This window comes from Streptomyces malachitofuscus (assembly GCF_055571035.1).
In genome coordinates, this window is record NZ_JBVIGA010000003.1 from 347,761 (window position 1) to 437,035 (window position 89,275).

The following is an 89,275-nucleotide window of genomic DNA, read 5'->3' on the forward strand; positions in this document are numbered from 1 at the left end:
ACAAACGCTACACACGTGCCGAGGGCGTTTTTTTTCCCCCCCCCCCCCCCCCCCCCCCCCCCCCCCCCCCCCCCCCAGGCCCGCCGTCTGAAGGGACCGCGGGAGCTGGAGATCGTGGCGTTCGAACGCGGCCACTTCACCTCCTACTCGGCGTGCGGCATCCCCTATTGGGTGAGCGGTGACGTCACCGACCGGGACCGGCTCATCGCGCGCACCCCCGAGGAGCACCGCGCGCGGGACATCGACGTGCGGCTGCGCACCGAGGTCACGGAACTCGACCCCGGCCGGGGGCGGGTCCGCGCGCGGGACGTCGATACCGGCGCCGAGTCCTGGACGTCGTACGACAAGCTCGTGATCGCCACCGGCGCGCGGCCCGTCCGCCCGGAACTGCCCGGCATCGACGCCCCCGGTGTGCACGGCGTGCAGACCCTCGACGACGGCCAGGCGCTGCTGGACACGCTGGCCGCCACCCGCGGCCGCCGCGCGGTGGTCGTGGGCGCGGGATACATCGGCGTCGAGATGGCCGAGGCGATGATCAAGCGGGGCTACGAGGTGACGGTCGTCAACCGCGGCAAGGAGCCCATGGCGACCCTTGACCCCGACATGGGCCGCCTGGTGCACCGCGCCATGGAGGGCATGGGCATCACCATGGTGAACGACGCCGAGGTCACCGAGGTGCTGACGGGGGACGACGGCAGGGTGCGAGCGGTCGCCACGGAGCAGGCCGAGTACCCGGCCGACGTCGTCGTCCTCGGCATCGGGGTGCGGCCCGAGACGAGCCTCGCGCAGGCCGCCGGACTCCCTCTCGGCGAGCACGGCGGCCTGCTCACCGACCGGTCCATGCGGGTGCGCGGGTACGAGAACATCTGGGCCGGCGGGGACTGCGTGGAGGTCCTCGACCTGGTCTCCGGGCAGCAGCGGCACGTCCCGCTCGGCACACACGCCAACAAGCACGGCCAGATCATCGGCGCGGGCGCAGGCGGCGGCTACGCCACCTTCCCCGGCGTGGTCGGCACGGCGGTCAGCAAGGTGTGCGACCTGGAGATCGCCCGCACCGGGCTGCGGGAGAAGGACGCCCGCCGCGTGGGCCTGCGCTTCGAAACGGTCACCATCGAGTCGACCAGCCGCGCGGGCTATTACCCGAACGCCTCCCCCATGACGGTGAAGATGCTCGCGGAACTGCGCACGGGCCGTCTCCTCGGCGTCCAGATCGTCGGCCGCGAGGGTGCGGGCAAGCGCGTGGACATCGCGGCGGTCGCCCTCACGGCCGGCATGACGGTGGACCAGATGACCGCCCTCGACCTGGGCTACGCACCCCCGTTCTCCCCGGTGTGGGACCCGGTCCTGGTGGCGGCCCGCAAGGCGGCGGCACGCATCAGGGCGACCTCGTGAGGGGGCCGCGCCCCTTCACGCCGTCCCGTTGATCCTTTCGATCGCCTGCCGCGCCTGCTCCGCCGGCGGGCGTGACGGCAACGACGCCACCGATGCGGCAGCCGCCTGCGCAGGCGGCTGCTCCCCCGCCGGCCGCGCATGCGCGGCGGCCTTCGCGGAGCGCAGCCGGTGGCTCACCGCCTCGTCCAGCGTGACCGGCCGCTGCATCTGGGACGCGAGCCGCCCGGCCTCCTGGCCGAGCCGTGCGATGTCCTCCCAGGGGAGACGCACCACGAGCGTGAGCTCGGCCTCGCCGTCGGGCAGCGCGTGCATCGCGGGAGTCACTCGGTCGTTCATCGCCAGTTTCCTCACGTCGGCCCCGCGGACCCCTTCCCCGCGCCGCGGGCGGTTGACGAGTGATACGCACGGCCGGGCGGCGGTGTTCAGTGGCTCCGCGGATTCACCGGCCCCCGCCCGGGCACCTGTGGGACGTGGTCATCCCCGTCCATGACGTGAACCCGGCGCGGCGCACCCCCTGGGTGACGTACGCGCTCCTCGCCGCCAACGTCGTCGTGTTCGTGGTCTTCACCCCGGGTGTCGTCGGTTCGCTGACCGGCGTGAGCGGTCTCGCCGAACTCTGCCACCTCGAGGCGTTCCTGGACCGGTACGCGGTGGTGCCGCGGGAGCTGATCCACCACCGGATGCCGGACCTCGTGCCCACGGGCGACACCGGGGTGGGCCCACAGGGCCCGGGGTGCGTGGTGGACCGGCCGGGCTACGAGAAGTCGCCCGAGCTGAGCGTGCTGACGGCGATGTTCCTGCACGGCGGCTGGCTGCATCTGCTGGGCAACATGCTGTTCCTGTGGATCTTCGGCAACAACGTCGAGGACCGCATGGGGCACGTGCGGTACCTCCTGTTCTACCTGGTGTGCGGGTATGCCGCCGCGTACGTCTTCGCCCTTTTGGACTCCGGGTCGGGCGAGCCGCTGATCGGCGCGTCCGGGGCGATCGCCGGTGTCCTCGGCGCGTATCTGGTCCTGTATCCGAAGGTCAGGGTCTGGGTGCTGGTGCCCTTCCTGATCTTCCTGCCGCTGCGGCTGCCCGCCTGGCTGGTGCTGGGCTCCTGGTTCGTCCTGCAGGCGGTGTACTCGTCCGGTGCGGGCGTCTCGGGGGCCGGCACGGTGGCGTATCCGGCCCATGTCGCCGGCTTCGTCGCGGGCATGCTGGTCGCCTGGCCCCTCAGGCCGGGCACTCCCCCGCCGCAGGTGCCGGACGGGCCGCTGTACGGACGGCAGGCACGGCGCACCTGGCGGTGACCCGGGGGCGGTGCGGCGGTGACCCCGGGGGCGGTGTCAGCCGGAGCCGGGTACGCGCAGGGCGACCATGGCCACGTCGTCGTCGCTCTCGACGGTCAGCTGGTCGGCGAGGAGGGTGTCGCAGAAGGCTCCGGTGGGCGGCGGACGGCCGCCGAGGCGTGGTCGCGCAGGCGTTCCAGACTCCTGGGCGACAGGTGTCCTACCCCGCCTCCGGGGTAGGACGCGCGCGGCGCGTGCGCGGTGGGTCAGCGCGCGGTGCGCGTGTGGACGTACTCCACGAGACGGGTCAGGGCGTCCGGGTCGGTGGACGGCATCACGCCGTGGCCGAGGTTGAAGACGTGGCCCTCCAGACCGGCCGCGGAGTCCAGCACCTCCTGCGCCTTGGCCTCGACGGCGTCGGAGCCGGCGAACAGGACGGTCGGGTCGAGATTGCCCTGGAGCGCCTTGCCGGGACCGACGCGCCGCGCGGCCTCGTCCATGGGGACGCGCCAGTCGACGCCGACGACGTCCGCACCGGCCTCGCCCATGAGGCCCAGCAGCTCACCGGTGCCGACGCCGAAGTGGATGCGCGGGACGCCGTGGCCGGCGACCCGGCGGAACACCTTCGCCGAGGCGGGCAGCACCGAGCGCCGGTAGTCGGCGGGGGCGAGCGCGCCGGCCCAGGAGTCGAAGAGCTGGACGGCACAGGCGCCGGCCCGGATCTGGACCTCGAGGAACGCGGCCGTGATGTCGGCGAGGCGGTCGAGCAGGTCGGCCCAGAGTTCGGGGTCGCCGTACATCATCGCCTTGGCGTTCTCGTACGTGCGGGAGGGGCCGCCCTCGACGAGGTAGCTGGCGAGGGTGAAGGGGGCGCCCGCGAAGCCGATCAGCGGGGTGGACCCGAGTTCCCGGGTCAGCATGCCGATGGCCTCGGTGACGTAGGAGACGTCCTCCGGGGTGAGGTCGCGCAGCCGGGCGAGGTCGGCGCGGGTACGCACCGGCTGCTCGACGACCGGGCCGATGCCGGGCTTGATGTCGAGGTCGATGCCGATGGCCTTGAGCGGGACGACGATGTCGCTGAAGTAGATCGCCGCGTCGACGTGGTGGCGGCGCACCGGCTGGAGGGTGATCTCGGTGACCAGGTCGGGGCGCATGCAGGAGTCGAGCATCCCGATGCCCTCGCGCACCTTGCGGTACTCCGGCAGTGAGCGCCCGGCCTGCCGCATGAACCACACCGGCGTGTGCGGCACCGGCTCACGACGGCACGCCTTGAGGAAGGCCGAATCCTTGACTGCGTCGTTCTTGACGGGATCGGTGGTCGCTGTCGGCGTCTGGCCCGTCGGGCTTGCGTTGGCACTCACACCGGCCAGTCTCGCACGACCCGTCCGCCTCCCCGGACGCCAGGTCGCCCGGTGTGCGGTGCGCGCGGGGCACGATCCGGACAGCCCTCGCCGCCGCGGGTGTCCCTCCCTGCACGGGGGCGCCGTTCCGCTTAATCTTCCCCGCATGGCTGCGGCTCAGGGACGACTGTCGGACGGCGCTGGCGGAATGGACGAACCGAAGGGGACCGAGAAGGATCCCGGGCACGGGGGTGCGCCCCCGCCGCCCTTCCGGGCGGCGGTCGACGCGCTGCGCGGCGCTCGGCTGCGGCCGCAGGTCGAGGTGGATCCCGCGCCCGCGCCCAAACGTCTCGCCCCGTACGCGTACGCGCTGGAGGCGGCGGTCGTCGACGGCGAGGAGGACCTGGCCGACGGCCGGCTGGTGCTGCTGCACGACCCGGCCGGGCACGACGGCTGGCGGGGCACCTTCCGGCTGGTGACGCTGGTGCGCGCGGAGCTGGAGCCGGAGATGGCGGCGGACCCGCTGCTGCCGGAGGTGTGCTGGTCCTGGCTCACCGGTGCGCTCTCGGCGCGCGGTCTGACGTACGGCGAGCCGAGCGGCACGGTGACGCGGGCGAGTTCGCACTACTTCGGCGGGCTGTCGGAGCGGCCCGCCGCCTCGCAGATCGAGATCCGGGCCTCCTGGACGCCCCGGGAGGGTCTGGCCGGGGTACCGGACGCGGGGGCGCATCTGGTCGCGTGGTGCGATCTGCTGGCGCAGGTGGCGGGGCTGCCGCCGGCCGCTCCCGGGGACGCGTCGGTGGTGACGCTGCCGCAGCGGCGGGGACCGCAGTCGCGCTGAGCTTCCCGCTTCGGGCTCCGCGCAATCATCACTGACCGTCTCTTTGTCGATACGGCCACTTTCGGAAGCGATGCGACGCAGACCGAAACCGTTCGATCTTCGAATGATCGATCGCGCGTCCGAATTGCCCGGATTGTTACTCATCACTTCGTGATCATTCGTTAAAGGACAACAGGTTTGTTGCCGAAGACGACTGTGACCTTGAAAGCACGGTTCGTCCCGGCTTCACCCCCCACGAGCCGGCCCCGTCCCGCACCCAGGAGGCCTGGTGTCCGTTCTCCTCGAGCAGCCCGCAAGCCTGGTCGCCTACCGCCCGAACAAGCCGACCGCCATGGTGGTCGTGGCCGACCCGCGCGTCCGTTCCACCGTCACCCGCCATCTGTGGGCGCTCGGTGTGCGCGATGTCATCGAGGCCTCGTCCGTCGCGGAGGCTCGTCCCCGCATCGGCAACCCCCGCGACATCTGCGTCGCCGAAGTCCATCTGCCGGATGGTTCCGGCCTCACCCTCCTCTCCGAGACCCGCGCCGCCGGCTGGCCCAACGGCCTGGCCCTGTCCGCCGCCGACGACATCGGTGCCGTGCGCAACGCGCTGGCCGGCGGAGTGAAGGGATACGTCGTCACCGGCACGCGCACCAACCTCGGGCTCCCCACCCGACCCGGTGCCGCCCCCATCGGTGCCGCCGCCGCCCGTCTGCACCGCCGCCCCCCGGGTGCCCCGAGCCACCCGGGCGGCTACCGCGAACTGTCCGGCCGCGAGGTCGAGGTGCTGCGGCTGGTGGCGGAGGGCCAGTCGAACAAGGCGATCGGCGTCTCCATGGGCCTGTCCGCCCTGACCGTCAAGAGCCACCTCGCCCGCATCGCGCGCAAGCTCGGCACCGGCGACCGCGCCGGCATGGTGGCCGTGGCCCTGCGCACCGGCATCATCCACTGACCCCGACCCGGCCCCCTGCGACCCGCCCGCGCCCGTCGGCACCACTGTCGGCGGGCGCCCGCGCGGGCGCCGTCGTCCAGGGTTCCGCCAAGGCCTGTTTTCGCTGGTCGGCCCCGCCCACGCGCGTAGGGGCAGGTCAGGCCCCGGCCCGTGCGGATACTCTTGACAGGTGACCGACGCCCACGACACCGCAGCAGACAGTTCACTGCGCACCACCGGAGGCGCCCCTCCGGACGACGGCGGATCTTCTGCTACGGAGGCGCCGATCCCCTTGCTCGAACCGCGCGAGGGCATTCCGCCCGTCGTCGCGGACGAGGCCGCGCTCGCCGAGGTGATCGCCACCTTCGCCGCGGGGACCGGCCCCGTCGCCGTGGACGCCGAGCGCGCCTCCGGCTACCGCTACGGCCAGCGCGCCTATCTCGTCCAGCTGCGCCGCGAGGGCGCGGGGACCGCGCTGATCGATCCGGTCGCCTGCCCCGACCTGTCCGGTCTCGGCGAGGTGCTGTCCGGCACCGAGTGGGTGCTGCACGCAGCCACCCAGGACCTGCCGTGCCTGCGCGAGATAGGCATGGTGCCCACCCGCCTCTTCGACACCGAGCTGGCCGGACGCCTGGCCGGGTTCCCCCGGGTCGGCCTGGGCGCGATGGTCGAGAACGTGCTCGGCTTCGTCCTGGAGAAGGGACACTCCGCCGTCGACTGGTCCACCCGCCCGCTGCCCGAGCCCTGGCTGCGCTACGCCGCCCTCGACGTCGAACTGCTGGTCGACCTCCGCGACGCGCTGGAGAAGGAGCTGGAACGGCAGGGCAAGCTCGACTGGGCCCGGCAGGAGTTCGAGGCGATCGCCTCGGCGCCGCCGCCGGAGCCCCGCAAGGACCCCTGGCGGCGCACCTCCGGCATGCACAAGGTCCGCCGCCGCCGGCAGATGGCCGTCGTCCGCGAGCTGTGGCAGACCCGCGACCGGATCGCCCGCCGCCGGGACGTCTCCCCGGGCAAGGTGCTCTCGGACGCGGCCATCGTCGAGGCCGCGCTGGCCATGCCGGCCAACCCGCACGCACTGGCCGCGCTGAACGGGTTCGGCCAGCGGGTGGGACGGCGCCAGCTGGAGCAGTGGCAGGCGGCCGTCGACCGGGCGAAGGCGCTGAGCGAGGACCGGCTGCCCCAGCCCGGCCAGCCGGTCACCGGTCCCCCGCCGCCGCGCGCGTGGGCCGACAAGGACCCGGCGGCCGCGGCACGGCTGGCCGCCGCGCGGGCGGGCGTGAGCGAGCTGGCCGAGCGCCTCGGGATGCCGGCGGAGAACCTGATCACGCCGGACACGGTGCGGAGGGTGTGCTGGGAGCCGCCCGTGCCCGCCGACGGGCAGTCGGTCGCCGCGGCGCTGGCCGCTCACGGGGCCCGTGCGTGGCAGGTCGAGCAGGTCACGCCTGTGCTGGTTGCTGCGCTGGCTGCCTAGTCGCCGTACGGCGAGTGTCGTATGACGGGCGCGGCCGGCACGTGGCTGGTCGCGCAGTTCCCCACGGCCTTTCGAGGCGCCCATGTCGGCGCCTCCATCCAGGCCACCCACTTCGGCGGCCCCTCATTTCGTCGCCCCCCTCATGAAGCCGTTGTAGATGAAGCGCTGGAGGAAGAGGAAGACGATCAAGGTGGGCAGGATGACCAGGACGGCGCCCGCCGAGATCGTCTCCCAGTGCGCTCCGAAGGGGCCCTTGAAGCGGAACAGGGACGTCGAGATCACGCCAAGGTCCTCGGAGGGCATGTAGAGGAAGGGGATGTAGAAGTCGTTGTAGACGTTGATCCCCTTCACGATGACCACCGTGGCGATCGCCGGCTTGAGCAGCGGGAGGATCACCTTGCGGTAGACGGCGAAGGCGTTGGCGCCATCCAGGCGGGCCGCCTCGTCCAGGGAGACCGGGATCGAGCGGATGAACTGCAGGAAGATGTAGATCGACACGATGTCCGTGCCCATGTAGAGGGCGATCGGCGCCCACAGGCTGTCGAACATGCCGAAGCTGTTGACGATCTGGAAGGTCGCCACCTGGGTGGTCACCCCGGGGACCAGCGCGGCCAGCAGGAACAGCGCCACGACCAGCTTCCTGAAGCGGAAGTGGAAGCGGTCGATCGCGTACGCCGTCATCGAGCCGATGAGGATCGTGCCGCCGACGGCGACGACGAGGATGACCGCCGTGTTTCCGAAGGCGGACAGCATCTGGCCGTCCCGGAACGCGGTCACGTAGTTGTCCAGGTTCAGCGGGTCGTCGGGCAGGGCCAGCGCTCCGCTGCCGTTCGCCATCTCCTCGGACGACTTCAGCGAGGTCAGGAAAACCACGGTGAGCGGCAGCAGGACGACGAGCGTGGCGAGGACCAGGGACAGGTACACGAGGGCACGGGTCGCGGTGCGGCGGGTCATACCACATCCACCTTCTCGTCGGGGACGATGCGCCGCTGCACCCAGGTGACCGCCAGGACGATCAGCAACAGGACGACGGCGGCCGCCGAGGCGAGGCCCGTCTTGTTGAACTGGAACGCCAGCTTCACGGTCTGGATGACGAACGTTTCGGTGCCGGTGGCACCGCCCGTCATGATGTACGGGATCTCGAAGACCGACAGCGAGCCGGAGACGGAGAGGATCACGCTCAGGCTCAGGACGGGTCTGATGCCGGGCGCGATGATGTGCCGGAACTGCTGCCATCGGGTCGCGCCGTCGATCTCGGCCGCCTCGTACAACTCGCCCGGGATGGACTGGATGGCGCCGAGGAAGAGCACGAAGTTCAGGCCCATGTAGCGCCAGACGGAGACGCCCGCGAGCGAGGTGTTCGCGGAGAACGGCGTGCCCAGCCAGGCGTGGTCGGTGCCGGCGCCGAACAGGTTCAGCACGGAGTCGAGGGTGCCGCCGTCCTGGAAGAAGTAGAGGAAGACGAAGCCGATCGCCACGCCGTTGATCAGGTACGGAAAGAACAGCACGCCCTTGAAGAAGTTGCGGAAGCGGACGTGGAAGCTCAGGACCGTGGCGAAGTAGAGGGCGAGGACGATCTGCACCGCGGAGCCGGCGAGGTAGTAGCCGCTGACGAAGAACACCTCGAACAGCTCGGAGCGGGTGAGGAGTTCGGAGTAGTTCTCGGCGCCCGTCCAGTTCAGCTCCGGGCTCACACCGTCCCAGTCGGTGAAGCTGTACGCGATCATGTTGGCGATCGGCGCGTAGGTGAACGTCAGCAGCAGGGCCAGCGGGGCGGCCAGGAAGAGCCAGGGGGTGAGACGGCGGCCCGGCCGCGCCGCCTTGCGGGCGGTGTCCGCCATCAGGACCCCAGGGAGTTCCGCGCCTCGGACCAGCGCTCGCCGAGGTCGCCGAGGAAGTCGTCCAGGCTGCCCTCGCGCGCACCGCGGGCGAGGTCGACGAGGTCCTGGCGGTAGTCGGGCTTGTAGATGCCGACCTCGGACTGGTTGTCGATGGACTTCACCTCGGCGCCCTTGCCGTCGTCGAGGTCGATGAGCTTGACGCCTTTCTCCTCGTACGGCTGGAGGATGTCGGGCAGCGGGGCGTCCTTGAGCGGGGAGAGGGCGAGGTTGGCCTCGGCGTAGCCGGACTTGTCGGTGAACCAGTCGATCCAGGCGCGGGCGGCTTCCTTGTGGTCGGAGTGGACGTTGACGGCCTGCTGGTAGTCCGGGGAGGTCACCGCGCAGAAGGCGCCGTCCCGCTGCGCGGGGAAGGGCATGAAGCCGATGTCGGCGGGGTCGGCGCCGGCCTGCCGTGCGGCGTCCCGCATCTGGACGACGGCCCAGGAGCCCAGCCACATGGTGGCGATCTCCCCCTTGGCCAGCCTTGGCTTGGACGCCTCCCAGTTGGTGGTGGTCGGATCCTTCTCCGCCAGGCCGCCGCGCACGATGTCGTGGAGCAGGGTGTCGGCCACGCGCAGGTCGGCGCCCTCCGCCCAGGGGTCGCCCTCGGCGAGCTTCGTGGTGGCACCGGTGTCGCAGCCGACGGAGCCGTTGACGTTGGTCCACTGGGTCAGCGGCCACATGTCCTTGAAGTTGGTGTAGTACGGCACCGCGTCGGTCTTCGACCTGATGGCCCTCAGGTCGTCGAGGAACTCGTCGGGGGTGGTGGGCCAGTCGGTGACGCCGGCGTCGTTCCAGACCTTCTTGTTGTACACGAACCCCGGCACCACGCCGATGGGGCTCTGGCCGTAGACCTTGCCGTCGACGGTGGAGTAGTCGGTGAAGCGGTACCGGGCGCTGCGTTCCGCCCGGGTGCCCAGGGACGCGAAGAACTTGGGGTAGTCCTTCTTCTCGATGACGGCGGGGATCATCAGGACGTCGCCGTAGTTCTCCGTGTTCATCCGGATCTTGACCTCGCCCTCGTAGTCGGTGAGGGCGTCGAACTCGACCTTCACGCCGGGATGGGTCTCGTTGAACTCCGCGGCGTACTTCTTCATCGTCCCGTCCTGCACCAGGTCCGTCCGGTGGGTGAGGACCGTGATGGACCCCTTGACCTCCGACGGGTCGTCGGGGGCCTTGGCGTCCGCGCCCTCCGAGGAGCCTCCCGTGCCCGTGCAGGCGGCGGCCAGCAGGGCGAGGAGGGCGATCGATCCGGTGAGTGTCGTGCGGCGGTTCAGGTGCATCACGGCTCCGTTCACGGGGCGGTCGAGCACGAGTGGGTTGGCTGGATTCGGCACTCTGGCAGCACGTCACTGAACCGGTAAAGTCTCTATTGCGCCAACGATGCCAAACCGTTGCCCAGAGGCGAGTGAACCGGTTTAAGGAGAGTGTGCATGCGTCAGGTCACACCGCTCACCGACGGATGGATCCTGCGACACCCGGACGGCTCGGGGGAGGCGCTTGTCGCCTCGGTGCCGGGGTGTGTGCACACCGATCTGCTGACGGCCGGACTGATCCCCGATCCGTTCCTCGCGCGGAACGAGACCGAGGTGGCGTGGGTGGGCCGGCGGGACTGGACGTACGAGACGGAACTGCGCACCGTGGCGGGCACGCACGAGCAGACGGATCTGGTCTTCGACGGGCTCGACACGGTCGCCGAGATCCTGCTCGACGGCCGGCCGCTGGGCAGCGTACGCAACATGCACCGCTCGTACCGGTTCGACGTGACCGGGCTGAGCGGGCGGCTCACGGTGCGGTTCGCCTCCGCCTACGCGGAGGCCGAGGCGGTGCGCGGCGCGGTGGGCGAGCGGCCCGGCGCCTATGCCGAGCCCTACCAGTACGTCCGCAAGATGGCCTGCTCGTTCGGGTGGGACTGGGGGCCGACGCTGGTGACGGCGGGGATCTGGCGGCCGGTGCGACTGGAGCACTGGTCCACGGCGCGGATCTCCCGCGTGCGCCCGCTGGTCACCGTCGAGGACGGGGTGGGGCTGGTCGAGCTGGCCGTGGACGTGGAGCGCTGCCGGGTCGAGGCGCCGCTCACCGTCGAGGCGGCCGTCGGCGGCGTACGCGCCCGCGCGGAGATCGACGGCACGCGGGGGACCGTGCGCCTGCGGGTGCCCGACGCGCGGCTGTGGTGGCCTCGCGGGTATGGCGAACAGCCCTTGTACGACGTGGAGTTGACGCTACTGCACGACGGGGAGGAGCTGGACTCCTGGCGGCGCCGGATCGGCTTCCGAACGGTGGAGCTGGACACCCCGGCCGATCGGCACGGCACCGGGTTCACGCTGGTCGTCAACGGCGAGCGGCTGTTCGCCCGGGGCGTCAACTGGATCCCGGACGACGTCTTCCCGTCCCGGATCACCCGGGAGCGCTACCGGCGGCGGCTGGAGCAGGCCGCCGGCGCGGGCGTGGACCTCGTGCGCGTCTGGGGCGGCGGCATCTACGAGAGCGAGGACTTCTACGACGCCTGCGACGAACTGGGGCTGCTGGTCTGGCAGGACTTCCCCTTCGCGTGCGCCGCCTACCCCGAGGAGCAGCCGCTGCGCGGGGAGGTGGAGGCGGAGGCCCGGGAGAACGTCGTACGGCTGATGCCGCACCCCTCGCTGGTGCTGTGGAACGGCAACAACGAGAACCTGTGGGGTTTCCGGGACTGGGGCTGGGAGCCGTCCCTGGCCGGGGACTCCTGGGGCGAGGGCTACTACCTGGGCGTACTGCCGCGCATCGTCGCGGAGTCGGACCCGACGCGGCCGTACACGGCGGGCAGCCCCTGGTCCGGGTCCTGGCGGCACCACCCGAACGACCCGGCGCACGGCACGCACCACTCCTGGGAGGTGTGGAACCGCGCCGACTACGCCGACTACCGGCTCGACGTCCCTCGTTTCGTCGCCGAGTTCGGCTGGCAGGCGCCGCCCGCGTACGCCACCCTGCGCCGCGCGCTGCCCGGTGAGGAGCTCGCGGCCGACTCCCCCGGCGTGCTGCACCACCAGAAGGCGGAGGACGGCAACGGCAAACTGGAGCGCGGGCTGGCCCGGCACTTCGCCGTGCCGGAGGGCGACTTCGACCGCTGGCACTATCTGACGCAGGTCAACCAGGCGCGTGCGATCGCGGCCGGGATCGAGCACTGGCGGTCCCACTGGCCGGTGTGCGCGGGCACGGTGGTGTGGCAGCTCAACGACTGCTGGCCGGTGACCTCGTGGGCCGCGATCGACGGGGACGGGCGGGAGAAGCCGCTGTACCACGAGCTGCGGCGGCTGTACGCGGACCGGCTGCTGACGGTGCGGGCGGACGGTGCGGGCCCGGTGGTGGTGGCGGCGGTGAACCAGGCCGCCGAGGACTGGCACGGAACGCTGCGGCTGCGGCGGATGTCCGTCGACGGCACGGTGATCGCGGAGGCGGACCCGGTGCTGGCCGTCGGGGCGCGGACCGTGGGCCTTGTCGGGGTCCCGGCGGAGCTGGTCCCGGCCGGCCCGAAGGAGTTCCTGGTCGCCGACGCGGGAGAACTGCGGGCGCTGCACTTCCCGGTGCCGGACCGGGAGATCCCCTATCCGCGGCCCGAGTTCGAGGTGGCCGTCGCTCCGGAGGGGATCACGGTCAGGGCCCGGACGCTTGTACGGGATCTGCTGCTCCAGGCCGACCGGCTGGATCCGGACGCCCGGGCCGACCGGGGGCTGGTCACGCTGCTTCCCGGGGAAGAGGTGACCATCGGGGTGCGGGGCTGGAAGACTCCGGACCCGGAAACCGCCCGCTGCGCCCTGTACTGCGTGGAGCCCACTCGATGACGGCAACGCCGACCCCTCGCGTCACCATCAAGGACGTCGCCGCGCGCGCCGGTGTGTCCAAGGGTGCCGTGTCCCTCGCCTTCAACCGGAAACCCGGGCTGTCGGAGGCGACCCGGGACCGGATCTTCCGGGCGGCCCGGGAACTGGGCTGGGCACCGAGCTCGACCGCACGGACGCTGGCCGGTTCACGCGTGGACGTGGTGGGCCTCGCGGTGTGCCGGCCCGCCCGGCTGCTCGGCCTGGAACCGTTCTACATGGAGTTCATCTCGGGCGTGGAGAGCGTCCTGGTCGAGCGGTCCTGTGCGCTGCTGCTGCGGCTGGTGCGCAGCCCGGACGAGGAGGTCGGGCTGCTGGAGTCATGGTGGAGGGGACGGCAGATCGGCGGCTCGATCCTGGTGGACTTCCGGGCCGACGACCCCCGCCCGGCGGTGGCCGAGCGGCTCGGGCTGCCGGTGGTGGCGGTCGGGCATCCCTCGCTGACCGGCGGGCTGACCTCCGTGTGGACGGACGACGCCACGGCGGTGACGGAAGCGGTGCGGTACCTGGCGGCGCTCGGGCACCGGCGGATCGCCCGGGTGGGCGGCGCGGCGGAGCTCGGGCACACCTCGATCCGTACGACCGCGTTCGACGAGGCGGTGCGGGCGCTGCGGCCGGCGGCGCGGGCGTGGCAGGTGGCCACGGACTTCTCGGGGGACGCGGGGGCGCGGGCGACGCGTTCGCTGCTGGCCGCGGTGCCGGGTGAGCGGCCGACGGCGATCGTGTACGACAACGACATCATGGCGGTGGCGGGGTTGTCGGTGGCGGCGGAGATGGGGCTGCGGGTGCCGGAGGATGTGTCGCTGCTGGCGTGGGACGACTCGCAGTTGTGCCGGCTGACGCATCCGACGCTTTCCGCCATGAGTCATGACGTGCACGGCTTTGGAGCGGAGGTCGCGCGAACGCTGTTCGGCGTCATCACCGGCGAGGGGCCGGGGTCGCACCCCGTCGCCACCCCGGTCCTGACCCCGCGGGGGTCCACGGCCCCACCGTGAGCTGTTTTCTCGCCCCAGCCGCCCCTTCCCGTCCCGACCCTGGGGCTGCGCCCCAGACCCCCTTTCGGCCCTTCGGGCCTCGTCCTCGAACGCCGGACGGGCTGAGATATTTCAGCCCGTCCGGCACAATCCAGCCCCTCCGGCGTTTGAGGAGCGGGGTCTGGGGCGGAGCCCCAGGTTTGACCGCCGGACGTGTGATGTTCGCCGCTCCAGGCGGCGGGACTGGGCAGTCACGTTACTCATAAGTAGCATGGCCCGTAAGCAAGCGCTCAGCATCCCGTACCTGGAGGAGAGCCATCGTGCCTCGTACCGTCAGGGACGTCGTCTTCGTCGACGGCGTCCGCACCCCGTTCGGCAAGGCGGGCCCGAAGGGCATCTACCACGAGACCCGCGCCGACGACCTCGTCGTGAAGGCGATCCGGGAGCTGCTGCGCCGCAACCCCGGTCTCGACCCGAAGACGATCGACGAGGTCGCCGTCGCCGCGACCACGCAGATCGGCGACCAGGGCCTGACCATCGGCCGCACGGCCGGCATCCTCGCGGGCCTGCCCACCTCGGTCCCGGGCTACTCCATCGACCGCATGTGCGCCGGCGCCCTGACCGCCGTCACCACGGTCGCCGGCTCCGTCGCCTTCGGCGCGTACGACGTCGCCATCGCGGGCGGTGTCGAGCACATGGGCCGCCACCCGATGGGCGAGGGCGTCGACCCCAACCCGCGGTTCGTGTCCGAGAAGCTCGTCGACGAGTCCGCCCTGTTCATGGGCATGACCGCCGAGAACCTGCACGACCGCTACCCCTCGATCACCAAGCAGCGCGCCGACGAGTACGCCGTGCGCTCCCAGGAGAAGGCCGCCAAGGCGTACGCCAACGGCAAGATCCAGGCCGACCTGGTGCCGATCTCGGTGCGCCGCACCAACGAGGAAGCCGGTGAGACCGGCTGGGGCCTGGTCACCGCCGACGAGCCGATGCGTCCGGGCACCACCCTGGAGAACCTGGCGAACCTCAAGACGCCGTTCCGCGTCCACGGCCGGGTCACCGCGGGCAACGCGGCCGGTCTGAACGACGGCGCCACCGCCTCCCTCATCGCCTCCGAGGACTTCGCCCGTGAGAACGGCCTCCCGGTGAAGATGCGCCTGGTCTCCTACGCCTTCGCGGGTGTGGAGCCGGAGGTCATGGGCTACGGCCCGATCCCTGCCACGGAGAAGGCCCTCGCCCAGGCGGGGCTGTCCATCTCAGACATCGGCCTGTTCGAGATCAACGAGGCCTTCGCCGTCCAGGTCCTCGCGTTCCTGGAGCACTACGGCATCGCCGACGACGACGCGCGCGTCAACCAGTACGGCGGCGCCATCGCCTTCGGCCACCCGCTCGCCTCCTCCGGCGTCCGTCTGATGACGCAGCTGGCCCGCCAGTTCGAGGAGCAGCCCGAGGTCCGTTACGGCCTCACCACCATGTGCGTCGGCTTCGGCATGGGCGCCACGGTCATCTGGGAGAACCCGCACTTCGAGGGGGACAAGTGAGCACCACCGCAGAGCTTCTGAAGGGTGCGGCCGAGCTGTTCCCCGGCGAGGTCGTCACCAGCGCGCACGTACGCCACTTCGACCTGCCGCTCGGCGCGGGCCGGTTCGCGCTGATCACGCTGGACAACGGTCACGACCACACCAAGCCGACCACCCTCGGCCCGCAGTCGCTGGCCAACCTCGACGCCGCGATCGACCGGGTCGAGAAGGAGGCCGCGGACGGCGAGATCGTCGGCGTCGGTGTCACCGGCAAGCCGTTCATCTTCGCCGTCGGCGCCGACCTCAAGGGCGTCGAGCTGCTGAAGCGGCACGAGGACGCGCTCGCCATCGGCAAGGGCGGCCACGACGTCTTCAAGCGGCTGGCGAACCTGGCCGTGCCGACCTTCGCGTACTACAACGGCGCCGCCATGGGCGGTGGCGTCGAGGTCGGTCTGCACTGCACCTACCGCACGGTGTCCGCGGCCCTCCCGGCCTTCTCGCTGCCCGAGGTCTTCCTCGGTCTGGTCCCCGGCTGGGGCGGCTGCACGCTGCTGCCGAACCTGATCGGCGCCGACAAGGCCGTCTCGGTGATCATCGAGAACAGCCTCAACCAGAACAAGCAGCTCAAGGGCGCGCAGGTGCACGAGCTCGGGATCGCCGACGCGATCTTCGAGGGCGCGGACTTCCTGGAGCAGTCGCTGATCTGGACGGCGGCCGTCCTCAAGGGCGAGATCGTCGTCGAGCGTCCGGTGATCGACCGCGGTGAGGCCTGGGACCAGGCCGTCGCCAAGGGCCGCTTCATCGCCGACTCCAAGGTGCACGGCGCCGCCCCGGCCGCCTACCGCGCGCTGGACATCATCGCCGCCGCCAAGAACGGCGACCTGCAGCAGGGCTACGACGCCGAGGACAAGGCGCTCGCCGACCTGATCATGGGCGGCGAACTGCGCTCGGGCATCTACGCGTTCAACCTGGTGCAGAAGCGCGGCAAGCGCCCCGCGGGCGCCCCGGACAAGAACCTGGCCCGTCCGGTCACCAAGGTCGGTGTCGTGGGCGCCGGTCTGATGGCCTCCCAGCTCGCGCTGCTGTTCCTGCGCCGCCTGGAGGTGCCGGTCGTGCTGACCGACATCGACCAGGAGCGCGTCGACAAGGGTGTGGGCTACGTCCACGCCGAGATCGACAAGCTGCTCGGCAAGGGCCGCATCAACCAGGACAAGGCCAACCGTCTCAAGGCGCTGGTCTCGGGTGTGCTGGACAAGGCCGAGGGCTTCGCGGACGCCGACTTCGTCATCGAGGCCGTGTTCGAGGAGATGGGCGTCAAGCAGCAGGTGTTCGCCGAGGTCGAGGCGGTGGCCCCGGCGCACGCGATCCTCGCCACCAACACCTCCTCGCTCTCCGTCTCCGAGATGGCGTCGAAGCTGAAGCACCCCGAGCGGGTCGTCGGCTTCCACTTCTTCAACCCGGTCGCGGTCCTCCCGCTGCTGGAGATCGTGCGCGGCGAGCAGACCGACGACGCCTCGCTGGCCACGGCGTTCGGCGTCGCCAAGAAGCTGAAGAAGACCGCGGTCCTCACCAAGGACGCCCCGGCGTTCGTCGTGAACCGCATCCTCACCCGCTTCATGGGCGAGATCCAGAACGTCATCGACGAGGGCACCCCGGTCGAGGTGGCCGAGAAGGCCGTCGAGCCGCTCGGTCTGCCGATGTCGCCGCTGGTGCTGCTGGAGCTGGTCGGTCCCGCGATCGGTCTGCACGTGTCCGAGACCCTCAACCGCGCGTTCCCCGAGCGGTTCACGGTCTCCCCGAACCTCAGGCGGGTCGTGGAGGCGGGCAAGCGCGGGTTCTACGTCTACGACAGCGGCAAGCCCGAGCTGGACCCGGAGGTCGCCGCGCTGCTGCAGCAGGGCGACACCGTCCTCACCGAGGAGCAGGTGCGGGCGCGGGTGCTGGACGCGGTGGCGCAGGAGATCGGGCTCATGCTCGACGAGGGCGTCGTCGCCGAGGCCCAGGACATCGACCTGTGCCTGATCACCGGCGCCGGCTGGCCGTTCCACCTGGGCGGCATCACGCCGTACCTGGACCGTGAGGGCGTCTCCGAGCGCGTCAACGGCAAGAGGTTCCTGGAGCCGGGCGTGGCGAGCGTTCCGGCGTAGCGGACGGCGGTCCCCGTGAGGGGGTGGGTCGCACGGGTAACGATCCGTGCGACCCACCCCCTTTCGTCACAGGCGTACCGATAGGATCTCCACACCATCCGACCACTTGTTTACATGCACGTCGTTTTGTTCTGCTGAGGAGTCCCCGTGGCGACCACCCGCCGCCGTCCAGCCCGGAGCCGGGTGTGGCCCAAGATACGGCTGCTGCTGTTCGTGGTCGTGATCGCGGCCGGCGCCACGGCGCTCTATCCCCTGTGGAAGAAGGCCAACCCGGATCCGCCGGAGCTGCTCGTCCGCTACCGGACGGACACCCCGGCCACCTCGAAGGTGGCCAAGCCGTCGCTGGAGGTCTTCAACAAGACCGACAAGCCGCTGCCGTTGAGCGATGTCTCGCTCCGGTACTGGTTCACCGCGGACGAGGGGGCCTCGTACGCCTTCAACTGCGTCAACGTGGCCTTCGGCTGCTCCAACCTGGCCGGGCGCGTGGTCGAGGCGGACAAGCCCGGCGAGGGCGCCGACCACTACCTGGAGATCCGGTTCACGGACAAGGCCGGCACCCTGGCCCCGGGCGCCAACAGCAAGGGCATCGACGTCCAGCTGTTCCGCACGGACCACAAGGAGCTCAAGCAGTCCGACGACCGCTCCTTCGACGCGGAGATGACGACGTACAAGGAGGCGAAGCAGGTCACCGCGTACAGGCGGGGCGTGCTCGCCTGGGGCGAGGAGCCGGACGGCACCAAGCCCGAGCCCGGCGGGAAGCAGGCGAAGACGGCCGCCGCGCCCGATCCGCTGCCGGCCCCGCCGGAGGGCGTGCTGTTCGACACCTTCGACTACCTCGGCGCCAAGGACCCGGCCCTGTTCAAGCACGGCTGGCTGGTCCGCACCAGCAAGGGCGGCCCGGGGATCGAGGACACGTGGTCGGCGGACGGCGTCACCTTCCCCGGCGACGAGGAGGCCCTGGAGGGCGGGCAGGTGCTCCAGCTGCGCGCCAGCACCGACGGCACCGAGGCGGGCACCAAGCAGGCGAGCCTCGGCACCGCCGAGAGCAAGTTCCGCGAGGGCACCTACGCGGCGCGCATCCACTTCACCGACGGGCCGACCAGCGGCGACAAGGGCGACCACGTCAACCAGACCTTCTACACCATCGGCGGCAAGGGCGCGAAGTACAGCGAGCTCGACAACGAGTACATGCCCAACGGCGGCTGGGGGCGGCCCGGTCCCAAGCTGGACACCGTGACCTGGTACGACCACAAGACGAACGACCGTCTCTACACCACCACGAACAAGAGCCTCGACAACTGGCACACCATGATGATCAGGGTCAAGGACGGCGTGGTCGCCTACTGGCTCGACGGGAAGAAACTCTTCCTCACCAACGGGAAGTTCTACCCGCGCGCCGACATGTCGGTGAACTTCAACCACTGGTTCATCGACCTGCCGTTCAAGGGCGAGCGTGCCTGGGACATGAAGGTCGACTGGCTTTACTACAACGCGAACGAAACCTTGTCGGCGGACGAGGTCCAGGCCCAGGTCGAGGACTTCACCGGCAAGGGAATGAACTACTTCGACACGGTTCGGGGGTCCTAAGTGGGCAAGAGGCGGTCCAGCTCACACAGCCGCGCTGCGACGGGTGAGAAGCCGGTGGTGAGCCGGCGCTCGGCACTGTTCCTGGGGGGCGCCGGCGGCGTCGCCATGGCGGGCGGGGGTGCCTGGCTGGGCAATGTCGCCGCGCAGCCCGCGGCGGCCCCGGCGGCTGCCGAGGGTGCCATCGGCGGCCTCACCACTCCCCCGCCCTACGCCCCGTCGGGGCGCAGGCCCAAGAACCGCCGGGCCACCTGGTCCCAGCAGTTCCAGGCGTCGCACGGCTGGAGCGCGGGCGGTGCGGGCACCCAGTCCGCGGAGGCGAACGACAAGACGCAGTTCGTGCGCGGCACCCAGGCCGTGCGGGTCACCACCAACGGCAGCGGCAAGCAGTCCTACGTCCGCAAGTCCGGTATGGCCGCGATGGATCTGAGCGGCAAGATGATCCGGCTGGTCTTCCGCGTCGACGACGTGGCGAACCTGTCCAAGATGGTGTTCTACCTGGGCAGCGGCGGGCTGAAGAACTACTTCTCCTGGACGTTCCACTCCCACTCCAAGACCGCGGCGAACTACGTCCAGTCAGGGGAGTGGGTCACGGTCCACCTCCAGTGGGCCGACGTCAGGAGCGCGTCCGGCACGTACACCATCTCCGCCGACGGCAAGCCGTCCACCCGGACGGGCTTCACGGACATGTCGTTCGCCGTGTACGACAACGCCGCCGGTCCGGTGACATACCGGCTCCAGGCCGTGGAGCTGATACCGGACACCTCCGAGGCGTTCCCCAAGGGCGTCGTCTCCATCACCTTCGACGACTCCCACAAGTCGATCCACGACCTGGCCCGCCCGGTGATGGACTCCTTCGGCTTCCCCGGCACGTCGTACAACATCGCCGACGTCATCGGGACCGGGAGCTTCATGACGGTCGACCAGATGCGTTCGATGCAGAACTTCTCCGGCTGGGAGATGGGCGGTCACGCCTATGCCAACGCCACGCACAGCGCCAGCTACCCCAAGCTGACCGCGGAGCAGGCCGACGAGGACTTCCGCAAGCTGCGCGAGTGGCTGGTGTCCAACGGCTTCACCAGCGAGCACTTCGCCTATCCGCACGGAGCGTTCCAGAAGACCTCGGACGGCGTTCCCGTCGACCTGATCGCCAGCCGGCACTTCACCACGGCCCGGTCGATCATCTCCGAGACGATCGAGTCGTTCGCCCCGGCCAACCCCTACCGCCTGAAGTCGCTGACGGGCATCACCGACGCCACCGGCATCGGCGGTACTCCGCTGACGCGGCTGACGGCCGAGGGCGGCCACCTGGACCGGTGCCGGGAGAACGGCGACTGGCTCATCCTCTGTCTGCACAAGATCGTCGACGGCACCCCGAAAACCAGCACGGAGATCGGCACGGCCGGGCTCACCACGCTGATGCAGGAGCTCGAGGACCGGGACATCCCGGTGGTGACCGTCGAGGAGGCGATGGCCTACTACAAGTAGGCGCACGGACATGACGCGAAGGGGGGCGGCCGTGAGGCCGCCCCCCTTCGTCGTTCGTACGCGACCGGGCCTACCAGCCGCCGCCCTGGCCGTTCTGCGGCCAGTCGGGGTTCTGATAGCCGCCCTGGCGGCCGTCACGGCCGTACCCCTGCTGGGGGTGCTGCGGCTGCTGCGGGTAGGGCTGCTGCTGGTACGGGTCGCCGTGGCCGCCCTGCCACTGCTGCTGCCCACCGCCCTGCCACTGCTGTCCGCCGTGCTGGGCGGGCGCCGCCTGGGCCGGCGCCGGAGTGCCCCAGCTCACGGGCTGCTGCGGCACGTTCTGGTGGTGCTCCTCGTCGTAGCCGGGCAGCGGCTGCGGCTGGCTGGGGACGTAGGCGGCCCGGGGCCGGGTGCGCAGGGCCACGCCCTCCAGACGCATGAGCTGGAGCGTCTCGGTGACCTTCTTGTCGGAGTACGGGTCCTCTTCCTCCCAGATCTCCGTCATGTCGGCCTCGTGGTCGCCGCCCACGGTCACCTCGACACCGGCCTGGCGGGTGCCCCAGCTGCCCTTGTGCAGGGTGAGCAGGGCGTAGAACCGCAGCGGGGTCAGCAGGAAGAGCTGGATCAGACCGTAGAGCGGGGCCAGCAGGAACATCCCGAACCGCTTGATGAAGCCCATGCCACGGCGCGGGAAGTCGAGGTAGCGGACGTTGCGCAGGTAGCCCATGAGGACCATGAACAGCGCGTAGTCGCCGATGTGGTTGAGGAACCGGGTCGGCTCCATGATCGGCAGGATGACCATGGAGTAGAACATGGCCGTGCCGAAGACCAGCCACAGGCCGAGCTCCATGCAGGTCAGCCAGAAGGCCGGCCGGAACTTCTTCTGGTGCCGGAAGGCCCACAGGGACTCACGGAAGAAGGACTTGTTCCAGCGGACCTGCTGGCGCAGGAAGTGCGGCAGCTTCTCGGGGACGGCGGTGTAGCCGACGGCGGTCTCCTGGAAGACCACCTGGCCTTCCATCAGGCAGTAGTTGGTCATCCGGCGGTCGTCGCCGAAAACGGCCGGCTTGCCCAGGAACTGCTGGTTGAGGAAGTCCGGCAGGTACTTGCGCACCAGGGTGCCGCGGTACGCCGAGAGGGCGCCGCAGCAGCAGAGCACGGACTTCAGCCGCGAGTAGGCGGCCCGCTCGAACAGGAAGGAGTTGCCGTAGCGCAGGTCCTGCAGGCGCGTGAAGATGTTGCTGTCGTGGTTGAGCGCCAGCACCATGCCCGTGGAGGCCATGATCTTCTCGTCGGCCAGCGGCAGCAGCAGCTCGCGCACGGTGTCCCGGGAGAGCACGGTGTCGGAGTCGACGCAGAGGAAGATGTCGGAGTACGGCGCCGCCTCGAAGCCCAGCGCCAGGGCCTCGCGCTTGCCCTTGTTCTCGGGCTGGATGCTGACGGTGTACTTGACGCCCAGGGCTTCGAACTCGGGCCGCAGCTTCTTCGCCGCCCGGATGCCTCCGGGGTCGGCGCTGCAGTCGTCGATGATGTGGATCTCGTTGGGGAGCCGGCTCTGCGCGAGCAGGGAGCGCATGCCCTGCTCGAACATCACCGGGTCCTCGTTGTAGATGGGAATGACCGCGGTGACCCAGCAGTCCTCCAGGTACTCCAGTTCCTCGCGGCCCGCCTTGGCGGGCCGGTAGAACAGGGCGCCGAACATCTTGAGGGCCAGCAGGCCCATGGCGCCCATGGAGTACAGGTGCAGCGAGTCGGAGTCGAGCCGGGTGGCGATGACCGCGGCGATCGCGAGGAAGAAGAAGTACGAGACCTTCAGGTGCCGGCGTTTGCGGTGCCCACGGCCGTCGGAGTCGACGGCCCCCGGTATGTACGTGTCCTCGGTTGTCACAGCTTGACCACCCGGGGGTGATCGGCGGACTTGCCCCGGGTGTCGAACAGCTTGCGGGCGCGGTCGGCCAGCAGGTCCAGATCTATCTCCCGGTGCGGCTGGAGCAGGATGGTGAGGTCCGCGGTCTCGGCGCCGGCCAGGTAGTCGTCGACGCGCTCGACCGGGGTGCCCTCGACCGCCCAGTCGTCGACCCGGGGGTCGAAGTAGACGAGTTCGGCGCCGCGGGCGAGGAGGTTCTCGGCGACCGCCATGGCCGGGCTCTCCCGCTGGTCGGAGATGTCCGGCTTGTAGGTGACGCCGAGCAGCAGCACGCGGGAGCCGCGCACGGCCTTGCCCTCGTCGTTGAGCAGATCGGCGGCACGGTTGACCACGTGCACCGGCATGCGCTGGTTGATCTCCTGCGCCAGCTCCACGAACCGGAACGGGATGCCCAGCGAACGCACCTTGTAGGAGAGGTAGTTGGGGTCGATCGGAATGCAGTGCCCGCCGACGCCGGGGCCGGGGTAGAACGGCGCGAAGCCGAACGGCTTGGTGGAGGCGCAGCGGATCGCGTCCCACAGGTCGACGCCGATCTCACGGCAGAACATCGACATCTCGTTGACGAGGGCGATGTTGACGTGCCGGTAGGTGTTCTCCAGCAGCTTGGCCATCTCGGCCTCGCGGGTGCCCTTGGCCTCGACCACGCGGGCCACGAAGCGCTCGTAGAGGGCACGGGCGGCCTTGGTGCAGTCGGCCGTGACGCCGCCGACGACCTTGGGCGTGTTCTCCAGGCCGAAGGAGGCGTTGCCCGGGTCGATGCGCTCGGGCGAGAAGGCCAGGTGGAAGTCCTTGCCCACGGTCAGGCCGCCGGCCTCCAGGCGGGGCCGCACGACCTCGTCGGTGGTGCCGGGGTAGGTCGTGGACTCCAGCACCACGAGGGTGCCGGGCCGCAGGTGGGTGGCTATGTCCTCCACCGCGGCGTGCACGGCGCCCAGGTCCGGGGAGCCGTACTCGGTGAGCGGGGTGGGCACGCAGATGACGACGGCAGCCGCGTCGGCGATGACCTCGGGGCGGTCGGAGGCCGTGAAGCCCTGGCCGAGCATGGCGCCGACCTCGTCGTCCGAGATGTCGTCGACATGTGAACGGCCACTGTTCAGCCCCTGGACAACTGCGCTGCTGCGGTCGAGACCCACCACCTTCAATCCGGCGGCTGCGGCGGAACGAGCCAGCGGCAGCCCCACGTAACCGAGTCCGACAACGACAAGATCCGTCGTGGAGGATCTGCTCACGACACCATTCCCCAACCCCGTTGCACGGCCACGGGCCGGCCGGACGCGGGCAGCACAAGCCGCCCGAGAAAATCGAACAAGTCCGAGGAGGCTAACAGAACCTTCACCTTTTCACCCTGCTCACAACAAGTGCGGCTTGTCACGTACACACCTGTACAACCCTTGGCGCAGCTCGTGTGTCTCCTGTCACCACAGTGACGTCCGGCCGGGCAGAGGCCCCGGCCGGCCTGCCCAGTCAGCGTGAACCGGAGCGACATGACCCACACCAGCGCCCCCGCCGGCGGGCCCCGGCCCGGCAGCCGCAGGCGTGCCCGCACCCGTGGCCGCGGCAGCACGTTCCGCCGTGTCGTCCTGCCGGTGCTGCTCGTGGTGGTCCTCGCGGCGGGCGGTACCGCATGGTGGCTGTACCGAGGGCTGGACGGCAACCTCAAGGACAGCGCGGTCGACCTGGACAAGGCGCTCGGCGACGAGAAGAACCGCCCACGGCGCGCGGCCGAGGCCGGTGACGCGCTGAACCTGCTGCTGCTCGGCTCGGACTCCCGGGCGGGGGCGAACGCGGCGCCGGACGGGGGCTCGGCCGCCGGGGCGCGCTCCGACACCGCGCTGCTGGTGCACATAGCGCGGGGCCGGACCGAGGCGGTGGCGGTGAGCATTCCGCGCGACACGCTGGTGACCCGGCCCGAGTGCACGAAGTCCGACGGCACGGTGGTGCCCTCGGCCCGGCGGGTGATGTTCAACTCCGTCTACGCGCAGGTGGGATCGGCGTGCACCGTAAAGACGGTCGAACAGATGAGTGACGTGCGGGTGGACCATCTCGTGGAGGTGGACTTCGCCGGGTTCAAGGGGATCGTGGACGCGATCGGCGGAGTGACGGTACGGCTGGAGCGGCCGATCACCTCGGGGCTGCGGCTGGACGCCGGTGAGCACCGGCTGGACGGCGACGAGGCGCTGAAGTTCGTACGCACCCGGCACGGTTACGGCGACGGCAGCGACCTGGGGCGGATCGAACTGCAGCAGAAGTTCCTGGGCGCGCTGCTGGCCGAGATCAAGCGGCAGGATGTGCTGGGGAGTCCGGCGAAGCTGTACCGGATCGCCGACCGGCTCACCGAGTCGCTGACCACCGACTCCGAGCTGGCCTCGCTCACCGCGCTGGCCGAGTTCGGGCAGAGCCTGGAGGGGATCGACCCCACGGCGATGGACACGGTCATGCTGCCGGTGGAGTACGACCGGGCCGACCCCAACCGGGTGGTGGCGGTGGAGCCGTTGGCGTCCCGGCTGTGGGAGGCGATCCGTACGGACGCGGAGATACCGGAGTCGGTGCGGAAGTCCCCGGCGCGCGGCTGAGGGACCCCCGGCGGTCCGAACGTCGGGCCGTCGGCGTCCATCGAGCCGGCGCATGGCGCCTGCCCCCCACCACCGTCCGGGCTCAGGCTTCCCGCCACGCCCGAAGAGCCAGCCCCGGCTCGTCCTTGCGGCGGGTGAGCAGGAGGGTGCCGGTGGACGGGGCGAGGGAGGCCGCGACGATCTCGTCGTGCTCGTCGAGGGCGACGGACACCACTGCTTCGGCGGGCAGTTGGGGACCGGACTCGGTCCACCAGGCGCCGGCGGACTCCTGCTGTGTGGGGTACGCGGCGAACGCGACCCGGCCGCTCGCCGAACGCTGGGCCAGCACGGTGCAGTCGTGGCCGTCGATGTCACAGCGCACGGCGGAGACCGGGCCGGGACCGGCCGCGGCGATCAGGGGGACGGGCGCGTCGCCGGGGCGCCATGCGCACACCTCCCCGCGCTCGTCGGTGAAGAAGAGGGTGGTGTGCTCGGCCGACGTGGCCAGGGCGCGCAGGGTGCCCGGCCGTACGGGTACGTCGACGCCCTCCGCCCGCACCGGCCGCTCGCCCGACTTCTGCTGACGCCAGTGCAGGATCCCGCCCGGACCGGCCGCGTACAGCTCGACCCGGCCCGACTCCCCCGTGACGGCGGCGAGTTCCTCGTGCACGTCCTCTCCGCCGAGCCGGGCCCACGGCTCCCAGCCGCCCTTCTCCTTCTGCGCCAGCAAGCTCACGCCGCCGCCCTGGTCACGGACGAAGACATGGGCGCGGCCCCGGTCGTCGACGGCGACGGCGGGGGTGCCGGTGCGCTCACCCTTCTTGTCGGGGTGGCCGACGGGGATCCAGTCCAGCGGGGCGAGCCGGGGGCGGAAGTGGGTGGAGTGGACCAGGCCGGCCTCACCGTTCGCGGTGGGCCGCCAGGCGACCAGATGGGCGTAGCCGTCGGCGCCCTGGCCGACGGCCGGTCCCGGGCACAGCTGCTGGTCGCCGCCGATCCTGCGGGGTGGCTCCCAGGCGCCGCCGGGCGCGAGTTCCGCTCGGCACAGGACGGCGTCGTCCGACGGCAGGTAGACGGTGAGGCGGCCGTCGCGGCCGCGGAGGAGCCAGTCGCCGTTCACCACTTCACCTTATGCAAGGCGGTTCGCGGGGCGCGGGCGGGGCGGCCCCGCGTGGGACCCTGGCCGCATGAACGACACCGCCGCCCTGCTCGTGATCGTCGACGCCGCGAATGTCGTCGGGTCGGTGCCCGACGGATGGTGGCGGGACCGCCGGGGCGCCGCGGAGCGCCTGCGCGACCGGCTGGCCGCGGACGGCCTGCCCGGCCGTTCCGGGCCCGTGGAGATCGTCCTGGTGGTCGAGGGAGCGGCCCGGGGGGTGGAGTCGGTGCCGGGCGTCCGCGTGGAGTCCGCCCCGGGCAGCGGCGACGACCACATGGTCGCCCTGGTCGCCGAGGCGGGCGACCGCCCGGTCCTGGTCGTCACGGCCGACCGCGAACTGCGCCGCAGGGTCACCGCCCTCGGCGCCGAAACCACGGGCCCCCGCACGGCCCGCCCCTGACCCCGGCTCCCCCTGGCGAGCACCGCGTCCGCCCCCGAGGACCCGCCCGCCGTGCGACCCGACACCCCAAGCCCCGGCCGGCCCCGAACACCCCCGACCAGCCAGTCGCAACCGCACCCCCAACACACCCCGGACACCGGCCACCCACCCAGCACGGACGCGCCACAGGCCCGCTCCCCAGGGGCCCCGTTCATGTCCTCCGGGCCGTCCGGCGCGGGCGGCGAGTGGTGCGGGCCGGGCATGGGGTGGCCCCGTGGCCACTCGGGGCGCGGGGCACGGGGCCGGGGGCGGGTTGTCAGCGGGTGGGTGGGGTGCTGGTCTCCTCCGGGGCCCGGGCCATCCGGCTGTGGGTGCGGCTGTAGAGGAAGTACACGACGATGCCGACCGCCATCCAGATGCCGAAGCGGACCCACGTCTCGGCGGGCAGGTTCAGCATCAGCCACAGGGACGCGCAGACCGAGACGATCGGCAGCACGGGCACCCACGGGGTGCGGAAGGCGCGGTGCAGGTCGGGCCGGGTCCTGCGGAGGATGATCACGCTGATGGCGACGATCACGAAGGCGAACAGCGTGCCGATGTTCACCAGCGCGGCCAGCTCGTTCAGCGGGGTGAAGCCCGCGAGGATCGCGATGGCGACACCGAGCAGGATGGTGGGCCGGTGCGGCGTCCTGAACCGGGGGTGGACCCGGGAGAAGAACCGGGGCAGCAGCCCGTCGCGGCTCATCGCGAAGAAGACCCGGGTCTGCCCGAGCAACAGGATCATGCAGACGGTCGTCAGGCCGACGGCGGCCCCGAAGCTGATGAAGCCCGCGAACCAGGGATGCCCGGTGGCCTTGAAGGCGTCCGCGAGCGGGGCGTCCACGGACAGTTCGCTGTAATGCTGCATACCGGTGACGACGATCGACACCAGGACGTACAGCAGGGTGCAGATGAACAGGGAGCCGAGGATGCCGCGGGGCATGTCGCGCTGCGGGTTCTTGGTCTCCTCGGCGGCCGTGGCGACGATGTCGAAGCCGATGAAGGCGAAGAACACCACCGAGGCGGCGGTGAAGATGCCCATCACGCCGAAGTTGGCCGGGGCCCAGCCGAACATCAACTGGATGAGCGGCGAATCGAGGCTGTCCCCGGCGGGCACCGGCTTCGAGTCCGGGATGAACGGGTCGTAGTTGTCGGCGGTGATGAAGAAGGCCCCCGCGATGATCACCACGAGGACCACGGTCACCTTGATGGCGACGACGATCGAGGTGACCCGGGCGGACAGCTTCATGCCGAGCACGAGGATGCCGGTGAGCACCAGCACCAGGGCGGCGGCGAGGATGTCGAACCCGAAGACGTCGGAGCCCTCGCGGCTGCCGAGTGCCGCCGGCATCTCCCAGCCCGCGTTGTCCATGAGCGACTGGATGTAACCCGACCAGCCGACCGCCACCACCGCCGTGCCGAGTGCGAACTCCAGGACCAGGTCCCAGCCGATGATCCAGGCGGGCAGCTCACCCAGGGAGGCGTAGGAGAAGGTGTAGGCGGAGCCCGCCACCGGGACGGTGGAGGCGAACTCGGCGTAGCAGAGCGCGGCGAGCGCGCAGACGACACCGGCCACCACGAACGCCAGGGCCGTGGCCGGTCCGGCGTTGTCCTTGGCGACCGTACCGGTGAGGACGAAGATGCCGGTGCCGATGATGACACCGACGCCGAAGACGGTCAGGTCCAGCGCGGAGAGGGACTTCTTGAGCGCATGCTCCGGTTCCTCGGTGTCGCGGATGGACTGCTCCACCTTCTTCGTCCGGAAGAGGGGGCTTGTCACGGGTACCTCCCACGCTTGTCGTCCTCGACATGATCGAGAGGGGGCGTAGGGTCGTATGCCCCGGCGCGGCGGGCTTCACGCAGACGGGCCGCCCGCGCCACTCTTCACAGTGGCACGGGCGGCCCATCCGGGCGACGCGTGGTGCGGGTCAGTCGCGGGCCGGTTCCACCGCGTCGGCGGTGGAGGGCTCGTACCGGCCGTCCAGCTTCGCCACCAGGCCGGTGACCTGGCGGGCGATGTCGGGTGCGGTCAGCCCGATCTCGGCCATGACCTCGGCGCGGGAGGCGTGGTCGAGGAAGCGCGGCGGGATGCCGAAGTCGCGCAGCGGCACGTCCACGCCGGCGTCGCGCAGGGCCTGGGCGATCGTGGAGCCGACACCGCCGACCCGCGAGTTGTCCTCGACGGTGACGACGACGCGGTGCTTCTCGGCGAGCGGCGCCATCGCCTCGTCGACGGGCTTGACCCAGCGCGGGTCGACGACGGTGGTGGAGATGCCCTGACGGTCGAGGAGGGAGGCGATCTCCAGGCACATCGGGGCGAGCGCTCCCACGGACACCAGCAGCACGTCGGGGGTGTCGGTGCCGGGCTCGCGCAGGACGTCCATGCCGCCGACGCGGCCCACGGCGGGCACGGCGGGGCCGACGGCGCCCTTGGAGAAGCGCACCACGGTGGGGGCGTCGTCGACGGCGACGGCCTCGCGCAGCTGGGCGCGGACCTGGTCGGCGTCGCGCGGGGCGGCCAGCCGCAGCCCGGGGACGACCTGGAGGATCGACATGTCCCACATGCCGTTGTGGGAGGCGCCGTCGGTGCCGGTGACGCCGGCCCGGTCGAGCACGAACGTCACCCCGCACCTGTGCAGGGCCACGTCCATGAGCACCTGGTCGAAGGCGCGGTTGAGGAAGGTGGCGTAGACGGCGAAGACGGGGTGCACGCCGGCGTGGGCGAGGCCCGCCGCGGAGACGGCGCCGTGCTGCTCGGCGATGCCGACGTCGTAGACCCGGTCGGGGAAGCGTTTGGCGAACTTGTCCAGGCCGACCGGCTGGAGCATGGCGGCGGTGATGGCGACGACGTCCTCGCGCTCCTCGCCGAGCTTCACCATCTCCTCGCCGAAGACGGACGTCCAGTCGGCGCCCGAGGTGGCGATCGGCAGACCCGTGTCGGGGTGGATCTTGCCGACGGCGTGGAAGCGGTCCGCCTCGTCCTGGAGGGCGGGCTGGTAGCCGCGGCCCTTCTCGGTGAGGCAGTGCACGATCACCGGGCCGTTGAAGCGCTTGGCCCGGGCCAGCGCGGACTCCAGGGCCTCGATGTCGTGGCCGTCGATGGGGCCGACGTACTTCAGGCCGAGGTCCTCGAACATGCCCTGAGGGGCGATGAAGTCCTTCAGGCCCTTCTTGGCGCCGTGCAGGGTGTCGAAGAGGGGCTTGCCGACGACCGGGGTGCGCTCCAGGAGGTCCTTGGTGCGGGTCAGGAAGCGCTCGTAGCCGTCGGTGGTGCGCAGCGTCGCGAGGTGGTTGGCGAGGCCGCCGATGGTGGGCGAGTAGGAGCGCTCGTTGTCGTTGACGACGATGACGAGCGGGCGGTCCTTCGCGTCGGCGATGTTGTTCAGTGCCTCCCAGGCCATGCCGCCGGTGAGCGCGCCGTCGCCGATGACCGCGACGACGTGGCTGTCGTCCCGCTTCATGATCTGGTTGGCCTTGGCGATGCCGTCGGCCCAGCCGAGCACCGTGGAGGCGTGGCTGTTCTCGATGACGTCGTGCTCGGACTCGGCCTGCGAGGGGTAGCCGGACAGGCCGCCCTTCATCTTCAGCTTGGAGAAGTCCTGCCGGCCGGTCAGCAGCTTGTGCACGTAGGACTGGTGGCCGGTGTCCCAGAGCACCTTGTCCTTGGGTGACTCGAAGACCCGGTGCAGGGCGATGGTGAGCTCCACCACACCGAGGTTGGGGCCGAGGTGGCCGCCGGTCTTGGAGACCGCGTCGACGAGGAAGGTCCGGATCTCCCCGGCCAGCTGGACGAGCTCCTCCGGGCTGAGCCGGTCCAGATCGCGCGGTCCCCTGATGCGGGTCAGCAGCGGCACCCGTGCCTCCTTGCAGTAGAGCTGATCGAGCTGTTGCCGGGCGGGTCGAGTCTAATGTTCCGCTCCGCCGTGACGACTCCGGGCGGTGCGTCGTACATCACCCGATCAGCAGTACCCCGATTGCATCAACCCCACGACACGCGTGTTGCCCGGCGCCGTCAAGGCACCGGGCAACAGCAACGCCGTCAGGGGCGCGGGGCTCGATCGATGGGCGGCTCCGCCGCGTGGGCGCGGTCGACCACAGCGGACCGGCAGCCGCCCCGCTACGCGCGCCCTGCGGTCTTCTGCGTCTTACGGGTGACCGCGTCGATGACGACGGTCGCCAGAAGCACACCACCGGTGATCATGTACTGCACCGGCGAGGCGATGCCTTCCAGTGCCAGACCGTAGGTGATCGAGATGATGACCATCACACCGAGCAGCGCGTCCCACGTGCGGCCGCGACCGCCGAAGAGCGACGTACCACCGATGACGGCCGCGGCGATGACGTTCATCAGGAACTCACCGGTACCCGCGCCCTGGTTGGCGGAGGCGATCTTCGAGGCGACGAACAGACCGCCGATCGCGGCGAAGGTACCGGCGATCGCGAAGACCGAGATCCGGACCATCTCCACGTTGATACCGGCGCGGCGGGACGCCTCGACGCTGCCGCCGAGCGCGAAGACCTTGCGGCCGTAGGACGTGCGGCGCAGCACGAAGTCCGTGAGGAGCAGGAAGGCCAGGAAGATCACCACGGCCAGGGGCAGGCCCTTGTACTGGTTGAAGACGATCGCGACGACGAACGCCAGGACGGCGAGCAGCACGGTCCGCACGATGATCTCGTTCAGCGGGCGGGACGGCACACCGGCGGCCTCGCGGCGGCGGTTGTCGAAGAACGCCAGCAGGAAGTACCCCACGGTGGCGACGATCGCCAGGCCGTACGCGGCGGCCACATCGGTGAAGTAGTAGCTGGTCAGCTTGACGACGAGGCCCTCGGAGTCGAGGTTGATCGTGCCGTTGCTGCCCAGGATCTGCAGCATGAAGCCCTGCCAGAACAGCAGTCCGGCCAGGGTCACGGCGAACGCCGGGACGCCGATGCGGGCGAAGATGAAGCCGTGGATGGCGCCGGCCACCGTGCCGGTGAGGATCGCCAGCACCAGGGCCAGGATCTCGTTCATCCCGTGGGTGACGCTCATGACCGCGAAGGCCGCGCCCGCGACACCGCTGACCGAGCCGACCGACAGGTCGATCTCGCCGAGCAGCAGGACGAAGACGATACCGACGGCGATCATGCCCGTGCCGACCATGGCGACGGACATGTCCGAGAAGTTGCCGGCGGTGAGGAAGTTGGAGTTCAGGCTGGTGAAGATGGCCCAGATGATCACCAGGCCGACCACGACGGGGATGGAGCCGAGGTCACCGGCCTTCATCTTCCGCTTGAACTCGTTCCAGTAACCCAGGAAGCCCTGCTCACGGACCAGCAGCCGGGGGTCGACCACGGTGACCGCGGCGGCGGCCGCCTCGGGGTTCTCCACGGCGTGGTCCTCGGCGGGGGCGGAGGTCTTTTCGGTGCTCACTTCTTGATCTCCCCATTGGTGCGCGCCGCACGACGGGTCACGGCGTTGTCCGTGGCGCCCGTGATGGCGGAGATGATCTCTTCCTGCGAGGTCGACTTGACCTCGAAGACGCCGTTGTTGCGGCCGAGCCGCAGCACGGCGACCTTGTCCGCCACGGCCTTCACATCGGCCATGTTGTGGCTGATGAGGATGACCGCGTGACCGCGCTCGCGCAGCCGCTCGACCAGGTCGAGGACCTGGGCGGTCTGCTCGACGCCGAGGGCGGCGGTGGGCTCGTCGAGGATCACCAGCTTCGGCTCGCCGAGCATGGACCGGGCGATGGCCACGACCTGGCGCTGTCCTCCGGAGAGGGAGGCGATCGGGATCCGGACGCTGGGGATGCGGATCGAGAGGGTGTCGAGGAGCTCGCGGGAGCGGCGCTCCATCTCGACCTCGTCCAGGACACCGCGCCGGCGCAGTTCCCGTCCCAGGTAGAGGTTGCCGACGACATCGATGTTGTCGCACAGCGCGAGGTCCTGGTAGACCGTCGCGATGCCCAGGTTCTGGGCGTCGTGCGGCCTGTTGATCTGAACCTTCCGGCCGTCCCACTCGATGACGCCCTCATCGATGGGATGCACGCCGGCGATCGTCTTGACCAGGGTGGACTTTCCGGCTCCGTTGTCGCCCACCAGGGCGACCACCTCACCGGCGTGGACCTCAAGCTCTACGTCGGTGAGCGCCTGGACGGCACCGAACCGCTTGGAGACCCCGCGCAACGCCAGCACGGGCGTAGCGGACACGTGAACCATCTCCTTCGCCGCCTGACCCGGCGGGAGGTTGTGCAGAGAATTTGGGGGGTTGTTCCGTCCGGCGCCCCGCGTAGCTTGCGGGGCTGATGTGTGCGGGGCGCCGGCGGAAGCGCGTGGCAGTCGTCCCGTCGGGGAGTCCGGGTCACGGACTCCCTCGTCTGTCACGGGACTTGGGGACTGCTTACTTGAGGCCGATCTTGTCGCAGGCGGCCTTGTACTTGTCCGTGCAGATCTCCTGGACGGTGTAGATGCCGTCCTTGATCACGGTGTCGTTGATGTTCTCCTGGGTCAGCGACACGACCGGGACGAGGACCGACGGCACACCCTTGGTGGTGGGGCTGTCGACCTTGTCCTTGGCGAGGGAGTCCAGCGACTTGCCCTGGGCGAGCAGGACGGCCATCTCCGCGGCGACGTCCGCCTCCTGCGGGTAGGGCTTGTAGACGCTCATGTACTGCTCACCGGTGACGATGCGCTGCACACCCGCGAGTTCGGCGTCCTGGCCGGTGACCGGGATGTCGGCGATGCCGGCGGCCTTCAGGGCGGTGATGATGCCGCCCGCCATGCCGTCGTTGGCGGAGTAGACGCCGACGATCTTGTCCTTGCCGAGGGCGGAGATGGCGCCCTCCATGTTGGCGTTGGCGTTCTCCGGCTTCCACTCCTTGGTGTCGTACTCGCGGCCGACCTTCACCTTGCCGTCGAGGACGGAGTGGGCGCCCTCCTTGAACATGGCGGCGTTCGGGTCGGTGGAGGAGCCGTTCATCATGACGATCTGGCCGTCCTTGGCCTTGTCGCCCAGGGCCTTCAGCAGGGCCTCGCCCTGCGTCTTGCCGACCGTCACGTTGTCGAACGAGGTGTAGGCGTCGATCGGGCCCTCGGCGAGGCGGTCGTAGGCGACGACCGGGATGCCCTGGTCCTTGGCCTTCTTCACCGAGCCGGCGATGGCCTTGGAGTCCACCGCGTCCACGATGAGCACGTCCACCTTGTTGGTGATCATCGTGTCGACCTGCTGGTTCTGCAGGCTGGCGTCCTGCTTGGCGTTGGCGTAGACGACCTCGCCCTTGTTGTTCGTGAGCTCCTTGACCTTCTTCTCGATCAAGGGCTTGTCGAACTTCTCGTACCGCGCGGTCTGGTTCTCCGGCAGGAGCAGACCGACCTTGATGTCATCGCCCTTGGCGGCGGAACCGCCGTTGTCCTTCTTGTCGCCCGCCTCCTCGGCGCTGCCACAGGCAGCGAGCGAGACGGCCATGGCACCCGCGGCAATGGCGATAGCAGCACGACGCATACGCGTGTTCATTCAGAAACCTCCCTGACGAGGCCGCGTCGTTGCGGCCGAGGTGGCTGGAAGTCAACTCGGCCACACGTGCGACGTCAAGAAGTAAATCCTTAACGAGATGGCAACGGTGCCATCCGTTCTCTAAGTGAAGGCAGGGTCGACGGCGGCGAGTGACCCCGTCGCAGTACCGTCCAAAAGAGTCGAATCGCCCATCTCACTCAGTGCGAGAGCGAGCGCTCCGAGCACCTCCGCACGGCCCCCAAGTGCCCCGGGGAGAACGGACAGTTGACGTGCCGCACTGGGGATCGCATAGCGGCCGACGGACTCCCGGATCGGCCCGAGCACCAGCTCGCCGGCCTCGGCGAGATCACCGCCGAGCACCACCCGGCTCGGGTTCAGCAGGTTGCAGAGATTGGCGACTCCACTGCCGATGTGGCGGCCGACGTCGGCGATCACCCGACGGCAGCCCGGGTCTCCGTCCCGTGCCAGCCTGACGACGCCTTCCATCGTCAGGTCGGTGCCGTGACTGGGCTGGAGCAGCGGGAGCACATAGCGCGCCGCCGCGAACGTCTCCAGGCAGCCGCGATTGCCGCAGCGGCACACAGGGCCGGATTCGTCGAGTGTAATATGTCCGATTTCGCCCGCGGTGCCGCCCGGGCCGCGATAGATCTTCCCGCTGATCACCAGACCCGCGCCGACACCGCTGGCGACCTTGATGTACGCCAGGTCGCGCACGCCCCTGCCGCTGCCCCAGACCATCTCGCCGAGGGCGCCCAGGTTGGCGTCGTTGTCCACGTGCACCGGCACGCCGAGCCGCCCCCGCAGCTCCTCGGCGGGCTTGGTGCCGGTCCAGCCGGGCAGGATCGCGGTCGAGCCCAGCGTGCCCGACTCCACGTCGATCGGACCGGGTACGCCGAGGCCCACCCCGGCGACCTTGGAACGGTCCACCCCGGTCGCCTCGATCAGCCGGCTGACCAGCTGTTCCGCCCGGTCGAAGCCCTGCGTCGAGGAGGCGTCCACGTCCAGCGGCTCGGACTCCTCGGCCAGCACCTGATGGGCGAGGTTCCCGACCGCGACCCGCAGATGGGTGTGCCCGAAGTCGACGCCGATGACGATGCCGGCGTCCCCGCTCAGCGAGACGCTGCGGGCCCGGCGGCCGCCCGACGAGGTGGGCGTGACCTCGACCGTCCCGCCGTCCTTCAGTTCCCGGACGATATTGGAGACCGTGGCCGCGGACAGGCCCGTGGTCCTCGCGATCTCCGCCTGGGTGAGAGAACCCGCCAGACGTACTGCTCGGACGACCCGCTCCAGGTTGGCTCGGTGCAGCGACGACTGCGACCCCGGAGTCTCCATTGACTCTCACCCTCATCCCTGGGCCCGCGTCACCCTGGGGCGACGGGACCTTGTACAAGTTATGAACTCCAAGCTCCGATGAATCGCCCAGTGGCGTCAAGACCTTGACAGAAATCGGTTCCAGGCCGTGCCCACGGCCGACTACCGGCGGTACGCCACAGGGGTCCGGCCCCGGAGAGCTGTCTCTCCGGGGCCGGACCCCTGCGTACGACGGGTGGAGCGGCGGTGGGCGTCAGCGGAAGGTACCCTGTGACACCGAACCGGCGATCCGCCGCTGGAAGACGCAGTACACGATCAGTACGGGCACCACCGTGATCACGATCGCCGCGAACAGCGCGCCATAGTCGATGTCGTAGACCTGCGAGGACGCGTAGGCGGCCATGCCCTGGGTGAGGACCCACATGTCCTGGTCGGTGTTGAGCGCCACCGGCAGCAGGAACTGGTTCCACAGGCCCAGGAAGTTGAAGATCGCCACCGCCGCCATGCCCGGGCGGGCCATCGGCAGCATCACCTGGAAGAACGCCCGCCAGTCCCCGGCACCGTCGATCAGCGCGGCCTCGTACACGTCGTGCGGCAGCGACCGGAAGAACGAATAGAGGAAGAACATCGTGAACGGCAGCGCGAACGCGACATAGGTGAGAATCAGTCCGAACCGCGTGTTCAGCAGACCGAAGTTCTGCAACTGGAAGAAGAGCGGAACGATCGCCAGGAAGACCGGGAAAGTCAGGCCGGCGAGCATGACGTAGTAGATCAGCCGGCGGCCGGGGAACTCGAACCGGGCGAGAATGTAGGCGCACATCGCGCCGAGCAGCATCACCAGGATCAGTGCCGAGACCACGACGATCACGGAATTGAGGAAATACCTCCCGATATTCGCGTCGGTCCATGCGTTCGCGTAGTTCTCGATCCGCCAGTGATCCGGCAGCGAGAACGGCGACGAGAGGATCTCGCCGGTCGATTTGAACGACGACATCAGCACCCACAGCATGGGCACGATCACGATCACGGACCACAGGATCAGCAGGGCGTGCGAGATCGCCGCGAATCTGCGGTCGCTGCTCGCGGCGACGCGCGTCAGCTTCCGGTCTCTCGCCGGTTTACGGTCACTGGCCGGCTTCCGGTCGGCGGCGATGACGCTCACCCGGCACCTCCCTTGGCTGCGGCACGCCGAGCTCTGGACCCAGGTGCTTTCCTCCTGCTCTCGCCCTCGCCGCCGCCGGTGAGGCGGTTGACGAGGAACACCAGCGCCGCGAACACCAGGGTGACGACGGCGAGGACGACGCCCATCGCGGTGGCGTAGCCGAACTGCTGCTTGGCGAAAGCGACGTTGAACAGACGCTGGCTGATGGTCAGGGTCGAGTTGTCCGGGCCGCCGTTCGGCACCATCGCCTGGACGTACACGAACGCGTCGAGGGCGGCGATGCCCAGGTAGATGTACGCCGTCTGCACGCTGTCCCGGATCGCCGGCAGGGTGATCGAGATCGTGGTGCGCAGCCGGCCGGCCCCGTCGATCCTCGCCGCCTCGTACAGCTCGGCGGGAACGCCCTTGATCGCGGCGATGAAGAGCACCGCGTAGAACCCGACGAGCCCCCAGATGATGACGAACATCACGGACGGCATCGCCGTCGCCTTCTCGCCCAGCCACGCGAACGTGTCGAACTGGTCGAGGCCCAGGCCCGTGAGGACGCCGTTGAGCAGTCCGGCGTTCGGGTCGTACATCTGCGCCCAGATCAGACCGACGATGATCGCCGGCACGACGTAGGGGAAGAACGAGATGATCCGGTAGAAGGACGCTCCCCGGATCCCTCGGACGGGGCCCTTGCTCGGCCCGCCCAGGGTGATGGCCACGGCGACCCCGAGGGCGAGCGTCAGGGTCACCAGCGGCACGAAGACCGCGAGGAGTGCGACGTTGCGCAACGCCTTCAGGAAAATGTCGTCCTGGAACATCTTCGTGAAGTTGTCGAAGCCGACGAAGTTGTAGTCCGGGCTGAAGCCACGCCAGTCGGTCATGGCCCAGAAGATCGCCTGGCCGAACGGGATCAGGACGAAGATCACGAAGATGGCCAGCGGGACACCGAGGAACGCGAGGAAGAACGTCACCCGGTCGAACGTGAGCTTGCGGCGCCGTGGCCGCCCGCCGCGAGCGGCCGGCTCGGGCCGGCGGCTCGCGGTTTCGGCAGTGGGGATCGTGTCCTTCATCGCGGTGCTAGCTGACCTTGACCTTGTCGACGGAGTCGTCTTCCCGGACCTTGTCGGAGATCTTCTGCAGGGCCGAGGTCAGCCCCTTGCCGTCGAGGTCACCGGCGAGGAACGAGTTCCACGGCACCAGCTGGTCGGTGTTCATCCCGTAGGTCTCGACGAACATGTAGTTGAAGATGTTGGTGCCCGCGGCCTCCAGCATCGTCGTCTGCGAGACGAGCGCCGTCGATCCGTAGCCGTCGGCGGGCACGGTGCCCTTGACGATCGTCGGGGCCAGCTTCGACTTGGAGAAGTTGGCGGCCGCCTTCTCCGACAGCATCGCCCGCAGCACTTCCTTGCCGCCGGCCGGGTTCTTGCCCTGCTTGGGCACGATGAACGGCTCGCCGGCAGCCGCGCGGAGCGACTCGTAGGGCAGCGCCGGCTTGTCGGTGAGCGTCATCGACGGGAATCCGGTCATCTGGAAGTCCGCCTTCGTGGCCTTCTTCATCTCGTTCTCGATCCAGCCACCGGACGGGTAGAGCAGCGCCTTCTGGTCGTTGCTCCAGATCGCCTGCGCCTTCTGGAACTGGGTGCCGGAGCCACCGGGGACGAACATCTTCTGCTTGACCATGGTCTCCATGACCTTGATGACGCCCTGGATGGCCGGGTGCGACCAGCAGCCCTTCTCCAGGTTCTCCAGGCCGAGCCGGACCTCGTCGCCGCCCTCCTTGATCGCCGAGTCGATCAGGAGCGTGCGGTAGTAGGTCGCCGCCTCCTTGCCGTGGACGAAGAGGTACTTGCCCTTCTTCTTCGCCTTCTGGCCGAGGTCGAGCGCCTCGTCCCAGGTCTTCGGCGGGGTCCAGTCGTTCTCCTCGAAGAGCGTCTTCGAGTACCAGACGCCGTACACGGTCATCACGTAGTTGAGCGCGACGAACTTGTCCTTGAACGTGCCGGGGACCTTGACGCCGGGGTAGACGATGTCGGCGATCTTCTTGCCTTCGTAGGTGTTGGCCTCGAAGAGGTCGTCGAGCTCCTCCAGCTGGTCGAGGATGCCGAGGAAGCCGATCTGGTCCTCACCGGAGTTGTCGATGAGGTCCGGCGGGTTGCCGCCGACGAAGCGGGGCTGGAGCTGGGGGGCGATGTCGACGACCGGCTCGACCTGGACCTTGAGGCCCTTGACCTGGCTGCTGAGCACCTGGTTGGTGTAGTCGACGTAGTCGGTGCCGTAGCCGCCGTCGAAGATGGCCGCTTCGACCGTGGAGTTCGCGGCGACACCGAACGGGTTCTTGGCGCTCTTCTCGCCCTTCGGGCCGCCGTCGCCGTCGCTGTCCTTGCTGGAGGGAGAGCTGCACGCGACCGCGAACGAGCCCATCGCCGCGGTGGCGATGGCCCCGCGCAGGAGCGTCCGCCTGTCGAGAGATCCGGCACGAATGGTCATCTCTGCATCCTCACTGATCGATTGGATCTGTACGGGTGTGCTGCGTGTGCGCCCGCCGCGGCCGGACCGGTCCTGCGCCGGCCGCACGGGGGGCGTTGTCGCCGTCGTCTCGGAGCCGCGGCGCGGCCCCGATGATCAGCTGAGCGATGCCGGCACAACAGTCGCCGGGGCCGGAGCGGCGGTCGCGCTCCGCCTGATCGGATCGCGATGGCCTACGCCGGTGGTGGATCCCATGCTCAAGTCCTCGCCTTCTCCAGGACTCAGGCGGTGAACCGGATCCTCCCCGGCACCGCGTTCGGGTCAAGCTGGGTCGTGCAGGAAATGCGGCCGTACAAGGTCGGGTGCGGTGAAGATGCCCCGGAGTGCCGACAGGTATAGTCCACTTCACGCGGACGGAGCAAGATCAAATGCAAGGTTCCTCATACGTCTTTTCCGAGTTGAGACCTCGCGGAAATATGAGCGTCCGGCGTGTTCCGTTGTGGAAATGTCCTTACCACCGGGCCTGAATGCCACATTCAACCCCTTGACACCATGGGCCACTTGGCCCACTACTGGTCCTTGCGCACTTTGATTGACAACGTTGTCCAGCGCAGGGAGGGTGCTCGCGCATGGAACAGAGGGTTCGGCACAGATGGAGCACGGCGGTCGTCGCGACGACCGCCTTCGCTTTGGCCGCGGGCTCGCAGGGCGTCGCGGTGGCGCTGCCCCAGGCGCCGCCGAAGGCGGACCGTGAGTTCGCGTCGTCGTTCGAGTCCGGGGACCCCGCCCCGGACTGGCAGAACACCGTCGACACCGCACCGGACGGCGAGAAGCGTGCCTCGGGTGTGGACGGCGGGTTCACGTCCGGCATCCCGGGCAATGTCACCGAGCACGTCACGGGGGTGCGCGCCAGCGGGGAGAACACGGGCGGCAAGGAGGTGAAGGGCAACCTCTTCGACGGCGAGTCCGCCACCAAGTGGCTGACCTTCGCACCGACCGGCTGGATCGAGTTCGACCTGAACGAACCGAAGAAGATCGTCAAGTACGCCCTCACCTCGGCCAACGACCACGACGAACGCGACCCCGTGGACTGGACGCTGAAGGGCTCGGCGGACGGCGAGACCTGGCAGACCGTGGACACCCGCTCCGGGCAGGCCTTCGAGGAGCGCTTCCAGACCAGGACGTACGACCTCGCCGAGACGGCCGAGTTCGCGCACTGGCGGCTGGAGTTCACCAAGAACAACGGGGCGAACGACGCCCTCCAGCTCGCCGAGATCCAGCTGTCCACCGGCGTCGCCGACCCGATACCGAAGGACATGCTCTCCCTCGTCGACAGCGGCCCCGCCGGCTCACCGACGGCCAAGGCGGACGCCGGCTTCACCGGGAAGCGGGCCCTCAGATACGCCGGCCGGCACACCACGGAGGGCCGGGCGTACTCGTACAACAAGGTCTTCGACGTCGATGTGAAGGTCGACCGTCGCACGGAGCTGTCGTACAAGATCTTCCCGTGGATGTCGGACCGCGAGCTCGACTACGACGCCACGAACGTCTCCGTCGACCTGGCCTTCACCGACGGCACCTACTTGAGCGGCCTCAAGGCGACCGACCAGCACGGCTTCCCGCTGACGCCGCGCGGCCAGGGCGACTCCAAGGTGCTGTACGTCAACCAGTGGAACAGCGTGCGCTCGGCGATCGGTTCGGTCGCCGCCGGAAAGACCGTCGACCGGATCCTGGTGGCGTACGACTCCCCCAAGGGCCCGGCGAAGTTCCGCGGCTGGCTGGACGACGTGGAGCTGAAGCGGGTGCGCCCCGAGCGGCCCAAGCCCCATCTGTCCGACTACGCGCTGACCACCCGGGGCACCAACTCCAGCGGCAGCTTCTCGCGCGGCAACAACTTCCCCGCGACGGCCGTGCCGCACGGGTTCAACTTCTGGACCCCGGTCACCAACGCCAGGTCGACGAGCTGGCTGTACGACTACGCGAGCGGCAACAACGACGACAACCTCCCGACGATCCAGGCGTTCAGCGCGAGCCACGAGCCCAGCCCCTGGATGGGCGACCGGCAGACCTTCCAGGTGATGCCCTCGATCGCCTCCGGCACCCCGGACCTCGGACGTGAGGCGCGCGAGCTGGCCTTCCGCCACGAGAACGAGACCGCGCGGCCGTACTACTACGGAGTGCGGTTCGAGAACGGCCTGAAGGCCGAGATGACGCCGACGGACCACGCGGCGATGATGCGCTTCACCTTCCCGGGCGACGACGCGAGCGTGCTGTTCGACAACGCCGGCGACGAGAACGTCCCGGACCGGGGCGGTCTGACCCTCGACAAGGACAACGGCACCTTCACCGGCTACTCGGACGTCAAGTCCGGCCTCTCCACGGGCGCGACCCGGCTGTTCGTCCACGGCGAGTTCGACAGCGAGGTCACCGGCGGTGACTCCAGCGGCCTCAAGGGCCACCTGCGCTTCGACGCGGGCAAGGACCGCACGGTGACGCTGCGCCTGGCCACCTCGCTGATCAGCGTCGACCAGGCGAAGGACAACCTGCGCCAGGAGCTGCCGAAGCGCGCCTCCTTCGACAAGGTCAAGCGGGACGCCCAGCGCCGGTGGGACCGGATCCTCGGCAAGGTCGAGGTCGAGGGCGCCACCCCCGACCAGCTGACCACGCTGTACTCCAGCCTCTACCGGCTGTACCTGTACCCGAACTCGGGCCACGAGAAGGTGGACGGCACGTTCAAGTACGCCTCTCCCTTCTCCAAGGCGGAAGGGCCCGACACCCCGACGCACACCGGCGCCAAGATCGTCGACGGCAAGGTGTACGTCAACAACGGATTCTGGGACACCTACCGCACCACCTGGCCGGCGTACTCCTTCCTGACCCCGTCCAAGGCCGGTGAGCTGGTCGACGGGTTCGTGCAGCACTACAAGGACGGCGGCTGGACCTCCCGCTGGTCCTCCCCCGGCTACGCCGACCTGATGACCGGCACCTCCTCGGACGTCGCGTTCGCGGACGCGTACGTCAAGGGCGTCGACTTCGACGCGGAGGCGGCGTACGACGCGGCGGTGAAGAACGCCACCGTCGTGCCCCCGTCGTCCGGTGTGGGCCGCAAGGGCATGGCCACCTCGCCCTTCCTCGGCTACACGAGCACGGAGACGCACGAGGGCCTGTCGTGGGCGCTGGAGGGCTTCCTCAACGACTACGGCATCGCGAAGATGGGCCAGGCCCTCCACGAGAAGACCGGCGAGAAGCGCTACCAGGAGGAGTCCGCGTACTTCCTCGACCGCGCCCAGGACTACGTCAACCTCTTCGACTCCGAGGCCGGGTTCTTCCAGGGCAGGAACCTCAAGGGCGACTGGCGGGTGGAGTCCTCGAAGTACGACCCGCGCGTGTGGGGTCACGACTACACCGAGACCAACGGCTGGGGCTACGCCTTCACCGCCGCGCAGGACAGCCGCGGACTGGCCAACCTGTACGGCGGGCGCAAGGGACTCGGCGACAAGCTCGACGAGTACCTGTCCACACCCGAGACGGCCTCCCCGGAGCTCAAGGGCTCCTACGGCGGTGTCATCCACGAGATGATCGAGGCCCGGGACGTCCGGATGGGCATGTACGGCCACTCCAACCAGGTGGCCCACCACGCCCTGTACATGTACGACGCGGCCGGGCAGCCCTGGAAGACGCAGAAGAGCGTGCGCGAGGTGCTGTCCCGCCTGTACACCGGCAGTGAGATCGGCCAGGGCTACCACGGCGACGAGGACAACGGCGAGCAGTCGGCCTGGTACCTGTTCTCCTCGCTCGGCTTCTACCCGCTGGTCATGGGCAGTGGCGAGTACGCCATCGGCTCCCCGCTGTTCAAGAAGGTCACCGTGCACCTGGAGAACGGCCGCGAGCTGGTCGTCAAGGCGCCCAGGAACAGCGCGAAGAACGTCTACGTGCAGGGTCTGAAGGTCAACGGCAAGCGCTGGAACTCCACGTCGCTGCCGCACTCGGTGATCGCCAAGGGAGGGGTCCTCGAGTTCGACATGGGCTCGCGTCCCTCGTCGTGGGGCACCGGCAAGAACGCGGCTCCCGTGTCGATCGCCCAGGACGACGAGGTGCCCACGCCCCGTAAGGACGCCCTGAAGGGCGAGGGCGAGCTGTTCGACAACACGTCGGCGACCGGTGCCACGGTGTCCACCGTGGAGCTGCCCGTCACCGGGGACACCAAGGCGGTGCAGTACACGCTGACGTCCTCGGACCACACCAAGGCGCCCAAGGGCTGGGTGCTGCAGGGTTCGGCCGACGGGGAGAAGTGGACGGACCTGGACCGGCGGACGGACGAGTCCTTCCGCTGGGACCGGCAGCTGCGCGCCTTCTCCATCGACGCGCCGAAGGCCTACGGCCACTACCGGCTGGTGCTGACCGGTGAGGCGGCGCTGACGGAGGTGGAACTGCTGAGCTGACCACCGGCGCACAGGGGCGGGCCCGGGCATCGCCCGGACCCGCCCTTTTTCAGTGGATGGTCCGTCCCCGCTCGTCCGGCACCCCGGACTTGCGCAGGAAGTAGCTGTTGATCTGGTCGCGCCACTCACGGGCGCTGCGCAGCTGCTCCTCGAACCGCTCGGCCACGCGGGCGTGACGTGCCGGTTCCACCAGATCCGCGAGGCCCGCCCACATCCGGCGGGCCTCCTCGGCCTCCTCGACACCCTCGAAATGGGTGTCGTAGATGTGCTGGATCACCGTCTTCCCGCTGGGCAGCACATGGCCGTACGGCACATGGTGGAAGAACAGCAGCAGCTCCTCCGGGCAGGTGTCGGGGAACTCGTACACCTCGGCCCACGGCGCGGCGTACTGCCCGGCGTAACCGGTGCCGGTCGCCGTGCTGCGGTCGACGCCGACGCCGTCCCGGTCGGCGAAGTGGTAGGTGCCCCAGGGGCTGTACTCGTAGCCGTCGACGCTCGGCCCGTAGTGGTGGCCGGGCTGCACCATGAAGCCCACGCCGAGCGGCGCGGTGTACTTCTCGTACGTCGCCCAGGAGCCGTCCAGCACCGCGTGCAGCCCCTCGGCCAGCCGCTCCGGTGCCCCCGGGTGGGTCAGCGCGATCCACTCGTCGAGGACGGCCCGTGGATCCGCCGCCGGGTCCCAGGCCAGCCGCCCGAAGGTGTAGAGGTTGGCCTGGGCGAGCGGGTGGCCGGTCCAGAACGGGTCGTCGCCCGCGTTGGACACGGCCACCAGCCCGTCCGCCAGCCGCCCGGTGCTCACCTCGCCGTCCGGCCGGAACCGCAGCACCTCGCTCCACATCGGCCCCAGCCAGCACACATGCCGCTGCTGTCCGGTGTACTCCTGCGTGACCTGCAACTCCACCGCGAGCCGCGTGTCCGGCATGGCGCCGATCAGCGGGGAGACCGGCTCGCGCACCTGGAAGTCCATCGGCCCGTGCTTGACCTGGAGCACCGCGTTGGACGCGAACGCGCCGTCCAGCGGGGTGAAGTGGTCGTACGCGGCCCGTGCGCGGTCGGTCGTGCGGTCCCGCCAGTCCTGATGGTGGTCGTAGACGAAGGCCCGCCAGTGCACCGTGCCGCCGTACGGCTCCAGCGCGGCGGCCAGCATGTTGGCGCCGTCGGCGTGCGAGCGGCCGTAGGCGAAGGGGCCGGGCTGCCCCTCCGAGTCGGCCTTCACGACGTACCCGCCGAAGTCGCCGATCTCCTCGTACACCCGGCGGGTCGCCTCCGCCCACCAGCCGCGCACGGCCTCGTCCAGCGGGTCGGCGGTGGGCAGGCCGCCCAGCACCGTCGGAGCCGCGAAGGTGACCGACAGATGGGTGCGGATGCCGTACGGACGCAGCACGTCGGCGAGCGCGGCCACGTCAGTGATCCGGTCGGTGAGCAGACGCGCCTCGGTCGCGTGCACGTTCACGTTGTTGACGGCGACGGCGTTGATCCCGCACGCGGCGAGCAGCCTGCCGTACGCCCGCACCCGGTCCAGGTCGCCGCGCGCCCTGCCGTCCGCCCAGAACAGCGAACCGCCCGCGTAGCCGCGTTCGACCTGGCCCATGACGGGGTGCACGGCGACGTTGTCCCAGTGGTCGAGCATGCGCGTGGCGTACGCCGGCCGGTGCTCCTCGCGGGCCCGTTCACCGGCGAAGGCGTCCTCGCCCAGCCGTACGACGTGGAACAGGCCGTACAGCAGCCCGCGTCCGCCGGACGCGGTGACGGTGGTGACACCGTCCCGGCGTGCAAGCGTGAAGCTCTCGTCGTCCGGTGCGTCGGCCGCTTCGAGGACCAGCTCGGCGTCCTCGCCACCGTCCCGCACGATCCGGCCGCCGAACCACTTGCAGGCGTCGGCCAGTTCGCCGTGCACCGTGTCGGTCCACGGCCCGTCGCCGGCGCGTAGCAGCGTGCGCCGGCTGCCGACCGCCCGGAACGCGGCCGGCGGCAGCCAGGCCGCGTCGAAGTCCGCCGAGTACGTCGTCCCGGTCATGCGGTGAACTCCTCCCGGGTCTCGGTGATCACCGGGCGGCTGCTGCGCAGCAGGGAGAGCAGCAGCGGGGCGGCGAGGAGGGCGGGGAGTGCCTCGGTGAGCAGGGCGGTGCCGGCGGCCGTCAGGATCAGCAGCGAGAGGGCGCCGAGGGTGGCACGGGGGTGCCGGAACAGGAAGTACGCGGCGAGGCGGGCGGTGTCGCGGGCCCGGAAGGTGAACAGGGTGGTGAGCACCAGGGCGTGCGCGCCCCACAGGAGGGAGCCGGTGCCGATCAGCGCGAGCAGGGCCGCCCACCAGCCGGGCAGACCGGTGGCGGCGAAGTGGGTCAGGGTGAAGGCGATCACCGTGAGCCAGGCGAGCAGCGGCGTCCACAGTTTCAGCACGGGGAGGGCGCCGAGCCGCCAGCCGCGCAGGAAGGCGCGGGAGGGGTGGAGTGCGCTGAGGTCGGCACTGCGGTGGTGCAGGGCGTGAAGGGCCGCGGAGACGGCGGGGCCCAGGGGCAGCAGGCAGAGGGCGGCGAGGGGCAGGTTGGCGGGGTGGGGTGCGAGCAGGAACAGGCCGGCGAGGCCCGGCGCCGCGGTGAGCAGCAGCAGGGCCTCGACGACGACCAGGGTGTGGATCAGGGCGGCCGCGCGGGAGAGCGGGCCGGCGCCGAAGGTGTCGGCCGGTGCGGTGCTCATGGCGCCTCCCGGCCGAGCAGCCGCCGCTCGTCCCACCAGGGCGGGGTCTCGTCGTCGACCGGGGTCAGCTCGACGAGGGTGATCTCGTGGCGGGCCAGGGTGAGGGCGAGGTCGACGCGGCCGCCCTCGACGGGCAGCCGGTGGTGGGCGCGGGCCGGTTCGGAGGCCTCGTGCAGGACGTCGAACTGCCCGGGCCGCGGGGAGCGCGGGCTGCCCATGTGCCGCCAGACGCCGTAGGCGTTGCCGCGCTCCTCGTCGACGGAGGAGCGGCGGGCGAACGCCGTACCGCGCGGTGCCGTGCCGACCGGGAGGGACAGGCGCAGGGTGTGCCGGTCCGGGCCGGGGGTCTCCCCCGTGAGGTCGACGGGGGCCCAGGCGAGGACGGTGACCCGGCCGTCGGCGTGCCGGGTCACCAGGTGGTTCTCGCCCCGCGCGAGTCGCTGCTCGCCCATGCGGGCCATGAAGGCGTACAGGTGGTAGGTGGGTTTGCGCACCTGGCGGTGGGTGAGCAGGCCGAAGCCGCCGTGGAACAGCGCGGTCGGGATGCCGGTCTCCTCGAAGACGTCGCTGAACGTCCAGTAGGAGTAGGAGTCGGCGTGGTCGCCGCCGGCCGCCACGACCGGGGCCAGGTAGGCGGCGTGGAAGGCGGTGTCGTGGACGGGGTTGTCGGGGCGGTAGGAGGAGTTGAACTCGGTGATGTGGACGGGCAGGCCCTCCAGCCGGGTGCCCTTGAGGGTCCGGCGCGGTTCGGCGAACTGGTCGAGGAGGCCGCTCGCCGGGGTCAGGGTCTGGTGGACGCCGAAGGGGACCTGCTGGGCGGGTCCGGAGCTGTAGGCGTGCCGGGAGACGAAGTCGACGGGGACGTCCCGCCGTTCGGCGAACTCCGCGAACCGCTCCAGCCAGCCGTCGGCGCCGGGTGAGACGGCCGGGCCGCCCACCATCAGCTCGGCGTCCACGTCCTTGACGGCGTGCGCGGTCGCCTCGTACAGCCGGTGGTAGGCCTGTTCGTCGGCGTCCGGCCAGAAGGCGGGCAGGTTGGGTTCGTTCCACACCTCGACGGGCCAGGTGCGGACCTCGTCGGCGCCGTAGCGGTCGACGAGGTGGGCGAGGACGGCGCGGACCAGGTCCGTCCACTCCTTCTCGTCGGCGGGCGGGGTGACGTTGCCCTTCCACCAGAAGACCGTCTGCTGCCCGGAGGCCAGTGCGTCGGGCATGAAGCCGAGTTCGAGGAAGGGGCGGACACCGAGGCCGAGGAGGGTGTCGATCACCTGGTCGAGGTAGGTGAACGAGTGATGGGTGCGGCGGGCGCCCTGCCACTCGTAGGGGCGGTGGATGCCCATGCCGTCGCTGAGCAGGCCGTGGCCGCGCAGGTACCGGAAGCCGATGTCGCGCTGAAGGAGGGCGAGGGAGTCCTGGTAGTCGCGGCGCAGCGCGAGGTCGAGGCGGCCGGTGCCGACGCAGCTCCGCCAGGCGCCGGACAGCCGGCCGTCCGGCTGTGCGGGGACGTGGATCACGCGTTGTCCTTCTTGAACCGCTCGTAGGCCTGGTTGTGCAGGTCGATGAACCGGTTCATGTTCTTGGCCTTCAGCTCCTCGACGTAGTCGTCCCACTCGGACAGCGGACGCTTGCCGAGGACGAACTGCAGGGCGTTCTGGGTGACGTGGTCCTTCAGCGGGGTGTCCCAGAGGGTCGCCTGCTCCTGTTCCTCGGCGCGCAGGGGGTGCGGCGGGTCGGTGGGCAGCGCCTCGCGCCGGGCCATCGCGTCGGTGAACTTCTTCTCGTCGGGGCTGAACGAGGAGGAGACCAGGGCCCAGCTGCCGCCGTAGGTGAACACGCCGTTGTAGAAACCGAAGTCCTTCTGAAGGTCCTTGGGGGCGTCCGGGTCGGAGCCCATGAGGCTGATGCCGGGCTTGAGTTCGTACTCCCCGGGGCCGGAGCGGGTGAACGTGGTGTTCTCCACGCCCCACTTGCACAGCTCCTGGCCGGCGTCGGAGTACCAGAGCCAGTCCACGAACTGCATCAGGGCGACGAAGTCGTCGCTCTCCAGCGCCTTGCTGGAGATCATCATGCCGTTCTCCAGGCGGCCGCCGCCGAGGACGACCGGACCGGCGGGGCCGACCGGCACCGGGATCATCTCGATGGTGGCGCCCTTGACCTGCTTCTCGAGGTTGTAGCGGTAGTTCTGCACCAGTTCCTGCGGGTTGGCGCTGATCGCGAAGGACTTCTCCGCCAGCAGCTTCCTGACCGCCTCCTCGTCGGTCTGGGTGAAGCTCTCGGGGTCCATGAGCTTCTCGGCGACCAGCTTGTGCAGGTACTCGACGACCTGGCGGAAGGCGTCCCTGGCGCCGGTGAAGACGAACTTCTGCGCCTTGGCGTCCCAGCTGGTGTTCAGGTACGACCAGCCGGCCCGGACGCCGTGCGCCTGGCCGAGGTACTGGAACAGCGCTCCTGCGGGGAAGGGGGTGTTGTTGCTCCAGCGGTCGGTGAGCGGGTAGCGGTCGGGGTACTCCTCCTTGAGCGCCTTGAGGGTCGTGTACACCTCGTCCCAGGTCGTGGGCAGGCTCAGGCCGTGCTTGTCGAGGATGTCGGTGCGGAAGGACAGCGAGTACTGCTGCCTCACCTTCTCGTGCAGTCCGGGCAGCAGGTAGTAGTTGCCGTCGGACTGGCGGAGCGAGTCGACCTCCGGCTGGAGGTTCCATCTCTTCACCTTGTCCCGGAAGTTGGGCATCAGGTCGATGTACTCGCTGACCGGGAGGATCGCGCCCGAGGAGACGAACGCGGTCTCCGCGCCGGGATAGGTCTTGGGGATGAGGTACGGGGCGTCGCCCGCGCCGATGAGCAGGCTGCGCTTCTTCTCGTAGTCGCTCAGCGGGACCGGGGTGGCCTTGAAGGTGACACCGGTGCGCCGGGTGACCTCCTTCCAGAACAGCCAGTCGTCCTTCATCGGGTAGGTCGGGTTGTTGTTGTGCAGGATGGTGAAGGACAGCGGCTCGGTGGCCTTGAACTGCTGGCCGGCACGATAGTTCTTCATGGCGCCGTTGCGCTTCTTGGACAGGTCCTTGGCGCCGTCGCCGTCACCGCCGCTGCCGCAGCCGGTGAGTGCGGCGAGACCGATGAAGCCGGCGGCGCCGAGGATCTGGCGCCGTGAGAGCTGGCCGGTGTTCTGCACGGAGGACTCCCTTGTCACATGGACGGGTCGAGGAGGAGGAGCAGGAGGGGGTGGTACGGCGGTCAGCCCTTGACCGCGCCGAGCATCACGCCCGAGACGAAGTAGCGCTGCACGAACGGGTACAGGCAGAGGATCGGCAGCGAGGTGAGCACGATGGTGACGGCCTGGATGTTCGCGTTGACCTGGGTGAGGTTCTCGGTCGTGGCGCCGGCACCGGTGCCCGCGGTGGCGCCCGCGAGGAGGTTGCGCAGATAGACCGTGACGGGCATCAGTTCGGTGCGGTCCATGTAGAGGAACGCCGAGAACCAGGAGTTCCAGAAGGACACCGAGTAGAAGAGCACCATGGTCGCGACGACCGCCTTCGACAGCGGAAGCACGATCCGCAGCAGGATGCCGTAGGTGCTGAGGCCGTCGATCTGCGCGGCTTCCTCCAGCTCCGTCGGCAGGCTCTCGAAGAAGGCCTTCATCACCAGGAGGTTGAAGACGCTGATCGCGTTCGGCAGGGCGATCGCCCACACGCTGTTCTTCAGGCCGAGGCTGGTGATCAGCACGTAGTGGGGGATGAGGCCGCCGGTGAAGAACATCGTGAAGACGGCGATCCCCACGAGGACGCCCCGCCCCTTGAGGTTCCTCTTCGACAGGACGTAGGCGTAACAGGTGGTCAGCACCATGGCGACGGCGGTGGAGACCACCGTGTAGAAGACGGTGTTGCCGTAGTTGCGCCAGAACATCGAGTCGGAGAAGACGATCTCGTACGTGGTGAGGTTGAAGCCCTTGGGCCACAGCGTCACGCCACCGGAACGGATCTCCTGCTCCCCGCTGAACGAGCGGGCGATGATGTTGACGAAGGGGTACAGCGTGACCAGGACGACGAGGGTGAGGATCACGCCGTTGACGCCCTGGAAGACGCGGTAGCCGCGCGTCGGCCGGTTGACGCTCACCACAGGCTCGTCCCCACCGTGCGGCGCGAGAGCTGGTTGGCAGAGGTGATCAGGACCAGGCCGATGATCGCCTCGAACAGGCCGATCGCGGCGGCGTAGCTGAAGCTGTTGGACTCCACGCCGGTCCGGTAGAGGTAGGTGGAGATCACGTCGGCGGTCGGATATGTCAGCGGGTTGTAGAGCAACAGGACCTTCTCGAAACCGACGGCCATGAACGTGCCGATGTTGAGGATCAGCAGCGTGATCATGGTGGGGCGGATACCGGGCAGGGTGACGTGCCAGATCTGCTGCCAGCGGTTGGCGCCGTCGATGCGGGCGGCCTCGTAGAGGTCCTCGTCGATGGTGGTGAGCGCGGCGAGGTAGAGGATCGTGCCCCACCCGGCCGTCTGCCAGATCTCCGAGCCGACGTAGATGGTGCGGAACCAGTCGGGTTCCTGGATGAACCGGATCGGGTCGTGCCCGAACCAGCCCAGGACGTGGTTGACCGGGCCGTCCGTGGCGAGCATCTGCAGCGTGATGCCGGCGACGATCACGATGGACAGGAAGTGCGGAAGGTAGGACACCGACTGCACGAACCGCTTCAGCGACTTCCGGCGCACCTCGTTCAGCAGCAGGGCGAGCACGATCGGGATCGGGAAGCAGAAGAGAAGCGTGAGTCCGCCGATCCACAGGGTGTTCCGGAACACCTGCCAGAAGGTCGGGTCGGACAGGAACATCTCGACGTAGCGCAGTCCCACCCAGTATTCGCCGAGGATCGAACCGCCCGGCTCGAACCGGCGGAAAGCGATCACGTTGCCGATCATCGGCAGATAGCGGAACACCAGGAAGAACAGCAGCGGCAGCACAGCCAGCGAGTACAGCTGCCAGTCCCTGCGCAGCGCGCGCCGCCAGCCGGTGCGGGCGGGTGACCGTGTACGCCGGGGTGGTGTCTTCGTCGGCGGCGGGTCCTGCGTGCCCGGGGGTGGAGCCGACGTGGTGGAGGTGCTCATTGCTCGGGCCTCCCGTGCCTCTGCCGCAGAACCGAAACTTTCGAGCGCTTACCGGTAACTTCGCGGAAACCTATGAGCGGCGATGGGCCGTGTCAATGGGTGGTGCGCACGGGACTTTTGAGAGTTTCGAGGGGGCGCGGATCCGGTCCGTGAGGGTGGGGAAGTCGGCCAAGATCTGTTAACGTCCCCGGAACTTTCTGGTGTGCGCCCGCAACGATCGGGCGCGCTTTCCGTTCGACTCTGCGAGGTGCCCCGTGCCCGCGTTCGACCTGCCCCCGGCGGAACTGGCGCGCCACCGACCGGACATCGAGGAGCCCGCCGACTTCGACGCGTTCTGGGAGCGGACCCTGGAGGACGCCGCCGGGGAGGGCGATCCCCTGGTCTCCGTCCGTCCGGTGGAGAACGGACTACGGCTGACCGAGACGTGGGACGTGTCGTTCCGGGGCTTCGCGGGCGACCCGGTGCGCGCCTGGTTCAGCCTCCCCGCGGGGGTGGCCGAACCCCTGCCCGCGGTCGTCGAGTTCGCGGGCTACGGACGGGGCCGCGGGCTGCCGCACGAGCGGCTGACATGGGTGAACGCCGGATACGCCCATCTCCTGATGGACAACCGCGGACAGGGCGACCAGTACGGGTGCGGCGGCGACACCCCCGATCCGCACGCCACCGCGCCGGGCGGCCCCGGCCCGGCCGTCCGCGGTCTGCTCGACCCGCGGGACTACCACTACCGCCGGCTGATCACCGACGCGGTGCGCGCGGTGGCCGCCGTGCGTCTGCTGCCGGGCGTGGACCCCTCCCGGGTCGCGGCGGTGGGCAACAGCCAGGGCGGCGGACTCGCGCTGGCCGTGGCCGGCCTCGTGCCGGATCTGGCCGCGGTCCTGGTCACCGCCCCGCTGCTGTGCGGCATCCACCGCGCGCTGGACCTCACCGACGTGCCCCCGTACGGCGAGATCACCGCGTACCTCTCGGTCCACCGGGGAGCCGAGCAGGCCGCCTACCGCACGCTGTCCTATGTCGAGGGGATCTCCTTCGCGCGCCGCGCGCACGCCCCGGCCCACTTCGGGGTCGGCCTGCGCGACACGGTCTGCCCGCCGAGCGGGGCGTACGCGGCGTTCAACCGGTACGCGGAACGGACGGCGGCGGACCCGGAGAAGGTGCTCCACGCCTACCCGTTCAACGGCCACGAGGGCGGGGACGCGGTGCATGTGCGGCGCCAACTGGACTGGCTGGGCGGCGTACTGGGCGGGTGACGGGCGACTGGGCCACGGATCGGGCGGGATGCCTGACCGCGATGGATACGTGGACGCGGACGGCCATGGGTCACGCGGGCGCGGAGGCCAGTGGATCACGTGGACGCGGACGGCCATGGATCACGCAGACGCGGACGGCCACGCATCACGCGGGCGCGGAGGACCATGGATCACGCAGACGCTGACCGCCACGGACGGCGCGGGCGCGCACGTCCGCGGTGCCTCGGCCCCGGGTCGGCCGGGCGAGGCGACAGCGCCGCCGACGGCGGGTTCCGGTCCGCCGGTGGATGGGAGCGCTCCCACCTCGCCCGTCAGGGGACGGTAGCGCCGTGCGCCGCCGTTGTAAACGGTTCCCACGAGGGCGAGTTGTGCCACCGGTCACCCGTGGGCGTTGATGAGCACCGCGAGGTCGTCCGCCGCCTGCGCGCCGCCCAGGACCCTGAGCGACGTCACGAGTGCCTGCCGTCCCCCGGGAGCGCCGAGCGCGGCGCGCGCCATCACCACCGCGTCCTCGCGGACCTCGCTTCCGCGGATCCTGACCGGCCGGCCCAGCAGAACCCCCAGCGCCGCCGCGAACCCCGTCCTGGCCCGCGGGGTCGCCAGGTACGGCAGCTCGCAGAGGGCGTTGGTGAGCAGCAGGAGCGACAGTGCGCCGTGCAGACAACCGAGGGCGTGCCGGAATCCCTGGGCCGCCGCGAGTGGCGCGCCCGACCGGGCCACCGGGCCGGGAACGGACCCCGTCGCACGACGGCGCACGGCAGGCGCCTCGTGCTCACGCGCTCCGGGACCGGGAGCCGCCCCGCGGTCGCGCGCTTCCACCCGTTCACCCGTCGGCGGCGACGTCGCGCCGGGCGTCCGCATCGTCCCACGGTCGCGCACCCCGGCGGCCCCGCCCGCCCGGTCCCTGCTACCGGGCGCCGACGCCACGGCCCGGCCACGCGCCGTGGTCCCCTCACCCGCCCGGCGTTCCGGAACCGGCTCGCGACGGGGTGGCACCGGGGAACTGCCTTCCGGCGGAAGCCGGTGCCTCATGTCGGCGGCGGCCGACGGTCCTTCGAAGAGCTCGACCGCCGACAGCAGCGCGCTCCGGCCACCCTCCCGGGCCAGGGCCGCCCGGACGATCGCCACCACGTCCTCCCGCTGCCGGACGCCGCGGAGGTCGATCCGGCGGGCGAGCAACTCCCCCAGCACGGTGGCGAACTGCTGTCGGCTCGGCGCGTCCGCCATGCACGGCAGCCCGGTCAGCGCCTCGGTGAACAGCAGCAGCGCGACCGGCGCGTTGCGCAACGGCTCGGGCGCCGGGGCGGCCGTCGGCTCCGGGACGGGGACGGATGCCGGCCGGGCGGCGGGCGACGCCTCCCCGTGGAAGGGCTCCCCCGCCGCAGGGTCGCGCGGCCCGGTCGACAGGACGGAGCGCGCCACCACGACCCGGCGCTCCAGTTCGGCCCACATCTGCGGCCGCTGGGTGACGCGGGCCGCCAGCAGTTCGTCGTACACGAAATCGTAGAGCTCGTGCACGCCGATGAGTCCGTCGCGGTTGCGGTCCGCCTCGCCGGTGCGCAGTCCCTTGACGACGGCTCCGGTGAACAGGGACGGCTCCGGGTCGAGTGCGGTGACCCTCTCCCCTTCCCAGGCGTACTCGGTACGGTTGGTCGCCGTGAGCACGGCACGGCCGTGACCGGCCAGTTCGTCCTTGACGTGGACCGTGGTGTCGCCCTTGGCGCCGGACAGGAAGGCTCCGCTGTAGCAGCAGTCCAGGAGCAGGACGATCGACCGTGCCCGGCAGGCGCGCATCTGCTGGTGGACGAAGAGGGCGGGGACGGAGGTGGAGGCGAGCAGCCGCCGGTCGGTGTCCGCGGCGGCGAAGTGGAGTTCGCCGTTGTGGTTCTTGAGACCGTGACACGAGATGTGCAGCAGAAGCAGATCGTCCCTGCGGCGGTCCAGGAAGAAGTGCTCGATGGCCCTGGTCACCTCTTGGTGGCGGCCGTCCAGGACCGTGGTCACCTCGAAATCACCGATCCGCGGATGCTTCAGCACCTCCGCCAGCTCCTGGGCATCCCTGGCGGGCGAACGCAGGTGATTCAGGGCCTCGTTCTCGTACCGGCCCGTCGCGACGAGCAGCGCGTAGCGGCCTGCGGACACGTCGTACGCCCCTCAGTCCCCCTGCCCGGTGCCGCCGCCGTCCGGATCCGCGGCGCGTGCCGCCAGGAACGCCTCGATGAGCCGCTGCTGGTCGGCGGAGGAGACGGCCTCCAGGTCCAGGCTGTCCTCGCCCAGGGTGATGCTGACTGTGCGCACCGGGCGGTTCTCGATCCAGGTCCGCACCAGGTCGAGCACCGAGCGCAGGGCGATGGGAGCGGCCATGCTCACGGCGAGCGCTCCGACGGCGATCGTGTCGACCGGTTTGGCCCCGGCGGGGACGGCCCCCGAGCGGACCGTTTCGACGTCGTCGACGTCCAGTTCCAGGAGCCGCTCGCGCAACTGGAGGGTCAGCTCGTCGAGTTCTTCCTGGTCGCTGTCGCGACTGCCGGTCAGGACAAGATGCAAGCGTTCCGTGCGGCCCACCGCCACCCCCGTCATCCGGTGAGATGTCAGCGTACAACGGGGGCGACGACGAGGGCCGCATCCCCGTGCCGGGGATGCGACCCTCAACCGGCTTGCGCCGACCCTTACTTGCGGATCAGGCTGCGCAGCACGTACTGCAGGATGCCGCCGTTGCGGTAGTAGTCGGCCTCACCGGGGGTGTCGATGCGGACGACCGCGTCGAACTCGACGCCCGTGTCGGTGGTGACCTTCACCGTGCGGGGGGTGGTGCCCTCGTTGAGCTCGGTGACGCCGGAGACGGAGAAGCTCTCCTCGCCGGTCAGGCCGAGGGACTCGGCGGTGTGGCCCTCCGGGAACTGCAGCGGCAGGACGCCCATGCCGATGAGGTTCGAGCGGTGGATGCGCTCGTAGGACTCGGCGATGACGGCCTTGACGCCGAGGAGCGCGGTGCCCTTGGCGGCCCAGTCGCGGGACGAGCCGGAGCCGTACTCCTTGCCGGCCAGGACGACGAGCGGGATGCCCTGCTCGATGTAGTTGCGGGAGGCGTCGTAGATGAACGACACCGGACCGCCGTCCTGGGTGAAGTCGCGGGTGTAGCCGCCCTCGGTGCCCGGCGCGATCTGGTTGCGCAGGCGGATGTTGGCGAACGTGCCGCGGATCATGACCTCGTGGTTGCCGCGGCGCGAGCCGTAGCTGTTGAAGTCGCGGCGCTCGATGCCGTGCTCCGTGAGGTACTGGCCGGCCGGGGTGTCGGCCTTGATGGCACCGGCCGGGGAGATGTGGTCGGTGGTGACCGAGTCGCCCAGCTTGGCCAGCACACGGGCGCCGGTGATGTCCTCGACCGGGGCCGGCTCCATCTGCATGCCCTCGAAGTAGGGGGGCTTGCGGACGTAGGTGGACTCGGCGTCCCACTCGAAGGTGTCGCCGGTCGGGATGGGCAGCGCCTGCCACTGGGCGTCGCCGGCGAAGACGTCGGAGTAGGACTTGGAGAACATGTCCTCGCCGATGGCGTTGGCCACGACGTCGTTGACCTCGGCCTCGGAGGGCCAGATGTCCTTCAGGAAGACCGGGTTGTTGTCCTGGTCGTACCCGAGGGCCTCGCGGGTGATGTCCACCGTCATGGAACCGGCGATCGCGTAGGCGACGACCAGCGGCGGGGACGCCAGGTAGTTCATCTTGACGTCGGGGTTGATCCGGCCCTCGAAGTTGCGGTTGCCGGACAGCACCGAGGTGACGGCCAGGTCGTGCTCGTTGACGGCCTTGGAGACCTCTTCCGGCAGCGGGCCGGAGTTGCCGATGCACGTGGTGCAGCCGTAACCGACGAGGTTGAAGCCGACCTTGTCGAGGTACGGGGTCAGGCCCGCCTTCTCGAAGTAGTCGGTGACGACCTTGGAGCCCGGGGCGAGGGTGGTCTTGACCCACGGCTTGCGGGTCAGGCCCTTCTCCACCGCCTTCTTGGCCACCAGCGCGGCGGCGACCATGACGTAGGGGTTGGAGGTGTTGGTGCAGGAGGTGATGGCGGCGACCGTCACCGCACCGTGGTCGAGCGTGTAGGTGGTGCCGTCGGGGGCGGTCACCTCGACCGGGTGGGAGGGGGCGCCGTTGGAGATGGCCGGGGCGTCGGAGGCCGGGAAGGACTCCTTGCTCGCCTCGTCGACGTCGCCGCCGTCCTTGACGTAGTTGCGCACGTCCTGGGCGAACTGGGCCTTGGCGTCGGCGAGGACGATGCGGTCCTGCGGGCGCTTCGGGCCGGCGATCGAGGGGACGACCGTGGACAGGTCCAGCTCGAGCTTCTCGGAGAAGTCCGGCTCGGCCTTCGGGTCCAGCCAGAGGCCCTGCTCCTTGGCGTACGCCTCGACCAGGGCGACCTGCTGGTCGCTGCGGCCGGTCAGACGCAGGTAGTTCAGGGTCTCGTCGTCGATCGGGAAGATCGCGGCGGTGGAGCCGAACTCCGGCGACATGTTGCCGATGGTGGCGCGGTTGGCCAGGGAGGTGGCGGCGACGCCCTCGCCGTAGAACTCGACGAACTTGCCGACGACGCCGTGCTTGCGCAGCATCTCGGTGATGGTGAGCACCAGGTCGGTGGCGGTGGTGCCGGGCTTGAGCTCGCCGGTGAGCTTGAAGCCGACGACGCGCGGGATCAGCATGGAGACCGGCTGGCCGAGCATGGCGGCCTCGGCCTCGATGCCGCCGACGCCCCAGCCGAGGACGCCGAGGCCGTTGACCATCGTGGTGTGCGAGTCGGTGCCGACCAGGGTGTCGGGGTAGGCCTTGCCGTCACGGGTCATGACGACGCGGGCCAGGTGCTCGATGTTCACCTGGTGGACGATGCCGGTGCCGGGCGGGACGACCTTGAACTCGTCGAACGCGGTCTGGCCCCAGCGCAGGAACTGGTAGCGCTCCTTGTTGCGGCCGTACTCCAGGTCGACGTTCTGCTTGAAGGCGTCGTTGGTGCCGAACTTGTCGGCGATGACGGAGTGGTCGATGACCAGCTCGGCCGGCGCCAGCGGGTTGATCTTCGCCGCGTCGCCGCCGAGCTCCTTCACGGCCTCACGCATGGTGGCGAGGTCGACGACACAGGGCACGCCGGTGAAGTCCTGCATGATCACGCGGGCCGGCGTGAACTGGATCTCCTGCGACGGCTGCGCCTGGGAGTCCCAGCCGCCCAGGGCGCGGATGTGGTCGGCGGTGATGTTGGCGCCGTCCTCGGTGCGGAGCAGGTTCTCCAGCAGCACCTTCAGGCTGTAGGGAAGGCGCGCGGAGCCCTCGACCTTGTCCAGCCGGAAGATCTCGTACGACTCGTCGCCCACCTGCAGCGTGCTGCGGGCGTCGAAGCTGTTCGCCGACACGACAGTCTCCTTCATTGATGTGCGCGTTACCACCGCATCCTGCCGCCACGCCGCCCTGGCCGATCCGCTAAGGTAAGGCTAAGTTAGGTAACCCTCACCAGGGTGGCGGCTGCGGTGCGCCTCGGCAGATATCTCGATGTCGAGATAACTCTAGTACACCGGGCCCGAATGGTCATGCCCGGGTTCCGGCGCGCCCTCCTCTCCCTCCCCACCCTCCCGCCATACCGCCGCGGATGCCATCAGAGCGCAGAAGCGGGGTAACCGACTGAGGCGAAGTCAGATTCAGGTACGGCCGACAGGGAGGCGTAAGGATGCCGCTCACGTTTCGCAAGAGCTTTCGGATCCTTCCGGGGGTGCGACTGAACATCAACAAGCGGTCGTGGTCCACCACCACCGGAGGCAGGAACGGCCCTCGTCACACTCGGAGCAGCACGGGTCGTCGTACGACATCGATGGATTTGCCCGGACCTTTCGGATGGCGGCGGACCACTCGGACCCGTCGGGCCAGGGGACACTGACGTCGCATCACCCGAATGGACCCCCCGAGAGGTGCCATCTCATATCTGAGATAGCCTCAACCTCATGGCAGACGACTACCTCGTACGCATCGGCAAGCTCATCCGCGACGCCCGGCAACACCGCGGCTGGACGCAGACGCAGCTCGCCGAGGCGCTCGGTACCAGCCAGAGCGCCGTCAACCGCATCGAGCGCGGCAACCAGAACATCAGCCTTGAGATGATCGCCCGCATCGGCGAGGCGCTGGACAGCGAGATCGTCTCTCTCGGCTACGCGGGCCCGATGCATCTGCGTGTGGTGGGCGGCCGCAGGCTCTCCGGCTCCATCGACGTGAAGACGAGCAAGAACGCGTGCGTGGCACTGCTGTGCGCCTCGCTGCTCAACAGCGGGCGCACGGTGCTGCGCCGCGTCGCTCGCATCGAGGAGGTGTACCGCCTCCTGGAGGTGCTCAACTCCATCGGTGTGCGCACCCGCTGGATCAACGACGGCGTCGACCTGGAGATCGTGCCCCCGGCCGAGCTCAACCTCGCGGCCATCGACGCGGACGCGGCCCGCCGCACCCGCTCCATCATCATGTTCCTGGGCCCGCTGCTGCACCGCATGGACCGCTTCATGCTGCCGTACGCCGGCGGCTGCGACCTCGGGACGCGCACCGTCGAGCCGCACATGATCGCGCTGCGCCGCTTCGGTCTGGACATCGCCGCGACCGAGGGCCAGTACCACGCCGTGGTCGACCGCGCCGTCGCCCCCGACCGCCCGATCGTGCTGACCGAGCGCGGGGACACCGTCACCGAGAACGCGCTGCTCGCCGCCGCGCGCCACGACGGCATCACCGTCATCCGCAACGCCTCGTCGAACTACATGGTCCAGGACCTGTGCTTCTTCCTGGAGGCGCTCGGCGTCAAGGTCGACGGCATCGGCACCACGACGCTGACCGTGCACGGCGTGCCCGCCATCGACGTCGACGTCGACTACTCCCCCTCCGAGGACCCGGTCGAGGCGATGAGCCTGGTGGCCGCGGCCGTGGTGACGGAGTCGGAGCTGACGGTCCGCCGGGTCCCCATCGAGTTCCTGGAGATCGAGCTGGCGGTCCTCGAGGAGATGGGCCTCGACCACGACCGCACCCCGGAGTACTTCGCCGACAACGGCCGCACGCGCCTGGTGGACCTCACCGTCCGCCCCTCCAAACTGGAGGCGCCGATCGACAAGATCCACCCCATGCCGTTCCCCGGCCTGAACATCGACAACGTCCCGTTCTTCGCGGCGATCGCGGCGGTGGCGCAGGGCAAGACCCTGATCCACGACTGGGTCTACGACAACCGCGCCATCTACCTGACCGACCTCAACCGCCTCGGCGGCCGCCTCCAGCTCCTCGACCCCCACCGCGTCCTGGTCGAGGGCCCGACCCGCTGGCGCGCCGCGGAGATGATGTGCCCGCCGGCCCTGCGCCCGGCGGTGGTCGTCCTGCTGGCGATGATGGCGGCGGAGGGCACGTCGGTGCTCCGCAACGTGTACGTCATCAACCGCGGCTACGAGGACCTGGCGGAGCGGCTGAACTCGATCGGGGCGCAGATCGAGATCTTCCGGGACATTTGATATGCGAGTGCCGCCGCACCCCGTCTGACCTGCTACTTAGCGGGACAGGGAGGAGTGCGGCGGCATCTCTGGGACTTCTCTGGGACTTTGCGCCTGCGGCGGGCTACGAGCCACGCTCCACAGGCTCTGACGACCGGCCTCGGTTACGCGAAGATCGCGTCGATGGCGGCGCTGCCTCGTGCACCAGCGCGGGGCAGGAAGTGGGAGTACTTCCGCAGCGTGAACCCGGGGTCAGAGTGCCCCAGCCAGCGTGCCAGGGAGACGACCGATTCGCCAGCCTCCAGTTCCTCGGAGGCGTAGAAGTGGCGCAGGGCGTGGAAGCCGTGCTCCCGGGACGGCTCCCACACGCGAGCGCCGTCCCTGCTGCCCTCGTCCAGCGAAGCGATCACTCCTGCCTCGGCCAGAGCGGGCTTCCACACGTAGGAGTTGAAGTAGTTCCGGTTGATGGCCTTCCGCTCACGTCCCGTCGCCAGGAGGCTGTAGGTCCTCGGCCGCCGGTGCTTGGCCTCCACCGGCGTCTCGGCCGGAGTCGGGTCGTCCCAGGGCAGCGTGACCGGCACCGGCGCGAACTGCTCCATGTGCTGCCGGATGGCCCGGGCGACGCTGGACGGCAGCGGCACGTCCCGGACCTTGCGACCCTTGGGGAGCGCGAAGCACAGCTTCGCCCGCACCATTTTGACCTGCCGCCGGACGTGCACCACTTCCTTCTCGAAGTCGATGTCGTCCGCTGAGAGCCCGAGCGCCTCCCCTTGCCGGAGCCCGAGACCTGCTCCGATCACGAGGAGGAGCCGGTAGCGATCCGGCAGGGCCTCCCGTACCGCCAGGACCTGTTCGGGCGACCACGCTTCAACCCTGCCGGGTGCCGCGGCCGGAGGGCGGACCGTGCTGGACCGGCATGGGTTGCGTCCGAGGCGACGGTCCTCGACCGCGGCCTGGAGGACGCTGGAAAGCGTCGCCCAGACCATACGGATGGAGGTCGGACCGAGGTCCTTCTCCAGCCGCTTCTTCCAGTGACGCAGGACTTCCGAACCGATGGCATTGAGCGGCAGAGCACCCAGATGGGGAACGATGTGCCGCCGCACCCTCTGCTCGATCCGCTCGATCGTGGACGGGTCACCGCTCTGGGTAGGCCACCAGTGCGTTGAGATGTAGTCCTTGAGGGAGATGGCCCCATCGCGGGGATCGACGAACTCCCCTCGGCGTGCGTCCGTCTGGGCCTGGGCGAGCCAGGTTTTGGCGTCATGGAGAACGTCGAAGGAACGGTCTTTGATGCCCGGGATGCCCTTGACGCGGTATCGGGTGCACTTGCCGTACATGGTGGTGCGATCGCGTTTGCCGGTTTTCGGGTTGGGACGCTTCTTCAACCACCGATCTTCTATGTAGCCGGCCAGGGCGAACTCCTTTGCTAGGGGGGCGACAGCGCGTTCTACGACGCTTGGGAGGCGTCAGGCACTGGTGAAGCTGGCGAAACGTTCCTGAGGTCGGGTACTGAGCGGGTTGAGGGCCGGGTTAGAGCGGGAGTCGGCTTGCTCCTGTTCGAGGACCCAAGTGTCGAGGGCTTCCACCCGGTACATGACGCGACCACGAGGGCCCATGCGGAAGCTCGGCGGTCCCTGCCGACGATGGCGCCAGACGTAGAGGGTGTGAGGTGAGAGGCCGAGGTATTCAGCGGCGTCTTTCACGGTCAGGAAGGCCGTACGTACGGCTACGGAGGAAGTCGTGGGGGCAGGCGGTATCGCCGATCGGTGCATGGCAGGGTTTCCTTGCTGGGAGAGCGAGGAGCGACAGGGGCATGGCAGCATCACCTCGCGCGGAGTGCGCCAGGACGGCCACCTGTCGGCGGCGCACGCTGCCTACGGCAAGACGCCGCAGCAGAGCTGCCCCGCGCCTCCTCTTGCCAACGCGAAGCTGCCCGCGTCCGCCACGACTCCACCGCCAAGCGCAGCCGAAAGGCGAACGTCTCAATGGTCGCGGCGATCACCGGTTTGGCTAACCGGCGATCGTCGGCTATGTTGCCCGACCGTCACGCGCCCGATGTCTGCTTGACCTTCCCGCCGGCAGGGGAAGTACGTACGAGCGAAGGGCTGCGGGCGCGCTGTCCGAGGCGACCGTTAGCCGGTCCAGATTCACCGTGACGCGGCGCTCAGGGATCCCGAGGGCCTGGGCCACCGGGTTGTTGCACCCGGATGGCGTGCCACGTGCGCATTGACGACACGATCGTCGCGGTAGCCTCGCTACAAGAGATCCTCACCGAAAAGTCCGGCCGCGCAGACGGAAACACAGAGCCCAGTAGAGACCGCAGGGTAGTCACCGGCCGTTTGGCCGTGCCCAGTCGTTCAGCCACCGAGGGCGAAGTGAAGCGAGTAGATGAGATTAACAGAATCAGACAGACGAGCCTCCCAAGGTGAAGTTACGCCAGCGGGCCAACCCTCGCGACGCCCACCCCAACCGGTTACGGGGAAGTGAGCGCAGAGGAGCGGTGACACCATCTGGCCTGGATTTTTGCGGGACGTTGTACGTTGACATGCCCTCGCGCAGCTATCCAGTCTTTCTGCGGTATTTCTTGTCTGCCGTAGGCGAATACGTCGCTTTGGAAATTCGGGAGCATCGCGGCACCGAGTCAGATTAACGAATCAAGCAGTGCATCTAAAACTGGGTAAGGCCGCCTATAAGACGAGTTGCACTCGTGAGCCACTGGTAGTGGGCTACATGATCCCCTTCCATCGCCACGGCGGCGCCCCAGCCCGGCCGCGCAAGCAGTCAATGCGGTATTGCGCCTCGCGTCGCCACTCAGGGCGGCTGGCTGCGTGCTGCGCGGCGTACGTCACCATACGCAACTCGCGTGCGCCAGCCAGGATTTCATACCCTTCCCACTTCGTAACATCAACGCCGTAGGTCTCGCAGAACGCTGCGTATTCCTCGGCAGATACCGCGCCGGTCGTGGTGAGCTTCACTGCGGTCGACACGAGATCCCACTCCGGGGGGCCGAACGAAGCGCGCTCGAAGTCGAGCAACATCGGGCCGGCCTCCGTGCGCGCCACGTTGCCGACCCATGCATCCCCGTGGACTACACACTCCGGCCGGCCCTTGGGCCTCGAAGCCCATTGCTGCTTGAGATCTTTAAGCCGGCCCTTCAGCCACAACCGGTCATCGTCAGAAGTCGTGCTCGCTGCGTCGATGCGCTCAACCAGCCGGACGAACGGGTCCAGCTCACCCAGTGGCAGGTCTGGTTTCGGCAGGGCGTGCAGTTGCTTGAGGAGCACGACGACGTCGGTGACGGTCCCGATTGCGTGTGGCGGCAGCTCTTGCCAGAACGTCACCGGGTGCCCGCTGGCTATTACCGGCTGCCGCAGGTCAAGGGCGCGTACGGCGGGCACGCCCTGGGTGGCCAGCCAGCGGGCGACCTGAACCTCGCGCGTTGCGGCGGCGGACTGGCCAGGCCGGGCGATACGCACCACCATTCCCCCGGGCAGACGCCAAATGGCGTTCTCGGCGATCCGTATCGGTTGGGCGTTGGTCGCGTCGAGGCCGGCGGCGAGGCACGCCTCCTCAAGTACGGCTTGGGTGGGCGTGGGCGAAGTAGTCACGCCTGCACCGTAGCCGCGATGCGCTCGCGCAGGTCGCTGGCCTCGGGCAGGTTCCGGTGTCGGCCTGCGAACCGGGCGAGTTCCCGCAGGTCCTCGGCGGCCCGGCAGGAAGTCAGCTTGCCGACGTCATCCAGCGCTCGGTGGCCGAGTACGACCGCGTGCCGCGGATCATCGCCTTTGGCCATGACCAGGGAAGCGAGTTTTGTCTCGGAGATGGCCCGCGAGCGGGCGAAGGCGTTGCCGTGTCCTTTGACCGCGATCTCGAAGCGGCGGGCCGCCTGCCCGGGGTCCTGGTCCGCGTGGACCGCGAGGTCGAACAGCGCGTGGGCGGTGTCGCCGTGGTGCTGGGCGTAGTCGTAGTAGGCCATCCACGGCGGATCCTGTGCCGGGTCGGACTGTTCGAACGCGGCGTCGGCTTCTCCGACCGCGCGCAGGGTGTTGGCTACGTCGCGCATCTTGCCGAAGGCGCGGGCGCGTGCCGTGTGCAGCATGGCACGCTCGGTCGCGGTGAGTCGGTCGGAGCGCACCAACCCCTTCTCTGCGTGGGTTAGGCCAGTATCCGGATCTCCGATCCAGATTTCCTGTCGGGCCATGAACGAGTACGTCTTGGCGCGCAGATGCCACTCCCCGGCTTCTTCCGCGCACTCAGCGGCCAGCCGGAAGCTGACTCGGGCATCGTCGTGGGCGTACGCGTCGAACTGCGAGGCGCCGACGACAATCCCTAACCGAGCCACCGAGGCCAGGAGTTCAGGCCGCAGGGGCTCGGGGCAGGGCACTGGCAGCAGGGAGGCTCCCCACATGATGGCGCCGCGGGCGAGTTCACGCACCGCGCCGCCGCCTCCGTACTCGTTGTCCTGGCGATGGATGACATCGGCCAGCGACTTCAGCTGCCTGATCTCGCGCGGGCGGATCTGAGTCGGGATCTCCCGGGGGGCTGCTGGGGTCACGAGGTGGACGAGGTCTATGGGGGCGATGGCGGCAAGGCCGCTCGTGGCGAGGAAGGCGCGACGGTCCACAGAGGCAGGGCTCCCGCTTGGAGGTGTTGTACTACCTCTGCCCAGGATGCGGCCTTCATGGACCTGAACCGGCACCTCCGCCCTGCCAGGGGGTGCACTTTCCGTTTCAGGACGGGCTTTTTCCGTTTGCCCGAACACCATCCCCCACGCCCGGGTGAGGACTCCGCCCGTCTGCAGGACCTCGTCCAAGCGCTCAGCCAAGTCCTTCGAACAGGTAGCAGTCCGCTTCTCGATCTTCTCAATGAGTGAACCGCTGACCTGCACTTTCGTGCCCAACTCGGCGTGCGTGAGAGGGCCGCGCTTCTTACGCCAGGTCCGCAGTTCATGGCCGAACCAGTCACGCGGGGATGCGTCCGGAGTCAATTGCTTCTCGGGTCTTGGCATGGGCTGTTCCTCGCTCGCGAAACGGAAGATCGAGGTTTCCGTATCAAGATCTGCACGCGGTCCTGTCGGCCTGGCTCAATGGTTGCTCACGGCCGCCGCCCCAGTACACACCGCATCCGGCGCCGGTTGGAGAGATTTCGTCGAACGAGGGACTCCCGTGAAGGCAGACCTGATCGAGGCTCAACAGCCCCTTACGGACAGCACAAGCGCTGCGGTCCGGACGCGTTCCGGAGCATGCGAAATCGACGTCGCTCTGACTGCCGCTGCCGTCTCGGGCGTGCGTGACCTCGTCAGTGCGTGCCTCCGTTTGTGGGGCCTGACCGAACTCGACTGGAGGGTCACTCTCACTGCGTCCGAGCTACTGACGAACGCCTTCCAGCACGCCCGCAAGGAGGATGAGTCCTCGGTTCCAGTGAAGGTCGTCCTCACCCGGACCCCCGACGGGGTCTTCCTGTGCGTCAGTGACCCGCATCCCTGGCTCCCAGCCCCCGTCTCGGCAGGCGACAACGACGAGGGCGGGCGCGGCCTGATGCTGATCAAGACGCTCAGCGACAGATACGGCTGCTCGCCCACCGCCCACGGCAAAGACGTTTGGGTCACGATCCTGCACTCCGCGTAGTCGCAATCTCCTTGCCTCTGACGAGACCCGAAAGGACCACCATCATGTGCCGGCACTCGCCGCCGTTCCCCGGCGCCGACGCGAAGGCCGACGGCGGTTCAACGTCAGCGACGCTGCGCTCGGAAGAATCGAATGACAGCTTCAGGTTGGGGCACGACCCTCGCACGAGACCCCTTCTGGGAGGGCGACGTCAGCGAGGTCGCTCGTACTTCCTGATCTACCTTCCGCACCCCCGCGGGCAGGGCGCGATGTACGCCCGCACGGGCTGCAGCTTCGTGGAGTTACGGCAAGCCTGCCTCCGGGCGCTCCGCCGGGTCGCGCCAGTAGTCGGCGAGCATCTCGCCCGGCCAGGCGGGCTGACGGACGGAACCTCGGGGCCCCATTTCCTGGAAGTAGGGGGCCAGGTCAATCACCGGCGTCCCGTCGACTGCGTCGAGGTCGGTCACCAGAAGGTCGCGGCCGTCCACGCTCAGCAGCCTCGGGTAGCTGACGGCCAACTGGTTGGGGCGCCGATGGTTTCGGTGGACGAAGGTTCCGGTCGCTGGCCACTGCACGTTACCCCTGGGGCTGCGGGCGTGGAGCTGCACGTCCTCGGGCTGTGCCAGGTGGAAGCGCCACGTCACAGTCAGGTGGGAGAACTCGTCGATTCCCAGCAGTGTTTCGAGGGGGTACGCATCGTTGAGTCGAATCACCGACTCAACCCCGCCCTGGTAGTCGTCCTGAACGCGGGTGTGTCCCCCGACGACCGTTGCGATCGACTCGACCTCGTACGACGTCACCGGTACTGGTTCCTCTCCTCGGGCAATGCTGATCCGCGGGCTGCCATGGGGCATCGAACGTCCGTGTCGCGATCAGCCTATGGCCCGAAGCATGCCGCGTGCCCGGCGGTCCAGCTCGGTGACGTGGCGGCCTCCGCGTTGCCGGACGGGCGAGAGGTCGCTCTGGATTCGGACGATGACGTCACGTGCCCGGCCGGACTGGACGCCCGTCATGGCGTCGAGTGCTTCGTTCCAGGTTGCGCATGCCTCGTCGAGGTTTCCCCGCTGCACCTGGACGGCGCCGAGGTAGCCGAGCGTCACGCTGTGGGTGCGGGCGAATTGCTGGCGCCGGCGCGTGGCCACACTCCGCTTGAAGTGGATCTCCGCGTCGCGGGGCTGACCTATGTCGCGCAGAGCGCAGGCCGTCTCGTGGGCGAGGGAGGCTTCCTGGAAGAAGCCGACGCGGTCCGGCGCCTCGGTGGTGTCGGCGCGGGCGAGGTCCCGCTCCGCGCGGCTGATAGCCGCGAGGGTTCCGGAGCGGTCGCCGTCAGCCGCGAGCGCGCGGGCGTACACGATCGCCAGCAGCGCCTTCTCGCGGTGGCTGGCCTGGCCGTAGCGGTCGCGAGACATCGAGGCGTCGGCCAGGGCCAGCGCCCTGCGTGGGTGCCCGAGGTCGACGGCCTGGTGAGCGAGGGCGCGCAGGACGTGGCCACCGAGCGGTCCGTCACCGGCCTCCGCCGCGATCCGGGCGGCGATGGTGAGGTAGCGCTGGGCGGTGCGGTGTTCGCCGGCGTCGAAGGCCATCCAGCCAGCGAGGTACGTCATCTCTGCGACGGCGGAGTGCGTGTCGCGGCGGAGCTGATCTGTACGAAATCGGCCGCCGAGCAGCGGCACCGCCTCGTCGAGCAGGTGGCTGGCGAGGGCTTTGCGGCCGGTTGCGCCGCCTCGCTGCTGGTCGCGCGCGGAGTAGTAGACCGTGAGGTCGCGGACGTCGTCGATGTCGGCTTGGGTCACCGAGCGCGAGGAGGACGGTCGGCGGTTCGCCGCTGCGGCGGGGGCAGCTGCCCACCACGAAGTGGTGGGCAGGGCGAAGCCGGCTGCGGAGTAGGCGGCGGTGGCCAGCAGCTTGCGTCGGTGCATGTCGAGATCGTCGCTTCCCAGCTCGGCCAGTGCGGTCAGAGGGTCGACGCTCCAGTCGGATCCGGTGTCGGTCGTGCCTGTCGGCTCTTCTTCCAGCCCGAGGTCGGCCAGGGAGAGCCGGCGGCCAAGCCTGCGGGACAGCGTCTCACGCAGGATATGCGGCGCTCTGCCACTCGGCTTCGTGCCGAGCACCCACATGGAGATGTGCGAGCGGGAGATCGCCTCCAGCTCACGCACTCCGCACTCCGCCGCCACGCGGGCAACGGCGGCGGCTGCTTGCGGCTGGGACCAGCCTGCTTCGCGCAGGAGTGCGGCAAGGGCGACGTTGCGGTCACGGGCCATGGACTGCCCCTCGGTTCCGTAATGATCTTTGGCGCCTTTGGCGGCCTTCCCGTCCACCAAGGCATACCCCTCGAACGGGATTCGCGGTTCGCTCAACGTAGCGGCCAGATCACTCACATCGCACGCCGACCGACGCCTCCGACGGGCGCTCTCGGCTCACTTTGGCTTGATCCGAACAGGAGTTGTGGCATGCGCCTTTCGCTGGACCCTCGCCGAGACGGCAGCCAGCTCGTGGGCGAGCGCGGGCGGCAAGCGCCCGTCACCGCGGCACCGGCGCCGGAGCGCGATCACGTGGTGGCCGCGTCGGAGACGGTGACGCTGGTACTGGGCGAAGATTCGCCACTACCCGAGAGCGCTGCCGACGTGGAGGACCTCGTTCGCCTTCTGCGCGGACACATTGCCCAGTTGGGCGCACGGACCGCTCCGCATGTTCCCGCCCTGCTGCGTGCGCAGCGGCTCTGCTCCGACAGCATCCCCGAGGGCTATGTGTCGAGCCGGGTGCACCTGGTCAGGCTCGCCAAGGCCACCCAGGAACTGACGGCTTACGTGGAACGCGGCGGCCCCGGGCCGAACGGCGGGGAGGCCGGGCGGCGTTGGCCGACGCCAACGCTCAACGTGCTGCGCGGCACCGTCTTCGCCCTCGCCCTGGCCTGCCTGATCTTCGCCGCTTCGGTGCCGCGGACATGACGGTGACCGGTGCCGTCGTCATCGCTCTGGTCCTCGGGCCGACGGCCTGGCTAATGCTTCGCGGCGAGCGGGCGGCCGACCCTGCACGAGCCGCCGAGCACCTGCCACCGCCCGGCAACGCTCCCTCTCTACCTGGCGAACACGGACCTACCTACCGCCCACCGTTCCCGGCCGCTGCGACGGCCCCGATACGGCCCCGAACTTGCGGGGCTAACGGAGATCCACACGATGAATCGGCTTCCGCGCATCGAGCAGTACGGCCTGATCGGCGACACGCAGACCAGCGCCCACGTCTGCGATGACGGTTCGATCGACTGGCTGTGCCTGCCCCGCTTCGACTCGCCGGCCGTCTTCGCCGGTCTGCTCGGCACGCAGAAGCACGGCTCCTGGCAGATCTCACCGGCCTCGTCCGCAGGCCGGTGGGGCTCAGAGAAGGTCGCTGAGCGCCAGTACCGCGGTGACTCGCTCGTCCTCGAATCGGTGTGGCGCACCCCAACGGGTTCGGTCCGCGTCCTGGACTTCATGCCGCCGCGCGACGGCACCCCACAGGTGATCCGGATCGCCGAGGGCCTGACCGGCGAAGTGGAGATGGTCTCGGCCATGCGCCCTCGGCCGGGATACGGCAGCGTCAGCCCGTGGATCCACGAGGTCGGTGGACGCATGGTCGCGGAGGCCGGCGCGGACGCTCTGTGGCTCGACACCTGCGTCCCGCAAATGGAGAAGGACGGCGTGGTCGTCAGCGCCTTCGTCATCGGCGCCGGGCAGAGCGTGGCGTTCGTGCTCAGCTGGTGCCCGTCCCACGCCGCCACGCCCGACATTCCCGACCCGGATGCCGCGCTCGCCGAGACGCTCGCCTTCTGGCAGGACTGGACACAGGAGTGCACCTACAACGGGCCCTACCGCAAGGCCGTGGTCCGGTCCTCGATCGCGCTGAAAGCCATGACCTACGGACCGAGCGGCGGGATCGTCGCGGCGCCGACCACGTCGCTGCCCGAGGAAATCGGCGGCCAGCGGAACTGGGACTACCGCTACACCTGGCTGCGCGACGCCTCCACCACCTTGGCCGCACTGCTGGGGACCGGCTACCGGCAAGAGGCTCAGGCATGGCGACGCTGGCTGCTGCGTGCCGTGGCCGGGGACCCGGAAAACCTGCAGATCATGTACGGGATCACCGGGGAGCGTGACCTGCGGGAGCGGGAGCTGCCCTGGCTTCCCGGGTACGAGGGCTCGGCCCCAGTACGCGTCGGAAACGGCGCGGCGGACCAGCTCCAGCTGGACGTGTACGGCGAGGTGATCGAGACCTTGTACGTCGCGCACCAGAGCGGTGTCGCCCACTGCGCCGACACCGCAGTCCTGCACCAGCGGCTCATCGAGCACCTGGCAGAGCGCTGGCAGGAGCCCGACGAGGGAATCTGGGAGATCCGCGGGGCCCGCCGGCACTTCGTCCACTCCAAGGTGATGGCCTGGGTGGCGGTCGACCGCACCATCCGCCTGGCCGAAGCCGGCGCGCTCGACATGGACCTGGCCCCCCTGGTCGAGCTGTGGGCGGCGATCCACCGCGAGGTCTGTGACAAGGGCTTCGACCCGGTGCGCAACACCTTCACCCAGTCCTACGGCTCCCGGGAGCTGGACGCCGCCACGCTACTTATCCCCCGCACCGGCTTCCTGCCACCCGACGACCCGCGCGTCATCGGCACCGTGGACGCGGTACGTCGTGAACTCTCCACGGCCGACGGACTCGTGTACCGGTACCCGACCCGCGGCAAACGCGCCGGGGTGGACGGCTTGACCGGCGACGAGGGCACCTTCTTCCTGTGCGACTTCTGGCTCGTCGATGGCCTCGCCCTGACCGGCCGCGTCGACGAAGCCCGCGCCTTGTTCGAACGCCTCCTCGCTCTGCGCAACGACCTTGGGCTCCTGGCGGAGGAGTACGACCCCGTCCAGCAGCGCCAGCTCGGCAACTTCCCGCAAGCATTCAGCCACATGGGTCTGATCCAGAGCGCCCGGCTCCTTCAGCACCTGACGACGGGGCCCTCCCGCCACCGCGGCGCGGTTGCAGTTCCGGCTCCCCGATCGACCTCCCGCAGCACGCGCCAGAGCGCCGTAGCCCTGACGCCGCAGCACGCATAGCCACCCACCCTGACGAGGATTCCCATGTCTGACAGCGCCTTCCCGGCACGGCCGGCCACTACCGGCCACCGCAGACGGCGGCCCCCGGTCGACGCGATCACGCTGCACCGCGCCCGCCGCGCCGTGGCACTGCCCCTGGTGCTCCTGGCCGCGGTGCTGGTCGCCGCCTACGCCCTCTGCACAGTGTCCGTGGTGGGTAGCGGCTGGATCCTGGCCGGTCTGGTGTGCGGGTTGGCTGGGGTCGGCCTGGTGACGGCTCGTGGAGCGCGCACCGTCGCCGGCGCCGTGCAGTCGACCGTGGAGAAGTCCCAGGCAGCGGCACTGGAAGCGGTCGCAGGGGCAGCGGCAGCCGTCGAGAAGTCGGTGCACTGGTCGGCGGATGAGCTGTGCCGCGGAAAACGCCCACCGTTGCCGGACCCGCAGACGCCACAGTCGCCCAATCCGAACGCCGAGATCGACAAGGCGCTGAGTGCCCTCCAAACGCAGGCGATCGCGTCGCTGATCCGCGTGCACGACGAGTCCCAGTCCGTCGTCCTCCTGGAGGTGCTGCGCCGCCTGGCCATGCGCGAGCACGCCCTGGTCGGCAAGGCGCTCCAGGCCCTGAGCCAGCTGGAGATGCTGACCGACGACCCGGAGCTGCTGGCCAAGATCTTCGAGATCGACCACCTCGTGACTCGCATGCGCCGCCAGGTGGAGAGCACGGCGGTGCTGGGCGGGCAGTCCCTGCGCAGCGTGCGCCGGCCCGTTGCCGTCACGACGGCGCTGCGCGGCGCCGTCTCCGAGGTCGTGCAGTATCCACGGGTGGCCGTCGCGGCCGGATCCGTCGGCGCCGAGCTGGGTCTTCCTGGCCATGTAGGTCCGGACCTGACGCACCTGCTGGCCGAGCTGATCGAGAACGCCTGTGAGTGCTCCGATCCGGCGACGAAGGTGACGGTGCGCGCGCAGCGGGTGGCCAACGGGCTGGCCATCGAGGTCGAGGACCGGGCCATTCCCATGCATCCTCAGACTCGGGCGCAGATGAACCACCTGCTCAAGGCCCCGGACGAGGTCGACGTCAGCGGCCAAGTTCGGGCCGGACAGCTCGGCTTGCTGGTCGCCGCGAAGATCGCCCAGTCACACGGGCTGTCCGTCCTCCTGCAGGAGAACGTGACGGGGGGCACGACCGCCCTGGTCGTCATACCGGCACGGCTCCTGGTAGCGATTGCCCCGGTCGATGACACGGGCCCGTTGCCGCCCGAGGAAGCCCGAACGTCCGGGCGTCAGCCGCAGGTTGCTGCGTCCCCTGTCGTCGCGAGAGCGGGTCAGGCCGCACGCCCCGGTGCTGCTGGGGTGCCGACCGCAGAGGCAGGTCAGTCGGCCGACGCGCCCGCCCTTCCCACGCGCACACGCCGGACGGGATCCTTCCGTGCACCACACGAGCGGGAGCAAGCCCCCGTGGCCGCACCCACGCCAGGGCTCGCAGCCGCCTTCCGCAACGGCCTCCAGGCCGGCGGGACCGCCGACGCCCCTACTGCCTCGACAGACCACCCCCGGCCCTAACCCTCCCCTTCCGCGTTCCCGGTGGCCCTGTACTTCCGCTGGCCCTTCCCCCTTCTGGAGCGATCCCTATGAGCACCCACCCCGCGATGAGCAACGTGACCGGCGACACGCCCGCATCCGCGACGACAAGCGGACAGCGGGAGAGCATGGTCTGGCTGCTGCGTCAGTTCGCCTCCGAGACGCTGGGCGTCACGCACGCCGTCCTGATCTCGCGCGACGGACTGCGGCTGCTGGACAGCGACGTCGACAAGGACTGGGCGGACGAACTGTCGGCCGCCTTCAGCGGGGTTGCCTCCCTCGCGGCGAACATCACCGGCCCCACCCACAAGAAGAGGCCGGCCCGGCAGGTGATCATCGAGCGAGACGACTGCCTGTTCTTCGTCCAGAGCGCCGGGCGCAGCGCGGCCTTCGACAACCACCCCGGCAACGAACGCGGTGAGGTGGACACGATCCTCGCCGTCATCGCCACCAGGGACGCCGACGCGGGCACCGTCGGCTTCGAGATGGGCCGCCTCGTCCACAAGTTTGCCCCGTACATGCTGATCCCCGTCCGTGTCGGCACGGGCGGAGAGGTCCGGTGACCCTGCGTGGCCGCGTGGCCGAGGAGTCGGCGTTCGTGCGGACCTACACGCTGACGCGCGGGCGTACCAAGCCGCGGCACCTGCTCGGTCTGGAAACCGTGCTGGAGGCTGGACCGGGAAGGCCCGGCCCGGCGCAGGCCGAGGAGTGCGAGGAGATTCTCGCCCTGTGCCGGGAGCGCCGACGGTCGGTGGTCGAGCTGGCGGGCCGCCTTGGCCGGCCCGTCACCGCCGTCAAGATTCTTGTCTCCGACCTCCTGGACGCCGACGTCCTGGTCGTCCCTCTGACTCACCCCTATGCCGGTACGGGCGAGGGTTCCGGTCCGTCTACCCAACTGCTGGCAGCCCTTTCAGCGGGCTTGAAGAGGAAGTGGCCTGATGCCGTCGCCTATCCCCAGGCCGGATGACCCGGCCGCGGTGCTGCGGAGTTCGCCGCACCCGCGGGCCAGTGCTCCGACTGTGCTGAAGATCGTGATCGCCGGGGGCTTCGGCGCGGGCAAGACCACCGCCGTGGGCGCCGTCAGCGAGATCACGCCGCTGAGCACGGAGGAGTACCTGACCCAGGCGAGCGCGGACGTGGACAGCTTGGCGGGCATCGAGGCGAAGCAGACCACCACGGTCGCCTTCGACTTCGGCCGCCTCAGTCTCACCGACGGGCCGACGCCTCTGGAGCTGTTCCTGTTCGGTACGCCGGGCCAGGACCGGTTCGTCGACCTCTGGTACGACCTCTCCCGCGGCGCCGTCGGCGCGGTGGTCCTGGTCGACACTCGTCGGCTGGAGAGCAGCTTCACCCCGGTCAGCTTCTTCGAAGACATCGGCCTGCCCTTCGTCGTCGCCGTCAACCAGTTCGACGGCGCGCACCGCTACCACCCCGAGCAGGTCCGCACCGCGCTCGAACTCCCGGCCGCCGTGCCGGTGGTCACCTGCGACGCCCGCGACTCGAACCACATCGCCGGCGTCCTGCTGACCCTCGTCGACCACGCCGTGAACAACGCCGCCACGGGCCGCGCTGGTCACGCCCCTTCTACCTCCCTCCAGGACGCCTGATGTCACAGCACCCCAGCGGCCCCTACGGCACGCCGCAGGCCGCACCGCCCGCACGGTCCTTGCCGCGACGCGATATCCGGGACACCACCCGAGGCCCGTTCACTCCGCCCGCCACCGCCCTCACCAGCCAGCCAGCCCATCAGGCGTCGGAGCTGGCACAGCGCTATGAACTGCTGCACCGTCTGGGCGTGCCCACCGTGGCCAACGAGGACTTCGACGACTTGGCCCGCAGCATGGCTGAGCAGGCCGGGTTCCTGTACGGGTTCGTCAACCTGTTCCTGGAAAAGCAGACCTTCGTCGGGCTGCACCAGCCGCCTGCGGACAGCGGGTACGTCGTCGTCGGCCGCACAATGAGCCGCGACCACGGCTGGTGCCCGGAGGTCATGGCTCGCAGGAAGGCCCTTCCGCTGCACGACGTGCACGCGTCCCCGCGCTTCAGCGGCAACGCGGTGGTCGACGCGGTCGGGATCCGCTCCTACTTCGGCGCCCCGCTCATCCACGACAGCGGCACCGTGCTGGGCACGGTGTGCGTCATCGACCCCGAGAAGCGGCCCCTGGCCGAAGCCCGCCGTCTGCGGGACATCGTCATCAACGCCAGTGCGCAGGTGATGGACCACATCATCCGAACCCCCGTCCGCTAGGCCGTTCCACACCCCCACCCGGGTGCCGTAGGCGATCCCCGGCCGCTCCGCGTTGCGACCTTCATCCAGGGAGAGGGAGACCATGTCCGCCACACTCACCGCATCACCACCGGCGCTGCGTCCCTACCTCACCGCCCGCCACGACCTGCTGTGGCACGAGGCGGACGCCTTCGCAGCCGAGCACGTCGTGCCGCGCGCCGCGCGGATGGAGGCCGCTCCCGGCAGGGTGGAGCGCAAGGTCGCCGACCTGATGGCCTCACGGGGATGGTTCGCCGTCACCGTCCCGGCCGCCTTCGGCGGGCTGGGCGCCGGGCACGTGGCCAAGACGATCCTGGTCCACCGCATCGCGCGGGTCTCGGCGGCTGCTGCGGCCATCCTGCAAGCCACCCTCATTCCCGTTGGTGCCCTGTTGCACTTCGCCACCTACGAGCAGAAGGGACGCTGGCTGCCCCGTGTCGCGGACGGGTCCCTGCTGCTGTCGATCGCCGTGACCGAACCACTCGCCGGCGGCCACATCGGCGGCATCGAAACCACCGCCGAACGCGCCGGCAACCAGTGGGTGATCACAGGCAGCAAGGTTCATATCGGCAATAGCCACCTCGCCGGGGCCCACCTCGTCGTCGCCCGCACCGCCGGGACGGGTGTGAGCACGTCCCAGGCGCTAACCGCGTTCATGGTCGAAGCCGACCGCCCAGGGCTCTCCGTCTCCGACCACTGTGCCGGCCTCGGCTTGCACGGCTTCTCCGCCGGCCACCTCGGCCTCGATCACGTCCGCGTCCCCGACGACAACGTGGTTGGCGAGATCGGCCAGGGACTGGCCGTGGCCCAGAGCAGCAGCATTCTGTACGGCCGCCCCAATCTGGCCGCCGTCAGCCTCGGTATCCACGAAGCAGTCGTAGACACCACCACTGCTCGTCTCAAGGCCCGTCCCCGCTACCGGGGCGCCTTGTCCGACCTGCCCGTCCTGCGGGATCGCGTCGGCGGCATGGAGGCCCGCCTGCGCGCCGCCCGGATACTCGCCTACCAGGCAGTGCACCTCCTCGACCAGGGCCTGTCCTGCGACGCCGACCTGATCAACTCGAAATACCTCGGCCACCAGTGGGCCATGCAGTCCACTCAGGACGCCATGGAACTGCACGGCGCCCAGGCCCTCGATGGCGACTACGTCCTCCAGCGCCTGTGGCGCGACATCCAGCACACCTACCCGCCCGCCGGAACCGGTGAAGTCCAGCGCATACGCCTGGCCGACGCCGCCTTCGACGAGGACCACATCCAGTGGTCCGAACGCCTCGCCGCCGAAGCCGCCTGGGCACGCCCCGACCCGACGGCCGCATGAGCCCCCGTGCGCGGCACCCCGTGAATCCAAACCGCCGCGCACGGGCCCGTGCCGCCGGCCCCCGTCCCCCGCGGGGACCGGCGACACCCCTTCCAGTGACCATCCACCCAGCCGAGGAAGAGACACCGTGACCCCGCCCGTGACGACGGCCCACGCACCGATCACGCCCTTGACGCCGACCCTGCAGCGCGTCGCCCAGCACCTCGCGAACGGCCTCACGGCCCAAGAGATCGCCACGCAGACCGGACTGGCGGCCGTGACTGTCCGCCAGTACCTCCGCGACATCCGCGAGAGCCTCCACTGCCCGCCCCGCTGCAAGCCCCCGGTGATCGTGCACCGCCTGTTCGCCGTCCAGCAGGTGGCCTCGCCCACGGCGGACAGGCCGACGCCACGGCTCAGCCCGGAGCAACTGCAGCTGCTCCGAGCCGTCGCCGAGCACAGCGATGCCCGCGACATCGCCGTCGCCGCCAAGCTCGCCCCGGCCGACCAGCGCGCCGCACTCGACCAGCTCCTCATCGACACGGGCGCACGGGACACCACCCACCTGGTGATTCTGGCCCACGGCTGGAAGCTGCTGGGAACCGATCCGGCAGCGCGGAGCGGAGCGAGCCAATGAGCAGGCCCCTCACTCCCGTGGCCCGCGAAGAGCGTCCAGCTCCGGCATCGGACGCATCGGAGCCCCTGGGCGCCGTATACGCGGTGCGCACATTACGTACGGACGCCGAGCGCGAGGAAGCCGCTGCTCTCATTCAGGACCGACAGCGCTGGCTCACCGTGCGCGGTCTCCCCGTGCCCGCTCAAGCCGACGTGCCAGCCCTGTTCCGCGACCCGCAGACGAAGTCGGCAGGTCTGGTCGAGGACGGAAGGCTGCTGGCCTGCATGGTCCCCGAGCGCGACCCCGGCCTCAGCTGGGGCGAGGGCCCCTGCCTCTTCCTGGGACGCGTCCACACCCTGCCCGACCAGTCCGACGACATCACCCGGCTGATCACCCTGTGGGCCTCCGACTTCGCCGCCCGGCAGGGCCTCCCGCTCGTACGGGCCGAAGTCCTGGCCCGGCACGCCCTGCAAGCCGAGCCCGTTGCCGCCCTGCTGCGTCGGCTCACCGACATGGGCTGGGATGTACGCGGTTCCGGCCCAGGACGAGAGGGTGACCGAGTCGCCCGCCTCGAACTGACCGCCGAGCACCGCCCCGGACTCAGCGCTCTGATCAGCTGCCAGGCCCACGCTCCTCATCTGGCCGCGGACGATCGGAGCAGCGCGTGACAACCGACGAGCCGCAGCGGCCCGACCTCGCCCGCGAGCTGATCGCCCGCGCCACGAAATCGGCCGCGCACCGGGCCAAGCGCGTGCGCGACCAGCTCGACGCCGTCCAACTCGGGCAGGGCCGGCACACCGACCATGCCAACACCAACGTGTTGCGCCGCATCCTGGCCGAGCACGACTGGCCCGGCCATCGCCTCGTCGGCCCCAAAGCGGCCCGCGCCGCCTGGAGCATCGCTCTGCACAGCGACGACGACCCCGCCTTCCAGCGCGCCGCCGCCACCCTGCTGGGACGTGCAGTCTGGGCCGGCGACGCCCCGGTCCAGCACTGGGCGCACCTGCACGACCGTGCCCTCATCACCAGCAGGCGCACTCAGGAGTACGGCACCCAGCTCCTGCTGTTCGCTGACGGCATCGAGCTGTGCCCACTGCGCGCGCCGGAGTCCGTCGACAAACGGAGGGCCACGGTCGGTCTGCCGCCGATCGCTGTCGCGCTGGAGACGGTGCGCCGCCGGTACATGCCTGACGGCTCTGCCGATGAAGTCCCAAGCGTCGTCCTCGCGGAGGCCGCGTGAACAAGCGGAACACCGTGGTCTCCACCAGTCGACCCTCCGGCCACAACTCCGCTCTGCGAAAGGATCGTTGACAGATGAAGCTCACCATCGCCGTCCTCACTGCCGGTGCTGCCCTCTCCCTCAGCTTCGCTGTGGTCGGAGCCGCCCGGCTCAGGCAGGACGCGCGGCACCAAGCCGAGCGCAACGAGGCGCTCCTCGCGGGCAACCAGCTCGACTGGCTGAACCGGGTGTCCACCAACGCCGACCTCGCCGAGCTGTGGAAGCCCGAGGACATGAAGGCCGGGGAGTACATGCAGCTCATGTCGGCCAACCGACTCATCTGCGCCCTCAGCCTCCGACACTGCCTCGGCCGTATCCGCGACGGACAGCTGCCGTTCTACGCCGCGATGGTCATGAGTAGCGACGTCTGCCGGCGCTACTGGCAGCGCTTCGGCGACCTCCGCGCTCAGGAGGCCGAGGGCGACGAGCGGGCCGAGTACTTCACCCGGGTGCTGGAGCAGGCCGCGAAAAACCACCCGCAGGCGCAGCCCGCAGCAGCTTGAACGCACCCCACCGGCCCCGGACGCGCGACGGCTCAGACGATTTCGCCACCGTCGCCGTCCGGCAGCAGACCCCGGGGCCCGACCGGGCCTCGGCATCCCGCACCATCCATCACTCCTAGGAGGCATGCATGACCGCCATCCAGGCCGAGAGGCCGACCGCTCCCGCGCAGGCGAACCTCGTGAAGGCCGACGACGACCCGTTCGGGCTCGACATCACCTTCATCGAGGGAACGCCGGCGACCGAGACGGTCCTGATGTGCAGCACGGGCGACAACTGCGGCAGCTCCTGCCCCAGCGCCTGCACCACCTCGTAAGCCGGATCACCCCGGCAACGCGGGCCGGACGGGGGCTTCCCCCGTCCGGTCTGCCCCGCCCGTCACGCAGAAGATGAGGAGAGCCCTGATGACACGGCACCGGCCCAGACTGTACGAGGCTGCGGGGCAGGCCATGCTGCGCGCTGCGGTACACACGGCCGAGCCCGCCATGCCGCCCTGGCCGACGCACACGGCACCTGTGGAGGAGTGGCGCGCGTGGTTGAGCACGGTGTGGTCCGACACCGATTTCCGCCGGACCGTGTCGCAGGCGAGCCCTCACCTGGCGGACCAGGTGCAGGCCATCATCGACGGCCGTACACCGAAGGTGCGCCGGATGCGGCGGGCGGCGCTGGCCACCGCCCGCTACGCGATTCGTTACGTACGCCGCTCCACCCCTTACGGCCTGTTCGCTGGCGTCGCCCCGCTCGGCTTCGATCAGACCACGTCCGTCCGCATCGGCGACGAGCACCAGGCCGTGGCCCGCCCCGAGCCGATCGGGCTCGAGGAAGTTCTCAGTACCTGGGAGAGCGACGCTGCGCGTATGGCCGACGCCGAGGTCTGCGTCAATACCCTGATCCGACAGCGCGACCAGCACATCCACGTACCGTCCGAGGGCGACGCCGAATTCCGCCTCGCCCTGAGCCCCGCACTGCGTCTCGTCCTCGACCTGTCCCGATCGCCCATCAGGTACCGCCAGTTGTCCGACAAGCTGGCCGCGGAGTTCCCCTCCGTGAGCGGCACCGCGCGCGACCGGCTGCTCGGTGAACTGCTGCGGGTGCGGCTGTTGCGCTCCTCGCTGCGCGCGCCCGCCACCGTCGCCGACCCCACCGAAGTCTTATCGCCCGCGGCGCGCGCTCAGGCAGCCGGCCTGCGGACCGCATGCGACCTGCGGTTGGACGCCGAAGTGCGACTGCCCGAGCAGGTGCTGACCGAAGTGGAGACCGCGGCGACCGTACTGGCCCGCCTCGTCACCCATCCGACCGGGACACCGACCTGGCGGCGGTGGATCGAGCAGTTCACCGAGCGCTACGGCGAGACCACGAGTGTTCCGGTGGAGGTGGCCACGGATCCTGACCGGGGCGTGGGGTTCCCGGCAGGGTTCGTCACGGCGAGCGAACCGCCCCGGCCGATGTCCCGGCGTGACCGTCTGCTGCTGGAGCTGGCCGGCACCGCCGCCGCCGAAGGCAGCAGCGCCGTCGCGCTGACCGGGGCGATGATCGAGGAACTGGAGGCAGCGGCTGGCGACAGACCCCAGGACCTGGCGCCTCACCTCGAACTGGCCGGACAGGTCCACGCTCCCTCTATTCCGGCACTGGACCGGGGTGACTTCCGGCTGCGCGTTCTGACCGTCTCCCGCTCGGCCGGGTCTATGACCGGCCGGTTCTGGCACCTGTTCCCCGGAACCCAGGAGGCGTACGCGAACCTGCCCACCGTCGATCCGGCGGCGGAGCTCGCGCAGCTCTCCTTCCACGCCGGCCGGGTGCCTGCTGACCTGCTCACCCGCGCGCCCCAGGCCCTGCCCCGGATCGTGAGCGTTGGCGAATTCCGCCGCCCCGGCCCGAACGTCCTCTTCCCCCGTGACCTGTCGGTCACCGTCGCCGACGGCCGCCCCCAGCTGGTGGAGTCCGCAACGGGCAAGCCGCTGGAGCTGCTGGCCCCCACGGCTATCAACTTCCTGTGGAACAACTACACCCCGCCGATGGCCCGCTTCCTCGGCGAGATCAGCCGGGCCGCGTCCGCGCAGGTGACCTGGTTCGACTGGGGCGCCGCCTGGACCCTGCCCTTCACCCCGGCCCTCACCTACCGGCGCACCACCCTCACCGCCGCCCGGTGGAAGATCCGCAGCCGCACGCTGCCCGCCCGCACCGCCCCACTCCAACAGTGGGCGGACCAACTCCACGCCTGGCGTGCCCGGTTCCGGGTGCCGGAGCGGGTCCTGCTCGCCGAGGACGACCAGCAGCTGCCCCTCGATCTGACCCGCGACGTCGACCTGGACCTCCTGCGCGCGCACCTGGACGCCAGCCCCTTCGGCATCGCCACCCTGCACGACGCGCCCCCGCCGGACGCCGACGGGTGGATCGGCGGCCGGGCCCACAGCATCGTCGTCCCCCTGGCCAGGCGCTCATGACCACGACGACCGTGCCCCGCACGCAGGACCTGTCCGAGGGCGCCCTGGGGATGGCCCTGCTCGACATCGAGCGCCGCGACCTGTCCACCGCACGCCGCCACCTCGCCCAGGCGACTGCCCGCGGGGTGAGCACCGGCAGCAACGCATCTCTCTTCCACGGTGCTCCCGCTCTGGAGTTCGTCCTGGCCCGCGCCCGCGGGGCCGACGACGACGTCCGCGCGGCCGTCGACCACGTCGTGGACGCCCGGCTCGCCGCCGCCCACCGCCGCCAGGCGGCCAGCGCGCTGCCCCACCTCGCCGAATGGGACCTCATCCGCGGCATGACCGGACTCGCCGCCCTCCTGCTCTCCCGCCAACCGCCCGCGCCACAGCTGCCCGACGTGCTCACCTGCCTCGTCGCACTCGCCCACCCCCTCCGCGGTGACGGTCGGATGCTGCCCGGGTGGTGGTCGCCGGTCGGCCCCGACGGGAAGACGATGGCCGGCGGGCACGGCAACAACGGCATGGCTCACGGCATCGCGGGGCCCCTGGCCGTGCTCTCCCTCGCCCTGCATGAAGGCGTCAGCGTCCCCGGCCAGGAGGAAGCCGTCGGCACCTTCGCGACCTGGCTCGACCGGCACGGCAGCCATTACTGGTCCACCGCAGCCCACCTGGACACCGACCAGCCGCCAGAGGCGGAACCGGCCCGCCAGTCCTGGTGCTACGGCCAGCCCGGCATGGCCCGCGCCCAGCAGCTCGCCGCGCTCGCCCTCGATGACCCCGCCCGGCGCCGAGCGGCAGAGGACACCGTCGCGACCATCCTGACCGACCCGCTGCACCTCGCCCGCATCACCGACTCGACCCTCTGCCACGGCTGGGCCGGCCTGCTGATGCTCACCCGCGCGGTCGCCGCCGACAGCCCCTCACCCGCACGCTTCACCCCGATCATCCAGGACCTGCACCGACGGCTGGCCGCCGACTGGAAGCGCCTGCCCAAACCAGGATTCATGGAAGGCCGTGCCGGAGCCCAACTCGCCCTGAACGCTACCGACAACACCGGCTGGACCCGCGCCCTCCTGCTCACCTGACCCTGCCGCCTCGCAAGGAGATGACTCCTCATGGCCTTCGACGACGAGAACCTGCCGATCCCTCCGGCCACGTCCTGGTGGCACGCCTCCGTGGCCTTCCCCGACCAGCACGCGGGCGCCGCCCAAGCCCTGGCGACCGCACTGTCCGGGCACCGCTTCCACTTCCTACGCAAGGACGCCGGCGTGCGCCTGCGCACCGAACAGCCTGCCACCAGCCTGCTGGACCAGCTCGTCGCCGACCGCGTGATCACCGGCTGGACGGGCGGAATCTACGAGCCGGAGACCCATGCCTTCGGCGGTCCCGAAGCCATGGCCGTCGCGCACGACGTGTTCTGCGCCGACAGCCCGGCCGCGCTCGCCGAGACCGGCGTCCCCGGCGCCCGCGAGCGCAGCGTGATGCTGCTGTCCGCCATGATCCGCGCGGCCGGGCTGGACCCGTTCGAAGCCGGAGACGTCTACGCCCGGTGGGCCGCCCTGCGGCCCGCCGCCACTCCGCCCCAGGGGCCCGCCCTGGAGAAGGCCGTCTCCGCGATGCGGCGGCTGATGAACGCTGACGCCGCCCTACGCCCCGACGCGGAGGCGGGCTGGGTCGAACGCGTCGCCGCGTTCGAGGACGCCGGCCGCCGCCTGCGCCGGCTCGCCGCCGACGGCCGGCTGATACGCGGGATCCGGGGCGTCATCGCCCATCACGCGATCTTCGCGTTCAACCGCGCAGGCGTGCCTGCCGAAGTGCAGGCCGCCACCGCGTGGCTCGGCCGTCACGTCGCCTTCTCCACCGGAGAAGGCGACGTGTCTACCCGCAAGTCCGCCTCCGCGGACCCTAGCCTCCCCCGAATGGAGACCACCGTGACACCCGTAACCGACCCCAACCAGCTGCGCGAAGCCCTCGCCCAGCGGCTCGTCGACAGCGGCCACCTGCGCAGCCAGGCGGCCATCGACGCCTTCCGCACCACCGACCGGCACGCCTTCCTGCCCGGCGTCGACCTGGAGAGCGCGTACAAGGAGGACGCGGTCCCGATCAAGCACGACGAGCACGGGGAGATGATCTCCTGCATCTCCGCGCCGTCCATCGTCGCCACCCAGCTCGAACAGCTCGGCGCCCAGCCCGGCCACAAGGTCCTGGAAGCCGGAGCGGCCACCGGCTACAACGCCGCCCTCCTCGGCAAGATCGTCTCCCCCGGCGGGCAGGTGTGGACCCTCGACGTCGACCAGGACCTCGTCGCCGGCGCGAACAAGAACCTCTCCGAGGCCGGCGTCGACAACGCCACCGCGGTGATGGCCGACGGCGCGGCCGGATTGCCTGAGCACGCCCCCTACGACCGGATCATCTTCACTGTCGGCGCCGGCGACGTCCCCGTGAAGATCCTCGACCAGCTCGCGCCCGACGGGCGCCTGGTCCTGCCGATGCGCATCCGCGGCAGCATCTCCCGCTCCTTCGCCTTCGAACGCGACGGGGACACGTGGAAGACCGTCTCCTGCGAGATGGCCACCTTCGTCCCGCTCCGCAAGGGCGTATGCGACGACGTGTACACACTCGTCCCCATGGCCGGCGAGGGCAGCGTCCGCCTGGAGACGTTCAGCGAGCAGGACGTCGACCGCGAGGCGCTGCGCACGGTTCTCGACGAACAGCAGACCAAGCTCTACACCGGGGTGAAGTTCCGCCAGGGCTCCGCCTGGGAGTGGCTGTACCTGTACCTGGCCTGCGCACTGCCCAACGGCCTCTCCCGCCTGCCGGGCCAGCGCCCCGGATTCACCCCACACTTCGGGTGGGGCTCCATGGCAGCCCTCGACGGCGGGTCGCTGGCCTACCTGACCATCCGCGAGGGCGAGGATGAGAAGGGCCGGTACTGGGAGGTCGGCGTGATCGGCCACGGCGAGGGCGGTGCCGACATCGCCGAGCGTGTGGTGAGCGAGATCCGCGCCTGGGACGCCAGCGGCGGCAACGACGCCCCCGAGCCGGGCTTCCGGATGGCCGTCGCGGACTCGCGTGACCGGCTGACTGCGGACGACGCCCGCTTCGTCGTCGACAAGCCTTACAGCCGACTGGTTGTCGACTGGGCGCGCAAGGGCTGAGCCGATGATCCCCGCGATAGCCAGCCGCATCCCCCTGGTCCGCCGCACCAAGGCGCCCGCGCTCCCCTTGGAGGAGCGCATCAACCACCTCACCGGGCTGACCGTCGCGCCCGCAGGTGCGAGCCACCACGACCTGGTGGCCCGCGCCTGCGGGGTCCTCAACTACGCGGCTCTCATCGCCTCCGACGTCGGCCTGCCCGACCTGGCCGAGGATCTGTGCTGGCGCCAGCACCAGGTCTTCGCCAACGCCGGGCGCCTCAGCGGACGGGTCGCCGTCATGTCGCTGATGCCGCTCGTCAACCTCGCCCGCTTGCAGACTCGCGCCGGCCACGGCGAACTCGCCTACAGCTTGTTGCACTGCCTCAACGACGCTGCCCGGCACCGCAACAAGACCGACCTCGACGGCCGCACCGTCGACCTCTCGACCCTGACCGGCACGGACGAGGGCCACCGCTCGGTGTGCCAGGAGCTGTACGTCACCCTGCTCGTGGACGGCGCCCGCGCCCTCGCCCAGATCGGGCGGTGGACCGAGGCCGCCGACGCCATGGCCCAGCACCGCGGCATCGGCAACCGCCTCCTCGACGGCCGTCAGATCAAGATCATGGCCCTGATGGAGCAGGGCCTGGACCAGCAGGCCCGCGACCTGATCGACACCACCCAGCCCACGGAACCCTGGGAGATGGCCGTGGCCACCCTCCTGCGCGCCCACTGCCGCCCGGTCGCGGCACCACTTGCGCGAGCCGACGTCGACCAGGCCCAGCACGCAGCCGTCTCGCTCCTGGCCGATCCCGAACCCTCGATCGCCGTGTTCCAGACCCGGACGGGCCTGGCTGCCTTGGAACTCGACGTCAACGGGCCGCAAACGAACTCGCTCCTCTCAGCTCTCACCGACGTGGCCCGCCTCGACGCCTATGCCGCGCGTGAAGTGCTGAACCACCCGACTATCCGGGCACTGCTCAGCACCGAGCGGACATCTGCGCTCGGCTCAGTGGTCTCTGACGCAGGTCTCGGTGCCGGAACCCTGCCCGCAGATCACCAGCGGTCGCTGACCGAAGCCGTCACGCTCGGCGAAGCCGATCTGAGGCGACTTCTCCGAGACGACCAGGCGGCACCAGGCAATCCCCCGATGGAGGTACCGCAACCCACATGAGTGATCGAACGCAGCATCACAGCCCGCCTCGCCCGACCACAGAAGGAGAGGGCCCGGTATTCGAATTCGGGTTCTAGATTTCGCCCGCGTCCACCCGTTACGGCGACGGCCGACCCGCCGTTATCCGATCACCTGTCCGCATTTCAGTCCGAGGAGCCCCCGTGAATCCCGTACGCCGCCCTGCGCTTGTTCATCCCGCGTTCGAAAACACCACCGCTTCCTCGGGTACCCCCCGGCACTCCGCAGCCGGCCGCAACGCTTCGTCCGCCCGTGGGTCACGACCGGATACGAGGTGCCTGGCATGACCCACGCCGCCACCCACGGTCGGGACCGGCACACCGTCGGGCGCCTGCAGCAGGAGGGTCGTCTGTGAGCGGGGAGCCTCACCTGCTGATCGCCGACGTCGCCCAGGTCCTACTCCGGTCCAACGGTGCCGCCCTGTGCGTACGCCGTAAGGCGGACGCTGCCCTCGCACCGGGACAGCTCACTGTCGTGGGCGGCCACCTGCAGGCCGGTGAACCACTCGACCACGCCGCACGGCGCGAAGCGCAGGAGGAGGCGGGCGTTTTCATCAGCGCGGAGCAGCAGGAGTTCTGCGGCCTCATACACCATCACAACGCCCATGGCGGGCTGGATCGGATCACCGCCGTGTTCGTGTCCCAGTCGTGGACGGGTGAGCCGTACAACGCCGAGCCGGACAAGCACGAAGGGCTCTTCTGGGTGCCGATGGAAAGACCCTCCCCGAACTGCCACCCCTACACCGCCGCGATCTTCCACGTGCTCATCCACGGCCCGTCCTACCGGGCCATCAACTGGTCCGCAGGAGGCGCGGCGTGAAGAGGTTCTTCGGCCCGGTCACGATGGCCGATCCGCAGGTCTCCGACGCCGAGCACGAGCTGTTCGGCGGTCCCCTGCGCTACGACATGGGCTGGTCCCAGCACGAGCACGCGACGTTGGACCTGACCATGATGTCGGCGCTGCGCTCCATGCCCGGTCTCGTCGGTGCGACGCTGCGCATGGCGTGGCAGGCCGACCGGCGTGCCCTGCTGTCGGTCGGGGTGAGCGAGATCGGCCAGGGCATTGCCGCAGCCGCCGGACTGCTGGCGGTCAACGCGGTCATGCACGCCCTGCTCGCCGGCAGCGGCAGCGCCGCCGAGCGGCTGCACGCCCTGTTACCCGGCCTGCTGGCCGCAGCGATCATCGGCGTCGTCAACTCCGCCCTGTCGGCCTGGTCCACCTCCCGCGCCGGACGGCTCGAGCCCAAGGTAGAGCGGATCGCCACCACCCAGTACCTGGCCGCCGCAGCCCGCGTCGAGCTGGAGGCCATCGACGACCCCGACTTCCGGCGGCTCGTGGACATCGCCCAGCACGGCCCCAGCTCCGCCCGCCGCATGATCAGCTCCTGCGTCGCCGCGCTGAACGGCCTCATCTCCCTGACCACCACCGCTGGCGTCCTCGCCGTACTCCACCCCGCGCTGCTGCCCATGCTGATCCTCATCGCCGCGCCGCGCGGCTGGGGCGCCATGCGGGTCGCCCAGGAACGCTACGTGTCGGTGATGAGCTGGATCGAACACGTGCGGGCCAGCCGCCTGATCGGCAACCTGCTCACCGAACGCACCGCCGCGCAAGAAGTCCGTCTTCACGCGGTCGGCCCCTTCCTCCTCAGCCGCTATGAGCGCATGGCCGAGAGCGCCGAAGCCGAGCAAGAACGCCTCGCCTCCAGCAAGGCCCTCACTGAGTGGGTCGCCTCCGCACTGTCCGGCCTGGCCATGGCCGCGACCTACGGGACCATGTTCTGGCTGATCATGGCCGGGCACATGAGCCTCGCCGTCGCCGGTACCGCCGTCATCGCGGTACGTGCCGGCTCGGCGAGCCTGGGCGCGCTGGTCATGAACATCAACCAGCTGCACGAGGAGAGCCTCTACGTCCGCGACCATGGCCGTTTCCTCACCGAGGCCGGCCAGCGGACGCTGCCTGCCGGCGGGGCTCCCGTACCGGAACGCATCAAGGAGATCGTTCTCGACCAGGTCACCTACCGCTACCCCGACCGGGACACCGCGGCGCTGGACGGGGTATCCCTGACCCTGCCGATGGGGTCGGTGACCGCGGTGGTGGGCGAGAACGGCTCCGGCAAGAGCACCCTGATGAAGATCCTCTCCGGCATGCTGCTGCCTGAGAGCGGCACGCTGCGCTGGGGCGAGGCGGACCTCACCGACCTCGACCGGGCCCAGGTCTTCGAGCGCGTCTCCCTGCTCACCCAGGACTTCCAGCGCTGGCCGGTGACCGCCGCGATGAACATCCGCCTCGGCCGCCCCGACCACCCGGCAACCGACGATGACCTGAAGCCCTCGGTCGACTACGCCGTCGCCGGCCCCGTCATCGCCAAACTCCCCGACGGCCTGCGCAGTCTGCTGGCCCGCATGTTCCGCGGTGCCATCGAGCTGTCCGGCGGTGAATGGCAGAAAGTCGGCCTGGCCCGCACGCACTGGCGTAGCTCAACATCGCAGGCAGACGGCGTCCTCATCGTGGACGAGCCCACCTCCGCCCTCGACCCTGAAGCCGAGATCGAAGCCTTCAACCGCATCCGCCGCCTCGCCGCACCGAACCGGGCCGTCGTCCTGGTCACCCACCGCATGTCCGGCGTCCGCCACGCCGACCACATCTACGTCCTCAACAACGGGCACCTCGCCGAGCACGGCACCCACGACGAACTCATGGCCGCCCGCGGCCGATACGCCGCCATGTTCGACGCCCAAGCCGCCCAGTACGCCCCGACCACGGCCATTCCCCACCCCGCAGCGCCCACCGTCCCGGACCAGGTATGAGCCGCTCGCCCGAAAGGCCCACCGTGACCACACCCCCCATCACCACGGACCTCGACGAAGCCGCCCCCCTGCGCCACCAGCTGGCCGACCACCTGGCAGCCGCCGGAGACATCCGCACACCCGCGGTCGACCACGCCCTGCGCACCGTACCCCGCCACGCCTTCGCCCCCGAGGTGTCCCTCGAAGCCGCGTACGCCAACGACATCGTCGCCACCCGCCATGCGCCCGACGGCCAGGTGATTAGCTCCATCTCCGCACCCTGGCTGCAGGCCGACATGCTCGAAGCCGCCCGCGTCCAGCCCGGCCACCACGTGCTGGAGATCGGCTCCGGCGGCTACAACGCCGCCCTGATCGCCGAACTCGTCGGCCCGGCCGGTCACGTCACCACCCTCGACATCGATCCTGCCGTCACCGAGCGGGCCACCCGCTTCCTCGCCGAGACCGGGTACGACGGCGTCCGCGTCGTCACCGCAGACCCCGAGCACCTGCCCAAACGGCTGATTCCGGACGGCGGATTCGACGCCATCGTGGTCACCGTCGACACCTGGGACCTGCCCTGGATCGGTGCCCTGGCCGAAGGCGGCCGTCTCATCGCGCCGCTGCGGCTGCACGGCTACCACTGGGCCATCGGCTTCACCAAGGTCAAGGGGGCACTGCTCAGCGACGAGCCGCTCATCGTCTGCGGCTTCGTCGCCATGCAGGGCGACGGCGCCTGGAACACGAACCGCCGCACCGTCCCCGGCACAGGCGTCCACCTTTCCTGGGAAGACGGCACCCCGCTGCCCGTCGACCAACTCCCTCCCGCCCTCAACCGCGAGCCGAGCGTCACCCGCACCAACATCACCGTCGGCGGCCAGGAACCGTTCGACGCCCTCATGCTCTACCTCGCCGGCGCCCTGCCCGGCTTCTGCCGCCTGGAGGTCGACCCGGACGTCAACAGCGGAGTCCTGAACCCACCGCCCCGCCATTGGCCCGGCGCCGCCATCGTCCGCGGTGCCTCCCTCGCCCGGCTGACCCATGAGCGCATCGGCGACGGAGACGACGGCAAGGGCCGGTACGAGTTCGTTATTCACGGCTACGGCGACCAAGGACACCTCGCCGCACAGGAGATGGCCGATCAGGTCGAGCACTGGCAGCACAACCACCGCGGCGCACGCTACCCCCGTATCACCGCCCACCCGGCAGCCGGCCGTGCCCCGGCGGACACGGACCACCAGCCGCACGTGTTCGCCAAGAAGCACACCCTCATCACCCTGGACTGGCCGATCGTCTCCGGCAGCGCCGGGAGCCGCAGCCCCGGATGAGCAGCGGTACCTCCCGCTCTCCCTAGTGTCCTGAGTCGGGAATTCGCTTCGTAAGTCAGTGCTGGTTCGGCATGATGGCCGGGTGGCGAGGACGGGACGGCCGAAGGCCGAGCTGGT

The 89,275-nt window shown here is 69.9% G+C and carries 69 protein-coding genes and 1 pseudogene; 38 read left to right on the top strand and 32 right to left on the bottom strand.

Annotated elements, in window-relative coordinates:
* Window positions 1-75: 75 nt before the first annotated feature.
* Window positions 76-1,392: pseudogene (locus ACZ44S_RS06325) on the top strand (FAD-dependent oxidoreductase); the annotation flags it as partial.
* A 15-nt stretch (window positions 1,393-1,407) separates the two neighbouring features.
* On the opposite strand, the gene ACZ44S_RS06330 reads toward ACZ44S_RS06325, so the two are convergent.
* Window positions 1,408-1,728, bottom strand: coding sequence for a hypothetical protein (locus ACZ44S_RS06330; protein WP_466925082.1), 321 nt, complete (start codon window positions 1,726-1,728; stop codon window positions 1,408-1,410).
* 134 nt (window positions 1,729-1,862) lie between these two features.
* On the opposite strand from ACZ44S_RS06330, the gene ACZ44S_RS06335 reads away from it, so the two are divergent.
* Window positions 1,863-2,687, top strand: a complete 825-nt coding sequence (locus ACZ44S_RS06335; RefSeq protein WP_466925201.1) for a rhomboid family intramembrane serine protease — start codon at window positions 1,863-1,865, stop codon at window positions 2,685-2,687.
* 245 nt (window positions 2,688-2,932) lie between these two features.
* Here ACZ44S_RS06335 and hemE read toward each other — a convergent pair whose 3' ends face one another.
* Window positions 2,933-4,027, bottom strand: coding sequence for a uroporphyrinogen decarboxylase (gene hemE / locus ACZ44S_RS06340; protein ID WP_466925083.1), 1,095 nt, complete (start codon window positions 4,025-4,027; stop codon window positions 2,933-2,935).
* 145 nt (window positions 4,028-4,172) lie between these two features.
* Here hemE and ACZ44S_RS06345 point away from each other — a divergent pair, with 145 nt between their 5' ends.
* The 3 genes from ACZ44S_RS06345 to ACZ44S_RS06355 all read left to right on the top strand — a co-directional run bounded on the left by ACZ44S_RS06345 (window position 4,173) and on the right by ACZ44S_RS06355 (window position 7,228).
* Window positions 4,173-4,847: a DUF3000 domain-containing protein gene (locus ACZ44S_RS06345; RefSeq protein WP_466925085.1), complete on the top strand. Its 675-nt coding sequence runs from the start codon at window positions 4,173-4,175 to the stop codon at window positions 4,845-4,847.
* Between the two features lie 268 nt (window positions 4,848-5,115).
* Window positions 5,116-5,778: a helix-turn-helix transcriptional regulator gene (locus ACZ44S_RS06350; RefSeq protein ID WP_004923664.1), complete on the top strand. Its 663-nt coding sequence runs from the start codon at window positions 5,116-5,118 to the stop codon at window positions 5,776-5,778.
* Window positions 5,779-5,947: 169 nt separating this feature from the next.
* Window positions 5,948-7,228, top strand: a complete 1,281-nt coding sequence (locus ACZ44S_RS06355; protein WP_466925087.1) for a ribonuclease D — start codon at window positions 5,948-5,950, stop codon at window positions 7,226-7,228.
* 123 nt (window positions 7,229-7,351) lie between these two features.
* Here ACZ44S_RS06355 and ACZ44S_RS06360 read toward each other — a convergent pair whose 3' ends face one another.
* The 3 genes from ACZ44S_RS06360 to ACZ44S_RS06370 are packed head-to-tail and all read right to left on the bottom strand — an operon-like array spanning window position 7,352 to window position 10,391.
* Window positions 7,352-8,182, bottom strand: coding sequence for a carbohydrate ABC transporter permease (locus tag ACZ44S_RS06360; protein WP_466925089.1), 831 nt, complete (start codon window positions 8,180-8,182; stop codon window positions 7,352-7,354).
* A complete protein-coding gene (locus ACZ44S_RS06365; protein ID WP_466925091.1) occupies window positions 8,179-9,069 on the bottom strand; it encodes a carbohydrate ABC transporter permease in 891 nt (296 codons plus the stop codon). The genes ACZ44S_RS06360 and ACZ44S_RS06365 overlap by 4 nt, the downstream gene beginning before the upstream one ends.
* The gene (locus ACZ44S_RS06370; RefSeq protein WP_466925092.1) at window positions 9,069-10,391 is read right to left on the bottom strand and encodes an ABC transporter substrate-binding protein; all 1,323 of its coding nucleotides are present in this window, start codon (window positions 10,389-10,391) and stop codon (window positions 9,069-9,071) included. The genes ACZ44S_RS06365 and ACZ44S_RS06370 overlap by 1 nt, the downstream gene beginning before the upstream one ends.
* Window positions 10,392-10,541: 150 nt before the next feature.
* Here ACZ44S_RS06370 and ACZ44S_RS06375 point away from each other — a divergent pair, with 150 nt between their 5' ends.
* The 6 genes from ACZ44S_RS06375 (at window position 10,542) to ACZ44S_RS06400 (ending at window position 20,672) form a co-directional block, all read left to right on the top strand.
* On the top strand, window positions 10,542-12,926 hold the full coding sequence (locus tag ACZ44S_RS06375; RefSeq protein WP_466925094.1) for a glycoside hydrolase family 2 protein: 2,385 nt from the start codon (window positions 10,542-10,544) through the stop codon (window positions 12,924-12,926).
* Window positions 12,923-13,957 (top strand): LacI family DNA-binding transcriptional regulator, encoded by a 1,035-nt coding sequence (locus tag ACZ44S_RS06380; RefSeq protein WP_466925096.1) that lies wholly within the window; start codon window positions 12,923-12,925, stop codon window positions 13,955-13,957. The genes ACZ44S_RS06375 and ACZ44S_RS06380 overlap by 4 nt, the downstream gene beginning before the upstream one ends.
* Window positions 13,958-14,256: 299 nt before the next feature.
* Window positions 14,257-15,474, top strand: a complete 1,218-nt coding sequence (locus ACZ44S_RS06385; protein ID WP_466925097.1) for a thiolase family protein — start codon at window positions 14,257-14,259, stop codon at window positions 15,472-15,474.
* Window positions 15,471-17,600: a 3-hydroxyacyl-CoA dehydrogenase NAD-binding domain-containing protein gene (locus ACZ44S_RS06390; protein WP_466925099.1), complete on the top strand. Its 2,130-nt coding sequence runs from the start codon at window positions 15,471-15,473 to the stop codon at window positions 17,598-17,600. The genes ACZ44S_RS06385 and ACZ44S_RS06390 overlap by 4 nt, the downstream gene beginning before the upstream one ends.
* A 147-nt stretch (window positions 17,601-17,747) precedes the next feature.
* Window positions 17,748-19,187, top strand: a complete 1,440-nt coding sequence (locus tag ACZ44S_RS06395; protein WP_466925100.1) for a cellulose binding domain-containing protein — start codon at window positions 17,748-17,750, stop codon at window positions 19,185-19,187.
* 57 nt (window positions 19,188-19,244) lie between these two features.
* A complete protein-coding gene (locus ACZ44S_RS06400; protein WP_466925102.1) occupies window positions 19,245-20,672 on the top strand; it encodes a polysaccharide deacetylase family protein in 1,428 nt (475 codons plus the stop codon).
* A gap of 70 nt (window positions 20,673-20,742) precedes the next feature.
* On the opposite strand, the gene ACZ44S_RS06405 is transcribed toward ACZ44S_RS06400, so the two are convergent.
* Together ACZ44S_RS06405 and ACZ44S_RS06410 are read right to left on the bottom strand one after the other, a co-directional pair.
* On the bottom strand, window positions 20,743-22,539 hold the full coding sequence (locus tag ACZ44S_RS06405; RefSeq protein WP_466925103.1) for a glycosyltransferase: 1,797 nt from the start codon (window positions 22,537-22,539) through the stop codon (window positions 20,743-20,745).
* A complete protein-coding gene (locus ACZ44S_RS06410; protein WP_466925104.1) occupies window positions 22,536-23,807 on the bottom strand; it encodes a nucleotide sugar dehydrogenase in 1,272 nt (423 codons plus the stop codon). Before ACZ44S_RS06410 ends, ACZ44S_RS06405 begins: the two co-directional genes overlap by 4 nt.
* Before the next feature lie 255 nt (window positions 23,808-24,062).
* Between ACZ44S_RS06410 and ACZ44S_RS06415 the strand changes: the two genes are divergently transcribed.
* Window positions 24,063-25,151 carry an LCP family protein gene (locus ACZ44S_RS06415; protein ID WP_466925106.1) on the top strand — a complete coding sequence of 363 codons (1,089 nt, stop codon included), beginning with the start codon at window positions 24,063-24,065 and terminating at the stop codon, window positions 25,149-25,151.
* Between the two features lie 82 nt (window positions 25,152-25,233).
* Here the strand turns inward: ACZ44S_RS06415 and ACZ44S_RS06420 are convergent, their stop codons facing one another.
* A complete protein-coding gene (locus ACZ44S_RS06420; RefSeq protein WP_466925108.1) occupies window positions 25,234-26,250 on the bottom strand; it encodes a PLL family lectin in 1,017 nt (338 codons plus the stop codon).
* 67 nt (window positions 26,251-26,317) lie between these two features.
* On the opposite strand from ACZ44S_RS06420, the gene ACZ44S_RS06425 reads away from it, so the two are divergent.
* Complete coding sequence (locus ACZ44S_RS06425; protein ID WP_466925110.1) at window positions 26,318-26,689, top strand: PIN domain-containing protein; 372 nt, start codon at window positions 26,318-26,320, stop codon at window positions 26,687-26,689.
* A 295-nt stretch (window positions 26,690-26,984) separates the two neighbouring features.
* Here the strand turns inward: ACZ44S_RS06425 and ACZ44S_RS06430 are convergent, their stop codons facing one another.
* The 9 genes from ACZ44S_RS06430 to ngcE form a co-directional block, all read right to left on the bottom strand.
* A complete protein-coding gene (locus tag ACZ44S_RS06430) occupies window positions 26,985-28,487 on the bottom strand; it encodes an amino acid permease (RefSeq protein ID WP_466925112.1) in 1,503 nt (500 codons plus the stop codon).
* A gap of 148 nt (window positions 28,488-28,635) precedes the next feature.
* On the bottom strand, window positions 28,636-30,561 hold the full coding sequence (gene dxs, locus ACZ44S_RS06435) for a 1-deoxy-D-xylulose-5-phosphate synthase (protein ID WP_466925113.1): 1,926 nt from the start codon (window positions 30,559-30,561) through the stop codon (window positions 28,636-28,638).
* Between the two features lie 263 nt (window positions 30,562-30,824).
* Window positions 30,825-32,117 carry a sugar ABC transporter permease gene (locus tag ACZ44S_RS06440; protein WP_466925115.1) on the bottom strand — a complete coding sequence of 431 codons (1,293 nt, stop codon included), beginning with the start codon at window positions 32,115-32,117 and terminating at the stop codon, window positions 30,825-30,827.
* Window positions 32,114-32,905 (bottom strand): ATP-binding cassette domain-containing protein, encoded by a 792-nt coding sequence (locus ACZ44S_RS06445; protein WP_190164873.1) that lies wholly within the window; start codon window positions 32,903-32,905, stop codon window positions 32,114-32,116. The genes ACZ44S_RS06440 and ACZ44S_RS06445 overlap by 4 nt, the downstream gene beginning before the upstream one ends.
* A gap of 181 nt (window positions 32,906-33,086) precedes the next feature.
* Window positions 33,087-34,199, bottom strand: a complete 1,113-nt coding sequence (locus ACZ44S_RS06450; RefSeq protein WP_229853653.1) for an ABC transporter substrate-binding protein — start codon at window positions 34,197-34,199, stop codon at window positions 33,087-33,089.
* Window positions 34,200-34,319: 120 nt separating this feature from the next.
* Window positions 34,320-35,531: an ROK family transcriptional regulator gene (locus ACZ44S_RS06455; RefSeq protein WP_466925116.1), complete on the bottom strand. Its 1,212-nt coding sequence runs from the start codon at window positions 35,529-35,531 to the stop codon at window positions 34,320-34,322.
* A gap of 232 nt (window positions 35,532-35,763) precedes the next feature.
* A complete protein-coding gene (locus tag ACZ44S_RS06460; protein WP_466925117.1) occupies window positions 35,764-36,672 on the bottom strand; it encodes a carbohydrate ABC transporter permease in 909 nt (302 codons plus the stop codon).
* The gene (locus tag ACZ44S_RS06465) at window positions 36,669-37,730 is read right to left on the bottom strand and encodes a carbohydrate ABC transporter permease (protein WP_466925119.1); all 1,062 of its coding nucleotides are present in this window, start codon (window positions 37,728-37,730) and stop codon (window positions 36,669-36,671) included. Before ACZ44S_RS06465 ends, ACZ44S_RS06460 begins: the two co-directional genes overlap by 4 nt.
* A gap of 7 nt (window positions 37,731-37,737) precedes the next feature.
* Window positions 37,738-39,081, bottom strand: a complete 1,344-nt coding sequence (gene ngcE / locus ACZ44S_RS06470) for an N-acetylglucosamine/diacetylchitobiose ABC transporter substrate-binding protein (RefSeq protein ID WP_466925204.1) — start codon at window positions 39,079-39,081, stop codon at window positions 37,738-37,740.
* Between the two features lie 674 nt (window positions 39,082-39,755).
* Here ngcE and ACZ44S_RS06475 point away from each other — a divergent pair.
* On the top strand, window positions 39,756-43,568 hold the full coding sequence (locus ACZ44S_RS06475; protein ID WP_466925120.1) for a GH92 family glycosyl hydrolase: 3,813 nt from the start codon (window positions 39,756-39,758) through the stop codon (window positions 43,566-43,568).
* Window positions 43,569-43,617: 49 nt separating this feature from the next.
* Here the strand turns inward: ACZ44S_RS06475 and ACZ44S_RS06480 are convergent, their stop codons facing one another.
* From ACZ44S_RS06480 to ACZ44S_RS06505, 6 genes are all read right to left on the bottom strand, one after another.
* A complete protein-coding gene (locus tag ACZ44S_RS06480; protein ID WP_466925121.1) occupies window positions 43,618-45,585 on the bottom strand; it encodes an alpha-glucuronidase in 1,968 nt (655 codons plus the stop codon).
* Window positions 45,582-46,265, bottom strand: a complete 684-nt coding sequence (locus ACZ44S_RS06485) for a hypothetical protein (RefSeq protein WP_466925122.1) — start codon at window positions 46,263-46,265, stop codon at window positions 45,582-45,584. Before ACZ44S_RS06485 ends, ACZ44S_RS06480 begins: the two co-directional genes overlap by 4 nt.
* Window positions 46,262-47,779 carry a GH39 family glycosyl hydrolase gene (locus ACZ44S_RS06490; RefSeq protein ID WP_466925124.1) on the bottom strand — a complete coding sequence of 506 codons (1,518 nt, stop codon included), beginning with the start codon at window positions 47,777-47,779 and terminating at the stop codon, window positions 46,262-46,264. The genes ACZ44S_RS06485 and ACZ44S_RS06490 overlap by 4 nt, the downstream gene beginning before the upstream one ends.
* Entirely contained in the window at window positions 47,776-49,434 is a 1,659-nt protein-coding gene (locus tag ACZ44S_RS06495) for an ABC transporter substrate-binding protein (RefSeq protein ID WP_466925126.1), read from the bottom strand. The genes ACZ44S_RS06490 and ACZ44S_RS06495 overlap by 4 nt, the downstream gene beginning before the upstream one ends.
* 62 nt (window positions 49,435-49,496) lie before the next feature.
* Window positions 49,497-50,378, bottom strand: coding sequence for a carbohydrate ABC transporter permease (locus ACZ44S_RS06500; RefSeq protein WP_466925128.1), 882 nt, complete (start codon window positions 50,376-50,378; stop codon window positions 49,497-49,499).
* Window positions 50,372-51,364 (bottom strand): ABC transporter permease, encoded by a 993-nt coding sequence (locus tag ACZ44S_RS06505; RefSeq protein ID WP_190164884.1) that lies wholly within the window; start codon window positions 51,362-51,364, stop codon window positions 50,372-50,374. Before ACZ44S_RS06505 ends, ACZ44S_RS06500 begins: the two co-directional genes overlap by 7 nt.
* Before the next feature lie 254 nt (window positions 51,365-51,618).
* Here ACZ44S_RS06505 and ACZ44S_RS06510 point away from each other — a divergent pair, with 254 nt between their 5' ends.
* Entirely contained in the window at window positions 51,619-52,611 is a 993-nt protein-coding gene (locus ACZ44S_RS06510) for an acetylxylan esterase (protein WP_466925130.1), read from the top strand.
* A 378-nt stretch (window positions 52,612-52,989) separates the two neighbouring features.
* Here ACZ44S_RS06510 and ACZ44S_RS06515 read toward each other — a convergent pair whose 3' ends face one another.
* The 3 genes from ACZ44S_RS06515 to acnA all read right to left on the bottom strand — a co-directional run bounded on the left by ACZ44S_RS06515 (window position 52,990) and on the right by acnA (window position 58,004).
* A complete protein-coding gene (locus ACZ44S_RS06515) occupies window positions 52,990-54,753 on the bottom strand; it encodes a caspase, EACC1-associated type (protein WP_466925132.1) in 1,764 nt (587 codons plus the stop codon).
* 12 nt (window positions 54,754-54,765) lie between these two features.
* Window positions 54,766-55,158 (bottom strand): hypothetical protein, encoded by a 393-nt coding sequence (locus ACZ44S_RS06520; RefSeq protein WP_466925133.1) that lies wholly within the window; start codon window positions 55,156-55,158, stop codon window positions 54,766-54,768.
* A gap of 122 nt (window positions 55,159-55,280) precedes the next feature.
* The gene (acnA, locus tag ACZ44S_RS06525) at window positions 55,281-58,004 is read right to left on the bottom strand and encodes an aconitate hydratase AcnA (RefSeq protein ID WP_466925136.1); all 2,724 of its coding nucleotides are present in this window, start codon (window positions 58,002-58,004) and stop codon (window positions 55,281-55,283) included.
* Window positions 58,005-58,315: 311 nt separating this feature from the next.
* On the opposite strand from acnA, the gene ACZ44S_RS06530 reads away from it, so the two are divergent.
* Both ACZ44S_RS06530 and ACZ44S_RS06535 read left to right on the top strand, forming a co-directional pair.
* Window positions 58,316-58,522, top strand: coding sequence for a DUF4236 domain-containing protein (locus ACZ44S_RS06530; RefSeq protein WP_466925139.1), 207 nt, complete (start codon window positions 58,316-58,318; stop codon window positions 58,520-58,522).
* Window positions 58,523-58,586: 64 nt separating this feature from the next.
* Window positions 58,587-60,116 carry a helix-turn-helix domain-containing protein gene (locus tag ACZ44S_RS06535; protein WP_466925142.1) on the top strand — a complete coding sequence of 510 codons (1,530 nt, stop codon included), beginning with the start codon at window positions 58,587-58,589 and terminating at the stop codon, window positions 60,114-60,116.
* 143 nt (window positions 60,117-60,259) lie between these two features.
* Here the strand turns inward: ACZ44S_RS06535 and ACZ44S_RS06540 are convergent, their stop codons facing one another.
* From ACZ44S_RS06540 to ACZ44S_RS06555, 4 genes are all read right to left on the bottom strand, one after another.
* A complete protein-coding gene (locus ACZ44S_RS06540) occupies window positions 60,260-61,480 on the bottom strand; it encodes a tyrosine-type recombinase/integrase (RefSeq protein WP_390994202.1) in 1,221 nt (406 codons plus the stop codon).
* Window positions 61,481-61,561: 81 nt separating this feature from the next.
* The gene (locus tag ACZ44S_RS06545) at window positions 61,562-61,918 is read right to left on the bottom strand and encodes a helix-turn-helix transcriptional regulator (RefSeq protein ID WP_390994203.1); all 357 of its coding nucleotides are present in this window, start codon (window positions 61,916-61,918) and stop codon (window positions 61,562-61,564) included.
* 903 nt (window positions 61,919-62,821) lie between these two features.
* Entirely contained in the window at window positions 62,822-63,703 is an 882-nt protein-coding gene (locus tag ACZ44S_RS06550; protein ID WP_216717405.1) for an aminoglycoside phosphotransferase family protein, read from the bottom strand.
* Entirely contained in the window at window positions 63,700-65,103 is a 1,404-nt protein-coding gene (locus ACZ44S_RS06555; RefSeq protein ID WP_390994204.1) for a helix-turn-helix domain-containing protein, read from the bottom strand. Before ACZ44S_RS06555 ends, ACZ44S_RS06550 begins: the two co-directional genes overlap by 4 nt.
* Before the next feature lie 157 nt (window positions 65,104-65,260).
* On the opposite strand from ACZ44S_RS06555, the gene ACZ44S_RS06560 reads away from it, so the two are divergent.
* Window positions 65,261-65,722, top strand: a complete 462-nt coding sequence (locus tag ACZ44S_RS06560) for an ATP-binding protein (protein WP_390994205.1) — start codon at window positions 65,261-65,263, stop codon at window positions 65,720-65,722.
* A gap of 281 nt (window positions 65,723-66,003) precedes the next feature.
* Here the strand turns inward: ACZ44S_RS06560 and ACZ44S_RS06565 are convergent, their stop codons facing one another.
* Complete coding sequence (locus ACZ44S_RS06565; RefSeq protein ID WP_390994206.1) at window positions 66,004-66,501, bottom strand: SAM-dependent methyltransferase; 498 nt, start codon at window positions 66,499-66,501, stop codon at window positions 66,004-66,006.
* Window positions 66,502-66,573: 72 nt separating this feature from the next.
* Complete coding sequence (locus tag ACZ44S_RS06570; protein WP_390994207.1) at window positions 66,574-67,962, bottom strand: Tat pathway signal protein; 1,389 nt, start codon at window positions 67,960-67,962, stop codon at window positions 66,574-66,576.
* Window positions 67,963-68,151: 189 nt separating this feature from the next.
* On the opposite strand from ACZ44S_RS06570, the gene ACZ44S_RS06575 reads away from it, so the two are divergent.
* The 20 genes from ACZ44S_RS06575 to fxlM (ACZ44S_RS06670) all read left to right on the top strand — a co-directional run bounded on the left by ACZ44S_RS06575 (window position 68,152) and on the right by fxlM (ACZ44S_RS06670) (window position 89,158).
* The gene (locus tag ACZ44S_RS06575) at window positions 68,152-68,649 is read left to right on the top strand and encodes a DUF6415 family natural product biosynthesis protein (RefSeq protein WP_390994208.1); all 498 of its coding nucleotides are present in this window, start codon (window positions 68,152-68,154) and stop codon (window positions 68,647-68,649) included.
* Between the two features lie 228 nt (window positions 68,650-68,877).
* Window positions 68,878-70,779: a glycoside hydrolase family 15 protein gene (locus ACZ44S_RS06580; RefSeq protein ID WP_466925149.1), complete on the top strand. Its 1,902-nt coding sequence runs from the start codon at window positions 68,878-68,880 to the stop codon at window positions 70,777-70,779.
* 24 nt (window positions 70,780-70,803) lie between these two features.
* Window positions 70,804-72,318: a sensor histidine kinase gene (locus ACZ44S_RS06585; protein WP_216717411.1), complete on the top strand. Its 1,515-nt coding sequence runs from the start codon at window positions 70,804-70,806 to the stop codon at window positions 72,316-72,318.
* A 68-nt stretch (window positions 72,319-72,386) separates the two neighbouring features.
* Complete coding sequence (locus ACZ44S_RS06590; protein WP_390994210.1) at window positions 72,387-72,899, top strand: roadblock/LC7 domain-containing protein; 513 nt, start codon at window positions 72,387-72,389, stop codon at window positions 72,897-72,899.
* Window positions 72,896-73,303, top strand: a complete 408-nt coding sequence (locus ACZ44S_RS06595) for a DUF742 domain-containing protein (RefSeq protein ID WP_030422129.1) — start codon at window positions 72,896-72,898, stop codon at window positions 73,301-73,303. Before ACZ44S_RS06590 ends, ACZ44S_RS06595 begins: the two co-directional genes overlap by 4 nt.
* 52 nt (window positions 73,304-73,355) lie before the next feature.
* Window positions 73,356-73,943, top strand: a complete 588-nt coding sequence (locus ACZ44S_RS06600) for a GTP-binding protein (protein ID WP_216717414.1) — start codon at window positions 73,356-73,358, stop codon at window positions 73,941-73,943.
* A complete protein-coding gene (locus ACZ44S_RS06605) occupies window positions 73,943-74,584 on the top strand; it encodes a GAF domain-containing protein (protein WP_216717415.1) in 642 nt (213 codons plus the stop codon). The genes ACZ44S_RS06600 and ACZ44S_RS06605 overlap by 1 nt, the downstream gene beginning before the upstream one ends.
* Window positions 74,585-74,666: 82 nt before the next feature.
* Entirely contained in the window at window positions 74,667-75,920 is a 1,254-nt protein-coding gene (locus ACZ44S_RS06610) for an acyl-CoA dehydrogenase family protein (protein WP_466925155.1), read from the top strand.
* A gap of 127 nt (window positions 75,921-76,047) precedes the next feature.
* Window positions 76,048-76,536, top strand: coding sequence for a LuxR C-terminal-related transcriptional regulator (locus ACZ44S_RS06615; protein WP_308295269.1), 489 nt, complete (start codon window positions 76,048-76,050; stop codon window positions 76,534-76,536).
* An 83-nt stretch (window positions 76,537-76,619) separates the two neighbouring features.
* Window positions 76,620-77,183, top strand: a complete 564-nt coding sequence (locus ACZ44S_RS06620; protein WP_390994213.1) for a hypothetical protein — start codon at window positions 76,620-76,622, stop codon at window positions 77,181-77,183.
* Window positions 77,180-77,755, top strand: a complete 576-nt coding sequence (locus ACZ44S_RS06625; RefSeq protein ID WP_030422123.1) for a DUF6624 domain-containing protein — start codon at window positions 77,180-77,182, stop codon at window positions 77,753-77,755. Before ACZ44S_RS06620 ends, ACZ44S_RS06625 begins: the two co-directional genes overlap by 4 nt.
* A gap of 74 nt (window positions 77,756-77,829) precedes the next feature.
* Entirely contained in the window at window positions 77,830-78,297 is a 468-nt protein-coding gene (locus ACZ44S_RS06630; RefSeq protein WP_390994215.1) for a DUF6082 family protein, read from the top strand.
* 128 nt (window positions 78,298-78,425) lie between these two features.
* Window positions 78,426-78,611: an FxLD family lanthipeptide gene (locus tag ACZ44S_RS06635; protein ID WP_030422121.1), complete on the top strand. Its 186-nt coding sequence runs from the start codon at window positions 78,426-78,428 to the stop codon at window positions 78,609-78,611.
* Window positions 78,612-78,699: 88 nt separating this feature from the next.
* Window positions 78,700-80,739, top strand: a complete 2,040-nt coding sequence (locus tag ACZ44S_RS06640; protein WP_466925160.1) for a lantibiotic dehydratase family protein — start codon at window positions 78,700-78,702, stop codon at window positions 80,737-80,739.
* Window positions 80,736-81,806, top strand: a complete 1,071-nt coding sequence (locus ACZ44S_RS06645; RefSeq protein WP_390994216.1) for a lanthionine synthetase C family protein — start codon at window positions 80,736-80,738, stop codon at window positions 81,804-81,806. The genes ACZ44S_RS06640 and ACZ44S_RS06645 overlap by 4 nt, the downstream gene beginning before the upstream one ends.
* A 30-nt stretch (window positions 81,807-81,836) precedes the next feature.
* On the top strand, window positions 81,837-83,879 hold the full coding sequence (fxlM, locus tag ACZ44S_RS06650) for a methyltransferase, FxLD system (protein WP_390994217.1): 2,043 nt from the start codon (window positions 81,837-81,839) through the stop codon (window positions 83,877-83,879).
* A gap of 4 nt (window positions 83,880-83,883) precedes the next feature.
* Window positions 83,884-85,029: a hypothetical protein gene (locus ACZ44S_RS06655; protein ID WP_390994218.1), complete on the top strand. Its 1,146-nt coding sequence runs from the start codon at window positions 83,884-83,886 to the stop codon at window positions 85,027-85,029.
* A gap of 369 nt (window positions 85,030-85,398) precedes the next feature.
* Window positions 85,399-85,866, top strand: coding sequence for an NUDIX domain-containing protein (locus tag ACZ44S_RS06660; RefSeq protein ID WP_390994219.1), 468 nt, complete (start codon window positions 85,399-85,401; stop codon window positions 85,864-85,866).
* Window positions 85,863-87,854: an ABC transporter ATP-binding protein gene (locus ACZ44S_RS06665; protein ID WP_390994220.1), complete on the top strand. Its 1,992-nt coding sequence runs from the start codon at window positions 85,863-85,865 to the stop codon at window positions 87,852-87,854. The genes ACZ44S_RS06660 and ACZ44S_RS06665 overlap by 4 nt, the downstream gene beginning before the upstream one ends.
* 23 nt (window positions 87,855-87,877) lie before the next feature.
* Window positions 87,878-89,158 carry a methyltransferase, FxLD system gene (fxlM, locus tag ACZ44S_RS06670; RefSeq protein ID WP_466925165.1) on the top strand — a complete coding sequence of 427 codons (1,281 nt, stop codon included), beginning with the start codon at window positions 87,878-87,880 and terminating at the stop codon, window positions 89,156-89,158.
* Window positions 89,159-89,275: the final 117 nt, after the last annotated feature.

Coding starts and splice junctions, on each gene's coding strand:
- ngcE (WP_466925204.1), bottom strand. CDS start 39,081: ATGGGCTCGTTCGCGGTCGCGTGCAGCTCTCCCTCCAGCAAGGACAGC.
- ACZ44S_RS06570 (WP_390994207.1), bottom strand. CDS start 67,962: ATGGCCCGTGACCGCAACGTCGCCCTTGCCGCACTCCTGCGCGAAGCA.
- ACZ44S_RS06485 (WP_466925122.1), bottom strand. CDS start 46,265: ATGAGCACCGCACCGGCCGACACCTTCGGCGCCGGCCCGCTCTCCCGC.
- ACZ44S_RS06590 (WP_390994210.1), top strand. CDS start 72,387: ATGAGCACCCACCCCGCGATGAGCAACGTGACCGGCGACACGCCCGCA.
- ACZ44S_RS06630 (WP_390994215.1), top strand. CDS start 77,830: ATGAAGCTCACCATCGCCGTCCTCACTGCCGGTGCTGCCCTCTCCCTC.
- ACZ44S_RS06425 (WP_466925110.1), top strand. CDS start 26,318: ATGAACGACACCGCCGCCCTGCTCGTGATCGTCGACGCCGCGAATGTC.
- ACZ44S_RS06345 (WP_466925085.1), top strand. CDS start 4,173: ATGGCTGCGGCTCAGGGACGACTGTCGGACGGCGCTGGCGGAATGGAC.
- ACZ44S_RS06585 (WP_216717411.1), top strand. CDS start 70,804: ATGTCTGACAGCGCCTTCCCGGCACGGCCGGCCACTACCGGCCACCGC.
- ACZ44S_RS06530 (WP_466925139.1), top strand. CDS start 58,316: ATGCCGCTCACGTTTCGCAAGAGCTTTCGGATCCTTCCGGGGGTGCGA.
- ACZ44S_RS06330 (WP_466925082.1), bottom strand. CDS start 1,728: ATGAACGACCGAGTGACTCCCGCGATGCACGCGCTGCCCGACGGCGAG.
- ACZ44S_RS06640 (WP_466925160.1), top strand. CDS start 78,700: ATGACACGGCACCGGCCCAGACTGTACGAGGCTGCGGGGCAGGCCATG.
- ACZ44S_RS06415 (WP_466925106.1), top strand. CDS start 24,063: ATGACCCACACCAGCGCCCCCGCCGGCGGGCCCCGGCCCGGCAGCCGC.
- ACZ44S_RS06475 (WP_466925120.1), top strand. CDS start 39,756: ATGGAACAGAGGGTTCGGCACAGATGGAGCACGGCGGTCGTCGCGACG.
- ACZ44S_RS06545 (WP_390994203.1), bottom strand. CDS start 61,918: ATGCTGCCATGCCCCTGTCGCTCCTCGCTCTCCCAGCAAGGAAACCCT.
- ACZ44S_RS06610 (WP_466925155.1), top strand. CDS start 74,667: ATGTCCGCCACACTCACCGCATCACCACCGGCGCTGCGTCCCTACCTC.
- ACZ44S_RS06645 (WP_390994216.1), top strand. CDS start 80,736: ATGACCACGACGACCGTGCCCCGCACGCAGGACCTGTCCGAGGGCGCC.
- ACZ44S_RS06360 (WP_466925089.1), bottom strand. CDS start 8,182: ATGACCCGCCGCACCGCGACCCGTGCCCTCGTGTACCTGTCCCTGGTC.
- ACZ44S_RS06535 (WP_466925142.1), top strand. CDS start 58,587: ATGGCAGACGACTACCTCGTACGCATCGGCAAGCTCATCCGCGACGCC.
- ACZ44S_RS06505 (WP_190164884.1), bottom strand. CDS start 51,364: ATGAGCACCTCCACCACGTCGGCTCCACCCCCGGGCACGCAGGACCCG.
- ACZ44S_RS06580 (WP_466925149.1), top strand. CDS start 68,878: ATGAATCGGCTTCCGCGCATCGAGCAGTACGGCCTGATCGGCGACACG.
- ACZ44S_RS06380 (WP_466925096.1), top strand. CDS start 12,923: ATGACGGCAACGCCGACCCCTCGCGTCACCATCAAGGACGTCGCCGCG.
- ACZ44S_RS06555 (WP_390994204.1), bottom strand. CDS start 65,103: ATGCCAAGACCCGAGAAGCAATTGACTCCGGACGCATCCCCGCGTGAC.
- ACZ44S_RS06375 (WP_466925094.1), top strand. CDS start 10,542: ATGCGTCAGGTCACACCGCTCACCGACGGATGGATCCTGCGACACCCG.
- ACZ44S_RS06575 (WP_390994208.1), top strand. CDS start 68,152: ATGCGCCTTTCGCTGGACCCTCGCCGAGACGGCAGCCAGCTCGTGGGC.
- ACZ44S_RS06365 (WP_466925091.1), bottom strand. CDS start 9,069: ATGGCGGACACCGCCCGCAAGGCGGCGCGGCCGGGCCGCCGTCTCACC.
- fxlM (WP_390994217.1), top strand. CDS start 81,837: ATGGCCTTCGACGACGAGAACCTGCCGATCCCTCCGGCCACGTCCTGG.
- ACZ44S_RS06635 (WP_030422121.1), top strand. CDS start 78,426: ATGACCGCCATCCAGGCCGAGAGGCCGACCGCTCCCGCGCAGGCGAAC.
- ACZ44S_RS06445 (WP_190164873.1), bottom strand. CDS start 32,905: ATGGTTCACGTGTCCGCTACGCCCGTGCTGGCGTTGCGCGGGGTCTCC.
- ACZ44S_RS06655 (WP_390994218.1), top strand. CDS start 83,884: ATGATCCCCGCGATAGCCAGCCGCATCCCCCTGGTCCGCCGCACCAAG.
- ACZ44S_RS06450 (WP_229853653.1), bottom strand. CDS start 34,199: ATGAACACGCGTATGCGTCGTGCTGCTATCGCCATTGCCGCGGGTGCC.
- ACZ44S_RS06605 (WP_216717415.1), top strand. CDS start 73,943: ATGTCACAGCACCCCAGCGGCCCCTACGGCACGCCGCAGGCCGCACCG.
- ACZ44S_RS06465 (WP_466925119.1), bottom strand. CDS start 37,730: ATGAAGGACACGATCCCCACTGCCGAAACCGCGAGCCGCCGGCCCGAG.
- ACZ44S_RS06480 (WP_466925121.1), bottom strand. CDS start 45,585: ATGACCGGGACGACGTACTCGGCGGACTTCGACGCGGCCTGGCTGCCG.
- ACZ44S_RS06455 (WP_466925116.1), bottom strand. CDS start 35,531: ATGGAGACTCCGGGGTCGCAGTCGTCGCTGCACCGAGCCAACCTGGAG.
- ACZ44S_RS06370 (WP_466925092.1), bottom strand. CDS start 10,391: ATGCACCTGAACCGCCGCACGACACTCACCGGATCGATCGCCCTCCTC.